General features: G+C 66.4%; 97 protein-coding genes, 1 tRNA gene and 1 riboswitch (1 of these 99 running past the window's edge). Of the genes, 47 read left to right on the forward strand and 51 right to left on the reverse strand.

What is annotated here, in order from left to right:
- From ACSFA7_RS30345 to ACSFA7_RS30365, 5 genes are all read right to left on the reverse strand, one after another.
- On the reverse strand, positions 1–5,046 hold a 5,046-nt coding region (locus tag ACSFA7_RS30345; RefSeq protein WP_435502780.1), incomplete at its 3' end, for an amino acid adenylation domain-containing protein.
- A 99-nt stretch (positions 5,047–5,145) separates the two neighbouring features.
- Positions 5,146–9,441 (reverse strand): MupA/Atu3671 family FMN-dependent luciferase-like monooxygenase, encoded by a 4,296-nt coding sequence (locus tag ACSFA7_RS30350; RefSeq protein ID WP_435502781.1) that lies wholly within the window; start codon positions 9,439–9,441, stop codon positions 5,146–5,148.
- 137 nt (positions 9,442–9,578) lie between these two features.
- Positions 9,579–9,794 carry an MbtH family protein gene (locus ACSFA7_RS30355; RefSeq protein ID WP_435502782.1) on the reverse strand — a complete coding sequence of 72 codons (216 nt, stop codon included), beginning with the start codon at positions 9,792–9,794 and terminating at the stop codon, positions 9,579–9,581.
- 260 nt (positions 9,795–10,054) lie between these two features.
- Entirely contained in the window at positions 10,055–10,825 is a 771-nt protein-coding gene (locus ACSFA7_RS30360; protein ID WP_435502783.1) for an SDR family oxidoreductase, read from the reverse strand.
- 59 nt (positions 10,826–10,884) lie between these two features.
- Complete coding sequence (locus ACSFA7_RS30365) at positions 10,885–12,711, reverse strand: ABCB family ABC transporter ATP-binding protein/permease (RefSeq protein WP_435502784.1); 1,827 nt, start codon at positions 12,709–12,711, stop codon at positions 10,885–10,887.
- Between the two features lie 269 nt (positions 12,712–12,980).
- Between ACSFA7_RS30365 and panD the strand changes: the two genes are divergently transcribed.
- From panD to ACSFA7_RS30380, 3 genes are all read left to right on the forward strand, one after another.
- On the forward strand, positions 12,981–13,382 hold the full coding sequence (gene panD / locus ACSFA7_RS30370; protein WP_435502785.1) for an aspartate 1-decarboxylase: 402 nt from the start codon (positions 12,981–12,983) through the stop codon (positions 13,380–13,382).
- 142 nt (positions 13,383–13,524) lie between these two features.
- Positions 13,525–16,053 carry a penicillin acylase family protein gene (locus ACSFA7_RS30375; RefSeq protein ID WP_435502786.1) on the forward strand — a complete coding sequence of 843 codons (2,529 nt, stop codon included), beginning with the start codon at positions 13,525–13,527 and terminating at the stop codon, positions 16,051–16,053.
- A 5-nt stretch (positions 16,054–16,058) separates the two neighbouring features.
- A complete protein-coding gene (locus tag ACSFA7_RS30380; RefSeq protein WP_435502787.1) occupies positions 16,059–16,778 on the forward strand; it encodes an O-methyltransferase in 720 nt (239 codons plus the stop codon).
- Positions 16,779–16,797: 19 nt separating this feature from the next.
- Here the strand turns inward: ACSFA7_RS30380 and ACSFA7_RS30385 are convergent, their stop codons facing one another.
- Positions 16,798–19,407: an FtsX-like permease family protein gene (locus ACSFA7_RS30385; protein ID WP_435502788.1), complete on the reverse strand. Its 2,610-nt coding sequence runs from the start codon at positions 19,405–19,407 to the stop codon at positions 16,798–16,800.
- An 85-nt stretch (positions 19,408–19,492) separates the two neighbouring features.
- On the opposite strand from ACSFA7_RS30385, the gene ACSFA7_RS30390 reads away from it, so the two are divergent.
- Positions 19,493–20,968, forward strand: coding sequence for a serine hydrolase domain-containing protein (locus tag ACSFA7_RS30390; RefSeq protein WP_435502789.1), 1,476 nt, complete (start codon positions 19,493–19,495; stop codon positions 20,966–20,968).
- Positions 20,969–20,987: 19 nt separating this feature from the next.
- Here ACSFA7_RS30390 and ACSFA7_RS30395 read toward each other — a convergent pair whose 3' ends face one another.
- The 4 genes from ACSFA7_RS30395 to ACSFA7_RS30410 form a co-directional block, all read right to left on the reverse strand.
- Positions 20,988–22,220 carry an RNA polymerase sigma factor gene (locus ACSFA7_RS30395; protein ID WP_435502790.1) on the reverse strand — a complete coding sequence of 411 codons (1,233 nt, stop codon included), beginning with the start codon at positions 22,218–22,220 and terminating at the stop codon, positions 20,988–20,990.
- Positions 22,221–22,482: 262 nt separating this feature from the next.
- On the reverse strand, positions 22,483–23,844 hold the full coding sequence (locus ACSFA7_RS30400; RefSeq protein ID WP_435502791.1) for an NAD(P)H-dependent oxidoreductase: 1,362 nt from the start codon (positions 23,842–23,844) through the stop codon (positions 22,483–22,485).
- Positions 23,845–23,848: 4 nt separating this feature from the next.
- Entirely contained in the window at positions 23,849–24,724 is an 876-nt protein-coding gene (locus tag ACSFA7_RS30405; protein ID WP_435502792.1) for a phytanoyl-CoA dioxygenase family protein, read from the reverse strand.
- Entirely contained in the window at positions 24,721–25,425 is a 705-nt protein-coding gene (locus ACSFA7_RS30410; protein WP_435502793.1) for a GntR family transcriptional regulator, read from the reverse strand. Before ACSFA7_RS30410 ends, ACSFA7_RS30405 begins: the two co-directional genes overlap by 4 nt.
- Positions 25,426–25,539: 114 nt before the next feature.
- On the opposite strand from ACSFA7_RS30410, the gene ACSFA7_RS30415 reads away from it, so the two are divergent.
- Entirely contained in the window at positions 25,540–26,496 is a 957-nt protein-coding gene (locus tag ACSFA7_RS30415) for a threo-3-hydroxy-L-aspartate ammonia-lyase (RefSeq protein ID WP_435502794.1), read from the forward strand.
- Positions 26,497–26,502: 6 nt separating this feature from the next.
- Here the strand turns inward: ACSFA7_RS30415 and ACSFA7_RS30420 are convergent, their stop codons facing one another.
- The 3 genes from ACSFA7_RS30420 to ACSFA7_RS30430 form a co-directional block, all read right to left on the reverse strand.
- Positions 26,503–27,156: an ABC transporter ATP-binding protein gene (locus tag ACSFA7_RS30420; protein WP_435502795.1), complete on the reverse strand. Its 654-nt coding sequence runs from the start codon at positions 27,154–27,156 to the stop codon at positions 26,503–26,505.
- Positions 27,153–28,178 (reverse strand): tRNA (adenosine(37)-N6)-dimethylallyltransferase MiaA, encoded by a 1,026-nt coding sequence (gene miaA, locus ACSFA7_RS30425; protein WP_435502796.1) that lies wholly within the window; start codon positions 28,176–28,178, stop codon positions 27,153–27,155. The genes ACSFA7_RS30420 and miaA overlap by 4 nt, the downstream gene beginning before the upstream one ends.
- Positions 28,179–28,242: 64 nt before the next feature.
- The gene (locus tag ACSFA7_RS30430; RefSeq protein ID WP_435502797.1) at positions 28,243–29,166 is read right to left on the reverse strand and encodes an AraC family transcriptional regulator; all 924 of its coding nucleotides are present in this window, start codon (positions 29,164–29,166) and stop codon (positions 28,243–28,245) included.
- A 228-nt stretch (positions 29,167–29,394) separates the two neighbouring features.
- Here ACSFA7_RS30430 and ACSFA7_RS30435 point away from each other — a divergent pair, with 228 nt between their 5' ends.
- From ACSFA7_RS30435 to ACSFA7_RS30445, 3 genes are read left to right on the forward strand one after another with little or no spacing between them, the layout of a single operon-like run.
- Positions 29,395–29,736, forward strand: a complete 342-nt coding sequence (locus ACSFA7_RS30435; protein ID WP_435502798.1) for a c-type cytochrome — start codon at positions 29,395–29,397, stop codon at positions 29,734–29,736.
- 40 nt (positions 29,737–29,776) lie between these two features.
- Entirely contained in the window at positions 29,777–30,250 is a 474-nt protein-coding gene (locus tag ACSFA7_RS30440) for a (2Fe-2S)-binding protein (RefSeq protein ID WP_435502799.1), read from the forward strand.
- A gap of 12 nt (positions 30,251–30,262) precedes the next feature.
- Entirely contained in the window at positions 30,263–32,518 is a 2,256-nt protein-coding gene (locus tag ACSFA7_RS30445; protein WP_435502800.1) for a xanthine dehydrogenase family protein molybdopterin-binding subunit, read from the forward strand.
- Between the two features lie 69 nt (positions 32,519–32,587).
- On the opposite strand, the gene ACSFA7_RS30450 is transcribed toward ACSFA7_RS30445, so the two are convergent.
- Both ACSFA7_RS30450 and ACSFA7_RS30455 read right to left on the reverse strand, forming a co-directional pair.
- Positions 32,588–33,565 (reverse strand): alpha/beta hydrolase, encoded by a 978-nt coding sequence (locus ACSFA7_RS30450; protein ID WP_435502801.1) that lies wholly within the window; start codon positions 33,563–33,565, stop codon positions 32,588–32,590.
- Between the two features lie 221 nt (positions 33,566–33,786).
- Positions 33,787–34,611, reverse strand: coding sequence for a helix-turn-helix transcriptional regulator (locus tag ACSFA7_RS30455; protein ID WP_435502802.1), 825 nt, complete (start codon positions 34,609–34,611; stop codon positions 33,787–33,789).
- Between the two features lie 212 nt (positions 34,612–34,823).
- Between ACSFA7_RS30455 and ACSFA7_RS30460 the strand changes: the two genes are divergently transcribed.
- Entirely contained in the window at positions 34,824–36,302 is a 1,479-nt protein-coding gene (locus ACSFA7_RS30460; RefSeq protein WP_435502803.1) for an MFS transporter, read from the forward strand.
- A gap of 57 nt (positions 36,303–36,359) precedes the next feature.
- On the opposite strand, the gene mutL is transcribed toward ACSFA7_RS30460, so the two are convergent.
- Complete coding sequence (gene mutL, locus ACSFA7_RS30465) at positions 36,360–38,267, reverse strand: DNA mismatch repair endonuclease MutL (protein WP_435502804.1); 1,908 nt, start codon at positions 38,265–38,267, stop codon at positions 36,360–36,362.
- 235 nt (positions 38,268–38,502) lie between these two features.
- On the opposite strand from mutL, the gene ACSFA7_RS30470 reads away from it, so the two are divergent.
- Genes ACSFA7_RS30470 through ACSFA7_RS30480 form a run of 3 tightly spaced genes read left to right on the forward strand, consistent with a single transcriptional unit; the run spans position 38,503 to position 42,578 of the window.
- Positions 38,503–40,293 carry an IlvD/Edd family dehydratase gene (locus ACSFA7_RS30470; RefSeq protein WP_435502805.1) on the forward strand — a complete coding sequence of 597 codons (1,791 nt, stop codon included), beginning with the start codon at positions 38,503–38,505 and terminating at the stop codon, positions 40,291–40,293.
- A 52-nt stretch (positions 40,294–40,345) separates the two neighbouring features.
- Positions 40,346–41,167 carry a fumarylacetoacetate hydrolase family protein gene (locus ACSFA7_RS30475; RefSeq protein ID WP_435502806.1) on the forward strand — a complete coding sequence of 274 codons (822 nt, stop codon included), beginning with the start codon at positions 40,346–40,348 and terminating at the stop codon, positions 41,165–41,167.
- 49 nt (positions 41,168–41,216) lie between these two features.
- Positions 41,217–42,578 (forward strand): MFS transporter, encoded by a 1,362-nt coding sequence (locus ACSFA7_RS30480; protein WP_435502807.1) that lies wholly within the window; start codon positions 41,217–41,219, stop codon positions 42,576–42,578.
- A gap of 12 nt (positions 42,579–42,590) precedes the next feature.
- Here ACSFA7_RS30480 and ACSFA7_RS30485 read toward each other — a convergent pair whose 3' ends face one another.
- Together ACSFA7_RS30485 and ACSFA7_RS30490 are read right to left on the reverse strand one after the other, a co-directional pair.
- Positions 42,591–43,529, reverse strand: coding sequence for a LysR family transcriptional regulator (locus ACSFA7_RS30485; protein ID WP_435502808.1), 939 nt, complete (start codon positions 43,527–43,529; stop codon positions 42,591–42,593).
- Complete coding sequence (locus tag ACSFA7_RS30490; RefSeq protein WP_435502809.1) at positions 43,526–44,050, reverse strand: GNAT family N-acetyltransferase; 525 nt, start codon at positions 44,048–44,050, stop codon at positions 43,526–43,528. Before ACSFA7_RS30490 ends, ACSFA7_RS30485 begins: the two co-directional genes overlap by 4 nt.
- Before the next feature lie 49 nt (positions 44,051–44,099).
- On the opposite strand from ACSFA7_RS30490, the gene ACSFA7_RS30495 reads away from it, so the two are divergent.
- Complete coding sequence (locus ACSFA7_RS30495; RefSeq protein ID WP_435502810.1) at positions 44,100–44,756, forward strand: DedA family protein; 657 nt, start codon at positions 44,100–44,102, stop codon at positions 44,754–44,756.
- Positions 44,757–44,833: 77 nt separating this feature from the next.
- Here the strand turns inward: ACSFA7_RS30495 and ACSFA7_RS30500 are convergent, their stop codons facing one another.
- From ACSFA7_RS30500 to tsaE, 3 genes are all read right to left on the reverse strand, one after another.
- Positions 44,834–45,121 (reverse strand): glycine zipper domain-containing protein, encoded by a 288-nt coding sequence (locus ACSFA7_RS30500; protein ID WP_435502811.1) that lies wholly within the window; start codon positions 45,119–45,121, stop codon positions 44,834–44,836.
- Positions 45,122–45,273: 152 nt separating this feature from the next.
- Positions 45,274–46,776, reverse strand: coding sequence for an N-acetylmuramoyl-L-alanine amidase (locus tag ACSFA7_RS30505; protein WP_435502812.1), 1,503 nt, complete (start codon positions 46,774–46,776; stop codon positions 45,274–45,276).
- Positions 46,773–47,288, reverse strand: coding sequence for a tRNA (adenosine(37)-N6)-threonylcarbamoyltransferase complex ATPase subunit type 1 TsaE (tsaE, locus tag ACSFA7_RS30510; RefSeq protein WP_435502813.1), 516 nt, complete (start codon positions 47,286–47,288; stop codon positions 46,773–46,775). Before tsaE ends, ACSFA7_RS30505 begins: the two co-directional genes overlap by 4 nt.
- Between tsaE and queG the strand changes: the two genes are divergently transcribed.
- Positions 47,274–48,356, forward strand: coding sequence for a tRNA epoxyqueuosine(34) reductase QueG (gene queG / locus ACSFA7_RS30515; RefSeq protein ID WP_435502814.1), 1,083 nt, complete (start codon positions 47,274–47,276; stop codon positions 48,354–48,356). The two genes, tsaE and queG, sit on opposite strands and share 15 nt — an antisense overlap.
- Here the strand turns inward: queG and arsC are convergent.
- The 14 genes from arsC to ACSFA7_RS30585 form a co-directional block, all read right to left on the reverse strand.
- The gene (gene arsC, locus ACSFA7_RS30520) at positions 48,353–48,733 is read right to left on the reverse strand and encodes an arsenate reductase (glutaredoxin) (RefSeq protein ID WP_435502815.1); all 381 of its coding nucleotides are present in this window, start codon (positions 48,731–48,733) and stop codon (positions 48,353–48,355) included. The two genes, queG and arsC, sit on opposite strands and share 4 nt — an antisense overlap.
- A gap of 26 nt (positions 48,734–48,759) precedes the next feature.
- Positions 48,760–49,443 carry a glutathione S-transferase family protein gene (locus tag ACSFA7_RS30525; protein ID WP_435502816.1) on the reverse strand — a complete coding sequence of 228 codons (684 nt, stop codon included), beginning with the start codon at positions 49,441–49,443 and terminating at the stop codon, positions 48,760–48,762.
- A 32-nt stretch (positions 49,444–49,475) separates the two neighbouring features.
- Positions 49,476–49,988: a 6,7-dimethyl-8-ribityllumazine synthase gene (locus ACSFA7_RS30530; RefSeq protein WP_176656500.1), complete on the reverse strand. Its 513-nt coding sequence runs from the start codon at positions 49,986–49,988 to the stop codon at positions 49,476–49,478.
- Positions 49,989–50,088: 100 nt separating this feature from the next.
- Positions 50,089–50,252, reverse strand: a riboswitch (FMN riboswitch).
- Between the two features lie 99 nt (positions 50,253–50,351).
- Complete coding sequence (locus ACSFA7_RS30535) at positions 50,352–52,538, reverse strand: TonB-dependent siderophore receptor (protein WP_435502817.1); 2,187 nt, start codon at positions 52,536–52,538, stop codon at positions 50,352–50,354.
- Positions 52,539–52,850: 312 nt separating this feature from the next.
- Entirely contained in the window at positions 52,851–53,942 is a 1,092-nt protein-coding gene (locus tag ACSFA7_RS30540) for a DNA glycosylase AlkZ-like family protein (RefSeq protein ID WP_435502818.1), read from the reverse strand.
- Between the two features lie 48 nt (positions 53,943–53,990).
- On the reverse strand, positions 53,991–54,869 hold the full coding sequence (locus ACSFA7_RS30545) for a sugar phosphate isomerase/epimerase family protein (RefSeq protein ID WP_435502819.1): 879 nt from the start codon (positions 54,867–54,869) through the stop codon (positions 53,991–53,993).
- An 8-nt stretch (positions 54,870–54,877) separates the two neighbouring features.
- Entirely contained in the window at positions 54,878–56,065 is a 1,188-nt protein-coding gene (locus ACSFA7_RS30550; protein WP_435502820.1) for a dihydrodipicolinate synthase family protein, read from the reverse strand.
- Positions 56,066–56,078: 13 nt separating this feature from the next.
- Positions 56,079–57,242 (reverse strand): Gfo/Idh/MocA family protein, encoded by a 1,164-nt coding sequence (locus ACSFA7_RS30555; RefSeq protein WP_206174280.1) that lies wholly within the window; start codon positions 57,240–57,242, stop codon positions 56,079–56,081.
- A gap of 31 nt (positions 57,243–57,273) precedes the next feature.
- A complete protein-coding gene (locus ACSFA7_RS30560; protein ID WP_435502821.1) occupies positions 57,274–58,704 on the reverse strand; it encodes an enolase C-terminal domain-like protein in 1,431 nt (476 codons plus the stop codon).
- A 9-nt stretch (positions 58,705–58,713) separates the two neighbouring features.
- Entirely contained in the window at positions 58,714–59,493 is a 780-nt protein-coding gene (locus ACSFA7_RS30565) for an ABC transporter ATP-binding protein (protein ID WP_435502822.1), read from the reverse strand.
- A gap of 43 nt (positions 59,494–59,536) precedes the next feature.
- Positions 59,537–60,547 carry an ABC transporter substrate-binding protein gene (locus ACSFA7_RS30570; RefSeq protein WP_435502823.1) on the reverse strand — a complete coding sequence of 337 codons (1,011 nt, stop codon included), beginning with the start codon at positions 60,545–60,547 and terminating at the stop codon, positions 59,537–59,539.
- Positions 60,548–60,596: 49 nt separating this feature from the next.
- Positions 60,597–61,370, reverse strand: a complete 774-nt coding sequence (locus ACSFA7_RS30575) for an ABC transporter permease (protein WP_435502824.1) — start codon at positions 61,368–61,370, stop codon at positions 60,597–60,599.
- A gap of 29 nt (positions 61,371–61,399) precedes the next feature.
- Entirely contained in the window at positions 61,400–62,383 is a 984-nt protein-coding gene (locus ACSFA7_RS30580) for a tripartite tricarboxylate transporter substrate binding protein (RefSeq protein ID WP_435502825.1), read from the reverse strand.
- 288 nt (positions 62,384–62,671) lie between these two features.
- Entirely contained in the window at positions 62,672–63,328 is a 657-nt protein-coding gene (locus ACSFA7_RS30585) for a TetR/AcrR family transcriptional regulator (RefSeq protein ID WP_435502826.1), read from the reverse strand.
- Between the two features lie 93 nt (positions 63,329–63,421).
- Between ACSFA7_RS30585 and ACSFA7_RS30590 the strand changes: the two genes are divergently transcribed.
- A complete protein-coding gene (locus ACSFA7_RS30590; protein WP_435502827.1) occupies positions 63,422–65,143 on the forward strand; it encodes a thiamine pyrophosphate-binding protein in 1,722 nt (573 codons plus the stop codon).
- Here the strand turns inward: ACSFA7_RS30590 and ACSFA7_RS30595 are convergent.
- Positions 65,112–65,402 (reverse strand): hypothetical protein, encoded by a 291-nt coding sequence (locus tag ACSFA7_RS30595; RefSeq protein ID WP_435502828.1) that lies wholly within the window; start codon positions 65,400–65,402, stop codon positions 65,112–65,114. The two genes, ACSFA7_RS30590 and ACSFA7_RS30595, sit on opposite strands and share 32 nt — an antisense overlap.
- Positions 65,403–65,505: 103 nt before the next feature.
- Between ACSFA7_RS30595 and ACSFA7_RS30600 the strand changes: the two genes are divergently transcribed.
- Positions 65,506–66,285: an AraC family transcriptional regulator gene (locus ACSFA7_RS30600; protein WP_435502829.1), complete on the forward strand. Its 780-nt coding sequence runs from the start codon at positions 65,506–65,508 to the stop codon at positions 66,283–66,285.
- Between the two features lie 39 nt (positions 66,286–66,324).
- Here ACSFA7_RS30600 and ACSFA7_RS30605 read toward each other — a convergent pair whose 3' ends face one another.
- Entirely contained in the window at positions 66,325–66,768 is a 444-nt protein-coding gene (locus ACSFA7_RS30605) for an SWIB/MDM2 domain-containing protein (protein WP_042582079.1), read from the reverse strand.
- Between the two features lie 155 nt (positions 66,769–66,923).
- The gene (locus ACSFA7_RS30610) at positions 66,924–67,847 is read right to left on the reverse strand and encodes a DMT family transporter (RefSeq protein ID WP_435502830.1); all 924 of its coding nucleotides are present in this window, start codon (positions 67,845–67,847) and stop codon (positions 66,924–66,926) included.
- Between the two features lie 39 nt (positions 67,848–67,886).
- On the opposite strand from ACSFA7_RS30610, the gene ACSFA7_RS30615 reads away from it, so the two are divergent.
- From ACSFA7_RS30615 to ACSFA7_RS30665, 11 genes are all read left to right on the forward strand, one after another.
- On the forward strand, positions 67,887–68,300 hold the full coding sequence (locus ACSFA7_RS30615) for a gamma-glutamylcyclotransferase family protein (protein WP_435502952.1): 414 nt from the start codon (positions 67,887–67,889) through the stop codon (positions 68,298–68,300).
- Positions 68,301–68,506: 206 nt separating this feature from the next.
- Positions 68,507–69,826, forward strand: a complete 1,320-nt coding sequence (gene aceA, locus ACSFA7_RS30620) for an isocitrate lyase (protein WP_435502831.1) — start codon at positions 68,507–68,509, stop codon at positions 69,824–69,826.
- 334 nt (positions 69,827–70,160) lie between these two features.
- A complete protein-coding gene (gene thrS, locus ACSFA7_RS30625; protein WP_435502832.1) occupies positions 70,161–72,068 on the forward strand; it encodes a threonine--tRNA ligase in 1,908 nt (635 codons plus the stop codon).
- Positions 72,069–72,169: 101 nt separating this feature from the next.
- The gene (gene infC, locus ACSFA7_RS30630; RefSeq protein ID WP_080898454.1) at positions 72,170–72,793 is read left to right on the forward strand and encodes a translation initiation factor IF-3; all 624 of its coding nucleotides are present in this window, start codon (positions 72,170–72,172) and stop codon (positions 72,791–72,793) included.
- A 154-nt stretch (positions 72,794–72,947) separates the two neighbouring features.
- Positions 72,948–73,151 (forward strand): 50S ribosomal protein L35, encoded by a 204-nt coding sequence (gene rpmI / locus ACSFA7_RS30635; RefSeq protein ID WP_007832497.1) that lies wholly within the window; start codon positions 72,948–72,950, stop codon positions 73,149–73,151.
- A gap of 24 nt (positions 73,152–73,175) precedes the next feature.
- Positions 73,176–73,535 (forward strand): 50S ribosomal protein L20, encoded by a 360-nt coding sequence (gene rplT / locus ACSFA7_RS30640; RefSeq protein WP_007832499.1) that lies wholly within the window; start codon positions 73,176–73,178, stop codon positions 73,533–73,535.
- Between the two features lie 113 nt (positions 73,536–73,648).
- The gene (gene pheS, locus ACSFA7_RS30645) at positions 73,649–74,725 is read left to right on the forward strand and encodes a phenylalanine--tRNA ligase subunit alpha (protein WP_435502833.1); all 1,077 of its coding nucleotides are present in this window, start codon (positions 73,649–73,651) and stop codon (positions 74,723–74,725) included.
- Between the two features lie 38 nt (positions 74,726–74,763).
- Entirely contained in the window at positions 74,764–77,205 is a 2,442-nt protein-coding gene (gene pheT, locus ACSFA7_RS30650) for a phenylalanine--tRNA ligase subunit beta (protein WP_435502834.1), read from the forward strand.
- Positions 77,206–77,207: 2 nt separating this feature from the next.
- The gene (locus tag ACSFA7_RS30655) at positions 77,208–77,579 is read left to right on the forward strand and encodes an integration host factor subunit alpha (protein ID WP_198784729.1); all 372 of its coding nucleotides are present in this window, start codon (positions 77,208–77,210) and stop codon (positions 77,577–77,579) included.
- 73 nt (positions 77,580–77,652) lie between these two features.
- Positions 77,653–78,111, forward strand: coding sequence for a MerR family transcriptional regulator (locus tag ACSFA7_RS30660; protein WP_206179605.1), 459 nt, complete (start codon positions 77,653–77,655; stop codon positions 78,109–78,111).
- A gap of 26 nt (positions 78,112–78,137) precedes the next feature.
- A tRNA-Pro gene (locus tag ACSFA7_RS30665) sits at positions 78,138–78,214 on the forward strand.
- A 96-nt stretch (positions 78,215–78,310) separates the two neighbouring features.
- On the opposite strand, the gene ACSFA7_RS30670 is transcribed toward ACSFA7_RS30665, so the two are convergent.
- Both ACSFA7_RS30670 and ACSFA7_RS30675 read right to left on the reverse strand, forming a co-directional pair.
- The gene (locus ACSFA7_RS30670) at positions 78,311–78,769 is read right to left on the reverse strand and encodes a tyrosine-type recombinase/integrase (RefSeq protein ID WP_435502835.1); all 459 of its coding nucleotides are present in this window, start codon (positions 78,767–78,769) and stop codon (positions 78,311–78,313) included.
- The gene (locus ACSFA7_RS30675) at positions 78,766–78,927 is read right to left on the reverse strand and encodes a hypothetical protein (RefSeq protein WP_435502836.1); all 162 of its coding nucleotides are present in this window, start codon (positions 78,925–78,927) and stop codon (positions 78,766–78,768) included. The genes ACSFA7_RS30670 and ACSFA7_RS30675 overlap by 4 nt, the downstream gene beginning before the upstream one ends.
- Before the next feature lie 404 nt (positions 78,928–79,331).
- On the opposite strand from ACSFA7_RS30675, the gene ACSFA7_RS30680 reads away from it, so the two are divergent.
- The gene (locus ACSFA7_RS30680) at positions 79,332–80,108 is read left to right on the forward strand and encodes a hypothetical protein (protein WP_435502837.1); all 777 of its coding nucleotides are present in this window, start codon (positions 79,332–79,334) and stop codon (positions 80,106–80,108) included.
- A gap of 44 nt (positions 80,109–80,152) precedes the next feature.
- Here the strand turns inward: ACSFA7_RS30680 and ACSFA7_RS30685 are convergent, their stop codons facing one another.
- The gene (locus ACSFA7_RS30685; RefSeq protein ID WP_435502838.1) at positions 80,153–80,437 is read right to left on the reverse strand and encodes a hypothetical protein; all 285 of its coding nucleotides are present in this window, start codon (positions 80,435–80,437) and stop codon (positions 80,153–80,155) included.
- A gap of 163 nt (positions 80,438–80,600) precedes the next feature.
- On the opposite strand from ACSFA7_RS30685, the gene ACSFA7_RS30690 reads away from it, so the two are divergent.
- Both ACSFA7_RS30690 and ACSFA7_RS30695 read left to right on the forward strand, forming a co-directional pair.
- Positions 80,601–80,966, forward strand: a complete 366-nt coding sequence (locus tag ACSFA7_RS30690) for a response regulator (protein ID WP_435502953.1) — start codon at positions 80,601–80,603, stop codon at positions 80,964–80,966.
- 128 nt (positions 80,967–81,094) lie between these two features.
- Positions 81,095–81,514, forward strand: a complete 420-nt coding sequence (locus tag ACSFA7_RS30695) for a hypothetical protein (protein WP_435502839.1) — start codon at positions 81,095–81,097, stop codon at positions 81,512–81,514.
- Positions 81,515–81,810: 296 nt separating this feature from the next.
- Here ACSFA7_RS30695 and ACSFA7_RS30700 read toward each other — a convergent pair whose 3' ends face one another.
- From ACSFA7_RS30700 to ACSFA7_RS30730, 7 genes are all read right to left on the reverse strand, one after another.
- Positions 81,811–81,996 carry a hypothetical protein gene (locus tag ACSFA7_RS30700; protein ID WP_435502840.1) on the reverse strand — a complete coding sequence of 62 codons (186 nt, stop codon included), beginning with the start codon at positions 81,994–81,996 and terminating at the stop codon, positions 81,811–81,813.
- Positions 81,997–82,698: 702 nt separating this feature from the next.
- Positions 82,699–83,085 (reverse strand): DUF4150 domain-containing protein, encoded by a 387-nt coding sequence (locus tag ACSFA7_RS30705; protein ID WP_435502841.1) that lies wholly within the window; start codon positions 83,083–83,085, stop codon positions 82,699–82,701.
- Between the two features lie 21 nt (positions 83,086–83,106).
- On the reverse strand, positions 83,107–83,820 hold the full coding sequence (locus ACSFA7_RS30710) for a DUF3540 domain-containing protein (RefSeq protein WP_435502842.1): 714 nt from the start codon (positions 83,818–83,820) through the stop codon (positions 83,107–83,109).
- Positions 83,817–84,878: a pentapeptide repeat-containing protein gene (locus ACSFA7_RS30715; protein ID WP_435502843.1), complete on the reverse strand. Its 1,062-nt coding sequence runs from the start codon at positions 84,876–84,878 to the stop codon at positions 83,817–83,819. Before ACSFA7_RS30715 ends, ACSFA7_RS30710 begins: the two co-directional genes overlap by 4 nt.
- 65 nt (positions 84,879–84,943) lie before the next feature.
- Complete coding sequence (locus ACSFA7_RS30720) at positions 84,944–87,601, reverse strand: DUF2169 family type VI secretion system accessory protein (RefSeq protein ID WP_435502844.1); 2,658 nt, start codon at positions 87,599–87,601, stop codon at positions 84,944–84,946.
- Between the two features lie 6 nt (positions 87,602–87,607).
- Positions 87,608–88,051 (reverse strand): hypothetical protein, encoded by a 444-nt coding sequence (locus tag ACSFA7_RS30725; protein ID WP_435502845.1) that lies wholly within the window; start codon positions 88,049–88,051, stop codon positions 87,608–87,610.
- A gap of 8 nt (positions 88,052–88,059) precedes the next feature.
- Entirely contained in the window at positions 88,060–90,402 is a 2,343-nt protein-coding gene (locus ACSFA7_RS30730; RefSeq protein ID WP_435502846.1) for a type VI secretion system Vgr family protein, read from the reverse strand.
- Between the two features lie 339 nt (positions 90,403–90,741).
- On the opposite strand from ACSFA7_RS30730, the gene tssA reads away from it, so the two are divergent.
- From tssA to ACSFA7_RS30805, 15 genes are all read left to right on the forward strand, one after another.
- On the forward strand, positions 90,742–91,836 hold the full coding sequence (gene tssA, locus ACSFA7_RS30735) for a type VI secretion system protein TssA (protein ID WP_435502847.1): 1,095 nt from the start codon (positions 90,742–90,744) through the stop codon (positions 91,834–91,836).
- Positions 91,837–91,924: 88 nt separating this feature from the next.
- Entirely contained in the window at positions 91,925–92,497 is a 573-nt protein-coding gene (gene tssB / locus ACSFA7_RS30740; protein ID WP_435502848.1) for a type VI secretion system contractile sheath small subunit, read from the forward strand.
- A 32-nt stretch (positions 92,498–92,529) separates the two neighbouring features.
- Positions 92,530–94,038 (forward strand): type VI secretion system contractile sheath large subunit, encoded by a 1,509-nt coding sequence (tssC, locus tag ACSFA7_RS30745; RefSeq protein ID WP_435502849.1) that lies wholly within the window; start codon positions 92,530–92,532, stop codon positions 94,036–94,038.
- 45 nt (positions 94,039–94,083) lie between these two features.
- On the forward strand, positions 94,084–94,566 hold the full coding sequence (locus ACSFA7_RS30750; protein ID WP_280810829.1) for an Hcp family type VI secretion system effector: 483 nt from the start codon (positions 94,084–94,086) through the stop codon (positions 94,564–94,566).
- A 169-nt stretch (positions 94,567–94,735) separates the two neighbouring features.
- Positions 94,736–95,599 carry a type VI secretion system accessory protein TagJ gene (locus ACSFA7_RS30755; protein ID WP_435502850.1) on the forward strand — a complete coding sequence of 288 codons (864 nt, stop codon included), beginning with the start codon at positions 94,736–94,738 and terminating at the stop codon, positions 95,597–95,599.
- A 5-nt stretch (positions 95,600–95,604) separates the two neighbouring features.
- Positions 95,605–96,156, forward strand: coding sequence for a type VI secretion system baseplate subunit TssE (gene tssE, locus ACSFA7_RS30760; protein ID WP_435502954.1), 552 nt, complete (start codon positions 95,605–95,607; stop codon positions 96,154–96,156).
- The gene (tssF, locus tag ACSFA7_RS30765) at positions 96,156–98,027 is read left to right on the forward strand and encodes a type VI secretion system baseplate subunit TssF (protein WP_435502851.1); all 1,872 of its coding nucleotides are present in this window, start codon (positions 96,156–96,158) and stop codon (positions 98,025–98,027) included. The genes tssE and tssF overlap by 1 nt, the downstream gene beginning before the upstream one ends.
- A complete protein-coding gene (gene tssG / locus ACSFA7_RS30770; protein WP_435502852.1) occupies positions 98,024–99,220 on the forward strand; it encodes a type VI secretion system baseplate subunit TssG in 1,197 nt (398 codons plus the stop codon). The genes tssF and tssG overlap by 4 nt, the downstream gene beginning before the upstream one ends.
- On the forward strand, positions 99,217–101,979 hold the full coding sequence (tssH, locus tag ACSFA7_RS30775) for a type VI secretion system ATPase TssH (RefSeq protein ID WP_435502853.1): 2,763 nt from the start codon (positions 99,217–99,219) through the stop codon (positions 101,977–101,979). The genes tssG and tssH overlap by 4 nt, the downstream gene beginning before the upstream one ends.
- Before the next feature lie 24 nt (positions 101,980–102,003).
- On the forward strand, positions 102,004–104,397 hold the full coding sequence (locus tag ACSFA7_RS30780; protein ID WP_435502854.1) for a type VI secretion system Vgr family protein: 2,394 nt from the start codon (positions 102,004–102,006) through the stop codon (positions 104,395–104,397).
- Positions 104,397–104,864, forward strand: a complete 468-nt coding sequence (locus tag ACSFA7_RS30785; protein WP_435502855.1) for a hypothetical protein — start codon at positions 104,397–104,399, stop codon at positions 104,862–104,864. The genes ACSFA7_RS30780 and ACSFA7_RS30785 overlap by 1 nt, the downstream gene beginning before the upstream one ends.
- Entirely contained in the window at positions 104,861–107,413 is a 2,553-nt protein-coding gene (locus tag ACSFA7_RS30790) for a DUF2169 family type VI secretion system accessory protein (protein ID WP_435502856.1), read from the forward strand. The genes ACSFA7_RS30785 and ACSFA7_RS30790 overlap by 4 nt, the downstream gene beginning before the upstream one ends.
- Positions 107,410–108,459, forward strand: coding sequence for a pentapeptide repeat-containing protein (locus ACSFA7_RS30795; protein WP_435502857.1), 1,050 nt, complete (start codon positions 107,410–107,412; stop codon positions 108,457–108,459). Before ACSFA7_RS30790 ends, ACSFA7_RS30795 begins: the two co-directional genes overlap by 4 nt.
- 61 nt (positions 108,460–108,520) lie before the next feature.
- Entirely contained in the window at positions 108,521–109,183 is a 663-nt protein-coding gene (locus tag ACSFA7_RS30800; RefSeq protein WP_435502858.1) for a DUF3540 domain-containing protein, read from the forward strand.
- 37 nt (positions 109,184–109,220) lie between these two features.
- Positions 109,221–109,604, forward strand: coding sequence for a DUF4150 domain-containing protein (locus ACSFA7_RS30805; RefSeq protein ID WP_435502859.1), 384 nt, complete (start codon positions 109,221–109,223; stop codon positions 109,602–109,604).
- A gap of 21 nt (positions 109,605–109,625) precedes the next feature.
- Here the strand turns inward: ACSFA7_RS30805 and ACSFA7_RS30810 are convergent, their stop codons facing one another.
- From ACSFA7_RS30810 to ACSFA7_RS30820, 3 genes are read right to left on the reverse strand one after another with little or no spacing between them, the layout of a single operon-like run.
- The gene (locus ACSFA7_RS30810) at positions 109,626–110,435 is read right to left on the reverse strand and encodes a PP2C family protein-serine/threonine phosphatase (protein ID WP_435502860.1); all 810 of its coding nucleotides are present in this window, start codon (positions 110,433–110,435) and stop codon (positions 109,626–109,628) included.
- Positions 110,428–112,410, reverse strand: a complete 1,983-nt coding sequence (gene tagH, locus ACSFA7_RS30815) for a type VI secretion system-associated FHA domain protein TagH (RefSeq protein WP_435502861.1) — start codon at positions 112,408–112,410, stop codon at positions 110,428–110,430. Before tagH ends, ACSFA7_RS30810 begins: the two co-directional genes overlap by 8 nt.
- A gap of 48 nt (positions 112,411–112,458) precedes the next feature.
- Positions 112,459–112,770, reverse strand: coding sequence for a TssQ family T6SS-associated lipoprotein (locus ACSFA7_RS30820; protein ID WP_435502862.1), 312 nt, complete (start codon positions 112,768–112,770; stop codon positions 112,459–112,461).
- A 232-nt stretch (positions 112,771–113,002) separates the two neighbouring features.
- Here ACSFA7_RS30820 and tssJ point away from each other — a divergent pair, with 232 nt between their 5' ends.
- Both tssJ and tssK read left to right on the forward strand, forming a co-directional pair.
- Entirely contained in the window at positions 113,003–113,521 is a 519-nt protein-coding gene (gene tssJ / locus ACSFA7_RS30825; RefSeq protein WP_435502863.1) for a type VI secretion system lipoprotein TssJ, read from the forward strand.
- Between the two features lie 244 nt (positions 113,522–113,765).
- Positions 113,766–114,569 carry the 5' portion of a type VI secretion system baseplate subunit TssK gene (tssK, locus tag ACSFA7_RS30830; RefSeq protein WP_435502955.1) on the forward strand. Its footprint extends 492 nt past the window's final position, so 804 of the gene's 1,296 nt are visible here — the first part of the coding sequence; the start codon lies at positions 113,766–113,768; the stop codon falls past the right edge of the window.

A 114,569-nucleotide genomic window follows, 5' to 3' on the forward strand; every position in this document is an offset into this window, starting at 1 on the left:
GGCGGGGTTGAGCGAGGTGATTAGTTGCGATGGATTGGTGCTTGAGCGCGCCGCAATCGCAGCCTCGGTGCGTGGGTCATCGAGCAGCAGCACGGGCGTTCCCTGCGGCAGCAACTGCATCGTGGCGGTGTCGCTGATCACGCAGACCGGTGATGCGTCCTGAAGCATGAAGGCCAGGCGGTCCTTGGGGTAGTCCACATCCAGGGGCACGTAGGCAGCGCCGGCCTTGAGGATGGCCCGCAGGCTGACAACGAGTTCGAGCGAGCGCGGCAGGGCGAGGGCAACGAAGCTCTCGGGCCCTACGCCCTGCGCGATCAGGTGATGGGCCAACTGGTTGGCGCGCGCGTTGAGCTCGCCGTAGGTCAGAGAGGCATCCTCGAAGACCAGGGCGGTGGCATCGGGCGTGCGTGCGGCTTGCTGCTCGAACAGTGCAGGCAGGGTCGATTCGGGCACGGGATGCGTGGTGTCGTTCCATCCGAGAAGGATCTGCTGGCGCTCCTCGGGCTGCAGGATCTGGATGCTTCCGATCGGTACCGAAGGATTGGCCGCAACCACCGTCAGCACACGCCGCAGCCGCGCCACGATCACCTCGACCGTCGCCCGATCGAACAGGTCGGTCGCGAACTCCAGCCGCCCGGTCATGCCCTGCGGCGAGCCGTCCTTGCCGCGCTGCTCCCACAGCTCGAACGACAGGTCGAACTTCGCGGTGGTCAGCCCGACAGGCTGGGCGCTGCTTTCCAGCCCGGGCAATGCAAAGCTCGCACGCGTCTGGTTCTGCAGCACCAGCGCCACCTGGAACAGAGGATGCCGTGCCATCGAGCGCGCGGGGTTGAGCACTTCCACCAGCCGCTCGAAAGGCAGTTCCTGGTGTGCATAAGCCGCCAGGTTGGTCTCGCGAACACGGGCCAGCAGTTCCTGGAAGCCAGGGTTGCCCGAAGTGTCGGTGCGCAGCACCAGTGTGTTGACGAAGAAGCCCACGAGATCGTCGAGCGCCTCGTCGGTGCGCCCTGCGATCGGGCTGCCCAATGCGATGTCGGTGCCCGCACCCATGCGGGTCAAGAGGGTGGCAAGCGCCGCCTGCAGCACCATGAAGAGGCTGGCCTGGCCTTCGCGCGCCAGCGCCAGCAGGCCGCGGTGCAGGTCTGCATCGAGTTCGAACCCGAGCCGCTCGCCGTGGTGACTCGACACCGCAGGGCGCGGCCGGTCGGTGGGCAGCACCAGTTGTTCGGGCAGGCCGGCCAGCGCGTGCCGCCAGTGGTCCAGTTGCGTGGCGATGACGCTATCGGCATCCTGCTCGCTGCCGAGCCACTGGTGCTGCCAGAGCGTGTAGTCGGCGTATTGCACAGGCAGCGGCGCCCAGGCCGGCGGCTTGCCCTCGCTGCGCGCGGTGTAGGCCTGCGACAGGTCGCGCGCCAGCGGTGCGAGCGACCAGCCATCGCTGGCGATGTGGTGGCACATCAGCATCAGCACATGCGCATCCGCGCCGGCATCCTGCGGCCCCTCGTCCAGATGGAACAGCCAGGCGCGGAACGGAATCTCGCTCTCGATCGCGAAGCAATGGGAGCCTGCCTCGGCGAGCTGCTGCGCAAGCGTGGCTTCCGTGGCCGTCTTCACCTGCAGGACGGGATGTGCCTCCTCGGCAGGCAGTACGCACTGCCAGGGCGTGGCCTCGTCCCGGCCCGCGAAGACGGTGCGCAGGCTCTCGTGCCGCACGACCAGGTCGTGCATGGCCAGCGCCAGCGCCGCATCGTCGATGTGGCCTTCCAGGCGGAAAGCCAGCACCACGTTGTAGGTGGGCGTGGGCCCGTCGATCTGGTGCAGCAGCCAAAGCCGCCGCTGGGAGAGCGAGAGCGGCACGCGTGCGGGTCTTTCCATCGGCCGCAGCACCGTGCGCGCTGTTCCCGCACCGGCAAGCTGATGGGTCAACTGTGCGACCGTGGGCGCTTCGAACATCGCGCGTATCGCAAGCTCCACGCCCAGCGCCGAGCGGATGCGGCTCACCAGCTTGGTGGCCAGCAGCGAATGACCGCCGAGGTCGAAGAAGTTGTCGTCGATGCCCACCTGCGCAAGGCCGAGGATCTCGGCGAAGAGCGTCACCAGGATTTCTTCCTGCGGCGTGCGCGGCGCGCGGATGCTGTGCGGCGTGAAGTCCGGCGCGGGCAGGGCCTTGCGGTCGAGCTTGCCGTTGGGATTGAGCGGCAGTGCCTCGAGCACGACGATAGCCGCGGGCACCATGTAGTCGGGCAGTTGCAACGCCAGCGTGCGGCGCAGCGCCTGCGCATCCAGCGGCTGGGCATCTTGCGCGACCACATAGCCCACGAGCTGCTTCTGTCCGGGCCTGTCCTCGCGCGCGACGACGGCGGCCTTGGCGACGCCGGGCAGCCGGGTGAGCGCGGCCTCGACCTCTCCGGGTTCGATGCGAAAGCCGCGGATCTTCACCTGCTGGTCGGCGCGTCCGAGGAAGTCGAGCACGCCATCGGGCCGCCAGCGTGCGATGTCGCCGGGCCGGTACATGCGGCTGCCCGGTGCGCCGTAGGGGTTGGCCACGAAGCGCTCCGCGCTCAAGTGGGGGCGCCGCAGGTACCCGTACGACAGGCCCGCGCCCGCGATGTACAGCTCGCCCGCCACACCCACGGGCACCGGCTGAAGCAGCGCGTCCAGCACGTACACCTGGGTGTTCCAGATCGGTCGGCCGATCGGCACGTCGTCCTTGCCGGCCGGTGCGAACAGGCTGTCGCCGGTGGCTTCGGAGAAGCCGTAGAAGTTCAGCAGCCGCGATTGCGGCAGTACCTCGGCGAAGCGGGTGGCCAGCTCGTTGGTCAGCGCCTCTCCGCTGACGATCCACAGGCGGCAGCCGCCCAGCCGCGAGGCGTCGTACTGCTCCAGCAGGTTCGACAGCAAGCTGGGCACCAACGTGATGCGGTCGATGCGGTGGTGCTCGATCAGGTCGACCAGGTCATCGGGCGTCTTCACGGCCTGCGGGCCGGCCATGACCAGCGGCGCGCCGAACAGCAGGGGCCCGAGCATCTCGGTGCTGCCGTCGAAGAAAGCGATCGAGCTCTTGGCGATGGATGACTTGTCCGGCGTGTAGGGATGGGTCTCGTGGATCCAGCACAGGCGGTTGATCACGCCCGAATGCGGGCCCGTCACGCCCTTGGGGCGGCCGGTGGAGCCCGAGGTGTAGATGACGTAGGCGGCATGGGCGGGTGCCAGAGGCCGCACGCGGTCGTCGTCGGTGGGGTTGGTGTCGGGGGCGGCAGCCAATGCGGCGGCGAGCGCGGGGTCGTCCAGCAGGAGTGCGGGCGTGCCCTGCGGTAGCTCGGCGGCGGTCACCGTGTCGCTGAGCATGCACAGCGCGGCCGCGTCTTCCAGCATGAAAGCCAGGCGCTCGGCGGGGTAGGAAACGTCGAGCGGCACATAGGCCGCACCGGTCTTCAGGATCGCCAGCAGGCCGCACACCATCTCGATGGACCGGGGCAGGGCCAGCGCGACGAAATGGCCGGGCCCCGCGCCTCGCGCGATGAGGTGGTGTGCGAGCCGGTTGGTGCGCGCGTTGAGTTCGCGATAGCTCAGCTTCGTGCGCTCGAAGACCAGCGCGGTCGCATCCGGCGTGCGCGCCACCTGTTGCTCGAAGAACGCGGGCAGTGTGGTTGCGGGCACGGCACGCGCGGTGTCGTTCCAGCCGTGCAGCAGCCGTGTGCGCTCGTCGGGATGCAGGATGTCGATGCCGCCGATGGGCCGCGAGGGATCGGCTGCGATCGCCGCGAGCACGCGCTGCAGCCGCGCCGCGAACTGCTCGACCGTCGAGCGTTCGAAGAGGTCCGTTGAAAAGCCCACGCGGCCCGCGATGCCGTCTGCAGCGTTGTCCTTGTCGCGCAGTTCACGCAACTCGAACGAGAGGTCGTACGCGCCGGCAATCGATTCCATCGACTGCGAGCCGAGCGTGGCGAGCCCTGGCAATGCGAAGGTCGCGCGGGTGTTGTTCTGCAGGATCAGCGAGACCTGGAACAGCGGATGCCGTGCCATCGAGCGCGCGGGGTTGAGCACCTCCACCAGCCGTTCGAAGGGCAGGTCCTGGTGCGCATAGGCACCCAGGTTGGCGGTGCGCACGCGCGCGAGCAGTTCGCGGAAGTCCGGATTCCCCGACGTGTCGGTACGCAGCACCAGCGTGTTGAGGAAGAAGCCCACGAGGTCGTCCAGCGCCTCGTCGGTGCGCCCGGCGATCGGGCTGCCCAGCGCAATGTCGGTGCCCGCGCCCAGGCGGGTGAACAGCGTGGCGAGTGCAGCCTGCAGCACCATGAAGAGGCTGGCCTGTCCCTCGCGCGCCAACGCCCGCAGCCGCCGATGCAGATCGGCATCGAGCCGAAAGGGCACCGTGTCGCTGGCGTGCGAAGACCCCGCGGGGCGCGGCTTGTCGGTGGGCAGATCCAGCTGTTCGGGCAGGCCGGCGAGCGTCTGCTGCCAGTAGCGCAATTGCGTGGCGATCAGACTCTCGGGGTCGGCCTCGCTGCCCAGCAGTTCGTGCTGCCAGACGGTGTAGTCGGCGTACTGCACCGGCAATGCATCCCACGCGGGCGGCTTGCCCTCGCAGCGCGCGGCATAGGCCTGCGAGAGGTCGCGTGCCATCGGCGCCCAGGACCAGCCGTCGCAGGCGATGTGATGGCACAGCAGCAGCAACAGGTGCTGCCCGTTCTCCAGGTGGTACAGCCATGCGCGGAACGGGATCTCGCTGTCCAGCCTGAAGCTGTAGGCCGCGGCTTGATCGATGCGTTGCGCGAGCGTGGCCTCGGTGGCCTCTTCCACCTGCAGCACGGGTCGGGCCGTCTCAGGCGCCAGCACGCGCTGCTCGGGTGCCTGCGCCGCGTCCGAGAACACGGTGCGCAGGCTTTCATGCCGCTCGACCAGGTCGGCGAGCGCCGCCGCAAGCGCCGCGTCGTCCATGCGCCCTTCGAAGCGCACCGCCGTCGGCACGTTGTAGGTGGGCGTGGGGCCGTCGATCTGGTAGAGGAACCACAGCCGCCGTTGCGCAAAGGACAGGGGAGTCATGAAGGGGTCCGGACTGGAGGAGGGGTCTTCAGCGGACGGCCGGTGCACCCGCGCCGAAGGCGGGCGAGCACTGCGATCCGCTCGAAAAAGAGGTCGCCGTCAGTTGCTGTTGTCGTACTGCACGGAGGGCCGCGGCAGCTGGTTGCTCTGCCGGATGGGGCGCAGCGCGGTGCGGGCCTTGGGCGCGGTCGCGAGCTTCTCCGCCAGCCGGGCCACGCTCGAGGCCTCGAACAGCGTATGGATGCCGATCTCCACACCCATCGAGGTGCGGATGCGGTTGATCAGCCGCGTCGCCAGCAGCGAGTGGCCGCCCAGGTCGAAGAAACTCTCGTCCACGCCGACCTGCGGCAGTCCGAGGATCTCTGCGAAGAGCTGCGCCAGCGCCTCCTCCTGCGGGGTGCCCGCCGCGCGTTTGGCTTGCGGCGCGAACTGCGGCGCAGGCAGGGACTTGCGGTCCAGCTTGCCGTTCGGCGTGAGCGGCAGCGCATCGAGCCATACGTAGTGCGCGGGCACCATGTGGTCGGGCAGCGAAGCGGCGAGCTGGGCCTGCATCTGCGCCGCGTCGGGTGCCGGGCCCATGCGCGACTTCTTCATGACCGTGGCGAGGTGTTCCAGGTTGTCGAGCACCTGGTCCGCGGCAACGCCGAAGTCGAGCAGGCAGGCGAACTCGTCCACGCCCACCTGCTCCAGCTTGCGCACCAGCGCCAGGCAGGTGTCGGGCCCGCCGATCAGCGACGAGGTGCCGAAGTAGCGGCGGACGGCGGCCACGATCAACTGCTCGGCATCGACCTCGCCGATCGCCTTGTTGGCGATGTCGCCGGCGAGCTCCTGCGAGACGCTCTTGCGCAACTCGGTGTGCGAGCGGAAATACTGGACCATCGGCTCGTGTGCGAGCTGGCGCGCCGTCTCGTCGTCGGGGCCAACGAAGGTGTGCAGCATCAGCGTCACCTTGCGCGTGGCGGGGTCGAAGCCGTTGGCGCGCAACGCCTCGCGGTAGATGCGGATGTTCTCGGTGAGCTCGGGCACCGTGAGGCTCAGCAGCGCGGTCAGCACGTTCGCGCCCATGCGGCCTGCGGCCTCGAAGGTGGCGGGGCTGCGCGTCGCGGTGATCCACACCGGCAACTCGGGCTGGATGGGCCTGGGCTGAAGGCGCACCTGCGTTTCGTGCCCCGCGCCGTTGCGCGCGGCCATCGTGCCGCCGCGCCAGAGTTCGCGCACCTGCTGTACGCCGTCGAGCATGACCTGGAAGCGGTTGGCGTAGTTGTCGGGCGCGAAGACGAAGTCTTCCGGCACCCAGCCCGATGCGAAGGCAAGGCCCACGCGGCCGCGCGACAGGTGGTCGACCACCGACCACTCCTCGGCCACGCGCAGGGGGTGATGCAGTGGCAGCACCACGCTGCCCGCGCGCAGCTGGATGCGCTCGGTCACCATGGCCAGCGCCGCGCTCAACACCGAGGGGTTGGGGAAAGCCGCAGCCACCTTGGTGAAGTGCCGCTCGGGCGTCCACACCGCCGAGAAGCCGTTGCGGTCGGCGAACTTCGCGCCCTCGACGTACAGCCGGTAGAGCTCGCCGTCGGGGTCCTGGTTGGCATCGGCGAAATAGAAGAGGCCGAACTCCGGCGAGCGTGCCCGTGCGGGCATTGCGGCCGTGTCGGGCACGAGGTAGGCGACCAGGCGCTTGCCGCCCGCGGCATCGTCGCGCGCGATCACCGCGGCCTGCTTCACCAGCGGGTGCTTCACCAGCTCGGCCTCGATCTCGCCAGGCTCGATGCGAAAGCCGCGCAGCTTGAGCTGGTGGTCGGCGCGGCCGAGGTAGTCGAGCACACCCTCGCGGTCGAGCCGCCAACGCGCCAGGTCGCCGGTGCGGTACATCCGCTCTCCGGGCGCGCCGAACGGGTTGGCGACGAAGCGCTCCGCACTCAGGCCCGGGCGCTTGAGGTAACCACGCGCGAGCCCGGCGCCTGCGACATACAGCTCGCCCGGCACGCCGACCGGCACCGGGTGTAGCAGCGCGTCGAGCACATAGACCTGGACGCCCGACAGCGGCGAGCCGATCGGCACGCTGGGCATGCCGGTGTCGCCGGTTTCCTCGTCGACCCAGCCCGCGGCGTCCCAGAACTCCGAGGTGCCATAGAGATTGACCAGCAGCGCATGCGGCATGGCCTTTCTGAAGCGGCCGGCCAATTCCGGCGTCAATGCCTCGCCGCCGCACGACCAATAGGTCAATTCCGGAAGACGCTGCGCCAGACCGCGCTCATCGTCGAGCATGGCCTGCAATAGCGAGGGTACGAGTACTATTCTCGTAACTCGCTCGGCAGCTAGTAGATTTACCAGTCCGTCGACATCCTTGGCAATATCCGGTGGCACCACCACGATGCGATAGCCACCAAATAGAGGGGTAAAGACCTCCCAGGCGAAATCGATGAAATTGGGCGTGGTCCTTTGGGCGTAAACCGTTTGGCTGCCTGCCTCTCGCACATCCCATTGCAAACGATTCAAAAGCGCCTTGCAGGTGCCGGTCACGCCTTTGGGTTTTCCGGTGGAGCCGGAGGTATAAAGAATATAGGCAGGATGGAGTGATTTGAGCGGCTGCGTGCGGTCCGAATTCGTGGGGTTGGTGACTGGCAATGCAGAAATTGAATTCCCTAGTGAAAGGTCGTCGAGCTGCAATACTGGAAACTCGATTTCCTTGAACTTGGCGATTGCAATGGAATTTGAAATGATGCATTGCGGACGTGCATCTTCCAGCATGTATTTGAGTCGATCCTGCGGATATTCGATATCGAGCGGAAGGTAAGCGGCGCCGGACTTGATAATTGCCAATAAACTGACAATCAATTGCGGCGAACGGGGCAAAGCCAATGCCACGATGCTTTCAGGCCCGATTCCAAGGGAAATCAGGTGATGTGCGAGTTGGTTCGATTGCCGGTTGAGCTCTTCATGGCTGAAGCTGGTGCCCTGGAAAGAAATGGCGACCGCTTCGGGCGTTCTGGCTACCTGCCGCTCGAACAATTCAGGCAGTGTGACATCGAATTCGAGTGCCTTTTTGCCATTCCAATCCAGCAGGACTTTGCGGCGCTCCATTGCATCCAGCATGTCGATATGGCCGAGTGCATCCGAAGGATTTTTTGCAATGGCTTCGATGAAATTCAGCAGCCGGTTCTGGTGTTTCTCCAGATCGCCTTCGGAATAGGCGTTCGGATTGGCTGTGCAATAAATGTCGATGCTGCTGTCCTGATCCACGAAGAACGAGAACGAAATATCCGAAGCGGAGCGCGCCGACGTGTTGTACGCCTTCGAGGGAAACCCGTCGAATTCGAGGCCCTGCTTGAAAGGCATCACGTTGATGACCGGGCCGAAATCGCTGCCGTAGCCACGGATCTTTTTCGCATCCAGGTAAAGACGCGATGCCGGATAGCGCTGGTGCGGGAGGATATGCCTGATTTCCTTGTCCACGGCCCGCACGATGTCCTGCATCGTCATTTCGGGCGATATCGACAAATGCATCGGCAGCGTGTTGGACATCATGCAGGGAATGGACCCTGTGTCCGGTGTGCGCCCCGACACGGGCAGTGCGATCGAAAGCTCGCGCACGCCCGTCGAGCGGAACAGGTACGACGCCACGGTGGCGATCAGCGCGCGGGTCATCGAAGTCCCGGCCGTGCGCGCCAGTTCCGAAAGCGCCGTGACCGAGGCGCTGTCGATGCGGCAGGTGCGCCGCACCGGCAACCTCGAGAAATTGCGATTGCTGCCACCAAATCGCGCCGGTTCGGGCAATTTCGCCAGGTAGCCTCGCCAGAACTCCCGGTCGGATTCGAAAGAGCACGATGAGAGATATTCCGCCTCGGCATCCAGGAGGCGACTCACCGGAACGAACCATGGCTTGGAGAGTTCGCGGCCTTCGCGCAATTCCGTATAGAGCTCCGCAACCCTGCGCGCGATCAGCGAATAACCGAAGCCGTCGACAACGATATGGTGATAAAGGTGATGCCAAGCAAAACGGTCTGCACCCAATTTGAAAAGGCAGAAGGAGAAAAGCCCGACGTCGGTGGGCAGTCGCGGCTGCTCCATCCTGCGGGAAATGGCGGCGAGCATGGCGCTGCGCGGGTCCGCATCATTGCTCAGGTCGAGAAATTCGATGGAATTGGTAGGTGATCCGCGATCGAAGGTTTGGCGTGGTGTCGTTTCGCCATCGAAGAATCGTGCGCTGAGAATTTCGCTTTCAAGGGCGACCAATTTCAGGCATTTCAGAAATAGCTCCGGTTCGATGAGGCCTGAGATTTCAATGAACTCGCCGACGTTATGGGACGGCTCGCTCGAATAAAACTGTCGCTCGAACCAAATGCCGAGCTGCGCAAAAGTCAGAGGCCAGTCATCGGTGCGGGGCGAGAGCATGTCGTCGAATCCTGTGGGTAATGGGGAATGGAAGGCCAGCGGGCATTGCATCGCGACTGGAGATCAACTCCAGGCGTGCCGTCCGTATTCTTCTATGTGACCTGCCTCCCGGCTCCGCGGGAGTCAATCCGGGATTGCTATTTGGCGTTGTCCATTGCCTTAGCCAGGCTGCGAGGACGCATGTCGGTCCAATTCGCCTCGATGAATTCCAGGCATGCGGACTTCGTCGCAGGACCGTGAATGCTTTTCCATCCTGCAGGAATTTCGATCAATTCCGGCCAGAGCGAGTGCTGGTTTTCGTCATTGATCAATACGCGGTACGAAGCGTCGCTGTTTTCAAACGGATTTGTCATGATTTTCTGGATCGAGAACTGCCAAACGTTGTAGGAGACCCGCTAAAACGTCTCCTGAAGGAAACGTTTTTACTGAGTTGGGTAACATTCAAACACGGTTTCAGTCATTCACACAATGCGAACCTATGTTGTATTTCCCGCGATCCAGAGGCACCAATGCGGTGCGAGGCGAGACTTTTTATTTAGCTTTCTAAGATTAATTACTTTTGTTTTCATTTGCGAGCCATTACTCGAATGGCTCGCACCAAGGCACGAGGCACTCAGCGCGCGTGCGTTGCGCCGCCGTCCACGATCAGCGTGGAACCGACCACGTAGTCGCCAGCGCGCGATGCGAGGTACACGGCGGCACCGGCGATGTCTTCGGGGCTGCCGATGCGGCCCAGCGGGATGTAGGCCGCGAGCTCCTCGGCGTGGTCGCGGGCGGTCTTGTTCAGGTCGGTGGCAAAGGCCCCCGGTGCGATCGCGCTCACGACGATGCGCTCGGGCGCAAGGCGCAGCGCCATCATCCGCGTGAGCTGGATCAGGCCGGCTTTGCTGGCGGCATACGAATAGATCTCGCGTGGGCTGACCGAGATGCCGTCCACCGATGCGATGTGGATGACCTTGGCCAGGTGATGGGCGGTGGCCTTGCGCAGCAAGGGCGTCATGAGCTGGGTCAGGAAGAACGGCGTCTTGACGTTCAGGTCCATCACCTTGTCCCAACCGCTCTCGGGAAACTCGTCGTAAGGCGCACCCCAGGCGGCTCCGGCGTTGTTCACGAGGATGTCGAGCGAGCCTTCGTGTCGGGCGTACGTGTCGGCCAGTGCCTGGGCGCCCTCGACCGTCGATACGTCGGCGGGCAGCGAGAAGCACGGGCCCTGTTCCGAAAGCTCCTTGGCCGCTTGGTCGCAAGCCTCGGCGCCGCGCGCCGAGATGTAGACCCGCGCGCCTTGGATCAGGTAGGCCTCGGCGATCATCCGGCCGATGCCGCGCGAGCCGCCGGTGACGAGCGCGGTGCGGCCCTTGAGGGAGAACAGGTTGGCGAGGTCCATCGAAGTCTTTCTTGCTGAAGGTTGGAGGGGAAGGGCGTCAGCGTCGTCGCGGGCTTTCGCTATGCATCGGCATCGATCTTCTGGTGCGCCCACATCCGCGCATAGCGGCCCTGCTTTGCGAGCAGCTCGGCATGCGTGCCGCGCTCGACGAGCACGCCGGCCTCCAGCACCAGGATCTCGTGCGCGTCGACCACCGTCGACAGGCGGTGCGCGATCATCAGCGTGGTCTTGCCCTGCGCCGCACTGCGCAGTTCCGACTGGATGGCGCGCTCGTTGGCCGAGTCGAGCGCGGAGGTGGCCTCGTCGAAGATCAGGATGGGCGGGTCCTTGAGCAGCGTGCGCGCGATGGCTACGCGCTGCTTCTCGCCGCCCGAGAGCTTGAGGCCACGCTCGCCCACGGTCGTCTCGTAGCCCTTGGGCGTGGCCGAGATGAAGTCGTGGATGCGCGCGGCCCGTGCGGCGCCTTCCACTTCCTCGCGGCTCGCGCCGGGGCGGCCGTACGCGATGTTGTATTCGACCGTATCGTTGAAGAGCACCGTGTCCTGCGGCACGATGCCGATTGCGCGGCGCACACTCGATTGGGTGACTTCCCGGATGTCTTCGCCACCGATGGTGATGCGGCCATGCTGCACGTCGTAGAAGCGATAGAGCAGCCGCGCCAGCGTAGACTTGCCCGAGCCCGACGGGCCGACCACCGCAACGGTCTTGCCTGCGGGAATCTCGAAGCTCAAGTGCTGGAGGATCGGCCGCGCGGCTTCGTAGGCGAAGCTCACGTCCTCGAAGCGGATGGTGGAATCGGTGCCGGCCAGGGGCTGCGCGGTGGGCGCATCCCGCACCTCGTGTTCCTTCTCGAGCAGCAGGAACATCTTGTCCAGGTCGATCAGGCTCTGCTTCATCTCGCGGTAGACGATGCCCAGCGCGTTCAGCGGAATGAAGAGCTGGATCATGAAGGCGTTGACCATCACCAGCTCGCCCAGCGTCATGCTGCCCTCGATCACGCCCGCGGTGGCATGCCACAGCATCAGCATGAGGCTCGTGGTGATCACGATCTGCTGGCCGAAGGTCAAGAGGCTCAGCGTGCGCCGGGTACGCAGGGCGGCCTTGCGGAAGTTGTCCAGGCTCGCGTCGTAGCGTCTGGCCTCGAACTCCTCGTTGTTGAAGTACTTGACCGTTTCGTAGTTCAAGAGGGAATCGACCGCACGGGTCTGCGCGATGGCGCCGAGCTCGTTCATCGCCTTGCGGTGCTCGATGCGCCACTCGGTCATGGCCACGGTGAAGCCGATGTAGAACACCAGCGCGACCACGGTGACCCAGATGAAGAAGGTGCCGAACTTCGTGCCGAGGATGGCGAGCACGAGCGCGAGTTCCACCAGCGTCGGCAGGATGTTGTAGAGCAGCATCGAGATCAGCGCCTGCACGCTGCGCGTGCCGCGGTCGATGTCGCGTGTCATGCCGCCGGTCTGGCGGTCTAGGTGAAAACGAAGACTCAGTGAATGCAGGTGGCTGAATACCTCCAGCGAAATCCGTCGCGTCGAGCCTTCGGCGGCCGGTGCGAAGACGAGTTCGCGCAGCTCGGTGAACAGCACCGTCGACAGGCGCAGCAGCCCGTAGGCGAGCAGCAGTGCCATCGGCACGATGAAAAGCGCCTGCGCCATGCCGGGCCTGGGCGTGACCGCGTCGATCAGTTCCTTGAGCAGAATCGGCACGCCGACGCTCGCGAGCTTGGCGGCCAGCACGAGCACGAGCGAGGCGATCACGCGCCACTTGTAGTGCCAAAAATAGGGGAGAAGCCGGCGGATGGTGGCCCAGGCGGAACGCTCGTCCTGGAGGGCCGGCTGTGTGCGCGCAACGGGAGGGAGGGATATCGATTCTTCGTTGCTGCTCATGAAGGCGGCCGGGCAATGGTGTCTTTCGATTGTGCCCACGTCGCAGGCTTTCGCGTCAATTCATGAAGGTCGGCGCACGCGGGCCCTGGTAGTTTTGCCTGGGCACGTGGCTCTCGCGTAGTAGGAAGTTTTCATCGATGCGCGAAGCACCTGGAGGACGATTGCCAGCGTCTGCAACGGCCCCTAGACTCGCGCCGCTGTCCGGGACCCGCGGTCTCCGGCCCGCAGCACAGGCCCGAAAAATCCCTTCAACCGGAACCATCACCATCATGTTTCGCACGCTACTCAAGTCCAAGATCCATCGCGCCACCGTGACCGATTGCGAGCTTCACTACGAAGGCTCCTGTGCGATCGACCAGAACCTGCTGGACGCCGCGAACCTTGCCGAGAACGAGCAGGTCCACATCTGGAACGTCACCAACGGCGAGCGCTTCGTGACCTATGCGATCCGCGGCGAGCGGGGCAGCGGCATCATCTCCGTCAACGGCTCCGCGGCGCGTCGTGCCGCCGTTGGCGACCTGCTCATCATCGCGGCGTTCGGCCTCGTGCCGGAAGAGCAGGTGAAGGGCTATCTGCCGAAGCTCGTGTTCGTGGACGGCGCCAACGTCATCAAGGAAGAGCGCGCGCACATTCCGGTGCAGGCCGCGTCCACCGAGCCCGCGCTGGCCTAGTTCCGGAGGAAGACGAAGCCGCATGGTGCGAGCAGTTGCACCTGCGGTCTTGCGCGTCTGCGAGTCATGTCTCGTAACCCGATCCCGCGCGGAAATCGGGATACTGTGCCCTGCCATTCCAACAAGGCAGGAGACGAGATCCATGAAAAGAACGAGCCATCGGCTTTCCCTTTGCGCCGTGTCGCTTGCGGTCCTTGCACTCGCAGGCTGTGCGTCCACCTCACCGGGTTCTCCGGGCGGCGACACGCCCACGCGCCCCTCCTCATCCTTCGCCGTCCCCGGCCTCGAGAAGCCCGCCGAGGTGCTGGTCGACCGCTGGGGCGTGCCGCACCTGTACGCCGGCACGCTCTACGACGCCTTCGTGGCGCAGGGCTTCATCGCCGCGCGCGACCGGCTCTGGCAGATGGACCTGTGGCGCAAGCGCGGCCTCGGCGAAATGGCCAAGGACTTCGGCCCCGCCTGGGTCGAGAGCGACCGCGCCGCGCGCGCCGTGCTCTACCGTGGCGACATGTACCGCGAGTGGCTCGCCTACGGCTCCGATGCGAAGCGCGTGGCCGAGGCTTTCACCGCCGGCGTCAATGCCTACGTCGCGCAGGTGCGCGCGCAGCCCGCGCTGCTGCCGACCGAGTTCGCATTGCTGGGCTATCAACCGGCGACGTGGTCGCCCGAGGACGTGGTGCGCATCCGGCACCACGGGCTCACGCTCAATTTCACCTCCGAGGTCGATCGCGCACGTGCCTTCTGCGCCGGCGGCCCCGGCATCAAGGCCGACTGGCTGCGCCGCGAGCTCGATCCGCCGGTCACGCCCAAGGTGCCTGTGGGCTTCGATCCCTGCACCATCCCCGCGGCGGAGCTGCGCGCGGCCTACCTGCGGGCGACCGATTCGCCGCGTTTCACCAAGGAGAACACGCGAGTCGGTCTGAACACGGGCGCGGCCGCCGCGCCGGTGGCGCTGTTGCCCGGCAGCGCCGAATCCATCGCTGCAAAGGCCGAGCAGGACGAGGCACAGCAGCAGGCCCTGCAAGGCGACCCCACGGGCGCCTACGGCAGCAACAACTGGGTCATCTCGCCGAAGCTCACCTCCACGGGCCGGCCCATCCTGGCCAACGATCCGCACCGCTCGCACGGCGCGCCGAGCCTGCGCTACATGACGCACCTGAGCGCACCCGGCATGGATGCCATCGGCGCGGGCGAGCCCTTCCTGCCGGGCCTGTCGATCGGCCACAACGGCACCATCGCCTTTGGCCTCACGCGCTTCTACATGGACCAGGAAGACCTGTACGTGTACCAGCTCAACCCCAGGAACCCCAACGAGTACCGCTACCAGGGCCGCTGGGAGCCGATGACCCGCGTGACCGAACGCATCGCGGTGCGCGGTGAGAGCGCGCCGCGCGAGGTGGTCAACACCTTCACGCGCCATGGCCCGGTGCTGCTTTCCGAGCCCGGCAAGCGCCGCGCGTACGCATTGCGTGCCGCCTGGCTGGAGCCCGGCATGGCGCCGTACTTCGGTTCGATGGACTACATGCGCGCGCGCAACTGGGACCAGTTCCGCGCCGCGATGAACCGCTGGGGCGCGCCGGGCGAGAACCAGGTGTATGCCGACAGCAGCGGCAACGTCGGCTGGATTCCGGGCGGGCTCACGCCGATCCGGCCCAACTGGGACGGCCTCATGCCCGTGCCCGGTGACGGCCGCTACGAATGGTCGGGCTTTCGCAACGGCGACGAACTGCCTTCGGAGTTCAACCCCGCGCGCGGCTATGTGGTGACCGCGAACGAGAACAACATTCCGCCCGATCATCCGGCCGCGAAGAAGGGCGTCGGCTACGAATGGAGCGATGCGGCCCGCGCGCGGCGGTTGAAAGAGCTGTTCGCAGCGAAGGTGGCGGCGGGTTCGCGCTTCACCATCGAGGACTCCGAGCGCATGCAGAACGACATCGTCGCGACGCCCGCGCAGCGGCTCCTGAAGCTGCTGGCGGGCCTGCGCAGCGACGACGCGCAGACGGCAACCGGCCTGCGCCTGCTGCAAGGCTGGGACGGCACGATGGACCGCAACAGCGCCGCGGCCGCCCTCTACGAGGTGTGGAGCAGCAAGCCGCTGCGGGCGGCGGTGCTCAAGGCCGGCGCGGGCGATGTGGGCGCGCCGCTGGCGGCACCCGGCGACAACACCCGCATGGTGCTGCTGCTCGAGAACCCGTTCGGCTGGATCACCGACGCGCAGCGCGATGCACTGTTGCTGCAGACCCTGCCCCCCGCGATGCAGGAGCTCACCGCCAAGCTCGGCCCCGACATGACAGCCTGGAAGTGGGGCACGCTGCACCGCGCGGAATTCCGGCACCCGCTCGCCGGCGTGGTCGATGCCGCCACGCGCAAGAAGCTCGACGTGGGCGACTGGCCGATGTCCGGCTCCAGCTTCACGCCGATGGCGGCAACCTACCGGGCCAGCGACTACAAGCTGACCTCGGGCGCATCGTTCCGCATGGTGCTCGACGTGGGCAACTGGGACGCCTCGCGCGTGATCAACACACCGGGCCAATCGGGCAATCCCGACAGCCCGAACTACCGCGACCTCGCGCCGCTGTGGCTCGAAGGCAAGTACGTGCCGCTGGTCTACAGCCGCGGGGCGGTCGAAAAGGAGACGGTCGAGCGGATCCAGCTGACGCCCGCAAAATAGGCGCCATGACCGTCGACGAACTCAACCGGAAATTTGCCGAATTCCCCGCGCGCCACAAGGAGGTCTCGATCATCGCGAGCATGGATGACGAGCCCGCCCGGCCCAGCCGGCGCCTGATGGACATCGCCCTCAAGGCGTGCTCGGAGGCGATGGACGTGGCATTGCCCATCTACGAAGGCCGCGCGTCGAAGGAGCCGCACTGGTTCGACACCTGGCCCGGCGAGCACTACCGGCTGCTGGCCGCGCTGGTGCGAACGCTGAACCCGAAGACGGTGATCGAGATCGGCACCTTCACCGGCATGGGCACGCTGGCGCTTGCGCAGGACCTGCAGCCTTCGGGCACCCTGACCACCTTCGACCTGCTGGCATGGGACAGCTTCCCCGACACCTGGCTCGCGGCTTCCGACTTCGAAGGAGGCCGCGTGCGGCAGGTGCTGCACGACATCTCCACGCCGGGCGGCATCGAGCCGCATCGCGCGCTGTTCGAGTCGGCCGACCTGATCTTTGTCGATGGGCCCAAGGACGGGCGTACCGAAGCGGACATCCTCGTCAACCTGGCCACGTTGAACCTGTCGCGCGATGCGGTGATCGTGTTCGACGACATTCGCGTCGTGAACATGATCGATATCTGGCGTTGCATCGCGCAGCCCAAGATGGACCTGACCTCCTTCGGCCACTGGAGCGGCACTGGGCTGATCGACTGGAACGGAACGTCCAATCTCTGAACGTTGATGGAAGAGGGCGCTACCAGTCCTCTTTCACCGCCAGCACCACATCCTTGCCCGCAGCGGCTCGCCCCGCCAGCCACGCGGTGACGGTGCCGGCCACGACCACCGCGCCGCACAGGGCAATCAACCGCGCCCACGGCACCAGCAAGTCCATCGTCCAGTGAAAGCTCTGCGGGTTCACCACCTTCACGAGCACCACCGACACGGCCAGCCCGAGCACCAGCCCGGCCACCGCGCCGATGGCCGTCCACGCCGCACCTTCGCCCGCCACCACCGCCAGCACCTGCCGCCGTGTGAACCCCAGGTGCGCGAGCAGCCCGAATTCCTTGCGCCGCGCGAGCACCTGCGCACTGAAGCTCGCGGCAATGCCGAACAGGCCGATGGCGATGGCCACGGCCTGCAGCCAGTAGGTTACCGCGAAGCTGCGGTCGAAGATGCGCAGCGACGTCGCGCGGATTTGCCCGACCGAGGCGATCTCGACCGAGTCGGGCGACCCGTCTGCCTGGCGTGCCGCGAGCGCGCGCACGGCGGCCTGCACGGCGCCATCGGATGCGCCCGGCGCGAGCCACAGCGAGATGTCGCTCACGTCGTGCTGGCCGGTGATCTGCACGTAGTCGCGCGCATCCATCGTGATCGCGCCGAACTGCCGCGCGTAGTCGCGCCATACTCCGGCCACGAAATAGGTGTGCGCGACTTTGGTCGGGAGCGCGGTGGCCGACAGCGCGGCGGCCAGCGGTGCGAAGGCCGTGCCCGGCTTCGCGCCGTAGAGCTCCACCATCGGCTCGCTCACGTAGATGCCGATCTGCCCCGGAGGCACGGGCAATGCCGATCCCACCAGCGGCAGCGATTGCGACGCGCTGCCTTCCAGGCTGCGCGCGATCAGCGTCACGGCCGGCTGCGAAGCATCGAGCTGCAATGACTGCGTGCGCAGCGTGCCCGTGCGCGCCACGCCGGGCAGTTGCGCCAGCGCCTGCACGAAGGCGGGCGGGAAGGTTGCCGTGTCGGTGCTGCTCGTGCCACCGCTGTTGCCGCCACGGCCGCCTGAGGTGGCGCGCACGTACAGGTCGGCCGGCAGCACCACGTCGAGCCAGTGCGTCACCGAATCGCGAAAGCTCGCGACCATCACCGTGAGCGCCACGGCCAGGCTCAGGCTCGCGACCACGCCGCTCACCGCCACGGCCGCCGTGCCGCGCATGCGGCGTGCGCGCTCGATGGCCAGCATCGGCAGCACGAGCTGCGCGAACACCGGCGCGATGCGGTCGTACAGCAGCGCGATCAGCCAGGGCAGGGCGGTGATGCCGCCCACCAGCAGGCACGCCACCGAGAGGTACGCCGCCACCGGAATCCCGCCGATGGCCGGAATGTTCGCCAGCGCCGCGCTGAGCGCAATCAGCCCGAGCGCGAGCCAGTGGCTGCGGCTCTGCGTGGGCGCGGCGCCCAGGCCCTTGAGCGTCTGGGCTTCCGGCAGCGCCTGCGCAGCGCGCGCGGGCCACCAGCCGCCCACCAGTGCGGCCGCCACGCCGAGTCCGCCATACAGCAGCGCCGCGCCGCCGCTCCAGTGCAGCTTGGGCGCGACGCCTTCGAAATAGCCGCCACCCAGGTCGCCGCCCAGCACCCGCAGCGCGAAGGCCGCGAGCGCGGTGCCGAGCGCAAGGCCGGCGGCGCTGCCGATCACGCCCAGCACCAGCGATTCGGCCAGCACCAGCCGCAGCCGTTCGCGCGGCGTGAGGCCGAGCACGCCGAGCAGCGCGAACTGCTGCGCGCGCTTGGCCACGCTCAACGCCAGCACCGAGAACACCAGGAACGCCCCCGTGAACAGCGCCACCAGCGCCAGCACCGTGAGGTTGACGCGGTAGGCGCGCGAGAGATTGCTCACGCGCTCGGCCGCATCGCCGGGTTCCGCGAACTGCACGCCCGCGGGCCAGCCGGGGGACTTCTGCAGCGCATCGATGAAGGCCGCGCGGTCGGTGCCGGGAGCGAGCCGCAGGTCGATGCGGCTGAGGCGGCCGACCTGGTCGAACAGATCTTGCGCGGCCGCGATGTCCATCACCGCGAGCGCCGTGCCGCTGGCGGCGACGTGGCCTGCCACGTCGAGTCGATGCCAAGCGGCGCCGCTGCGCAGCTGCACCGTCTCGGTGGCGTCGCCGCTGGCTTGCGCCGGCAGGCTCAACACGCTGCGAGCCGCGGCATTGAGGAACACATGGCCCGGCGCGAAGAGCGCGAAGCGGTCCGCACCCGCTGCGGGCTGTGGCATCAGCGCGGGCGCGATGGTGGGGAGCACCAGCGCATCGACGCCGATCACGCGCATCGGCACCTGCCGTTCGCCGCTGGCCAGCGCCAGGCCCTGGGATTCGAGCACCGGGCTCGCGAGTGTCACCTGTGGATGGCGGGCCAGCTGTGCGAATACGGCCTCGTCGAAGCCGCCCTGCACGGCGCGCACTTCGAGGTCGGGCTGGCCGTTGACCGAGCGCACCGCGCTGGAAAACTCGTCGAGCGCCGAGGCGTTGATGAGCTGCACCGAAAACGCGAGCGCCACGCCCAGCATCACGGCCAGCACGGCCGCCGCGTTGCGCCAGGGGTGGTGGCGCAGTTCCTGCCAGGAGAAGGTGGTGAGCAATGCACGCATGCGCCGATTGTGGCCTTGGGCGCGTGTTACATCCGCATGGCACGATGGCACCTCCTTCGATGACGATGCCCCGAGGAATTCGACGATGCGGCTCCTGCCCCCAGCCTTGTCCACAGACATGTTCCCGGTGATGCGCCGCCGCTGGTTTGCGGCCTGGCTTCTTGCCCCGCTGCTGGCCGGCAGCGCGGCCGCGCAGCTCCAGCCGCCGCAGCCGCCACAGCAGTTGCCGCCGCCGCTGTCCTTGGCGAGCGACCCAGCCGTGCTGGCCAAGGCCGCGCTCGGTGCCGAGCGCGGAACGCTCGTCATCGGCCTGTTGCGCAACGGCAAGGCCTCGTACGGCGCGGCCTACAACCCCGAGCCGCTCTCGCCCCCGCGCCCCGTCGAGCCCAACAGCGCCGAGCAGCCGATGTTCGAGATCGGCTCGGTCACCAAGGTCTTCACCGGCCTCCTGCTGGCGCAGGCGGTGGAGCGCGGCGACCTCAAGCTCGACGACACCGTGGGCAAGGTGCTCGCGGGCAAAGTTCAGGGCGTGCCGCCGGCGGCGGCCGCGGTGACGCTGAAGCAGCTCGTCACGCACACGGGCTGCATGCCCGTGATGGCCGATGGCGTGACGGGCGGCGCGCCGCTGGCCGAGCAGCTGCGCACCTTCGACAAACCGATGTTCTGGGCCTCGCTCTCGCGCATCAAGCTCACCGCGCTGGCGGCGCCTTGCGAAGCCGCGTACAGCAACTTCGGCATGGCGCTGCTCGGGCAACTGCTGGCCGAGCGCTACAACACCTCATGGGGCGAGCTGGTGCGCGCGCGCATCACCGAGCCGCTGGGCATGAACGACACCGTGATTCCCCTCGGCGACAAGGCCTCGCGCATGGCCCCAGCCTTCGCCGGCGACCGCCGACAGCCGCTGCTGGACATGATCGCCTACGCGCCGGCCAGTGCGCTGCGCTCCACGGCCGCCGACATGATGACCTTCAGCCGCGCGGTCCTCGCCGGCGCGAGCGGCCCGCTGGGCCCGGCCGCCGCGCGCATGCTCACGCCGCTGGCGCGCTACGACGGCGCCGAGATCGGCTACGCGGTGATGGTGCGCGGCCCCGAGGGTGGGCGCCGCACCTATTACCACGCGGGCCTCACCGAGGGCTATCGCACCTTGTGGCTTCTTGCGCCCGACACCGGCGAGGCGCTGATCGTGCTCAGCAGCAATGCGCGCGCGCCGCTGCAGCCGGTGATGCTGGCGATCGGCAAGAACCGCTACCCGGTGTCGACGACGGAAGTGCCGGTCGATCCGAAGCGGCTGGAGGACTACAAGGGCGAGTACCGCATCAGCAAGACCAAAGGCCTGGGCTTCACGGTGCGCAACGGGCGCCTGCTGGTACGCGAGACGGGGCGCGGCTACAACGCGCTCACGCCGACGGGCACCGACCGCTTCTCGGTGGCCACCATCGGTGCGCAGATCGTGTTTCAGCGGGGCGCTGGCAATGCGGTGGTGGGGGTGACGCTGGCGCAGGGGGGCAGCCAGCTCGAAGGGCGGCGGGTGGGCGAGGCTGCCGCCGTGCCGCAGGAATAAGAGACAAGAGACGCGTCGCTCAAAGCCGCTGCGACATCCCGTCGAGATACGCCCGCACCGCCGCATTCGCACTCAGCCCGATCGCTCGGTCGTAGGCCTGCCGCGCCGCCGCACGCGCACCGCCCGCCGCCAGCAGGTGCGCGCGCGCCGCCCAGAACGGCTGGTAGCTCGCCACCTCGTCCGACGGAATGGCCTCCAGCGCCCGCAACCCGATCTCGGGCCCGCGCGCATTCGCAAGCGCACAGGCACGGCTCACCTGCGCGCCGATGCTGGGCCGCAGGGCCAGCAGGCCCTCGTACAGCGACACCAGCACCTCGGGCGCCACCGGCGCGCCCACGCGGCGTTCGCAATGGGCCGATTGGATGGCCGCCTCCAGTTGGTACGCGCCGAGGGACTTCATCTCCGAGGCGAGCCGCAAGCACCGCTCGGCCTCCGCGAGCAGGTCGGGGTCCCAGCGCAAGGTGTCCTGCCGGTCGAGCGGCACGTAGGCGCCGGTCTCGCTGCGCCGGGCCGCGGCGCGGCTCTCGCAGAAAAGCATCAGCGCGAGCAGGCCCAGCGGCTCGGGTTCGTTCGGCATCAGGCGGCAGAGGATGCGGCCGAGGTCGATAGCTTCGGATGTGAGGCCGCGCGGCAGCGCATCGGCGCCGTCGACGTCGTCCCAGCCGGTGCCGTAGGCGGCGTAGATGCCGTCGAGCACGTCCTGCAGCCGCTGCGGCAGGTCGCGCGCCTCCGGATATTCGAAGGGAATGCCCGCCGCGCGGATGCGCGCCTTGGCCCGCACCAGCCGCTGGCCGAGCGTGGAGGCCGCGGTGAGAAAGGCGCCGGCCATGCGCGCCGCGTCCAGGCCGAGCACGGTCTGCAGCATCAGCGGCGCGCGGGCCGCCGCGTCGATGGCCGGGTGCGCGCAGACGAAGAGCAGGCGCAGCCGCTCGTCGGGCACGGCGGTGCCTTCGGCGCTGGCTTCGTCCATCTCGCCGGCCAGCAGCAGCAGGGTCTGGGTGGCCTGGTCCTGCACGCGGGTGTGGCGCCAGGCGTCCAGCTTGCGGTGCCGCGCCACGCTCAGGAGCCACGCATCGGGTTGCACCGGAATGCCGTCGGCCGGCCAGCGTTCGAGCGCGCGCGCGAAGGCGTCGGCGAGCGCGTCTTCGGAGGCGGCGATGTCGTGCGTGCGCGCCGACAGGATCGCCAGCAGCCGGCCGTACGACTCGCGCGCCGCCTTTTCGGCGGCCTGATGAGCCGCCGGGTCGTTCACGGGGATGTCGCCGCTGTGGCTTTGAAGTCCGGCCGCGCGTCCTCGCGCTGTTCGAATTCGGCCGCGGGCTGATAGAACATCAACATGTACTGCATGGTGTCTCTCCGTGAAGGAAAAGCTTGCTGAGCAAGATCGCTCACCACAATGACGGCCCGCAGCCGGTCATTTCGACACGGAAGGTCCGTGTCGTGCAGATTATTTTTTACGCGAAATTCGTTTGGCGCAACGGTTGCGCTACCTACTCCTTTCGGCTGGTACCGCTTTAGGCTGCCTTCGTTTGGACGGCCGCAGAGAACATGCTTTCCATCTCGCTGCGCAGCTTGTAGGCAGCGGTCGAAGTGTCGATCGCCACGTCGGCCCAACTGAGGCTCTGGCCCTTCTTCACGGGGCGCACGAGCTTCACGTTGTGCGCCAGCCCGAGCGGCAGGCCGCCCAGGCGCAGCGAGCGCTCGGCCGGCAGCAGCTTGCCCCACACGGTGTAGCCGCCTTCGCCATCGAGCATTTCGCCCGCCGCGAGATCGCGCTTGGCGGTGGCGACCACGTCGGCGTTCCAGCAGGTGGCGACGCCGGTCGCTTCGCCGCGCAGCGCCACGCTCGCGACCGACATGCCGACTTCCAGGCCGATGAGGTGCCAGCGCTTGTAGAGCGTGAAGTAGCGACCGCTCGGGTCGGTGTGGGCGTTGTATTCCTCGAAGCAGTTCTTGATGTAGTCGGTCTCGGCCTCGACGGTGACCCACACGCCCATGCGGATGTCGTAGGGAATCTTTCTGCCATCGGCTTCAAGCGAGGAGATCACCTCGACCATGCCTTTGCGCTCCAGCACGCCGCCTTCGCTCTTGGGGCGGGTGACGAAGGGAATGTCTTCCACGCTCGCGGGCGGGTAGAGGAGGCCATCCGACGGCACGGTCAGCCCGGTGGCGTTGGCCACCGCCGAGCTTTCTATCGACGGCTTGGAGCCGTCGAGAAAGCTGTTGAACATCTTCGGATTGAGCCCGCCGCGCAGCGCCTGCTCGGGCGTGAGGCCGTAGTTGCCCCATACGGTCTCGGGCGTCGATTCGGTGAAGTGCGGCAGCCACTTGTGGCCGCGCCCGGCCGCGACCACGGGGAAGCCGCAGGTGCGCGCCCAATCCACCAGATCGCAGATGAGCGCCGGCTGGTCGCCGAAGGCCAGCGAATAGATCACGCCGGCTTGCTGCGCCTTGTGCGCGAGCAGCGGGCCGCAGAAGGCGTCGGCCTCGACCGTCACGTTGACCACGTGCTTGCCGTGCGCGAAGGCGTCGAGGCAGTGATCGACGGCGGCGACCGGGTGCCCGGTGCACTCGACCACGATGTCGATGGAGGGCTCGCGCGTCACCGCCTGCCAGTCGTCGGTGATCCAGGTGGCGCCGGTCTTCAATGCCTCCTGCACCGAGCTTGCGGCGGTGCGCTCGGGCTTCCAGCCGACGCGCCCGAGGTTGACGCGCGCCGCATCGGGCGAGAGGTCGGCAATCGCCACCAGTTGCACGCCGGGCGTGCGCGGGATCTGCGCGAGGTACATCGAGCCGAACTTGCCGGCGCCGATGAGGCCGATGCGGATGGGGCGGCCTTCGGCGGCGCGCTGCTGCAGGCGGGTGTAGAGGCTCATGGGGTCAGGCCTCCGCGGTGTCCAGCACGTCGAGCGAGGTCTTCAGCGCGCTCTCGGGCAGGCCGTGCTTCCACGGTACGTCGACGGGGTAGGACTTGAGCAGGCAGTCGTCGGGCAGCATCTCGATGGGTGTGAAGTCGCGGTGCGCGATGTACTCGGGCCGCTTGTGGCGGCGGATGTGGTTGCTGACGGCGCACAGGCTCAGGTACACCGCCACGCGGTTGAAGGGCGAGAGGTTGCTGCCCGAGGCATGCACGAGGCAGCTGTGGAACAGGATCATCGAACCGGCCGGGCCCTTGGGCGAGACGATGCCGCCATCCTTGCCGCCGGCGCGGTCCACGAGCTGTGCGATGAGGTCGTTGTCCACGGTCCAGAGCGGATAGCTGGTAGTGGTGAGGTCGTGCTTGGCATCGACCACGCCCTTGCGGTGGCTGCCCGGAATGAACATCAGCGGGCCGTTGTGCTCGTTCACCTCGTCCAGAAAAATCGCGACGTTCATTGCGCGCTCGGTGGGCATCAGGTCGTCGTTGAGCCAGGTGCCGTAGTCCTGGTGCCATTGCCACACCTGGCCTTCGAAGGCCATCTTTCCGTTGATCTTGAACTGGTGCATGTAGACCTCTTCCTCGAAGAGGTCCATCACCGGGCCGACCATGCGCGGATGTCGCGCGAGCCGGGCGAAGGGCTCGCTGATCAGGTGCGCGGCGAAGTTCGTGCGCACGGCGTCGGAGCCTTTCTCGCGCACATTGAAGGCCTCGCGCTTGCTGTAGAGGTCGGGCACCGCATCGGTCAGCGTCTTCGTCTCTTCGGGCGAGAAATGGCCGGGGAAGAACAGGTAGCCGTCGCGCTCGAACTGCGCGCGTTGCTCGGGGGTCAACTTCATGCCTTGTCTCCTTTGTGGGTGGGGGTGTCGGGTGCGTTGCGGGCCTGCTGCTCGGTCAGGCGCCGGGCCAGTGCCTCGCTGGCCTGCGCGACGTGTTCTTCACTCAGGCGCGCGGCGCGGTCTGCATTGCCTGCGGCAATGGCGTCGGCGATGGCTTCGTGCTCGTCCCACAGCGATTCGCGCTGGGGCTCGGCCTGCAGCACCGCGCCCATCGCGCGGCGCAGGTGCCGCCAGTGCGGGTCGGCGCTCTGGCCGATCAGCGGGTTGCCCGAGGCGTCGTAGATCGCGCGGTGAAAGGCCACGTCGGCATCGATCATGGCTTCGACATTGCGCCCGCGCGCGGCGCGCCGGCCGCGCTCCATGAGCTTGGGGTCGATGCGAAAACGCTTCTGCGCCGCAAGCCGCGCAGCCAGCACGTCGAGCACGCCGCGCACCTGGTAGATCTGGCGCATGCCCTCCGCATCGAGCGGCGCCACCAGCACGCCGCGGCCGGGCGCGTCGTGCACGAAGCCGTCTTTCTTCAGGAGGCGCAGCGCCTGCAGTACCGGCTGGCGCGACACCGACAGGCGCTGTGCGATGTCTTCCTGCGTGATGCGCTCGCCCGGCGCGAGCGAGCCGCTGCTGATGGCGCCGAGCAGGGCGCGGTAGACCTGGTCCACGAGGTCGGGGGCAACTTCTATGCTGACGAGCTGGGCGGGCATGGGCGGCTTTCTTTGAACTCTGTATACAGAGTACGAAAATCCGGGTCGCCGCGTATCCCGGGTTTTTACCGACGAGGGCTGCAAAAAAACGTAAGCCTTCGCTAAGCTCGACCCATGCAACTCCCTACCTACGACGACGTCACTGCCGCGGCCGCGCGGCTCGAAGGCCATGCCCATCGCACGCCGGTGCTGCAATCGACCACCGCCAATGAGCGCTGGGGCGCGCAGTTCTTCTTCAAGTGCGAGAACTTCCAGCGCATGGGCGCATTCAAGTTCCGCGGCGCGTTCAACGCACTCTCCAGATTCGATGCGGCGCAGCGCAAGGGCGGCGTCATCGCTTTCTCGTCGGGCAACCATGCACAGGCCATCGCGCTGTCGGCGCGGCTCCTGTCGATGCCGGCCGTGATCGTTATGCCCAAGGACGCGCCGGCCGCCAAGGTTGCGGCCACGCAGGGCTACGGCGCCGAAGTGGTGATGTACGACCGCTTCACCGAAGACCGCGAGGCGCTCACGAAGCGGCTCGCGCAGGAGCGCGGCATGACGATGATTCCGCCGTACGACCATCCCGATGTGCTCTCGGGCCAGGGCACGGCGGTGAAGGAACTCATCGAGGAGACAGGTCCGCTCGACCACCTGTTCGTGTGCCTGGGCGGCGGCGGGCTGCTGTCGGGCTCGGCGCTGTCGGCGCGGGCGCTGTCGCCCGATTGCAAGGTCTACGGCGTGGAGCCCGAGGCGGGCAATGACGGGCAACAGTCGTTCCGCACGGGGAAGATCGTGCACATCGAAACGCCCAAGACCATCGCCGATGGCGCGCAGACGCAGCATCTGGGCGAGTACACGTTCGGGATCATCCGGCGCGACGTGGACGACATCTTCACCGTGACCGACGACCAGCTCGTCGAGGCGATGCGCTTCTTCGCCGAGCGCATGAAGATGGTGGTGGAGCCGACGGGGTGCCTCGCCTTCGCGGGCGCCATTGCGGCGGGCAAGGCGATCGCCGGTCAGCGCGTGGGCATCGTGATCAGCGGCGGCAACGTCGACCTGTCGCGCTACGCGGCGCTGCTCGCGTAAGTTGCCTCAGGCGCGGATGCCTGCTGCCGTCAGGTGCAGCAGGCGGTCCGCACGGGCGGCTGCGCTTTCGGAGTGCGTCACCAGCACCAGCGAGGCGCCGTGCTCGCGCGTCTGGCCGATCAGGAGTTCCATCACCTTCGCCGCAGTCGTCGGGTCGAGATTGCCCGTGGGCTCGTCGGCGAGCAGCAGCGCGGGCCGATGGACCAGCGCGCGGGCGATCGCCACACGCTGCAGCTGGCCGCCCGAGAGCGTCTGCGGCAGCCGCGCGCCCATGCCGGGCAGCCCGACCGCATCGAGCATGTGCGCGACGCGGCCATCGTCTTTTTTCTTCTCGCCCAGCAGCATCAGCGGCAGGGACACGTTCTGCGCCACATCGAGATGCGGCAGCACATGGAAGGCCTGGAACACGAAGCCGACGTGCTTGCGCCGCCAGAGCGCGCAGGCTTCGCCGTCGAGCGCGCCGATGTCGGTGCCGTCGTGCGTCACCGTGCCCTGGTCCCAGCTGTCCAGGCCGGCCATGCAGTTGAGCAGCGTCGACTTGCCCACGCCCGATTCGCCCACGATGGCGACGAACTCGCCGGGCTGGACTTCCAGCGTCACGTTCTCGAAGACCGGCGCTTCGCCGTAGTGCTTGCCGAGGTTGGAAATACGGAGCGTCATCCGGGTCGGGTGGTCTTTGAAATCAGTTGAACGGCGGTTTGCACCGCGTCGGGCGCGTCGCAGGCGATCACGGTGCGCTGCGGCATGCTGCGCAGCCAGGTGATCTGCCGCTTGGCGAGTTGGCGCGTGGCGGCGATGCCGCGATCGCGCAGATCATCCATGGCCCTGGCATCGGGTGCCGACGTGCCGCAGGCATCGAGCATTTCCCACGCCTGCCGGTAGCCGACGCAGCGCATCGAAGGCAGGGCGGTCGAGAGATCGCCGCGCGCGCGCAGCGCCTTCACTTCATCGAGAAAGCCCGCGGCGAGCATCGCGTCGAAACGGTCGGCGATGCGTGCATGGAGCCACGCGCGCTCGGTGGGTTCGAGCGAGAAGAGCACGCCGCCGTCCACAGCCTTGGCGGTCTTGTTGTCGCTCGCATGAAAGCTCGACAGCGGCTGGCCGCTGCTTTCCCACACTTCGAGCGCGCGCTGGATGCGCTGGCTGTCTTGCGGCGCGAGGCGCGTGGCCGTCACGGGGTCGACTTCGGCGAGCCGCGCATGCATCGCGGGCCAGCCCAACTCGGCGGCTTGCGCATCGATGCGTGCGCGCACCGCGGCATCGGCTGCAGGCATCGCGTCGATGCCGTCGAACAGCGCCTTGAAATACAGCATCGTGCCGCCCACCAGCAGCGGCAGCGCGCCGCGCGCGCGGATCTCGTCGATCAGCCGCGTCGCATCGGCCACGAAGGCGGCGGCGCTGTAGCTCTCGCGCGCGTCAAGGATGTCGATCAGATGATGGGGAACGGCCGCTTGTTCGGCCGCGGTGGGCTTGGCCGTGCCGATGTCCATGCCGCGATAGACGAGCGCGGAATCGACCGAGACGATTTCCACCGGCTGCAGCCGCGCAAGCGCCAATGCGGCAGCTGTCTTGCCCGAGGCGGTGGGACCGGCGAGCGCCACGTAGCGCGGCGGACCGGAGGACGCAGCGGCGGCCGTTGCCGGGGGAGCGGCCTCGGCGGCCGGTGCGGAACTGGGAAACATGGTGCGCCGAGGGTAGCAAATGGCGCGTGCCGGTCGGCGCAGGGGCGCGGATGGCCCCGGCAGCTCAGGTCGTTTCGCGCATCCGCCGGATATCGCGCAGCGGCGGCGCGCCGAAGAGGCGCGCGTACTCGCGGCTGAACTGCGAGGCGCTCTCGTAGCCCACCCGCACGCCCGCGGTGCCGGCGTCGATGCCCTGGTTCAGCATCAGCTGCCGCGCTTCCTGCAGGCGCAATTGCTTCAGGTACTGCATCGGGCTCATGCCCGCCACGGCGCGAAAGTGCTGTCGGAAGGTCGAGGGGCTCATGTGCACGGAGGCGGCCAGGTCGTCCGCGAGCACAGGCTGCGTGAAATTCATCTCGAGCCAGGCCATGCTCTGCACCACCTGCTGGCTCGGCGAGCCGACCGCCACGAGGCGCTGCAGTTGCGGGCCATGGCGCCCGGCGAGCAGCCGCACCAGGATCTCCTGCTGCAGCAGCGGCGCGAGCTGCGGGAGCAGCCGGGGCTCGTGGAGCAGTTCGATGAGCCGCGTCACCGCGCTCAGCAGCGTCGCATCGAGATCGCCGAGCGACATGGCGCGGTAGCTGAAGTCCTTGCCCGGCTGGGGCAGAGCCATCTCGGCCGCCGCCTGCACGATGGCGCGCGGATCGAGCCGGAGCATGAGGCCCATGAAGGGCTGCGCGGTGCTCGCGTGGGTGATGTGCGTCACGACCGGAAGATCGGCCGTCGTCAGCAGCGATTGGCCCGCCGAATAGTCGAACACCTCCTCGCCGAGCGCCACCCGCTTCTGCCCGCTCACGGTGATGCCGACACCGAAGCCGTAGAGGCAATGCATCGGATCGGTCGTGGCGCTGCGGCGGTGCAGCGAGAGTTCGGGAATGGCGGTGAGGTGGTCGCCGTCGCTCTGTGCAATGCGCTCGACGGCCCGTGCCAGGTCGTTCAGGACGCTCGATCCTTCCTGCTTCGCCGGATGTACCGCTTCCGCTTTCATCTGAATCCTTTTGAATGACGTCAACGAAAAAAGTCTAGCTGGCGCCTTTCGGTCGCCATGCGTTTCCGGCGCAGTTTCGTTGTTTCAGGCAAGAACACGCGCGGATTGGGCAAACGGCCGGAGGGTCTTCACCCGACACTGGCCCGCGATGGGCGGGCCTGCGTGCGGTGTCATGCGCCGAGGGCCATCCGTCGATTCAGACAACTCCCTTTTTTCCACGATCCCACGATGAAAACAGAAAAGACCGCCTCCATCACCGCGTCCCTCGCGATGGTCCTGGGCCTTGGCGCAGGCGCCATCTGGCCGCAGCACGCCGCCGCGAGCCTGGCGCTCGCGCAGAAGTATTCGTGCGTCGCTTGCCACCAGCCCGCCACCAAGGTGGTGGGTCCGTCGTGGAAAGACATCGGCGCGAAGTACGGCGAGGGCAAGGGCACGGCCGCGCAACTGGCCGCAAGCATCAAGGCCGGCAGTTCGGGCAAGTGGGGCGCGATGCCGATGCCCCCGCAGGCCCAGGTCCCTGATGCGGACCTGCAGGCGCTCGCGCAATGGCTGCTCGACGGCGCCAAGTGAACCAGATCATTTCAACAACCCACCCACGGAGAAAAAGAACATGAGCACGCTCCACGTCAATGGCCGCGAACATGCGGTCGATGCCGACCCCGGCACCCCCATCCTCTGGGCCCTGCGCGACACGCTGGGCATGACCGGCACCAAGTTCGGCTGCGGCGCCGCGCTGTGCGGCGCCTGCACCGTGCACATGGACGGCCAGGCGATCCGTTCGTGCATCACGCCCATCTCCGCCGCAGAAGGCAAGAAGATCACCACCATCGAAGCCGCCACCGATGGCAGCGACCCCGTCGGTGCATCCGTGCACGCCGCGTGGGTCAAGCACGACGTGGCGCAGTGCGGCTACTGCCAGAGCGGCCAGATCATGAGCGCAACGGCATTCCTCAAGTCGCTGCCCAAGGGCAAGCAGCCCAGCGTGGACGAGATCGATTCGGCCATGGCCGGCAACATCTGCCGATGTGGCACCTATGTGCGCATTCGCGCCGCCGTGGCCGATGCGGCCCGCAACCTCGCCTAAGGAGCCGCCACCATGTTGCCCAACATCAACTACGACGAATTGCCGCGCGCGCTGCAGCGCCTGATGGCCCAGCCCCCGACCGATGGGGCCGACGAGGCGGCCACGCTGCCGCGACGCAGCTTCCTGAAGATGGCCGGCGCCGGCGGCCTCGTGCTCGGCGCCTTTCCTCATCTGGCCATGGCGCAGGCCGACGGCGCCAAGCCGGCAGCCGGTGGCCTCAAGCCGACGCAGCAACCTTCGGCCTTCGTGCAGATCGCGCCCAACGGCGAAGTCATGGTGACCATCAACCGCCTCGAGTTCGGCCAGGGCGTGCAGACCGGCCTGCCGATGATCCTCGCCGAGGAGCTGGACGCCGACTGGTCCCTGGTGCGCAGCCGCAGCGGCACCAACGATGCCGCGTACGCCGATCCGCTCTTCGGCATCCACCTGACCGGTGGCTCGAACACGATCAAGAACAGCTTCACGCAGTACCGCGAACTGGGCGCGCGCGCCCGGGCCATGCTGATGTCGGCCGCGGCGGCGCGCTGGAAGGTCGACGTCGCCACGCTGCGCACGCAGGCCGGTACGGTGATCGGTCCGGGCGGCCGCAAGCTGGGTTACGGCGAGTTGGCCGAAGCGGCCATGGCCCTGCCGGTGCCCGAGAAGGTCGTGCTGAAGGACCCGAAGGACTTCCGCATCATCGGTCGCGCGACCACGCGCCTCGATGCGCGCGCCAAGAGCAGCGGGAAGCAGGATTTCGGCATCGATGTGAAGCAACCCGGCCAGTTGACGGCGGTGGTCGCGCACCCACCGGTGTTCGGCGCTCGCCTGTCCTCGGTGGACGACAGCGCCGCGCGCGCCGTCAAGGGCGTGAAGGCCGTGGTGCGCATCCCGCTGGACCGAGGCGCCGAAGGCGTGGCGGTGGTGGCCGACGGCTATTGGCCGGCCAAGCTGGGCCGCGACGCGCTGAAGCTGCAATGGAACACGGCCGCGGTGGAGAAGGTGGATAGCGACAAGCAGCTGGTCCAGTACCGAGAGCTGGCCGGCCGCCCCGGCAACCGCAAGTTCGACGCCGACATGGCGCCGCTGGCCAATGCGCCGCGCAAGCTCGAGGCCGAGTTCGTGTTTCCGTACCTGGCGCATGCGCCGATGGAGCCGATGAACTGCACGGTGAAGCTGTCGGACGGCCGCGCCGAGCTGTGGATCGGCACCCAGTCCGTCGACTCCGACGGGCAGGCTGCGGCGCGCACGCTGAAGCTCGATCCCGCTCAGGTGAAGGTGAACGTGCAGATGGCGGGCGGCGGCTTCGGCCGGCGCTTCGCACCCAGCAGCGACTTCGTGGTCGAGGCCTGCGAGATCGCCAAGGCCACGCGCGCCGCCGGCCTCGACGCACCCGTGCGCCTGCTGTGGAGCCGCGAGGACGACATGAAGGGCGGCTACTACCGCCCGATGCACCTGCACCGCGCAAGCATCGGCTTCGACGAGCGCGGCAAGATCCTCGCGTGGGACCACGTCATCGTGGGCCAGTCCATCACCGCGGGCACGGTGTTCGCCGGCATGATGGTGAAGGACGGCATCGACGCCACGGCGGTGGAGGGCATGCGCGACCCGTACCCGGTGCCGATGCGCCTGACAGTGCACCACCCGCAGGTCAATGTGCCGGTGCTGTGGTGGCGCAGCGTGGGCTCGACCCACACCGCCTTCGTGATGGAGACGCTGATCGACGAGATCGCCCGCAGCACGAAGCAGGACCCGGTCGCCTATCGCATGCAGCTCTTCGGCGACAAGCACCCGCGCCATCGCGCCGCGCTGCAGCTGGCCGTGGACAAGAGCGGCTACGGCAAGAAGAAGCTGGCGGACGGCCGTGCCTGGGGCGTGGCGGTGCACGAGTCCTTCGAATCGGTGGTGGCCTATGTGGTGGAAGCCTCGGTCAAGGACGGCCAGCCGGTGCTGCACCGCGTGACCAGCGGCGTGCACTGCAACCTGGTCGTCAACCCGCGCAGCGTGGAAGCGCAGGTGCAGGGCGCGGCGGTGATGGGGCTGTCGACCTGTCTTTCCGGCAGTGCGATCACGCTGAAGGACGGTGTCGTGCAGCAGGGCAACTTCGGCGACTTCACCGTGGCCCGCATCACGCAGGTGCCGGAGTTCGACATCCATATCGTGCCCAGCGCCGATGCGCCCAAGGGGATGGGGGAGCCGGGGTTGCCGCCGCTGGCACCCGCGTTCGCCAATGCCATTGCGCAGTTGACGGGCAAGCCTTTGCGGCAATTGCCTTTCAATCTGGCTTGAGGTCGAGGCCGCTCGCCGAACGGTGGTGAAGGTCCGTGCCCTCGGGCACGGACCGGTCGAACCTGAAACCTAGATCGCCGCGGGTACGCTGCTCGCGCGCGCCTCGCCGCGCACGTCCTGCGGCGCCATCGCGGGCGGCAGCGGCAGGGCAAGCGCGGGCGGCGACAGCTTGGGCTGGTTGCGCGCCACCATGTTGTCGGGCTTCATGCGGAACAGTTGCGTCAGCGCCGCGCGGTACTGCGCCTCGCCGACCGAATTGGTGTTGTGGTGCGAGCCGCCTTCCACCAGAACGAACTGCTTGGGCACGGTGGCCGCGTCATAGAGCTTGCGCCCCAGCGTCGGGTTGATCAGGCTGTCGGCCGTGCCATGCACCACCAGCAGCGGCGCGCCGATGTCCTTGACGGTGTTGATGGCCTCGAAGCGCTGCGTGATGAAGGGGCCCAGCGGCAGCCAGCCCCACTTGAAGCTGCTGACCACGTCGGCGATGGAGCTGAAGGTGCTCTCCACGATGGTGCCGCTCTCGTCGTTCACATGCGCCGCCAGGTCGATGCCGATGGCGCCGCCCAGCGAGTGGCCGAAGATATAGCGATGCTGCCTGGGGTGGCGCGCGGCCAGCCAGGTCCAGGCGGCGCGGGCGTCTTCGCGGGCCGATTCTTCCGAGGGCAGGCCCTTGGAGCTCTTGCCGAAGCCGCGGTAGTCGATGGCCAGCACCGAGAAGCCCAGCTCATGCATGCGTTGGATGCGCGGTGCCGAGCCGGCCACGTTGTAACGCGCGCCGTGCAGGTACAGCAGCACGGGGGTTTCAGTGGTTTCGGGGGCGCCGCCCAGCCACAGGCCATGCAGGCGCGCGGGTTCGCCGGTGATGGAGGACTGGAAATCGATCCAGACGTCCTCCATGCCCTGGGTCATGGTGGCGGTGTTGCCCCAGCTGCGGTCGCTGGGTTGAAAGATCCATTCGCGCTGTTGTTCGTCGAACGTGGAGCAACCGGCAGCGAGCAGGGCGCAAAGCGAGAGGACAGACGCGAGGAGGGTCCAGCGTTTCATCATGGGGTTGAGGGACAGTGAAGTCGGCCGAAAGTTCATGCGCTTGCTTTCTGAAACGCATCGGCATCGCGTGTCAGCCTCCCCCTGTGCGGCGCTCATCGGCGCTTTGCACGAGACCATGCAACGTGCGTGCCCGCTCGGTGGATGACCCCTCGGAATCCTCGAAAACCCTCAAAAAGGCGCTGGCGGGGCCTGTCTGCCCCTGTCCGCCCTGCGATATTCAGTCAGCCGGCGGCAACCGGTTCCGCGAAGTAAACCACCATGCGGAGGTGCCGGTGCTGATCCACCACCAGCGTCTCGTGGCGGAAATCCAGCCGCCCCCGCCCGCACCCGGGCCCGGTTTCAGCCGCGAGCACGGACCCGACGCCGCGCCGGGCTTCCGCGCTGTCCCGGGTCTCCCACCAGCGCCGAAAGTCGGCGGACAGGCCCTTCAGGTCCGCGACGAGGCCCAGCATGGGCGGATCGTCCGGCGCTACGGCGAAGTCGTAGCGAAACTGCGCCAGCAGCCGGGGTGCATCCTCATGCCAGGCGGGCAGGCGCCGTCGCAGTTCGGGGTCGGCAAACACCATCCTCAGGATGTTGCGCAGCTCCCGTTCCCGGGCGCCGAAGCCGAAGAGCGCATCGGCGGCCGCGTTCCAGGCCACGACGTCCCAGCGCAGGTTGCACACGTAGGCGGGCCGGCTCGGCAGGTCGTCCATCAACTGCTGCACGAGCGGCGTGACCGATACCCATTGGTGCGCTTCCGGTGGTGGCGGCCGTTTGTGGGCCAGAAGAAACAGATGGCTGCAGTCGGCATCGTCCAGCTGGAGGGCGTGCGCCACGCCCAGCAGGAATTTCTCCGACACCTGGATGTCCCGCCCCTGCTCGAACCAGGTGTACCAGGTGAGCCCCACGCCGGCCATTGCTGCGACTTCTTCCCTGCGCAGGCCCGGCGTCCGGCGGCGCCCGCGAGACGGCAGGCCGACATCGGCGGGCGTCAGCATCGTGCGGCGCCGGGTCAGGAACTCCGACAGGTCGTTCTTGGTGCGCTCCAGGCTTCTCTCGATCAAGGCTGTTGTCTCTAGTAATGGGATAAACACTTAAATTGTAATTGGATGATGTTGTCCTGAAGATGGGGTTTCCGCAACCACCCGAGCGAAGCCGGAGGCCACTTTTGACATCACTTTGCGATTCATCTTCCATCTCTGAAAGACGCCAGGCGCGCAGCAGCCATCGGGCGGCCGACCCACGCGCAAGCGCCCGCGAGTGGACCGGCCTGGCCTTGCTGGCGCTACCGACCATCCTGCTCGGGCTCGACCTGACACTGCTGCATCTGGCCTTGCCCGCGCTGGCGATGGACCTGCGCCCGACGAGTGCCGAGGCGCTCTGGATCGTCGATGCCTACGGTTTCATGATTGCCGGCTTTCTCGTCACGATGGGAACGCTGGGGGACCGCATCGGCCGGCGCAGGCTGCTCATGTTCGGCGCCGCTGCTTTCGGGGTGGCGTCGGTGATGGCGGCCTGTTCGGGCAGTGCTTCCCAGCTGATTGCCGCACGTGCCGTGCTGGGCGTGGCGGGCGCGACGCTGATGCCCTCGACCCTGGCGCTGATCAGCAACATGTTTCTCCATCCTCATCAGCGCGCGCTGGCCATCGGGGTGTGGGCGACCATGTTTGCGCTGGGCATGGCGGCCGGGCCCGTGGTGGGCGGCGTCCTGCTGGCGCATCACGGCTGGGGCGCGGCGTTTCTCGTTGCGCTGCCGGTCGTCGGGCTCCTGCTGGTGGCCGCGCCGTTCCTGCTGCCGGAGTACCGCGCGCCGCAACAGGGCCGGCTGGACCTGCCGAGCGTCGCGCTGTCGCTGCTGGCCTTGCTGCCGATCGTCTACGGCGTCAAGCAGGTCGCCAAGGACGGCATCGGGGCTGGCGCAGCGCTCGCTGTCGCGGGCGGGGTTGTCTTCATGCTGCTGTTCGTTCGGCGACAACGCCGGTTGAGCAACCCGCTGATCGACCTTGGCCTGTTCTCCCACCGGGCATTCAGCGTGGCGCTGGTGGTGCTTTTGGTGGGCCTGGTCGGCGTCGGCGGAACGATGCTGCTGGTGACCCAGTACCTGCAACTGGTGGCCGGGTTGTCGCCGCTGGAGGCTGGGCTGTGGATGGGGCCGCCGGCGCTCGCCATGCTCGCGGCCGGCATCACGGCGCCGCTGCTTGCGAGGCGAATCCGGCCGGGTTATGTGATGGCGGGCGCGCTGGGGTTGTCGGCCGTGGGCTATCTGATGCTGTCCGGGCTCGGCCAGCCGCACGGACACGAACATGGCATTGCCCTGGCGACCGCATCGTTCTCGCTGGTGTACCTTGGCCTGGGCACCATCGCCGCGCTGGGAACGGACCTGGTGGTAGGCGCCGCTCCTGCCGAGAAGGCGGGATCGGCCTCGGCCCTGTCCGAAACGGTGCAGGAGCTCGGACTGGCCGTGGGCATCGCCACGCTGGGCAGCCTGACGACCGCCGTCTATCGCACCCGGATGGCCGATGCGGCCGGTTTTCCGGGAGCCCCGGACATTCAACGCGCGGTATCGGACAGCTTGGCCGGCGCCCGTTCGGTCTCGCCGGACCTGCCCGCCGGCATGCTGGAGCAGGCGCAGGCCGCCTTCATGGCGGGGCTCCACGTGGCCGCGGCCACGAGCGCCGTCGGCATTGCGATCCTGGCTGTATCGGCCGCGGTCATGCTGCGGCACATCGGTGTGGCCCGCGAGGCGAAATCCTGACGGCGGATATTCGTACGGAAGAAGCCTGGGCGAATCCGCCCCGGAAGCGGTCGGTGCCTATCGGCCGCGCATGAACAGCGTGTCGAGCTCGCGAATCGACAGCTGTCGCCAGGTCGGCCGGCCGTGGTTGCACTGGTCCGAACGCTCGGTGGCTTCCATCTGGCGCAGCAGTGCGTTCATCTCGTCGATGGTGAGCTTGCGGTTGGCCCGCACCGCGCCGTGGCAGGCCATGGTGGACAGCAGTTCGTTCTGGGCGCGCTGCACGACGGTGCTGGCGTCGTGCTGACCCAGTTCGGCCAGCACGCTGCGCGCCAGTTCGACCGGGTCGCCGTCGGCCAGCGTGCCGGGCACGGCGCGCACCGCGAGCGTGCGTGCCGAGAAAGCGGTGATTTCCAGTCCCAGCGTGGGCAGCACCTCGGCGCAGGCCTCGGCCGTGGCCACTTCCTGCGGCGTGGCCGCGAAGGTGGCCGGAATCAGCAGCGGCTGGCTGGTGATCGCGGCGCCGTCCAGCTGCGTCTTGAGCCGCTCGTAGACGATGCGCTCGTGGGCCGCATGCATGTCGACCACCACCAGGCCCTGGGTGTTCTCGGCCAGGATGTAGATGCCCTGCAACTGGGCCAACGCGCGGCCGAGGGGCCAGGCTTCTTCGTTGGTGGCGGCGGAGGAGGAAGCGGGATCTTCTTCGGGGCTCGGAGGCAATCCCACCGGTGCCCGGAACGTCATCGGCGCCGCGCCCGTCAGGGGCCAGTGCGAGGACGTGGCATCGGGTGCGTGCCCGAGTTCGTCGGTGCGGCGCGGCCACATGGCCTCGAAATCGCCGGCACCGCGCTCCCGCGCCACGAAATTCATGGCCGGCTGCGACCAGCTCGCGCTCTCGGGCAGCTTGGTCTCCTTGAAAAAGGGCTCTGGCGGACCGGAAGGCGCGACCGCATCCCCAGCGCGCGGCGCGGCCAGCGCGTCCTCGATGGCGTGGCGCACCGCCTGGTGCACCTCGCGGCCGTCGCGAAAACGCACCTCGATCTTGGTCGGGTGCACGTTCACGTCGACGCGCGACGGATCGATCTCCAGGTACAGCGCATAGATCGGCTGGCGCTGGCCGTGCAGCACGTCTTCATAGGCGCTGCGCACCGCGTGCGAGAGCACCTTGTCGCGCACGAAGCGGCCGTTGACGTAGAAGAACTGCTGGTCGCCGCGCGAGCGCGCCGCATCCGGAATGCCGGCCCGGCCGACCACGCGCACCACGCCGCCCACATGCTCCACGGCCACGCTCTTGGCCACGAAGTCGTCGCTGAGTGCATCGGCCAGCCGCTGCTCGCGCGCGTCGGCGGCGCGCCATTGCTCGACCAGCTTGCCGTCGTGCCACACAGAGAAGCCGACCTCGGGCCGCGCCAGCGCATGGCGGCGCACGGCCTCGATGCAGTGGGCCAGCTCGGTGGCGTCGGTTTTCAGGAACTTGCGGCGCGCTGGGGTCGCGAAGAAGAGTTCGCGCACTTCGACCGTGGTGCCGACCGAGCGCGCCACCGGGCGCAGTTCGCCGGTGCGCCCGTCGAGCGCGAAGGCGCTGTCGGCGCCGGTGAAGCGCGAGAGGATGCTGAGCTCGGCAATCGCATTGATCGCCGCGAGCGCCTCGCCGCGAAAGCCCATGGTGCCGACCGTCTCGAGGTCGTCCAGGCTCGCGATCTTGCTGGTGGCATGGCGGCGCAGGGCCACGGTGAGTTCTTCGCGCGGAATGCCCAGGCCGTCGTCTTCGACCGAGATCAACCGCACGCCGCCCGAGGCAAGCCGTACTGTGATATGGCTCGCGCCCGCATCGAGCGCGTTGTCGAGCAGTTCGCGCACCACCGAGGCCGGCCGCTCGACCACTTCGCCGGCGGCGATCTGGCTGATCAGCTCATCGGGGAGCTCGCGGATCGGGCGGCGGGGGGAGGGGGGAATGGAGGAGGGTAGTGCGCTCACCGGAAACATTCTAAAAGCGGGCCCAAAACCCGGTCTTGCATGGGTCGCCGGTGTGCCGGTGTATTTGGCGCGCTTATACAGCCCCTCAACCGATCTCATTGGCGCCCGCGAAGGCCTTTGCCTAAGCTTGCGCCCGCACCACAAGAACGCACCGGAGACACCCGAACGAATCGCGATGGCGAAGCCATCTCGCGAGGGGCCGTCTCGCGCGCTCTTTCCGCTCACCCCACTGAACAGAGACGCCATGACAACAACCCGCCCCCTCCGCTCCGCCGCGTGGTTCAACAACCCCGAGCACAGCGAACTCTCGGTCCTGCACCTGGCCTGGTACCTGAACTACGGCCTTACGCGCGAAGAACTGCAGTCCGGCAAGCCCATCATCGGCATCGCGCAGAGCGGCTCCGACCTCACGCCGTGCAACCGCCACCACCGCGAGCTGGCGCAGCGCGTGCGCGACGGCATCCGCGAGATGGGCGGCATCGCGATGGAGTTCCCGATGCATCCGATCCAGGAGAACGGCCGCCGCCCCACCGCCGCGCTGGACCGCAACCTCGCGTACCTGGGACTGGTGGAAATCCTCACGGGCTATCCGATCGACGGCGTTGTGCTCACCACCGGCTGCGACAAGACCACGCCCGCCGCGCTCATGGCCGCGGCCACCGCCAACATCCCCGCGATCATCCTGTCGGGCGGGCCGATGCTCAACGGCTGGCACGACGGGCAGCGCACGGGCACCGGCACCACGCTGTTCAAGGCGCGCGAGCTGTTCGCCAAGGGCAGCATCGACTTTCCCGGCTACATCGACCTGGTCGCCTCCACGGTGCCGTCTGCCGGCCATTGCAACGTGATGGGCACGGCCTCCACGATGAATGCGCTGGCCGAGGCCCTGGGCATGAGCCTGCCCGGCTGCGCCGCGATTCCGGCGCCTTATCGCGAGCGCGGACAGATGGCCTACGAGACGGGGCGCCGCATCGTCGAGATGGTGCGCGAGGACCTGAAGCCCTCGGACATCCTCACGCGCTCGGCCTTCGAGAACGCGATCGTCGTCAACTCGGCCATCGGCGGCTCGACCAATGCGCCGATCCACCTGGTCGCCGTGGCCAAGCACGCGGGCGTCGATCTGACCGTGCAGGACTGGGAGACCGTCGGGCTCGAGGTGCCGCTCATCCTGGACATGCAACCCGCCGGCAAATACCTGGGCGAAGAGTTCTACCGCGCGGGCGGCGTGCCCGCCGTGGTCGCGGAACTGCATCGCCACGGCCTCATCCGCGAGGACGCGCTCACCGTCAATGGCAAGACCCTGGCCGTCAACTGCGCCGATGCGCCGGTGAAGGATGCCGACGTGATCCGCTCCTTCGGCAATGCGCTGAAGGAGAACGCCGGTTTCCTCGTCATGTCGGGCAACCTGTTCGACAGCGCGATCATGAAGACCAGCGTGATCTCCGACGAGTTCAGGGCGCGCTACCTCAGCACGCCGGGCGATACCGATGCCTTCGTCGGGCGCGCCATCGTGTTCGACGGGCCGGAAGATTTCGAGCGCCGCATCGAAGACCCGACGCTAGACATCGACGCGCGCTGCATCCTGTTCATGCGCGGCGTCGGGCCTATCGGGCATCCGGGCTCGTCGGAGGTGGTCAATATGCGCGCGCCTGCGCACCTGCTCAAGAGCGGCGTGTCGGCGCTGCCGTGCATCGGCGACGGGCGGCAGTCGGGCACCTCGGGGTCGCCCTCGATCCTGAACGCCTCGCCCGAGGCGGCTGCGGGCGCAGGCCTTGCGCTGTTGCAGACCGGCGATGAGGTGCGGGTCGATCTCAAGCACCGCACCGTGAACATGCTCGTGAGCGACGAGGTGCTGCAGGCGCGTGCGCGTGCACTCGAAGCAAGCGGCGGCTACCCGATCCCCGAGAGCCAGACGCCCTGGCAGGAGATCCAGCGCGCCATGGTGGACACGCTCTCGGAAGGGATGGTGCTCAAGCCCGCCACCAAGTACCAGCGCGTCGCGCAGACCGCGGGCATACCGCGCCGCAACCACTGACGCACTCACCGGCACAAGCAAGCCAGATTTTTTCAACTATCGGAGTCGAGTAATGAAGTGGATGACTGTTCGAACGCAGGACGGCCTGCGCGTGGGCTATGTGAAGGAGGGCGCGTGGCAACCGGTCGATGCGCCGAACCTGCAGGCCATCGTGGAGGGCGCGGCCTGGCGCGATGACGGCGCGGCCGTACCGCTCGCAAGCGTGGAGCCCTTGGCCCCGCTCGTTCCGCGCAACATCGTCTGCGTGGGCGCGAACTACCGCGACCACTGCATCGAGACGGGCCTCGCCATTCCCGAGAAGCCGGTCATCTTCGCCAAGTTCGGCAACACGCTGGCCGCGCACGGTGACTCGATCACCTGGCCCGAGGGCTTCACCGAGAAGGTCGACTGGGAGGCCGAGCTCGGCGTGGTCATCGGCCGCCGCGCGCGCGGCGTGCGCGAAGCCGATGCGCTCTCGCACGTGTTCGGCTATGTCGCGGCCAACGACGTGAGCGCGCGCGACGTGCAATTGGGCGAGGCGCAGTGGGTGCGCGGCAAGTCGCTCGACGGCTTCTGCCCGCTGGCGCCCACCTTGGTCACGCGCGACGAGATCGCCGACGTGCAGTCGCTCGGCATCTACTGCCGCGTCAATGGTGAGGCGGTGCAGTCGTCGAACACGCGCGAGATGATTTTCTCGGTCGCCTACCTCATCGCCTACCTCTCGCGCGCGATGACGCTGGAGCCCGGCGACCTGATCCTCACCGGCACGCCCGCGGGCGTCGGCCTCGGGCTCAAGCCGCCGCGCTTCCTCAAGCGCGGCGACGTGATGACGGTGGAGATCGACGGCCTGGGCGCGGTCACGAACCCCGTTCATGGCGCCGTCGCCCGCGGCTGACGGCCCGGCGCATCCGCACAGACACAACAACCATCCGGAGACAACAACAATGACAACAAGCCCCTACAGCGACCTGGTGAGCGGCGCGATCCGCAAGGCGCGCTGGCGTCTTCTTCCGATGCTGATCGTCATGTACATCATGTCGATCCTGGACCGGGTCAACGTCGGCTTCGCCAAGAGCGCGCTGCAGATCGACACCGGCATCAGCGACAGCGCCTTCGCGCTGGGCGCGGGCATCTTCTTCGTGAGCTACGCGATCTTCGAGGTGCCGAGCAACGTGATCCTCTCGCGCGTCGGCCCGCGCATCTGGCTGTGCCGGATCATGGTGACCTGGGGGCTCGTGGCGTCGGCCATGATGTTTGCCACCAGCGAGATGTCGTTCTATGTGCTGCGCTTCTTGCTGGGCATTGCGGAGGCCGGCTTCTATCCGGGCGTGCTGCTCACGCTGACCTACTGGTTCCCCGCGAAGGTGCGGGCGCAGGCCAACGGCATCCTCCTGTTCGGCTTTGCGGGCGCGCTGGTCATCGGCGGGCCGATTTCGGGTGCGCTGCTCGACATGCACGGCATCGGCGGCCTGAAGGGGTGGGAATGGATGTTCCTGATCGAGGGTGCGATGGCGGTGGTGGTGGGCATCGTCGCGTTCTTCGTGATCGTCGACCGGCCGCATGCCGCCCCGTGGCTCACGCGGCCCCAGCAGGACGCGCTGCAGGCGGTGCTCGACCAGGAGGCGGCCGAGAAATCGGTCGACAGCCCGCACACGGTGATGCAGACGCTGCGCAACCCGAAGGTGATGTTCTTCGCGGTGAACTTCTTCATCGTGCAGATCGCCGCCTACGGCCTGATCTTCTACTTGCCGAGCCAGGTGGCGCAGATCCTGGGCCAGAAGATCGGGCTCATGGTGGGCTTCGTCACCAGCATTCCGTGGGTGCTGGCGCTGTTCGTCGTGTACTTCGTCACGCGCTGGTCGGACCGCCACCATGACCGGCGGCGCATCACCGTGGCCACGCTGTACACGATCTTCGGTGTGTGCGTGTGCCTGTCGGCGCACGGCTCGCCGATCTTCGCGATCGCGGTGCTGTCGATCGGCGCATCGACCTACCTCTCGGGCACGCCGATCTTCTATGCCTTCCTGTCGGAGCGGCTCTCGGGGCTGGGCATTGCCACGGGCATCGCGCTGGTGAACTCCATCGGCAACCTCGGCGGCTTCGTCGCCCCGAGCTTGAGGACCTATGTGGAGCAGCACCACGGCGGCTCGGCGGCCGGGCTGTACGCGCTGGGAAGCGCGGCACTGCTCGCAGCGCTGATGCTGGCCTGCATGCCCAAGGGCTGGCGCAAGGTCGCGGCCGCGCCGGTGCGCGGTGCGGCGCGGCCGGATGCGGCGCTCAAGACGATGGCGCCGCGCCGGACCTGAAGCTGGTGCGGCTCAGAGCGCGCGCCGCCATGCGCGCGACAGGGCCTGCCAGGCGCAGGCCACCTCCGGCCGCTTGAGCGATCCGGCCAGGCAGACGAAGCGCAGGTCGCAGTCGATGCTCACCCGGTCGGCGATCACCAGCCCGTCGCGCTGGCTGGCGCGCAATGCCACGGCGTCGCGCGCCAGCGAAATGCCCACGCCCGCACGCACCAGCGCGAGCATCGAGGTTTCCTGGTCGGCCTGTGCCGCCTTCTTCAGCACCAGCTTGTGCGCCTGCAGCACGGGCGCCAGCAGCCGCGAATGCGAGGAGGTGGCAGGCGCGAGCACCCACGGCAAACACGCCAGGTCCAGCCATTCGCGCCCCAGCACCTGCGGCGCCCAACCGCTCGGGCCGATCACCTGGTAGGCGAAGCGGGTCAGCACCTCCGAATGGAACGTCTTGCCGTCGCTGCGCCGCGCGGCCGAGTTGGCCTGCGGCAGGTCGCTGGCATCGGGGTCGCCCAGGTAGAAGCCGATGTCCAGCTCTTTGCTGAGGAGCCTGGCCAGCACTTCGCCGCTGGTGCCGTGGTGCAGCTCGGTCTCCAGTTCGGGCGCGAGCGTGACCAGCTCTTTCAGGAGCGGGCTGAGCCGCGTGAACTCCGGATCGAGGATGGTGCCGATGCGCAGCGATCCGCGCACGCCGCCTTTGAGCCGGTCCGCGGCCACCGCGAAATCGTTCAGGCCTTCGAGTGCATGCTCTGCGTGGTTCAGCAGCGCCGCGCCGTCGCGCGTCAGCAGCAGGCCCGTGGGCGTGCGCTGGAACAGCTCCAGCTCGACCAGCGCGCCGAGCTCCTTCAACTGCAGGCTTACCGCCGGCTGCGTGAGGAAGAGGCGCTGCGCGCCGCGCGACACCGAGCCCTCGCGGGCGACGGCCACGAAGGCCTGCAGGAGCCGCGGATCGATCTTCTTCATGCCGCGCCTGTGGCCACGGTATCCACGGAATTTTGCAACTGCTTGTACATGACGAAGGCATCCACGAAGCCGTGCTGCGGATGCCGGAAGGCGCCGGGCAGCGTGCCGACGATGGCGAAGCCCATCCGCTGCCAGAGCTGCACCGCGCGCTTGTTGGTGGACACGACGAAGTTGAACTGCATCGCCAGAAAGCCCATGCGCAGGGCCTGCTGCTGCGAGTGTTCGCACAGCGCCGACGCCACGCCCAGGCCGCGCGCCGCCTCGGATACCACGTAGCCGCAGTTGCTCACATGCGCGCCCTGTCCGGGCTGGTTGGGCTTGATGACGTAGGTGCTGAGCACTGCGCCTTGCTCGTCGCACGCAATGAAGGTGGCGGTGGGAACTTTCGTCCACGAATGACGTGCTTCGTCTTCGGTCACGTCGGTGGCGAAGGTGTAGGTGTCGCCGCGGCGGAACGTCGGTTCGAGCACGGCCCAGATGGCCGGCCAGTCCGCATCGAGGGCTTCGCGTATGTGAATCATGGGGGAATTCGAAAAGGGCACAGAACGCCAACAAGGATAATCCGCGGCCATGGAAATCATCAGCTTTCTCGTCGACTTCATCCTTCACGTCGACAAACACCTCGAAGCCTTCGTCATTGCCTACGGGCCCTGGGTTTATGCGCTGCTCTTCCTGATCGTCTTCGTGGAGACCGGCGCGGTGGTGATGCCGTTCCTGCCGGGCGATTCGCTGCTCTTCATCGTCGGCGCGCTGTGCGGCGCGGGGCTCATGAACTTTCCGCTGGCCTGCGGCATCCTGATCGCCGCGGCCATCCTCGGAGACCAGACCAATTATTCGATCGGCCGCTACTTCGGGCCGAAGGTCTTCCAGTGGGAGAACTCGCGCTTTTTCAACCGCAAGGCCTTCGACCAGGCCCACGGTTTCTACGAGCGCTATGGCGGCATCACCATCATCCTTGCGCGCTTCATGCCTTTCATTCGCACCTTCGCGCCGTTCGTTGCGGGCGTGGCGGAAATGAGCCGCGCGAAGTTCACCATGTACAACGTGGTGGGCGCGCTGATCTGGGTGCTGGGCATCGCGACGGCCGGCTACTTCTTCGGCAACCTGCCGTTCGTGAAGCAGCATCTGGACAAGATCATCTGGGCGCTGATCTTCGTGCCGGGGCTGTTGGCGATCTTCGGTGCTTGGCGCGCCTCCAAGGCTGAAAAGGCGCGGGCCGCTGCATAGGCCTGAGGCGTTTCAGCGGACAGAAAAAAGCGCGCCGAGGCGCGCTTTTTTTCATTCAGCCAACCGCTGGAGCCCGCTCAATAGCGCGGACCGTTGCTCGGGTAGTAGTTGCTGCCCTGCGGATAGCGCTGCTGGTTGTAGTAGTTGCGCTCGTCGGCATTGCGGCCGACCTGGTTACCGATGAGGCCACCGATGGCCGCACCGCCCACCGTGCTGGCCGTGTTGCCGCCGATGGCATTGCCCACCAGCGCACCGCCGACTGCACCGACGCCAGTACCGAGGTTCTGGTTGGGGCCGCTTGCGCAGCCCGCAATCGCCATGACCGACGTGGCTGCAAATGCAGCGATCCAGAGACGTGTCTTCATGATGTGCCCTTTCGAGGAGTGATGGTTCATCATCATCAACAGGGCCGTTCGTCATGTGTAGGAGCCTGCCGCGCCTGCCTGTGCGGTGTGATGGGCCGCCCGGCGTGGGACAGAAGGGCGTGCTTTAGCTTTACAAAACGCCGCGTGCGCGATCAGAGTTGCCGGCTGCGCGCCAACGGCGGGTTCTGCGCGAAATAGCGCTGGATGCCGCGCATGAGCGCATCGGCCAGGCTCTCCTGGTAATCGACGCGGCGCAGGTTGGCTTCTTCCTCGGGGTTGCTGATGAAGGCCGTTTCCACCAGCACGCTCGGGATGTCCGGCGCCTTCAGCACCGCGAAGCCGGCCTGCTCGACCTGGCCCTTGTGCAGTCGCGCACCGATGCCCTTGATCTCGCCGAGCATCGCGCCGCCGAGCTTCAGGCTGTCGTTGATCTGCGCGGTCGTGCTCATGTCGAGCAGCGCGCGCTGCACCTGCGCCTCGTGGTTGCCGACGTTGACGCCACCGACCTTGTCGGCGTCGTTCTCCTTGTTGGCCAGCCAGCGCGCCGCGCTGCTCGATGCGCCGCTCTGGCTCAGCGCGAACACGCTGGCGCCGCGCGCGGCGGGCGTGGTGAATGCATCGGCATGAATGCTCACGAACAGGTCGGCCTGCACGCGCCGCGCCTTCTGCACGCGCACGCCCAGCGGCACGAAGAAGTCGGCGTCGCGCGTGAGAAAGGCGCGCATCGGGTTGCCGTTGACGCTGCCCGCATTGATGCGGTCGCGCAGACGGAACGCGACCTGCAGCACGATGTCTTTCTCGCGCGTGCCACTCGGGCCGGTGGCCCCCGGATCCTCGCCGCCGTGGCCGGGGTCGAGTGCCACGATGATGATGCGGTCGGTGCGGCTCGCCGTGGCGCCGCCGCGTGCAGCTGCGACGGGCGGCGACACGGGCTTCACCGGCGCGGTGCCCACCACGGGCGGCAGCGGCGCCGGCGCCACGAGCACGGGCGGTGCGGAAGGCCGGTCGGCGCCCGCTACGACAGGCGGCGCGGGCGCTGCGGGACCGGGCCGCATCGACTGCTGCGCCATGAGCTCGCCCAGCGGATCGCCCGCGGGCATCGCAGGGCGCACCGGCGCTGCAGGTGCGGAAGGCGCAATGCCCGCCACCGCCGGGGCGCTCGTGCCGCTGCCCGGCTTGGGTGCATCGCGCAGCCGCTCGGCGATCAGCGCTTCCATCGGGTCGATGGCTTGTTCGGGATACAGGTCGAGCACCAGCCGGTGCTTGTAGGCGGCCACGGGCGCGAGGGAGAACACCTGCGGGCGCACCGTCTGCTTCAGGTCGAACACGATGCGCACAACGGTCGGTGCGTTCTGCCCGACGCGAAGGCCATTGATGTACGGATCGCCCGGCTTGATCTTGCCGACCAGTTCGCGCAGTTCGCTGTTGAGCTCGATGCCTTCGATGTCCACGGCCAGCCGCGGCGGGCTGCCCACCACGAGTTGCTGCGAGCTGAGCCGCGCATCGGACTCGATGGTCACGCGGGTGTAGTCGGCTGCGGGCCAGACGCGCACCGCGAGGATGGTGGCGCCGCGTGCGATCTGGTGCACGCCGAGCATCAGCGCGATGCTGCCGCCCTGCAGCAGCACGCGCCGTTTCAGTCCACCCGCCTTCATGCGGCGATGCGCGCCAGCAGATCGCTGCCGCGAGGGGTGTTCGCCAGGAGGGTCACGCTGCGTGTGTCGTCTGTCATTGCTTCTATTTTAATAGCGAGGTCGGCAACCGGTGTGCGGCCCGCGGCGTTTTCCGGCCATTCGGCCAGCTTGAGGCCCGGCCCCGCGAAGATGTCGCGGAAGCCGGCGTCGTCCCATTCGCGCGGGTCGGCGAAGCGGTAGAAGTCGAAATGGAAGATCTGCAGTCCGTCGGGCGCCTCATGGGGCTCGACCACTGCATAGGTGGGGCTCTTGATGCGGCCTGCGATGCCGAGCGCGCGCAGCAGGTGGCGAACGAAGGTGGTCTTGCCGGCGCCGAGGTCCCCTTCGAGGGCGATGAAGGCATCGCGCAAGGCGGGCGCGGCGGCGAGCGATTGCGCGAAGGTGTCGGTGTCGGCTTCGCTGCCCCAGCGCAGGACGCGGGTGCGGGGGATGCCCTTGGGCGTTTCTACAATCGGCAAGTGATCGTCAGCCATCCACTCGTTGTTCGTATTCAGGCTTTGGCCCGGGAACTCGGATTCTCCCAAATCGGAATCGCGGGCGTCGATTTATCGAGCGCCGAGGACGGTCTGATGCAATGGCTGGCCCATGGGTTCCATGGCGAGATGCAATACATGGAAACGCACGGCACGCGCCGCGCGCGTCCCGCAGAGCTGGTGCCGGGCACCGTGAGCGTGATCACCGCGCGCATGGACTACCTGCCGCGCGACACCTCGCCCGAGTGGCAGGTGGTCGAGTTCGACCGTCTCACGCGGCCCGGCGAGGCCATCGTGTCGGTCTATGCGCGGGGCCGGGACTATCACAAGGTCCTGCGCAACCGGCTGGCAAAGCTGGCCGAGAAGATCGCCGAAGAGGTCGGCCCCTTCGGCCACCGCGCGTTCACTGATTCGGCACCGGTGCTCGAAGCCGAGCTGGCTTCGCGCAGCGGCCAGGGCTGGCGCGGCAAGCACACGCTGGTGCTGGACCGCGATGCGGGCTCGATGTTCTTCCTCGGCGAGATCTATGTGGATATGGCGTTGCCAGAGAGCGAGGCGGTCACCGCGCATTGCGGCAGCTGCAGTGCCTGCATCGGCGTGTGCCCGACGCAGGCGATCGTCGCGCCGCGGAGGCTCGACGCGCGGCGCTGCATCTCCTACCTCACCATCGAGCACAGCGGGCCGATCCCGGAGGAACTGCGGCCCTTGATCGCCAACCGAATCTACGGCTGCGACGACTGCCAATTGATCTGCCCCTGGAACAAGTTCGCCAAGAAGAGCGCGCTGCCTGATTTCGACGCACGCGAAGGCCTCACGGGGCGCACGCTGGCCGAGCTCTTCGCGTGGACCGAGGACGATTTCCTGCGTCGCACCGAGGGCAGTCCGATACGGCGCATCGGGCACGAGCGGTGGCTGCGCAACATCGCGGTGGCGTTGGGCAATGCGGTGCGATCAGGCGAGGGCGGCGCAAAGGACGCGTTGGCCACGCGCGCCGAGCATCCGAGCGAACTGGTGCGCGAGCACGTCGCATGGGGCCTGGCGCAGCAGGCCGAGGCCCCACGACTCTAAGCGGGCAGTATTTCCCGCACGCGTTCCCATGGCCGGCACATCAACGTGCCGCGCGGCGAGACGACGATGGGGCGCTGCAAGAGAATCGGGTTTTCCACGATCGCATCGAACAGCTGGTCGTCGGTCCACTTCGGATTGGCCAGCTTCAGTTCTTCGTACGGCGCCTCCTTCGTGCGCAGCAGGTCGCGCGCCGTCGTTCCCATGGCTTTCGTCAACTCGCGCAGCTTCTTTTTCGAAGGCGGTGTTTCCAGGTACAGCACGATCGTCGGCTCCACGCCGCTCTCGCGGATCAAGCCCAGCACGTTGCGCGACGTGCTGCAGTTGGGCTTGTGATAGATCGTCATCGGGTAATCGGTGGTGGGGGTGCGTGCGGTCATGGTGTCGATTATCGGAAGAGCGGGCGTCAGTCCTTCTTGGCTTCCTCGTCCATCGAGAACGGAAAGCGCGCGGCCCAGAACTCGGCCAGCCGCGGATCGGCATCCACGCGCCGCACCACGCGGGCCATGCGCGGCGCCACGCGGTAGAAGCGCCGGCGCTGCGGCGTCCAGCGCGACAGCACCGTCACGTACAGGTCGAGCATGCTGATCTTCTCGCCGAGCAAGTAGGGCGCGGGCTCGTCGATCTGCGTGTCCATCAAGTGCCAGCAGTGCGCGATGCGCTCGGCGGTGCGTTCGAGCATCGCGGGCTGCGCCGCAGGGTCGGGTGTGAGGCGCGTGGGATCGTCGCGCACCCAGAAGAGCGAGTAGATGGCCGCTGGCAGATAGACCATCCAGCGCAGGTAGCGCGCGCGCAACGGGTCGTCGGGCGTGGGGCAGAGCCCGGCTTCGGGATAGCGATCGCCGAGCCAGATCAGGATGGCCGCGCTCTCGGTCATGAGCTCGCCCGAGGGAAGCACGAGCGCGGGCACCTGGCGCATCGGATTGACATCCGCCACGCGCTCGCGTTCGGACTCGCCCTCCCAAGGGGACATATCGACGGTGTCGACCTGCGCGCCGATCAGCGTCAGCGCCGCATGGACCGGCGTGGCGCCCGAGCCGGGCGCGCCGTAGAGGATGTAGCGGTCTTCGGAAGCAGGTGAAGAAGCCATCCGCACAGGTTACTGCGGACGGCCCCCCGTTGTCACGCAGCCAGTGCCGCGTCCACCTTCTTCAGTGCCTCGAGCGTCTTGAAGCAGGCTTCGGCCACTTCGGTGCCCTTGATCGCGAAATGGCGATGGAAGTACTTGCGGTGCTCCACATGCTCGTGGAAGTGGTGCGGCGTGAGCACGGCCGAGAAGATCGGTACGTCGGTCTCCAGCTGAAGCGACATCAGCGTGCTGACCACCGTGTTCGCAACGAACTCGTGGCGATAGATGCCGCCGTCGACCACCAGCGCGCAGCCGATGATGGCCGCGTACTTGCCCGAGTTGGCCAGGCGCTTGGCGTGCAGCGGAATCTCGAAGGCGCCGGGCACATCGAAGATGTCGATGAGCTCGCGCGCCACGCCCAGGCGTGCCATTTCTTCGAGAAACGCGTCGCGTGCTTGGTGGACGATGTCGGAATGCCACTGCGCCTCGACGAAAGCGATGCGCTCGCCGCGCGACGAATTCGACGCGGTGATGGCGGAGAGGGGAAGGTCGTTGATCTGACTCATGGTGTGCCTCTGAAAAGCAGGTTTCCTGAATCAGGGCGCACGAAACCGCAAAGCCCGCCGCGCGCTCGTGCATGGCAGAGCGCGCGGGCATGCCCGCATTTCGCGCTCTCTTTCATCCGGACTGTGACCGTCGGCTTCGGAATCGCACCGAAATCTGCTGACCCCTCGGCCTGCTTGCACAGGCCTTGGGCGCTCGCGGGCTTGTGCAGCTTTTCAGCCGCCATCACCGCCGGTGGGGAATTGCACCCCGCCCTGAGAACGCTTGCCGCCCGGCGAACCGGGCGACGGCCGCGATTCTAGAAGCCCCCTGCGGCAGAGGGTTGTCGCCCGCGCGCCAGACCTTCCGGCGCGCGGGGATTTTCTTCAGAAGCGATACGAGGCGGTCGCAGTCAAGGTACGGCGCTGGCCATAGAAGCAGTCGCCGCGTGCGATGCAGGTGGTGATCTGCACCTTGTCCGTCAGGTTCGAGGCATTGAGCGCGACGCGCCACGGGCCACCGTCCCAGGCCAGCATGGCATCGACCAGCGTGACCGAGGGCACGCGGTTGTTGTCCGTGCCGTCGTACGACGGGCCGAGGTAGCGCAGGCCGCCGCCCACCGAGAAGCCCGAGACGCCGCCGATGGAAAAGCGATGCGTCACCCACGCCGATGCCGTGTGCTTGGGCACGCCCGAGATGCGCTTGCCCAGGTCCGAGCCGTTGCTGCGCGAGACGCGCGCGTCGGTGTAGGCGTAGGCGGCGATCCAGTCCCAGTCGCGCGCGATGCTGCCCTTGTATTCGAGCTCCAGCCCCTTCACGTGCACTTCGCCGAGCTGCACGCTGTTGAGCGGATTGGCCGGGTCGGTGGTCTTGCGGTTGGTGTCGCGCAGGTCATACACCGCCGCCATGAACGAGGTGCGCTGGCCCACAGGTTCCCACCTCACGCCCGCTTCCCATTGCTTGCCGCGCTGCGGCTTGAAGGGTGTGTTGTTCAGGTCGACGCCGCCCAGCGGCAGGAACGATTCGGCATAGCTCAGGTACGGCGCCCATCCGCCGTCGGCCAGGTAGACCAGGCCCGCGCGCTTGGTGTTCGCCTTGTCGTCGGCGGCCGCGGCAGGGCGGCCCTCGGTGTCGGTGGTCGCCTTGTCGTGGCGCAGGCCCAGCAGGCCGACCCAGCGGCCGTACTTGACCTGGTCCTGCACGTAGATGCCGGCCTGCTTTTGCAGCACGCCCGGCTGGCGCGCGATGAAGGTGGGCGGCGTGTAGTTGCCATAGACCGGTGCGTAGACATCCAGCGCGCCTGCGGTGCCGTTGCCCCTGGCCTGGGTCGTTTCGTTGCGCTGGAAGTCGGCGCCGATCAGCACGGTGTGTTCGAACTCGCCGGTCTTGAACTTCGCCTCGGCCTGGTTGTCGAGCAGCAGCATCTGGGCGGTGTTGATCGTGGCGCTGAGGTCGCGTTCGATGGTGCGCGCATCCGCGTTGAACACCGGGCGCGCGGGCCGGCCGGTGCGGCGGTTCGCGGCGAAGCTGGTGTACGAGGTGTTGTAGAAAACCTTGCTCTCGGTCGAGCGCAGGTTCTGCCGCACCGTCCAGGTGTCATTGAAGCGGTGGCTGAACAGGTAGCCCAGCGAGGTCTGCTGCGTGTCGAAGCGGTCGAAGCCGGGTTCGCCCGTGAAAGTCGAGGTCGGGATGCGGCCGTAGCGCGAGGGGTATAGCGTGCCCTGCCAAGGGAAAAAGCCGATCAGCGAACCGCTCTTGTCCTTTTGCGACAGCAGTTGCAGCGTGAGCGAGGTGTCCGCACTCGGGCGCCAGGTCAACGAGGGAGCGATCAGTTGCCGGTCGTCGCGCACATGGTCGACCTGCGTGTCGCTGTCGCGGTTGACGGTCACGAGGCGGTACATCCACTTGCTCTCGGGGTCGAGCGAGCCGGTGAAGTCGGCCGCGATCTGCTTTCGGTTGAAGCTGCCGTACTGCAGTTGCACCTCGCGTTGCGTCTCGGCCTGCGGCCGCTTCGACACGAGGTTGAGCACGCCGCCGACACCTCCCTGGCCGTACAGCATCGACGACGGGCCGCGCAGCAGTTCGACGCGCTCGAGCGTGTAGGGGTCGGGCTTCGTGGTGTTGTAGAAGCCGTAGCTGCGCTGCAGGCCGTCCAGGTACTGGACCGCATCGCCGCCGCGCACCTTGAACGTGTCGCCGCGGCTGTCGAAGTAGCTCGACACCACGCCGGCCGTGTAGTTGGTGACCTCGCGCAGCGTGAGTGCGCCCTGGGCCTCGATCTGGTCGCGCGTGATGACCGAGATGGCCTGCGGCGTCTCGATCAGCGGCGTGTCGGTCTTGGTGGCGGTGGCGCCGCGCTTGGCGACGAAGCCGGTCACCGGGCCGGTCGCGCTTTCCTCGGCGTCGCTCGTGACGGTCACGGTGGGCAAGGCCTTGCCGCGCTCCGCGACTTCGTCCCTTTCCTCTGCATAGCCGGGGGCTGTCGCACCCAATGCGACGGCAGCAGCGGCGATGGCGATGCGGCGGCGGTGGTGCGCGCGGCGCGGTTTCGGGCGGTTCTTCGAATGGGTCATGTGCAGCTTCTCCGGTGTCCTGCTGTCAAGCGATAGGGAGTGGCTGCGGCACGCGGCGGGGCGTGCCATGGCTTCTCGGGTCAGTGTGTGGAAATACGAGCGCAGCCGGCCGCGCGCCCATGGCAGGCGACCGGCTGGTGTTGTCTGTGTGTTCTGGCGTCGCAGGGGTGGCAACCGGCGGTTTCGACGGCGTGGCGTCGGTCCGGGGCGGTTGCCGTCTCCGTTCCTTCGGAGACAGCTGGCAGGCCCTTGTCGGGCGGCTGGCTGAGGAGCGAAATTATAGAAGCGGCTTTTTGGGGAAGCCGAAGCGGATCATCGGCCCGAGAGGAAGAGCGTCATGCGCTGCAGCTCTTCGTCGAGCGCCGCGCGAAACGCCGCATCGCGCGGCTTCCTGTCGACGTAGCCGAAGGCCGGCTGCAGCCGGCCCCCGGGCGCGGTCACGTTGGCCCAGCCGATCACGCGGTCGTGCCACAGCAGCGGTAGCGCGTAGTAGCCGAATTGGCGTTTGGGCGCGGGCGTGTAGGCCTCGAACTTGTACGTCCAGCCCCACAGCAACTCGAAGCGGCGGCGGTCCCACACGACCGGATCGAAGGGCGCGAGCAGGCGCACCGCATCGTCGGGCGCATGGCGCCTGGAGGCCGGGTTCTCGTCCGCGGGCCAGTACCAGGTGGTCCCGTCGATGCGGCAGCTCGCGAGCTCTTCGCGTGCGAGGCGCAGCGCCGCCTGCGTCTGCGCCGCGAGATGCGGCGCGCCGTAGCCGAGCAGGCGCACGAGGTAGGTGAGGCTCGCGGCGGGCAGCGGCGCGTACTTGCGCACGATCAGTTCGATGAGCGCGGCGGCGCGTTGCGCGCGGCCCGCGGGGCTGTCGTCGGCGGGAATGTGCGTCACCGCTTCATAGACCCGCGTGCCGCTGTCGCGCCGCACCACGCGCAGCAGGCCGCGGTAGTGCATGCCGTCGAGCAGGTGCGTGGTCGCATTGCTCGAGCCGCCCCAGTAGTTCTTGATGCGGCCATGCGCGAAGTGCTGTTCGACCTGGCGCGGATGCACCGGGCCATGCTCGCGCACATAGGCCAGCACGTCGGCCGCCTTGCGTCGGGTGTCGGCGTTCCAGGCTTGCTTGGCTTCGCGCGGGTGCATCAATGCCAGATGCTCGCGCGGCAGGAACCCGTAGTTGACGAGGCAGTCTTCCTCGATGGTCAGGCGGGTGTAGCGGCTTTCGAGATCGCCTGCGCGGTAGTCCTTCACGCGGTGGCGCAAGGTCAGGTCTTGCGCACGCGCAGGGGCCCGGATCGGATCGGCCTGCACGAAACCGAGCTGGCGGATCGCACCGGGCAACGTGGTCGGCTTGAAGAGGGTGCGCGCCACCGCGTAGCGGCGCAGGTCGTCGAGGGTCGGGTCAGCCATGGGGTGAATTGCAGCACAAGCGGCTGCAATTCGCTTCGGTGCAGTTCGTCAGACCGCGCTGCGGTGTCGCTCGATGCAAACGTCGAGCGTCTCGGCCCCGGGCCGCTGCCACCAGTCGAGGTTCGAAAAGATCTCGACCTCGCTGAACCCCGCGAAGCCCGCATCCTCGACCCAGCCTCGGATCTTCTTCAGTTCGACGACCCCGTCGCCCATCATCCCGCGGTCGCTCAGCAGGTCGCGCGTGGGCGTGAGCCAGTCGCAGACGTGGTACGCCAGCAGGCGCTCGCGGCCGGTGCGGGCGATCTGCTGCTGCAGCTTCGGGTCCCACCAGACGTGATAGATGTCGAGCGCCACGCCGAGCATGCCGCTCTTGCCTGCGTCGAGTTCGTCGCAGAGGTCGAGCGCGTGTTCGAGCGTGTTGATGCACGCGCGGTCGGCCGCCTGCATCGGGTGCAGCGGTTCGATGGCGAGCGGCATGCCGACTTCGCGGGCGTACTCAAGTGATGCGGCGATGCCGTCGCGCACCTCTCCACGTGCACGGGCGATGTCCTTGTACGCAGGCTTGCTTTCGAGCGCGCCGGGCAGCGCGCCGACGACCAGCACGAGGCAAGGTGCATCGAGCGTCTTCGCCTCGTCGATGGCACGGCGGTTGTCGTCGAGCGCGGCCTTCAGGCCAGCCGCATCGGGCGCGGGGAAGAAGCCGCCGCGGCAGTAGCCCGAGAGGCCGATGTCGTGCGCCTTCAATTGCTTCGCTACCTTGTCGAGACCGATCGCGGCCACCTGGTCGCGCCACGGGCTGATCGCGTGGATGCCGCGCTCGGCGCACTGGTCGATGATGCGGTCCAGCGGCACCTCGGCACCCAGTTGCTTGCGCACCGTGGCGGTGTTGATCGACAGCCAGTCGTGGTTCTGCGAGAAATCGCGCATGGGCTCGTTCAACCTTCCACGCCGTGCAGGGCCAGCAGCGTCTTCATGCGCCGAACCGCCAACTCCGGTTGCTCCAGCAGGTTCGCCGCATCCGCAAGGCGGAACAGTTCGGCGAAGTGCTGCAATGAGCGCGTGCTTTGCTGGCCGCCCACCATCGTGAAGTGCTTCTGGTGGCCGTTGAGCCAGGCCATGAACACCACGCCGGTCTTGTAGAAGCGCGTGGGCGCCGCAAAGATGTGGCGCGACAGCGGCACCGTGGGGCCGAGGATGGCGTGGAACTTCTCGGTGTTGCCTTGCGCCAGTGCGCCCAGTGCGGCGCTGGCCGCGGGCGCGATGGCGTCGAAGATGCCGAGCAGCGCATCGCTCTTGCCATGCGTGGGCTCGTCGCCGAAGCCGTCGCCTGCGATCAGCTCGGCGTAGTTGAAGTCGTCGCCGGTGTACATGCGCACGCCCTTGGGCAGGCGCCGGCGCATCGCGATTTCCTTGTCCTTGTCGAGCAGGGAGATCTTGATGCCGTCGACTTTGTCCGGGTGCGCCGCAATGATGCCCACGGCGGTGTCCATCGCCGCATCGACGTCCTTCGTGCCCCAGTAGCCCGCGAGTGCCGGGTCGAACATGTCGCCCAGCCAGTGCAGCACCACGGGCTGCTTCGCCTGGCTCAGGATGCGGTCGTACACGCGCTCGTAGTCGGCGGGGCTCTTCGCCACGCGGGCGAGTGCGCGGCTCGCCATCACGATCAGCTTGCCGCCGAGCGCCTCGATGGCGGCCATCTGCTCCTCGTAGCCGCGGATCACGTCGTCGACGCTCGTCACGTCGTCGATGTTCAGGTGATCGGTGCCGCAGCCCGAGGCGACCAGCGCGCCCGGCACGTCTTTCGCGGCATCGAGCGAGCGGCGGATCAGTTCGAGCGACGTGGGCCAGTCCAGGCCCATGCCGCGCTGCGCGGTGTCCATCGCCTCGGCCACGCCCAGGCCCAGCGAGAACAGGTGGCGGCGGTAGGCGATGGTGGTGTCCCAGTCGACCGCCGCTTGCAGCCACGGGTCGACGGCCGCAAGCGGGTCGGCGACGACGTGCGCGGCCGAGTAGGCGATGCGGTTGAACTTCACGCCCGCATCGGGCTTGACGGGCGCGGTACCGCGCAGGGCGTAGGGCGCGAGCGCGCCGCTCGCGGTGGGGAGGGTCAGCGACAGTGCCATGGCAGCTTCTTCCTCAGACCTTCAGCGCCGGCACATCGACCCAGCGGCGGTCCTTCCACGATTCGAGCGCGGCCTCAACCAGCTGCACGCCCTTGGCGCCTTCGGGCAGCGTCCACTTGTAGGGTTCGTTCTCCACCACGTGGCGGATGAAGTGCTCCCACTGGATCTTGAAGCCGTTGTCGTAGACCTGCGAATCCGGAATCTCCTGCCACTGGTCGAAGAAATTCATCATCTGCTTTTCGTCGGGGTTCCACACCGGGCGCGGCGTGGCGACGCGCGACTGGGCGCGGCAGCTCGAAAGACCGGCCACGGCCGAGCCGTCGGTGCCATCGACATGGAAGGTCACGAGGTCATCGCGGCGCACGCGCGTGACCCAGCTCATGTTGATCTGCGCGATCACCGGCTCGCCGTTGTGGCCGGTGAGTTCGCAGGTGGCGTAGGCCGCGTCGTCGGCGGTGGCTTCGTACGGCTTGCCGGCTTCGTCCCAGCGCTTGGGGATGTGCGTGGCGCCGATGCACGAGACCGACTTCACTTCGCCGAACAGGTTGTCCAGCACGTAGCGCCAGTGGCACATCATGTCCAGGATCATCCCGCCGCCGTCTTCCTTGCGGTAGTTCCAGCTCGGGCGCTGGATGGGCTGCAAGTCGCCCTCGAACACCCAGTAGCCGAACTCCAGGCGCACGCTGAGCATGCGACCGAAGAAGCCGGCGCGGCGCAGCATGTCGAGCTTGCGCAGGCCGGGGAGGAAGAGCTTGTCTTGCACCGCACCGTGCTTCAGGCCCGAGCCTTCGGCCAGGCGCGCGATCTCCACGGCTTCGTTCAGGTTGGTCGCGATCGGTTTCTCGCAGTACACATGCTTGCCGGCGCGGATGGCCTTGGCCAGCAGCGTGGGGCGCATCTGCGTGGTGCCGGCGTCGAAGAAGATGGTGTCGTCCTTGTTCTCCAGCGCCTTGTCGAGGTCGGTGCCCCAGCGCGCGATGTTGTGGGCCTTGGCGAGCGCTTCCATCTTCTCGGCGTTGCGGCCGATGAGGATCGGGTCTGGCATGACCTTGTCGCCGTTCGACAGCGTGACGCCGCCTTGCGCGCGGATCGCGCAGATCGAGCGGATCAGATGCTGGTTCATGCCCATGCGGCCGGTGACGCCGTGCATGATGATTCCGAGACGTTGAGTGGCCATCGTTTTCTTCCTTGGGATGCGAGAGGGGGCTTCAGTAGACGGAACGCATGGCGTCCCACGAGATGCCGGCGCCGGGAATGCCGGTGGCAAAGCCAGGCGCGGTGGCAAGCGACGACAGGGGGAGCTGTCCGCCGCGGATGGCGAGGCGCACGGCGCCGTCGCTGGGTTCGTAAAGGCCGGGGTGCAGCTTCAGCAGCGCTTGCTGCTCGGCCTCGGGCACGGCCGCGAGGCCATTGACGTAATGGTGTCCGTTGCGCTCGACGTGCGAGAGGCCGAGCCAGCCGACGAGCGCGAGGTCCTGCTGCACGCCGATGCCGGCCTGCATGGTGAGGTCTTCGCCGGAGAGGAAATGGCGCGAGTTGTTCTCGGCCGCGTTCCAATGTGCGCAGCGTGCCGCGTTGACGACCGACTTGTAGAAGCCTTTGCAGCTCTTGCTCGAGACGCCGGTGTAGCCGAGCGCGCGGGCCTGCACGAAGGCGTCGAGCGTGGCGTCGGATTCGTCGATCAGCAGCGGAATGCGCTTGCCCAGCGCCGACACGCTGCGCTCCAGCGCGGCATCGCGGCGGATCGGCTGTTCGACGAAGACGGTCTTCTGCGCGAGCTTCCACAGCACGGGCGTGGAGAGCATGCGGTCGAGGAAGACGGCGAAGTCGTCGGCGTCGGCGTATTGCTCGTTGCCGTCGAGCGTCACGAGCTGCGCATGGCCGTCGATCACGCGGGCGATGCGCTGGAGCCGGTCGATGTCATGCGCGGTGTTGCCGCAGAGCTTGAGCTTGAAGTGGGTGAGGCCGTAGCGTTTCACCGCCGCGGCGAGCGTGGTGGGCAGGCCGTCGGCGGGCGCATCGGGGAGGGCGTCGCTGTCGTCGATGGCATCGGCCAGGCCGACGGTGTGGCGTGCCGCGATGCTCGCGCGCGGCGACTGGCTGGCCAGGAATGCGGGCATGTCGAAGCCCGAGAGGTCGTCGGCAAGTCCGCTGCCCGCAATGTCGATGCCGCAGAGGTTGGCGCTCATGGCGGTTGCGAAGCTCGTGCCGGTGTGCAGGCACAACGCGTCCATCACCGCACGGTCGATCAGCGCGGGGCCGTAGCTGGCCACCAGCGCCTGCAGGCCCTTGGCCTTCGCGCGGGCCTGCAGCGCGGCGTAGTTCGAGGCGAAGTGCGTCCACGCACTCTGCGCATCGTCTTCAGCGACGTAGGCATCGCGCGCATCGCGCAGTGCAAAGCGCAGCTGCTCGAAGTTCTGCTCGTTGTTGAGGGCCGGGTTCTTGTCGAACCACTTGGGCACCATCATCTCGGCCGCGCAGCCCTCGGCCGTGCCTCCGTTATCGAAGCGGATGCGGGCACGCACGTACACCTGCGGGCAGGCGGTGACGGTGGCGGCGCCGAAGCGGAACGGCAACCGCAGCGCCACGTCGCGCTCGGAAAAGCGGATTTCTTCGATGTGAAAGCGGGGCGCGTCCATGGCTGGCGTTCAGTGGTCCAGGATGCCCTGCGAGAAGAAATGCGCACGCACCAGCTTCGTGTACGCGCCGAACTCGGGCGAGGCCATCATGTCGAGCGTGCGCGGGCGCGGCAGGTCGATGTCGTACACGGCGGCGATCGAGCCGGGCCGTTCGCTCATCACGATCACGCGGTCCGAGAGAAAGATCGCCTCGGGGATGCTGTGGGTGATCAGCATCACGGTCTTCTTCGAGGCCATCCAGATGCGCTGCAACTCCAGATTCATCTTCTCGCGCGTCATGGCGTCGAGCGCGCCGAAGGGCTCGTCCATCAGCAGCACCGACGGGTCGTGTAGCAGCGCGCGGCAGATCGAGGCGCGTTGCTGCATGCCGCCCGAGAGCTGCCAGGGGTACTTGCGCTCGAAGCCCTTGAGGCCGGCCATCTCCATGAGCTCGCGCGCCCGGGCCTGCGAGGCGGCCTTGGGCAGGTGGCGCATCTCGGCCTGCAGCAGGATGTTGTCTTCGACGCTGCGCCAGGGCAGCAGCACGGCGCTCTGGAACACGATGCCCACGTCCTTCTGCGGTCCCTTGATCGGCTTGCCGGCCAGCGTGAGCTCGCCGCCGCTGATGGGCAGCAGGCCGGCGACCATCTTCAGCAGCGTGCTCTTGCCGCAGCCCGACGGGCCGACGACGGAGACGAACTCGCCTTCCTGGATGGCGAAGTCCAGCGGCTTGAGCGATTCGACCGGGCCGTCCTTGCTTTGGTACGTTTTCGAGACGCCGCGCGCTTCGATCAGGTTGACTTGGGACATGGAATGCGTGAGAGGTGGCAACAGCGAGCGCGCGGACGAAAGATCAGTTCGGCAGGAAGTCGAGGGTCACGTAGTCCTCGGGCTTGCCGCGCGTGGAGGCATCCATGCCGCCGTACTGCACCAGCAGGTCGAGCGAGTCGTTCACGTTCTTCATCGCCACACGGAACGGCCGTTGGTTCGCCGTTTCCTTCGTGTGATAGAGCGCAACGCTCTGCTTCATGCCGACGATCAGCGTGTCGCGCACGCCGGCCTTCGGGTTGGCCTTGAGCATCGCGTCCACCGCGGCCTCCGGGCTCTTCTCGGCGGCCTCGGCGGCCTTGGTGGAGGCGCGCATGAAGCGCTTCACCAGGTCGGGGTTCTCGGTCAGCAGGTTCTTGTTGGTGATGATCCCGGAGCTGATCTGGTTCACGCCCGAGTCGGCAAAGCGGATCGGTGTCACGGGCTTGCCGGTGGCATCCTGCAGCTTGATGGCCTGGTCCATCACGTAGCCGAGCAAGAGGTCGGCCTGGCCGTTGGTCACCGCATTGAGCTTGGTCTGGCCGTCACCCGAGACGATCTTCACCTGGTCGGGCTTGATGTCGTTCACCTTGAGGAACAGCGGCCACATCTGCGACATCGAATCGCCGGGCGTGACAGCCACGGTCTTGCCGATGATGTCCTTGGGCGTCTTGATGTTCTTCTCGCTGAAGCCCATGACCGACATCGGGCTCACCTGGAACAGCACGCCGGTCGACTTGAGCGGCGCGCCCTTGGCGGCCGCCTTGATCATGGTGGTGACGTCGATGTACCCGAATGTCGCCGACTTGGCGGCCACCGCCTGTGCGGTGACGGCGGAGCCGCGGCCTTCCTGGATGTCCAGGTCGATGCCCTCTTCGGCGTAGAAGCCCTTTTCCTTGCCGAGGAAGAAGGTCGCATGCTCGCTGTAGAGGTACCAGTTGAGCATCAGCGTGACCTTGTCCTTGGGCTTGTCGGCCTGGGCATGGGCGGGCGCGATGGCAAAGGTCGCAAGGGCCGTGACGGCAACGGCGAGCATCGAGGGAAGCAGTTTCTTCATGGCGGTTGTCTCCGGGAGTTTTCTGGTTTTCTGGGTATGACGAAGGAACTCATTGCACGTGGCGCTGGGAGGCGTGCCACGGAATCATCAGACGCTCGACCAGGTCGACCGCGACGAAGAGGATCACGCCGATGCTCGACAGCACGACGAGCGCAGCGAACATCAACGGCAGGTCGAAGTTGCCGTTGGCCACCTGCAGCACATAGCCGATGCCCGAGTTGGAGCCGACGAATTCGCCGACCACCGCGCCGACGACGGCCAGCGTGACCGAGACCTTCAGGCCGCTGAAGATCGCGGGCAGGGCCTGCGGCAGGCTGATCTTGAAGAAGGTCTGCAGGCGGCTCGCGCCCATCGATCGGGCCAGGTCGAGCATGTCGGGCTCCACCGACTTGAAGCCCATCACCGTGGACACCACCACCGGGAAGAAGCCCAGCAGGAAGGCGCTGATCACCTTGGGCAGGATGCCGAAGCCGAACCACACAACGAAGAGCGGCGCGATCGCCACCTTCGGGATGCTCTGCGAGAACACCAAGAGCGGGTACACGTATGACTCGACCAGCCGCGAGTAGGCGATGACCATCGCGATCGGAATGCCGATGAGGATCGTGAGGCCAAACCCACCCAGCGTGGCGAGCGTGGTCTTCCAGGCTTCGCTCAAAAGGCGCGGCCATTCGGCGACGAGTTGCTTGACCACTTCCCACGGCGGCGGGATCAGGTAGGCCGGGATCTTGAAGAGCCGGATCGTCAGGTCCCACAGCACCAGCAGCAACAGGATCAGCAGGAACGGGCGCAGGGCCGGGGTGAGCAGGAGCTTGCGGAGCATGACGAGGACGAGTGTCTTGTGGAGATGGCCTATTGCTGAACCTGCAAGCCCGCAGCCTTCACGAGCTGGGCGTTGCTCGCGATTTCTTCCTTGATGTAGGCGTCGAATTGCTCGGGCTTGAGCGTCCAGGCGTCGGCGCCGAGCTTGAGGAAGCGCTCCTTCACCTCTGGAGTGGCCAGCGCCTTGGCCACCTCGTCGTGCAGGCGGTTGACGATGTCGCGCGGCGTCTTGGCGGGCGCCATCATCCCGATCCAGAAGTTGAATTCGGAGCCAGGCACGCCGGCCTCGGTGGTGGTGGGAACGTCGGGCAGGGCGGCCGCGCGCTTGGGCGAGCCGACGGCGAGCGCGAGCAGCTGGCCCTCCTTGATCTGGCCGATCACCGGGGCGATGGGCGAGAAGTAGTAGTCGACGCGGCCCGAGAGCACTTCGGTCACCGCTTCGCCCGATCCCTTGAAGGGGATGTTGGTCGCGTCGATCTTCGCGGCCATCTTGAACTTCTCGGCGTTCAGGTGCGTGGCGCTGCCCTGACCGGCCGAGGCGAAGTTCATGCTGCCGGGCTTGGCGCGTGCGGCGGCCAGGAGCTGCGGCAGTGTCTTGATGTTCTTCGAGGGCGAGATGACCAGCGCGTTGGGCAGGGACGAGATCGGCGTGACGCCCGCGAAATCGCTCACCGTGTCGAACGGCAGCTTGGCGAACGTGGAGGGGCTCACCGTGTGCGAGGACGAATGGATCATGACCGTGTAGCCGTCCGATGCGGCCGTGGCCACCGCCTGCTGGCCGATGGTGCCGCTCGCGCCGCCGCGGTTGTCGATCACCAGTGTCTGGCCCATGCTCTGGCTCATCTTGTCGGCGATGGCGCGGGCAATGATGTCGGTGGTGCTGCCGGCCGCAAAGGGAACGATCACGCGGATCGGCTTGGTGGGGTAGCCGTTCTGCGCGGACGCCAGGCCCGGCATCAACGCGGCCAGGGTGGTGAGGGCAGCGAATGCGGTGGTGCGTGCAAGGTGCTTCATGGTTGTCTGTCTCCGCGCGGTCGGGCCGCTGTCTTGAATCGATCAATTCACCAATAAGTGAATTAACGATTTTAGGAATGGCTGCGCCGCAGCGTCAACCGACGCCGCCTAGTGGATACCCGAAGGAGGCTCAGTGGTTGGTCGAAGGGATTTGCGCCGCGCGCGACGCGTGAAGCTGGCGCAGCCAAGGCCAGTAACACCGCGGAACCGGCTTTGCCGGGCCGCAGGTGTTGCCCCCGGAAGGGGGTTGGCGTAGCGACACGAAGTGCGCGAAGCCTGGGGGTGAGCCTATTTCAGGACGTAGCCCAGGACCAGATCGGTCATGTGCGAGAGGCGTTGCGCCATCGCCTTGGGCGCACGCAGGTCACGGCCGAAGATGGCCGAGAGCGTGTGGTTGTTCGAGAGGTAGAAGTAGCAGAGCGACGCGATCGAGATGTAGAGCTGCACCGGGTCCACACCCGCATGGAAGAGGTTCTCGCGGCGGCCGCGCTCGAGCACGGTGTCGAGCAGCTGCACCAGCGGAGAATTCATTTCCTGGATGCGCTCGGAACGCTTCAGGTGCGCGGCGCGGTGTAGGTTTTCGCTGTTGAGCAGCGTGATGAACTCGGGGTGTTCGAGGTAGTAGTGCCAGGTGAACGACACGAGTTGGCGGATCGCCTCGACCGGTTCGATCTCGTCCAGGTGCAGCCGCTGCTCGGCTTCGCGGATGTCGGCGTAGGTGCGTTCGAGCACTGCGAGGAACAGGTCGTCCTTGCTGCCGAAGTAGTAGTAGATGAGGCGCTTGTTCAGGCCCGCGCGCGTGGCGATGCTGTCCATGCGCGCGCCGGCCAGCCCCAGTTGCGAGAACTCCTCGCGCGCCGCGGCGAGGATGGCGAGCTGCGAGCGGTCGGCATCGCGCGAGCGCGGTTCGAGCGTCTCGGTCGGGGAATCCTTCGGTGCCTTCATGGCGCGAATTTAACCATTTGGGGAATTAACGCAAGGCGTGAGGAGCAGACGCACATAATTGCCGGAGACATTGCAGCTGAGGTTCGACTTCTCATGAGTACATCACAACCCGCAGGCCACTTGATCGTCGAGTGCCTGGTCGCGCAAGGCATGGAGATCGCATTCGGCGTGCCCGGGGAAAGCTTCCTCGCGGTGCTTGACGGCTTTCATGCATACGGCGACCGCGCGCGCTTCATCGTGAACCGCCAGGAGGGTGGCGCGGCCTTCATGGCCGAGGCGCACGGCAAGCTGACCGGCCGGCCGGGCGTGTGCTTCGTCACCCGTGGGCCGGGCGCGACCAACGCTTCGATCGGCGTGCACAACGCGTTCCAGGACTCCACGCCAATGGTGCTGTTCGTGGGCGACGTCGGCAGCGACTTCCGCGATCGCGAGGCCTTCCAGGAGGTGGACTACGGCAGCTTCTTCGGGCCGAGCACGAAGGGATTCGCCAAGCGCGTGGAGCGCATCGACGACGCGGACCGCATTCCCGAATACGTGGCGCGTGCCTTTGCCACGGCGATGAACGGGCGGCCGGGGCCGGTGGTGCTGGTGCTGCCCGAGGACATGCTGCGTTCGGAAACGTCAGCGCGGCCGTTGCCGCGTGTGGAGGCGGTGCAGCCGTGGAGCGATCCGGGCGCGCTGCGCACCTTGCGCGAGTTGCTGTTGAAGTCGCGGCAGCCGCTGGTGATTGCCGGCGGTGGTGGCTGGACGACGCAGGCCGCGCAGGCGCTGCAGCGCTTCGCCGAGAACTGGCGCCTGCCGGTGACCAACGCGTTCCGCTATCAGGACACCTTCGACAACCACCATCCGCTGTATGCGGGCGATGTCGGCATCGCGATCAATCCGAAGCTCGCGCAGCGCGTGAAGGATGCAGACCTGATCCTCGCCATCGGCCCACGCCTGGGCGAGATGACGACGGGCGGCTACACGCTGCTCGAAGCGCCAAAGGCGAAGCAGGTGCTGGTGCACATCCACGCGAGCGCCGAGGAACTCAACCGCGTCTACCAGGCCGACCTGGCGATCAATGCCGGCATGAGCGCCGCGGCGCGCAGCCTGGAGGTGCTGAGCGCACCGCCCGCGCTGCCGTGGGAGGAATGGACCGCGCAAGCGCATGCGGACTACGAAGCCAACCTCGTGCCGCAGGCGCTGGCCGGCATGCCGGCCGAAACGCCGCGCGGCCCGGTCGACATGGCGGAAGTCGTCGCGCTGCTGCAGAAACACCTGCCGCCGGATGCGGCCATCACCAACGGCGCTGGCAACTTCGCGAGCTGGGTGCATCGCTACTTCCGCTATCACGGGCTCGCCAAGGGACACAAGACGCAGCTGGCGCCGACCAGCGGTGCGATGGGCTATGGCGTGCCGGCCGGCATCGCGGCGAACCTGGCGACGGGGCGCGTGGCCTTCACCATCGCGGGCGACGGCGATTTCCTGATGACGGGGCAGGAGTTGGCGACGGCCGCGCAGCACGGCGGCAAGAGCATCGTCGTGCTGCTCAACAACGGCATGTTCGGCACGATCCGCATGCACCAGGAGCGCGAGTACCCGGAGCGCACCAGCGGCACTGCGCTGCGCAACCCGGACTTCTGCGGTCTCGCCCGCGCTTACGGCTATGCGGCCGAGCGCGTGACGGAGACGGGGCAGTTCGAAGCCGCACTGCTGCGCGCGCTGGCAGCCGAGACCGGCACGCTGATCGAGATCCCGCTGGACCCCGAGGTGATCACCACGCGCGGGACGCTGGCGTCGATCAGGCGCTCGGCGAAGCAGGCGCGGAATTGAGCGCCGCGCGATGACGGGCCACCTCGTCGCGCAATGTGGGCGAGCGCAACTCGAACACGTCGAACAGGCCGAGCGCTTCGAGGGCGGGCAGCAGTTCGATCAGGTCGCGCTCGGCGGCCTGCTTGGCATCTGCGCTGGCGTTCGGGTCCTGCAGCAACTGCGCGTTGGCGAGGAAGGCGGCGACCGAGCCCTTCCGCAACTGGAGTCCGTTCCTGACGACGAAATCCTGTCCGTCGGGCAATACGTCCTGGGCTTGCATGTGTGTTCCTTTGAAGGCGTTGTGAAGATGGACTCGATGCTAGGCAGCAGGGCGCTTCGCGGCTTGCGGCGCGGGGCCAATCGATACCTCCGGCGGGCCAGGCATGGCAGCTGACGCACCGGTCAGGCTCTGGATCAACGCCTACGAGGCGCCGCGCGTCACGGGCTATCACGCGCACGAGACAGGGCAGTTGTTCGCCTTGCGCGAGGGACTGCAGGTCATTGAGACGCCATCGGGACGCTGGGTGCAGCCGCCGGGATGGATCGGCTGGATCGCGCCGCGCTGTGCGCATGCGGCGCAGAGTTTTGGCGCCACGGCGGGTTGGAGCCTGCACATCGACCCGGCGATGGCAGTCGGTCTGCCCGACGGACCGCATGTGTTTGCGACGACGCCGTTGATGCAGGCGGTGGTCGACCGGCTGACATCGCTTGAAGCGCCGTCGATTGACTTCGAGGCACGTCGCGCGCGGCTTGTCGGTGTGCTGCTCGACGAGCTCGCTGCGAGCGCCAGGCCATCGCTCCATCTGCCGATGCCGCAGGACAAGCGCCTTGCGGCGATGGCCGCTGCGTTGGCGAACGATCCCGCGATGCCCGACACCATCGACCAGTGGGCCGATCGCATTGGCATGGCGCGCAGGACGCTCACGCGCCGCTTCACTGCCGAGACGGGGCTGAGCTTCGCGCAATGGCGGCAGCAATCGCGCTTGCTGAAGGCCGTCGAATTGTTGAGCCTCGGCGAGGCCGTGACGACCGTGGCCCTGACGGTCGGCTACAACTCGGTGAGCGCGTTCATCGAAACCTTCCGCAAGAACTTCGGCTGCACGCCGGCGCGATTCTTCGAGGAGGGAGTGGCCTTGCCGCAGGCGAAAAAAAAGCCGGCGTGAGCCGGCTTTTTGATTCAGGAGCGCGAGGCCCCTGGGCGCTTACTTGACGTGCTTGCCAATCAGCGCGGCCAGTTCGAACATCGACACTTGGGCCTTGCCGAAGATTTCCTTCAGCTTGGCGTCGGCGTTGATGTTGCGCTTGTTGGCCTTGTCTTGAAGATTGTTCTTCTTGATGTAGTCCCACAGCTTGCTCACGACAGCGGTGCGCGGCAAAGGCGTCGAACCGACCACAGCGGCGAGTGCCGGGCTGGGGGTCAGGGCCTTCATGAACGCAGCGTTGGGGGTGCGCTTCTTGGCGGGAGCTGCCTTCTTTGCAGGAGCAGCCTTCTTCGCCGGTGCGGCCTTCTTTGCAGGAGCAGCCTTCTTTGCGGGAGCGGCCTTCTTCGCCGGTGCAGCCTTCTTTGCAGGAGCCGCAGCCTTCTTTGCGGGAGCGGCCTTCTTTGCCGGAGCTTTCTTGGCCGGAGCCTTCTTTGCAGTTGCCATGGTTGATTTCCTTTTTTGGTTGAACATTCACCAATGAAAAACTTGCGTCTCCAGTGGCAATGCGGATGCTAAAGGAGAAAAAACGCGTTTCCAAGGGAAAAAGCGGTTTTTTCATTGGGAGTTGTTGTTTTTTCAGAGGGGAGAAGCCTTGTTTTTCACGTTCGGCGCGCAGGCCAGGTCGCAAGCACCACGCCTGCGAGCGCAAGCGCGAATGCAATCAGCTGCGGCGACGAGAGGTTTTCACCGAGCACGAACACGCCCACGAGGGCGGCGCTGACGGGCAGCAGCACGGCGAAAACGCCGGCCTGCGCAGCGGGAACATGGCGCAGTCCGGTCATCCAGAGCCACACCGTCCAGATGCTCGCAGCAAGTGCGTAGGCCACCAGCAGCGCCCAGATGCCGCCATGCACCGCAGCGAAGTCGAACGACAGCGCGAACCAGATGCCAAAGGGCGTCGAGAGCACGAAGCCCCAGAGGTTGATGAGCGACGCGATGCGCTTGGGGCCCAGGCGTCCCGTGAGCGACTTGCCGATCACCGCATAAGCGGTCTCGCAGAGCACCGCACAGAACACCAGCAGGTTGCCAAGCCACGGCATCGACGACTTCGCCGCATCGGGCGACGCCGGTGCATGCGCGGGGCTGAGGGCGAGCAGTCCGATGCCGAGCGCGGCGCATGCGATGGCCAAGCCGATGCGCACCGTGATGCGTTCGCGCAGGAACAGCCAGCTCGCCACCGCGACCACCGCGGGGATCGACGCCATGATCACGCCCGCAGACACCGCACTCGTCATGCTCACGCCGTACAGCATGCAGATCGAGAACAGGAAGTTGCCGAGGAACGATTCGAGGAAGACGAGCCAGCGTGTGCGCGCCGTCATCGGCGGTTCGTCCGCGCCGCGCTTGAGCCAGTGTGGCATGGCCAGTGCAGCGATGCCGAAGCGCAGCCATGCGAGCAGCAGCACCGGAAACGCAGCGACAAGGGGCTTGGAGAGGGCGACGTAGGCGCCGACGAGCGACATGCTCAGGGCCAGGCAGCCATAGGCCACGAGGCGGCCGGAAGCGGGGGCAGCGGAGTTCAATAGACTGAAGTTTTGTTGTTGTGGAAGAAAGCGGATTCGATGATGCCCCACGTTTTTGTCTACGGCACGCTGCGTCGTCACGGGCGCAACGACATCGCGCGCTACCGGCCAGCGCCTGTCTTTGTCGGAGAGGCAAGCATTGCCGGGACGCTGTACGACCTCGGTGCCTATCCAGGCATCGTGCTGGGTGGGGCGGGGCGCGTGAAGGGCGAGATCTATCGCGTCGAGCCCGCGGTCGAGGCGGCGCTCGATCTGCTGGAAGAAGTGGCCGAGGACGATTCGGGCGAGTACATCAAGCGCGGGGTTCGCGTGGCGATCGGTGCGCAGTGGCTCGATTGCCTGGTCTACGAGATTCATCTTTCGCGGATTGCGAGTCGTCCGGTGATCGACGGCGGCGACTGGATCGCGCATGCCGCGGAGAAATCGCCGACGTTTTCACCACCGAAAGATTGATTGCGCATCGTGGAATGCATCGCTGTTGCGGCGCAATATTTTTTCTCAATATGGGAAAAATAGTTTTGCATTGAGAAATATCTCTGTAAGTCATTGATTTTGTTGAGTGAAAAATATGTCTTCTATAAGACATAAGAGTCTGCGATCCGATTACAGTTGATCCCAAGGCCGCAGCGCCTAACCTCAATCAACCTCACGGAGTGACCATGCCCCAGACCCTCACCGAACAACTGAGCCGCGAACAACAGATTGCCGCCCTCGAAAAAGACTGGGCCACCAATCCGCGCTGGAAGGGCATCAAGCGCGGCTACAGCGCCGCCGACGTCGTGCGCCTTCGCGGCTCCTTCCCCATCGAGCACACGCTGGCCCGCCGCGGCGCCGAGAAGCTCTGGGACCTGGTGAATAACGAGCCTTACGTCAACTGCCTCGGCGCGCTCACCGGCGGCCAGGCGATGCAGCAGGTCAAGGCTGGCGTGAAGGCCATCTACCTGTCGGGCTGGCAAGTCGCCGCCGACAACAACAGCTACGCCTCGATGTACCCCGACCAGTCGCTGTACCCGGTGGACTCGGTGCCGACCGTGGTCGAGCGGATCAACAACACCTTCCGCCGTGCCGACGAAATTCAGTGGTCCAAGAACGTGAATCCCGGCGACAAGGGCTATACCGACTACTTCGCGCCCATCGTGGCTGACGCCGAAGCCGGTTTCGGCGGCGTGCTGAACGGTTTCGAACTGATGAAGGCCATGATCAAGGCCGGCGCCGGCGGCGTGCACTTCGAAGACCAGCTCGCCTCGGTCAAGAAGTGCGGCCACATGGGCGGCAAGGTGCTCGTGCCCACGACCGAAGCGGTGCAGAAGCTCATCGCGGCCCGCATGGCGGCCGACGTTTGCGGCACCCCGACGCTCGTGATTGCCCGCACCGATGCGGAAGCGGCCGACCTCATCACCAGCGACTACGACGAGAACGACAAGCCCTTCCTGACCGGCGAGCGCACCGCCGAAGGCTTCTACAAGACCAAGAAGGGCATGGACCAAGCCATCAGCCGCGCTGTGGCCTACGCCTACTACGCCGACCTGGTGTGGTGCGAAACCGGCACGCCCGACCTCGAGTTCGCCCGCAAGTTCGCCGAAGCCGTGCACAAGGTGCATCCGGGCAAGATGCTGGCCTACAACTGCTCGCCGTCGTTCAACTGGAAGAAGAACCTCGACGACGCGACCATTGCCAAGTTCCAGAAGGAACTGGGCGCCATGGGTTACAAGTACCAGTTCATCACGCTGGCCGGCATCCACTCGATGTGGTTCAACATGTTCGACCTGGCGCAAGACTATGTGGCGCGCGGCATGTCGGCCTATGTCGAGAAGGTGCAGGAGCCTGAATTCGCAGCGCGCGACCGTGGCTACACCTTCGTGTCGCACCAGCAGGAAGTGGGCACGGGTTACTTCGACGAAGTGACCACCGTGATCCAGGGCGGCAAGTCCAGCGTCACCGCGCTGACCGGCTCGACCGAGGAAGAACAGTTCCACTGATCTGCCGGCACCGATATTTCGCTGTCACTTTCAAGCCCGGCCATGCGCCGGGCTTTTTTGCGGCGGCCCGGCGAGGCGCAGGGGCTCGAGAACGCAGGCGCCCACAGCACTGGCGGGCAGAAGTTAGAATTGCCGTCTCTGCACTCAACAAGAGCGAGAAAGGCATCTTGGTTATGACACCGCGAACTACTCCGCAAGGATTCAGCGGCTTTTTCTTCTTCGAGGCGATCGAAGGAAAGAGCCGGTAGCCCGCGCTCGCTGGTTTTTCTCCAGCTCCAAACCAAGCAAAGCGCGGCATCCACCGCGCTTTTTTGTTTTTCTCCCGAGGTTTCACATGATCCAGATCACGCTCCCCGACAACTCGCGCCGCGAGTTCCCAGGCCCGGTTTCGGTGGCCGAAGTGGCCCAGTCCATCGGCCCAGGCCTCGCCAAGATGACGGTGGCCGGCAAGGTCGACGGCCGTCTGGTCGATGCCAGCGACGTCATTGACCACGACGCCAAGCTCCAGATCATCACGCCCAAGGACGACGAGGGCCTCGAGATCATTCGTCACTCGACGGCCCACTTGGTCGGGCATGCGGTGAAGCAGCTTTACCCGACGGCCAAGATGGTGATCGGTCCAGTGATCGACGAAGGTTTTTACTACGACATCTCCTACGAGCGCCCCTTTACGCCCGAGGACATGGCGGCGATCGAAGCGCGCATGCGCGAGCTGATCGCGCAGGACTACGACGTCGTCAAGAAGATGACGCCGCGCGCCGAGGTGATCGAGATCTTCAAGTCGCGCGGCGAAGACTACAAGCTCCGCCTGGTCGAAGACATGCCCGACGAGCAGGCGATGGGCCTGTACTACCACCAGGAATACGTCGACATGTGCCGCGGCCCGCACGTGCCGAACACGCGCTTCCTCAAGGTTTTCAAGCTCACGAAGCTGGCCGGCGCCTACTGGCGCGGCGACGCGAAGAACGAGCAACTGCAGCGCATCTACGGCACGGCCTGGGCCGACAAGAAGCAACTCGACCAGTACATCCAGCGCATCGAGGAAGCCGAGAAGCGCGACCATCGCAAGCTGGGCAAGGAGCTCGACCTGTTCCACATCGACGAAGTGGCGCCGGGCGTGGTGTTCTGGCACCCCAAGGGCTGGGCGGTGTGGCAGGCGGTGGAGCAGTACATGCGCGGCATCTACCGCGACACGGGCTATTGGGAAGTGAAGGGCCCGCAGATCCTCGACAAGAGCCTGTGGGAGAAAACGGGCCATTGGCAGAACTATCGCGACAACATGTTCACGACGGAATCGGAAAAGCGCGAATACGCGTTGAAGCCGATGAACTGCCCGGGCCACGTGCTGATCTTCAAGAGCGATCTGCGCAGCTACCGTGACCTGCCGTTGCGCTACGGCGAGTTCGGACAGTGCCACCGCAACGAACCCAGCGGTGCGCTGCACGGGATCATGCGCGTGCGCGGTTTTACGCAGGACGACGGTCACATCTTCTGCACGGAAGACCAGATCCTCGACGAATGCATCGCCTACACGGAGCAGCTGCAGAAGGTCTATGCCGATTTCGGCTTCACGGACATCCTCTACAAGGTCGCCACGCGGCCCGAGAACCGCGTCGGCTCCGACGAGCTGTGGGACAAGGCCGAGCACGCGGTGATGGAGTCGCTGCGCCGCTCGGGTGTCGATTTCATCATCTCGCCGGGCGATGGCGCCTTCTACGGTCCGAAGATCGAATACACGCTGCGCGACGCCATCGGCCGCCAGTGGCAGTGCGGCACGATGCAGGTCGACTTCAACACGGCCGAGCGCTTGGGCGGCGAATACGTGACGGAATCGAGCGGCCGCGCGCACCCCGTGATGCTGCATCGCGCCATTGTGGGCAGCCTCGAGCGCTTCATCGGCATGCTGATCGAACACCACTCCGGCGCACTGCCTGCATGGCTCGCTCCGGTGCAGGTGGCGGTGCTCAATATCAGCGAAGGGCAGGCCGATTACGCTGCGCAAGTTGCGAAAACGCTGCAAAATCAAGGGCTTAGGGTTCAGCTGGATCTGCACAACGAGAAGATTACGTATAAAATACGGAAGCATTCGTTGCAAAAGCTCCCTTACATCCTCGTCGTGGGCGACAAGGAAAAGGAAGCAGGTGCCGTCGCAGTGCGCGCCCGGGGTAATCAAGACCTCGGAGCAATGTCCCTCGAATCGTTCGTGCAACGGCTCGTCCAGGATGTTGCCGACAAGCGTTGATTTGTCTCTGAAACACCCCATATGTTTCCCAGCCAAATCGTGCCGCTTGTCCGCGAGGACTGACCGGCGTTCGCTACAGATTTTGTAGCAAATTTTGAAGGATTCTGACCATCGCTACTGCATTTCGCGACCGCCGCCACCGCGAGGAACGCCAACACCGCCTGAACCGGGAAATCATGGCCCCGGAAGTCCGCCTTGTAGGCCCGGAAAACGAGCCATTGGGTGTTATGAGTCTCTCGGAGGCCCTGCGCCTCGCTGGCGAGGCTGATGTGGATCTGGTGGAGGTCGTCGCGGCGGCCAATCCGCCGGTATGTCGCCTGATCGAGTACGGCAAGTTCAAGTACCACGAGCAGAAAAAAGCGGCCGAGGCGAAGTCGAAGCAGAAGGTCATCGAGGTCAAGGAAATCAAGTTCCGACCCGGTACCGACGACGGCGACTACAACATCAAGATGCGCAACATCAAGCGCTTTCTTGAAGAGGGCGACAAATGCAAGATCACGCTGCGCTTCCGTGGCCGCGAGATCACGCACCAGGAGCTCGGCTTGGCACTCTTGCAGCGCATTCGCGACGAACTGGGTGACCTGATCATGGTCGAGCAGTTCCCGAAGCTGGAAGGCCGGCAGATGATCATGATGATCGCGCCGGGCCGAAAGAAGGCCGGTGGCGGTGCTCCCAAGCCGGCAGCAGACGCTGCACCGGCAACGGCGCCCGCGGCAACCGCCTGAGGCGTTTGCAGCAGACGAGGTTTTGAAGGGATTTCGCCGTTGCCGGCGCTTTGAAAGAAGCGCAGGCAGGGGCGAGATAAAGAAGTGTCTCGGGGCCAACAAGTCCGTGGAGTATCCGCGGCGCCTCACGAGCACAAACTAAAGGAGCATTCACATGCCCAAAATGAAGACCAAGAGCAGCGCGAAAAAACGTTTCCGCGTTCGTCCCGGTGGCACCGTCAAGCGCGGTCAAGCCTTCAAGCGTCACATCTTGACGAAGAAGACCACCAAGAACAAGCGTCACCTCCGTGGTGCAGTCGCAGTGCATGAGACCAACATGGTTTCTGTCGCCGCCATGCTGCCCGGCCGTGGCATTTAACTCAGACGAACAAGGAGTACACACATGCCTCGCGTCAAACGTGGTGTAACGGCTCGCGCCCGCCACAAGAAAGTTCTCGCACTCGCCAAGGGTTTCCGCGGTCGCCGCGGCAATGTCTTCCGCGTCGCCAAACAGGCGGTGATGAAGGCAGGCCAATACGCCTACCGTGACCGCCGTACCAAGAAGCGCGTGTTCCGTCAGCTGTGGATCGCGCGTATCAACGCCGCCTCGCGTGAACTGGGCCTGACCTACAGCCAGTTCGCCAACGGCATCCGCAAGGCCGGTATCGAGATCGACCGCAAGATGCTTGCGGACATCGCCGTGCACGACAAGGCCGCTTTTGCCGGCATCGTGGAGCAGGTCAAGGCCAAGCTGGCTGCTTGATTCTGCACAGCAGGGGTGCTGCCTCCGGGCAGCTTCCTGCGCCCACGGCTCAAGGGCTGGCGCTTGAAAAGGCTCCAGCTCTTTTTTATTTCCCCTCGAAGATTTTTGTTGCCATGAACGAGTTGGACTCCCTTGCAGCCACCGCACGCGCCGCCTTCGCCGAAGCGAAAACGCCCGCCGAGCTCGAAAACGCCAAGGCCCAGTTCCTCGGCAAATCGGGCCGCATCACCGAGTTGATGAAGGGCATGGCCGCGCTGAGTGTCGAGGAGAAGAAGTCCCGTGGCGCTGCGATCAACGTGGCCAAGCAGGCCATCGAGTCCGCGCTGACCGATCGCCGCCAGCAACTGGCCGACGAAGAACTCTCCCAGCAACTGCGTGCCGAAGCGCTCGACGTGAGCTTGCCCGGCCGCCGCCGCATTCCCGGTGGATTGCACCCCGTGAGCCGCACGCTGGAACGCATCGAGGAGATCTTCTCGAGCATGGGCTTCGACGTGGCCGACGGCCCCGAGATCGAGAGCGACTGGCACAGCTTCACATCGCTCAACAACCCGCCGAACCATCCTGCGCGCTCGATGCAGGACACCTTCTACGTCGACCTGAACGGCGACGACGGCATCCCTTACAACCTGCGTCCGCACACCAGCCCGATGCAGGTGCGCTATGCGCATCAGCACATTAAGAAGTACGCGGCCGAGTTCGCCGCGGCTGCCGCCGACACCACCGGTACCGTCAAGGCACCCGAAATTCGCGTGATCGCGCCGGGCCGCACCTACCGCGTCGACAGCGACGCCACCCACTCGCCCATGTTCCACCAGTGCGAAGGCCTGTGGCTCGGGGAGAACGTGAGCTTCAAGGACCTGAAGGTCGTCTTCACCGACTTCTGTCGCACCTTCTTCGAGCGCGACGACCTCGTGCTGCGTTTCCGCCCGAGCTTCTTCCCGTTCACCGAGCCGAGCGCCGAGATCGACATCCAGTTCGCGAGCGGCCCGCTGGCCGGCCGCTGGCTCGAGGTGTCGGGTTCGGGCCAAGTGCATCCGAACGTCGTGCGCAACATGGGGCTTGACCCCGAGCGCTACATCGGCTTCGCCTTCGGCATGGGCCCCGACCGGCTCACGATGCTGCGCTACGGCGTGAACGACCTGCGCCTCTTCTTCGACGGCGACCTGCGTTTTCTCTCGCAGTTCCAGTAAGCACCCATCCATAGAAAAACCAGATCGAGATCGAAGAGATGCAATTCCCGGAATCCTGGCTGCGCGAGTTCTGCAACCCGCCCCTCGACAGCGCCACGCTGGCCGAAACGCTCACCATGGGCGGCTTCGAGGTTGAAGAGCGCCGACCGGTGGCGCCGCCGTTTACGCGCATCGTGGTCGGCGAAATCAAGGAAGCGGTGCAACACCCGAATGCTGATCGCCTGCGCGTGTGCCAGGTCGATGCGGGGCAGGGTGCCTTGCTCAACATCGTGTGCGGCGCGCCCAATGCGCGCGTCGGCATCAAGGTGCCTTGCGCGCTCGTCGGCGCCGAACTGCCGCCTGGTGAAGACGGCAAGCCCTTCCTCATCAAGCTCGGCAAGCTGCGCGGCGTCGAGAGCCAGGGCATGCTGTGCTCGGCGCGCGAGCTGAAGCTGAGCGAAGACCACGGCGGTCTGCTCGAGCTCGATGCCGATGCGCCCATCGGTGCCGACGTGCGCGATGTGCTCAAGCTCGACGACGCGCTGCTGACCCTCAAGCTCACGCCGAACCTCGCGCATGGCCTGAGCGTCTACGGTGTCGCACGCGAACTCGCGGCGCTCACCGGAGCGCCGCTCAAGACACCGGCGATCGCGCCCGTGGCCCCTTCGTTCACCGACGTGCTGCCGGTCAAGGTCGAGGCCCCCGAACTCTGCGGCCGCTTCTCCGGCCGCATCGTGCGCGGTGTGAACACCACCGTCGCCACGCCCGCCTGGATGGTCGAGCGCCTTGCGCGCTGCGGCCAGCGCAGCGTGACGCCGCTGGTCGACATCTCGAACTACGTGATGTTCGAGTATGGCCAGCCCAGCCACATCTTCGACCTCGACAAGATTCACGGTGGCCTCACGGTGCGCTGGGGCAAGGCGGGCGAACAGCTCAAGCTGCTGAACGGCACCACGATCACCGTCGACGACAAGGTCGGCGTGATCGCCGACGACCGCGAAGTCGAATCGCTGGCCGGCATCATGGGCGGCGATGCGACCTCGGTGTCCGACGACACCCGCAACATCTACGTCGAGGCCGCGTTCTGGTGGCCGGAAGCCGTGCAGGGCCGTTCGCGCCGTTTCAACTTCTCGACCGATGCGGGTCACCGCTACGAGCGCGGTGTGGATCCGAGCCGCAGTGTCGAGATCATCGAGCGCATCACGCAGCTGATCCTCGAAATCTGCGGCGGCGAAGCCGGCAAGATGGACGACCAGACGCTGCATGTGCCCGCAGCTGTGCCCGTCACGCTGCGCGTGGCGCGTGCCGCGCGTGTGATCGGCATGCCGCTGACGCAGGCGCAATGCGCCGATGCGCTCAACCGCCTCGGCGTTGCAATCACCGAAGGCGAAGGCACGCTGACCGTGTCCCCGCCGCCGCACCGCTTCGACCTGCTGATCGAAGAAGACCTGATCGAAGAAGTCGCGCGCCTGATCGGCTTCAACAACCTGCCGACCACCGCGCCGCTCGCGCCCATCACCGCCCGCGTGCGCCCCGAAGCGCAGCGCAGCCGCTTCGCCGTGCGCCGCAGCATCGCGGCACTCGGTTACCAGGAAACCATCAACTTCAGCTTTGTCGAAGCGCACTGGGAGCAGGACCTTGCCGGCAATGCCAACCCCATCAAGCTGCTGAACCCCATCGCGAGCCAGATGAGCGTGATGCGCTCGTCGCTGCTCGGCTCGTTGCTGCAGGTGCTCAAGTTCAATCTCGACCGCAAGGCGCCGCGCGTGCGCGTGTTCGAGCTGGGCCGCGTGTTCATGCGTGATGACAGCGTCGTCACCACCGACAGCACCGTGCGTGGTGTGAACCAGCCGATGCGCGTGGCAGGTCTCGCCTGGGGCGACGCCGATGAGGCGCGCTGGGACGGCAAGCCGCAGCGCATCGACTTCTACGACGTCAAGGGCGACGTCGAAGCGCTGCTCGCACCGCTGGTGCCGAGCTTCGAGCCAGCCGAGCATCCCGCATTGCACCCCGGCCGTTCGGCCCGCATCTCGGTCGACGGCAAGGCCATCGGCTTCGTCGGCGAACTGCATCCGCGCTGGCGTCAGAAGTGGGACTTCGCGCAGGCACCCGTGCTGTTCGAGCTCGACCTCGATGCGATCACTGCGCGTCCTGTGCCCGTGGCGCAGCCGGTGCCCAAGCACCAGGCCGTCGAACGCGATATCGCGGTCGTGGTCACCGAAGCCGTCACGCACGACGCGCTGATGCAGGCGATCCGCACCACCGCAGCCGCACAGGGCCTGCTGCGCGATGCGACGCTGTTCGATATCTACCGCCCGCAGCCACTGCGCGATGGAGCGATCGCGGCACCTGGCGCGCTGGCGCAGGGCGAGAAGAGCATGGCGGTGCGCCTGAGTTTCCAGAGCGACAGCGCCACCCTGACGGACGAGCAGGTCGAGCCCGCAGTCCGTGCAATCGTCGAACAACTGGGCGCCAAGGTCGGCGGCCGCTTGAGAGGATGAAGATGAACGCTGCCGAATTCACGCTCGAGGCCCTCGAAACGCCGGCGCTCACCAAGGCGCACCTGGCCGACCTGCTGTTCGAGCAGATCGGGCTGAACAAGCGCGAGTCCAAGGACATGGTCGAGGCGTTCTTCGAGCTCGTGGCCAACAGCCTGATCGAAGGCACGGACGTGAAGATCTCGGGCTTCGGCAACTTCCAGATTCGCGTGAAGGCGCCGCGGCCCGGCCGCAATCCGCGCACCGGCGAAGCCATTCCGATCGGCGAACGTCGCGTTGCCACGTTCCATGCGAGCGCCAAGCTCAAGGAACAGATTCACGGAAGCATCGAGCAGAGCGGCTCATCCGAAGTCGAGTGGAGCCTGGGCACCGAATAGTGCTTGGCGCTCGGCGGTTGCGTAGAGTAATCTCTCAGGTTTCCCGCGCACCGTCTTGATTTCAATGGAAATAATGGAGAAAGCGCTCCCGCCGATTCCTGTCAAACGCTACTTCACCATCGGTGAGGTCGGCGAACTCTGCGGCGTCAAGCCGCACGTGCTGCGTTACTGGGAACAAGAGTTCACGCAGTTGCGGCCCATGAAGCGCCGCGGCAATCGTCGCTACTACCAGCACCACGAAGTGCTCATGATCCGCCGCATTCGCGACCTGCTCTACGATCAGGGCTTCACGATCAGCGGTGCGCGCAACAAGCTGCAAGAGCTCGTGCAGGGCGAACGCGACCGCCGCAAGGCCGGCGAAGTGCCGCTCGAAGGCATGGAGGCGATCGAGATCGACCAGGAAGAATTCGATGCCGCCGTGGTGCAGGACAGCCCCGACCAGACCGCACCGCGCACGGTCGATCTGTCGCAGTTGTTGCACCTTCGCCGCGAGCTTTTTGAAATTCGTGAGCTCCTGACCGTCGGACGCTGATTTCAGCCGGCTATAATCACAGGCTTCGGTGTGTGGCGCAGCCTGGTAGCGCACTTGCATGGGGTGCAAGGGGTCGAAGGTTCGAATCCTTTCACACCGACCAAAATGTTAGTTAGATCAACGGGTTAGAGCCACAAGCTCTGACCCGTTTTTCTTTGGTTTTGACAAACCCGTCGATTCCTGACAAACCCAGCCGATTTCAGCTGTTTCCACGTCCCCCGATTGCCGATGGCAAGGGGGTGCCGGTTGGGATCTTGCGGCGGTACACGCGCTTCGTCACCTTCACGTCCTCGTGGTGCAGCAACTCCTGCGCAGACACGTCCGAGTCGGAATCCGACGCAGCCTTTGCGCGCATGTCGTGGAAGGTGATCTCCCGCGGTTTGAGGCCCAACTTCTTCCGCACTGCACCCCAAAGCGTCTTGAACGCCTCTTTGCCGTATGGCTTGCCTTGCTTCGTGATGAACAGGTAATCGCTGGGCAGACTGGCCGCACCGCCTCGGTTTTTCTTGCGGAGCTCGAGCGCATGAACGAGTGCCGCCCGCAGGTCCGGCGTCATGCTGTACGCCTTGGTGATGTAGCCCTTGTCGTTGCGCTTCTTCGTCACGCGCAACTCGATCTGGGCTTCATTGAAATCGCCGATCCGGATGTCGAAGATCATTCCTCACGCGCGCCGGTCTGGGTGCTGATCTCCAGCATGCACTGCAGCACTGGGCTGGCCGCGTTGTAGATCTCAGCGTATCGCTCATCGCTCACGTACTGATCGCGCGGCGACTCAGGCAGCCGAATCACCTTGGAGTCGGTGTGCCGTGTCGTCATGACCCGGACCTCTTCGCTCGTGCATGCGGCGCACTTCATGGCCGTGCCTGCCGAAGAACGAAAAGGGCGCCAAGGGAGCAAGGTTCGTGCTGTCCACCTCCATGGGGGGTGAGAGAAGCACTGTGTTCGTGCGAGATGAAACTCAACAGACTGTCTTCCACCATAGCATTGTGGAATTGCCTTCAAATGGAACGGGTGAGGAGTTATTGGCGTTCCTCAATCGCGAAGGAGCTTTAGGTGCGAGGCCCTTCCAGTCGTTCTCCGAAGGCAATCGAACGTACATCATTTTCATGACTGGATATGGCTGCAAAGGGTTGCTGTGCTGAGTGGGTGAGCGCATCAGCGTCGATCACGACCGAAAAGCCCGTGTTCAAGCTTTCTGGGGATCCGCGCTAGAAAAGCGCATGCCTCAACCCCGCGGCCGCCGCCATCCCCTGTTTCTCCGGCTCACCAAGCCGATTGAGCCGATCTACCCCAAAGCCGTGACGCCTGTCGCTTGGGACGACGATGAGCCGCTGGATGAGGTGGAGGGCGTGGTCTACATCGTTACCCGGCAGTGCGCGCGAATGCGAACCTGGGCGCGACAACTGCGCAAGCTCCACGAGGCCGATGAGACCTACAAGACGGAGGAGGGCATCAGCCCGCTCAGCGCGACGCCGTTGAGGGAGGCGAATCTTCGCGAGCTCGGGACCAGCATCGACCTCTATTCAGAGCACGGCGGCGAAGTCCTGACTGCGAGATCCGCGGTGCGCGCATACGTGACCACCGATCTGTTGGCGGTCGTGACGGAGCGAGCCGATGGCGATGCCGTGGGCTTCATCTCGTTCAGGCTGAAGTGGATCGTGGATGCCTTCGCCGGCCGGAGGAATGAGGCGGAGCTCGAGGTGGAACTTGATCAGGCTTGGATAGCACCGGCTTTCCGAAAGAGACGCTGGGGTGAGATGGCGGCGATCGCGATTGCCTTCGCGACTGAGCGCCACGTCAAGCACATCAGGGCGACGACACGGTGGCCACGAGAGTTCTACGCGAAGCTGCAGCTCACCGTCGGCGCAGACCTCTACAGCCACAGTGGCGAAGCGCTGCTCGCGAAGTGCGCAGAGTACGTGTCGTTCCAGTTCAGTTTCGAGCCCGAGTCACAGCGACTGAGCGTGCCTCAGATCATCCTGGATGGCCGGTGGTAGGCCGCGGAGGGAAGGTAGCGGGATGAAGAGGGGGGGCGCCGTGTCTAGGGCTTGCCCTTGGCCAACTCTCGTTCCAGTGACTCGTTCACCTTCTTTAGCTTCTCGCTCGATGCACTGAGTTGCTTTTCGAGTTGACTCGTTCGCTCTACCGCTTGATCAGCGTCGGACGAGATGACCTCCTTGGGTAGCTCGCTTTCTAGAACGGCGTGTACGACCGCGAGCTCGTCAGCAGCCTTCTCGACTGCTCGCGTCGCTTCCTTGTTTTCCTTCAGCGCCTTGACCAAGCCAGTTGCATTTTTGGGGGGCGAAGGTCGCGCCTGCTTGGGCATGGGTTTCCTTGAATCGAGCAATGTGCCTGATGCTAGTCAAAATCCGATGGGCTGCAAACAAGTGGAGCTTTCGGCCTACATGTGTGGCGTGACTTGTCCGTATAACCAGTGAAAGGTCGGTCTGCAATTCAACACAATAAATATCGTGCCCGATGCAACCGCTATGCCGCTCGCAACCATCTTGATCGAAGACAGTAAGACCATCAGGGACAACTTGATTCCCGCGTTGGCTGAACTCGCCGACGTGGATGTTGTGGCTATCGCGGAAACGGCGAGCGAGGCTGTCTCCGTCCTCGAGAGTTTCGGGGATGGGTGGCACCTCGCTGTGGTGGATCTCTTCCTTCGCGAAGGAACCGGTCTGACAGTCCTGCGCGCTTGCCAAGGGCGCATGGCGCATCAGCGGGTGGTGGTGTTGACGAACTATCCCACGGAGGAAATGCGACGCCGGGCCTTGGAACTGGGTGCTGATGCGATCTTTGACAAGTCGAGGGAGCTCGACATGTTCTTCGAATGGTGCCGAGTTCCCTGAATTACCTTGGAATGCAGGTGCAGCCATCCTTGACCGTTGAATGCTGAGATCGGCGTTGGTAGGCGCGCTGCACGCCTGGCCGAGGGTGCGTCGATATAGTGGCGTCGAAACAGCTCTCAGACGTCATCATGGATCTCTCCGTTCCTACCCTTGTCATCAGCACAATCCTCGCCGCTGTCGGAATATCAATCTCGATCGCTGCGCTGGACGAAGGGAAGCGTGCTTGGCTGTTCGGATTCTGGAAGCGTTGGACGGGTAGAGCGTTCATCGCTTTGATGATCCTGAATTCTGCCGGCGGAATTCTCCAGTTCTGGTGGCTCGATGCGGCTCCGAGGCGAAGCGAAATTCTCATGCTGGGAGTGCATGCACTCAATCTTTCCACCGCCGTCTTCATCATCTTCATGTCGGAACTGGAGAAGGCTCTTGAAGTTCGCAACGCCAAACGAGCTGCGCTCGAAGAGACGATCAAAAAACTGGAGCAGAAGATCGAAGCCCTGACTTCGTTTAAGGCGATGCCAGCGACCGTCGACACTAGCAAGCGGCTATAGGATGAGGTGCTAACCCTGGAAGGCACGGACGCCGGCAGGCAAGACATCCTCGTCGCCTCGTTTCGTGCGGCGGTTCTGCTTGCGGCGAAAGGCACGCTCTTCAAGCTTCATCTGGACTTGGGTGTCTGGAGCGCCACGAAGCATCCGACAGACTTTGCAGGAGCAAGACTTCGGGGTTCGCTTCGACGACATGGTGGCGATTATCGTGATGATCACAGCCATGAAAAAGCCGCCTCTAGGGCGGCTTGGTCGTGGCGTAGCGGTGCCGGCTGGCCGCCCCGCCAGAGGTCTGTGGCTTACGGCGTTGGGCCGCCGAAGTCCAAGTCTTTCGTGTCGCCGAATTTTGGGTGGACCATGTTGACGTTCGCCTTGAATGTTTCTGGCGTGTGCGACAGCTTCAAAATCGTGACGATCGAACTGAGATGTTCGCGCAGCTTCGGGTGGCCGCTGCGCATCGCTGCCAGCCAGCCGTCGGACCACAACACCTCCGTCAGCAGCGACTCCGACAGGTCGACGACCGGCAGGATCAGGGCCAGGTCGAGTTCCCGTCGCTGCAGCGCCGCGACCAGCGTGGAAGACGAGTCTTCAAACCGGCGATGCGGTTCTGATGACGCTGGAGGAGTTCGAAACCGAGTCCCGTCTCCAGGGCCTAGAGTTGTTCAAGGCCATGCTTCAGTCCAACTTACTTGGTAGCGTCGACCTTCTCACCAACAAAGAATTTTCCCTTGAACCAGTCCTGCCTGGGAAGTGCGGAAAGCTCGACGAGATCGTGAAAGTGACCTGCCATTTCGCACCCGCAGTCAATGCACCTCCAAATCTTCATTCCCTTGGGCTCGGTCGGCCCCTCAAGATGACTGCCATCACATTGTGTGCATTTCATGATTAGTCTCTTGTGCTGCTGACGGCGTAGTCAACCGGTCGATACAAGATTCGGCTGAACATCCCAGTCGGCGTCTGGAAGCCGAGGGGCTCTTGGCCTTTCGCTCAAGCGGCTGGGCTGACGCCCTCGTAATTGAACCGGAAGGAGATCTCGGATCTCGACAAATGAGGAGCAAACGACCCAGCCCGCGCCGGTGTGCCACCGCCGGCGAGAGCGCCTTTAACAATATTACTGCGAGCCCGGTCCTGAGCGCTTGGAAGTGCGTCGTGACCTTTTGATTCAGATCTGGGCCGCGGCCGGTGTCTCAGGGTGCCAACACCAGCACCTTGAACTGACTCGGCACGATCCGCATACCGACGATGTTGCAGCGGTTTTGCACAGCAAGGCTGGTCACGCGTGTGCAGGGCGTGCCCTTCAATAGCACGGTGAACGCGCCGGTGATATGACGCGAGGGGCCCATCACCGTCTGCGACACCACGCCCATCAGCACGCCCGCGTTGTCGCCGTTGGTGATCGGCGTGGTGGTCGCCATGTTGTGGACGGGCGTGCCGCCATAGAGGATGTTCCAGGCGTTGGGAATCGCGGTCGGCCCGAGCGCGAAGTTGGGGTAGGGAATGGGAAGTGCGGGCGGCGTCTTGCAGACATCGGGAAAGGCGAGGTCCACGCCCATCATCTGTGCATTGGCAAACATGGCAAAGGCTCCTTTTCTCGATCAACCCATGTGAATCTGTTCGGCGTCCACTTTCACCAGCGCCTTGCTGGTGACGAAGGTGTTCTTCGCGTGCAGGCGCATGCTCTCGGAGGCCTGCATGTCGATCTGGCCCGCCCGCACTTGCTCGACCTCCTCGGTGAGGCGAAAGCTCGAGCGCGTGAGCACGCTCAGGCGATCGAGCACAGTCTCCAGCGTCCGGCCCACGAAGCGCGCGACCAGCGTGGTCACGCGCACTTCGGCGCCCCGATAGTCCATCTGTGCGATGTCGACTTGTGCCTTTGCGGCCTGGAGCGCCAAAGCGGGTGCTTCCAGCGCGAGGGTGCCGCGTCGCGAGCGGATCGTGAGGTCACCGTCGGTCACGATCTCGGCGCGGCTCGGGTCCGCCTGCGTGACGACGGCGATCAGATAGAGCTTGTCGTGGTGGGGTCCGGCCACGAGCACCGTGTCGCCTGCGGTCGGCTGTAGCAGGCAGCTTGCGGCCCGCTGGCAGCGCCAGGATGCGGTGCCGTCCTGGGGAGCGACGAGAAAGCCGCCTTCCGCGAGCTGTTGCCGGACCGTGCCGAGTGCGCTGCCGGTCCATGCGGGCGTGACCGGGGCGGCAGATGGCATCGGCCTGCGCATCAGCGCGCGCATCTCGGCGTCGGATGCGTCGTGGTCGATGGCGGCATCGTTGCGCAGTGGCAAGGGCTGATTGCGATTGGCGCGGTGGTTCATGGGGATGAGATGTCGTGTGTATCGGGCGGCGGCAGCGGCCGTCCGAAGGTGTCGCGGCCAGCGCGCTGCGGGCGGCTCGCGCGCGCGGCCGAGAAACGTTCGGCCTCGAAGAGCGCCGGGTCGCTGTCGAGCACGCCGATGCGGTCGTTCCAGCGGGTCCCGGCCTGTATGGCGCGGTGTGTCTGGGTCCGATGGAAGGTGGCGCCGCGCAGGTCGGCGTCGCCGAGGTCGGCATAGGAAAAATCCGCATACACGAGGTGGCTGTGCGCGAACGAGGTGCGCCGGCAACTGGCGCGATGGAACACGCATTGCTCAAGCCGCGACCTCGAGAAGTCGGCATCGTCGAGCCGGGCGTCGATCCACAGGCTCTGGTCGAAATGTCCGCCACTGGCGTTGGCGCCGCGCAGGTCGGCTTCCGGAAAAAGACATTGCGGCGCGTGCACATTCGCAAGCACCGCCTGGGCAAGCTTCGCCCCCTTGAAGTTGCACTGGCTCAGCCGCGCGCCGGAGAAGTTGCAGCCGGCCAGGTCGGCATCGACGAACTGGCACAGGTGAAAAGACTGTGCCGAGAAGTCCTGCCCCGCGAGCGAGGCTTCGCTGAAGATGACGTTGTGGAAGCTCGCCCCCCTGAAGCTCGCGCCGCGCAGCCCGGCGCGGTAGTAGACCGTGGTGTTCAGCGCCACATCGTCGAAACGCGTGCCGTCGAGCCTGCTTTCGCCGAACACCGATTTCGTGAGGTCCGCGCGCTCGAAGCTTGCGCCGTCGAGCGTGCTCCGGTGGAAGGTGGCTTGGCCGAGCCGGGCGTCGGTCAGGTCGGCGCCGTGCAGTTCGGTCTCGGTGAAAACCGCGTGCATCAGCGTGGCCGAGCGCAGGCTCGCGCGGGGGAGGGCGCATCGGGTGAAGGCGCAGTGGTGAAGGTCGGCGGTATCGAGCGTTGCCTCGTCGAAGCGGCAGGCCTCGAACACCGACTCGGCCAGCAGCGCGCCGCGCAGGCTCGCGCGGGTGAAGTCGCAGGCGCCGAAGGTGCCGCCTCGCAGGTCGAGTCCGTCGAAGTCCATGCCCCGGAAATCCTGGCCCTGGATGTGTTCGCCTCCGCGGGTCTTTGCTGCCAGTTCGTCCCGCGTCATCGCACGGGGTCCGCGGCGCGGCGTGGGAGGGTCTTGGCCTGCTCGAGGTACGCGCCACGTGTCTCGGTGACGTGGTCGATCAGGGCCTGCGACACATCGGCGCGAAACAGGTTGGCCTCGCGCAGGTCGGTGCCGATCAGGCGGGCCTTCTGGAGGCTGGCATGCATGAGGTTGGCGCCGCGCAGCGCGGCGTGTGTGAAGTCGCAGCGGATGAACAGGCTTTCAGGTGCGTCGGCTGCGCTCAGGTCGGCGCCGGTGAAGCTGCAGGCAGAGAAGTCGCAGGTATCGAGCGTGGCGCGCACGAAGCGGGTGCCGTCGAGCGCCATCTCGCGCAGGCCGCATTGCACCAGCGTCGCGCCTTCGAAGTCCGCGTTGCGCAAGCTGCTGGTGCCGACGAAGCAGGTGGTGCGCAGCGTCGCTTCGCGGAACACGATGCCGTCGTCGCCCGGCGTATGGGCCCAGGCGCAGGCTTCGAGCTGCGCCCGTGTGAAGTCCAGCCGCGCGGCGACGCACGAGATCAACCCGACCTTGTGCAGGACCGCGCCGCGGAAGCTGCAGTCCCGCAGGTTGCTCTGTTCGATGAAGGTCACATAGGCGAAACGGGCCTCGTCGAAACTGCAGCGCTCGACGTGTATGCCCAGGAACGTGAGGTGCTCGAGCTCGGCGCCCCCGAAATCGCAGGCCTCGAAGCGAGCCTTCTCGACCGCGGTTTCATGCAGATGCGCTCCGGCGAACACCGTGTGCAGGCACTGCGCCAGGCTCAGGTTGGCGCGGTGCAGCACACAGCCGGCCAGCGACGCGCGCGACAGGTGCGCGCGCACCAGCACGGCCTCGGTGGCGTCGGCTCCGTCGAGCCGGGCATCCTCGAGGTTCGCGTTCTCGAACAGCGTCCGGTGCAGGCGCGCGCCGCGCAGGTCCATGCCCGAGAGGTCGGCGCCCGTGAGGTCCATCTCCGAAAGATCGCGCGTGGTGGCCATGACCTCCTGGACACGCCGGCGCGCCTCGGCGGCGCGTTCGGCGGACATGGCGTCGGCCGCGGACTGGTGCTGCGCGCCCACGCGGTACATGTCGAGCAGCCCGCGCTGGCCCTTTTCCACCACCTGCGCAAACTCCCGCTGTTGCGCCGGCGGAAGGGGCGCAGTGCCCGTGGACTGTGCAATGCCGAACATGCCCCTGAGCGCGCCCTGTGCGTCGATGGAGGGCGGCCCCTTGGTCGTTGCCCGATCGATGCTTTCCACCAGGTCGCCGGTGTCGAAGCCGACCTTGCGCGATTCCACCGCGTTGCGCCGGCCCAGCCGCTGGAGCTCCTGGCGGCCTTCTTCGAGCTTGCGCCGCTGGTCCTGCGCGAAGATCCGCGTGCGTTCGATGAAGGCGGGCAGTTCGGCGAGCGTCGGGGCCTTGCGGAAGGGCTCGGGCAGCGGCCGTTCGCGCAGCAGGCGTGGATCGTGGCCGGCTTCGCGGGCCTTATGCATCATGTCTTCGCGCAGGCGATCGCCGCGTTCGCGCATGTTGCGCACGAGCGCGGATTCTTCGGCGTCGTCCAGCGTGTCGAGCCAGGGGCCGATGGCTTCGAGGGGCAGCAGTTCATCGTCGCACGCCGCGTACAGCGCGCCAGTCTCGGGATGGCAACGGCGCTGCAGGATCTCGAAGTAGTGCGCAATCGGGCGTTGCGGTTCGCCGGCGCGCTCGATGGCCGGCATCACGTGAGTGACGTCGTCGGCATCGTCCTCGGCGATGTCGATCTCGCCGTGATAGATCAGCGCCACCTGCGCGTGGTGAGGAAAGAACCATGCCGTGGTGTGGCGCATGGGCACTTCGTCGAAGTGCTCCGGGTCCCGGCCGGTACCCGTCTTGCGGGCGATGAAGGCGCGCGCCCGCCAGTCCGGAAGCCGGCCGCTCTGCAGGGGCTGGGTGGGGTGCATGTTCCAGATTTCGTAGGGAGTGCCGCTCGGGATGCTGTCGCGCCCGGTCCAGCGTTGCTCGGGCGGTGCGGCATTGAAGAAGTGCCAGTCCATGTCCTCGGAGAAACCGGGGAACAGGTTGTCGCGCCAGTGGGCGTCGTAGTGCCGTCCGATCAGGCGCATGCGGCTCGGGCGCGCCAGGTGGATGGCGTCGAAGCAGGCCGGCTCCACCTCGCGGTCCGGGCGGTCCAGGCGCCGATGCGGGTTCTCGATGTTGGGCACGCGCTGCACGGTGAGGCCGTTGACGGTCTCGTGAGCGTGGCCGATGCCGGCCGGGTTCTCCACAAAGCTCGGTCCACCGTAGGCGCGCGTCCAGTCCAGGCGCATCGATTCGAAGGGCTGCGGTGCGGTGGCCTGGCCGTCGAGCCAGAAGCGGTCGCCGAACACCAGCAGTTGTCGCGTGAGCTCGCCGACCCGCAGCGCGACGGCGCAGGCGGTCTTTTCCTTCTGGTGGTGGGTGTAGGCATGGCCGGTCGCGAGGAACTCGGCACAGACCTTGGGCATGCCCAGGTCGATGGCACCCGTGGGACCGAGCTCCTCGGCGGCGACCTTCCAGAACTCAGGTTCGGGCAGGAGCACCGGCGCTTCGCCCATCGACACCATGCCCATCAGGGTCACGCCCAGCCGCTGGCGGCCGTCGCGGAGGAAGGGGCGGGTGATGAGGCTCAGCCGGAGGGGTTTGACGGTCTTCACAGGTCGCTAGCCCCGCGCAGGCGGCACTTCCAGCGGCGTGCGTTGCCTGTCCACCGACACCACCGACGGATGGTCGGGGTCCTGCATGAGATGGATGGTCGCGCCGGGCACCGCGAGGCGCGGCAACAGCAGCTCGTCGATCAGCGTCCTGAGCACCACGGTCGGCACCTGGGAGGGAGGGCGCATCTGCAGCGTCAGCTCGAGCGCCACCATGCGTTGGCCGTGGCTGCCCGGGCTGGTGAGCTGGTGTTCGGAGCGCCGCACCTGTGTCACGGTGCCCTGGGCAGCCACGCCGGCGCTGCCGAGGCTTTTGCCGATGCGCCGCTCCCGGCTGTACTTGCGCTGCTCGCTCGTGGCGGCCACCACTACCGCGACGCCGGACAGCAACGCCCCGCCCATCATCACGGCGAAGACACCCCAGAGAATCTGCTCCCAGATGGCCATTGGCAATGGGCGGCTCAGACCTTGATGGTCATGGCCTTGGCGAAGAAGGCCAGGCCGCCACTGGCGATCTTCATCCCGATGTTGGCGACCTTGAGCGCCGTGCCCTTGATCTCGGTCGCCTCGTTCTGCGCCCGGAACACCGCCACGTCCAGACGCACTGCGGAGAACTGCGAATTGAGAATGTAGTTCTGCTGGCGCAGTCCCCAGAGGTCCAGCGCCACCCCGACCGCGGAGAACCGGAATCCCACGCCGCCCGCGCGGCGCAGGCGCCAGTCGCTGCTCTGCGCGTAGTTGTTGACGTAGGTCTTCGAATTGTTCGTGTAGTCGTTGGTGAGGTTGTTGTACGTGTTCGACGTCGTGTTGTAGACGTTGGTATTGATGACGTGCTGCGTCGTGTTGTGGATGTGGTTCGTCGTGTTGAAGGTCACGTCCGGCGAGGTGTGCACCGTCGGACCGGTCACCGTGGTGGTCGAGGGGCCGTTGACCAGCACCGTGTTCGAGGTGTTGATCGTGTCGTTGCGGCCCGCGCTCACGAAACGGATTTCCTGCCCGTCGATGGTGCCGTTGAAGCCGCCGGTGATGGCGAGCTTGACGCCGCCGGTGATGGTGTCGTTCAGGCCGCCGCTGAGCATGCGCGTCTTGCCGCCGGAGATCGTCTGGTTCACGCCGCCGCTGATGGTTTCGCCGAAACCGCCTGTCACATCGCGCGTGTCGCCACCGGTGATGGTTTCCTTCGCACCCGCTGTGATGTCGCGCGTCTCGCCGCTCTGGTAGGTGGCCGACTCATGACCCTTGATCAGGGTGGTGCGGGTGCCGCCGGTGGTATGGGTCTCGTCGGCCTCGACCTCCACGTCGAGGTTGCGCTCTGCGTGCAGCAGGATCTGTTCGGCGCCCGTGCGGTCTTCGAAGCGCAGCATGTTGGCCTGGTTGGCAGCACCGCCGGTGCTCGAACGTGTGAGGATGCCGCTGGCCGTGGCGTTGGCGGGCAGCTCCCAGGGCGGCATCTGGTCGCTGTTGTAGACGCGGCCGGTGATGATGGGTCGGTCGGGCTCGCCGCCGATGAAATCGACGATCACTTCCTGGCCCACGCGCGGCATGTGCATCGTGCCGTAGTTGGCGCCGGCCCAGTTGCTCGACACACGCACCCAGCAGGAGCTGTTCTCGTCGGACTGGCCGTAGCGGTCCCAGCGGAACTGCAGCTTCACGCGGCCGAAGCGGTCGGTCCAGATCTCCTCGGGGCCGACGACGGTGGCGGTCTGCGGGCCGTTGGTGCGCGGCTTGGGCGTCCTGCGCGTGGGGCGGTAGGCGACGGTGGAGGGCAGCACGGTGAAGTCGAACTCGCACACCGATTCGGCGCTGCCGCCGCTCGAATACTCGGGCTCCTGCAGGTCGTAGCGGGTCTCGGTGACGAGGTACTCGCGGTTGTCGGCTTCGCGCGGGCAGTGCGTCATCTCGAACAGGTAGCCCGGTGCCATGCCCAGGACATTGGTGTGTCCCGAAGCCAGTTCGTGCGCGCACTGCAGCTCCTGCAGGCGGACCTTGGCGTAGGCATCGCCTTGCCCGTGCTCGCTGTAGCCGCCGAGCCATTCGTAGACTTCGTAGGTCGAATGCTCGTGGCCCTTCGGGTCCTGCTGCACGCTTTGCAGCGAGGCGCGCGACTTCCTGAAGTCGAAGTCATCCAGCATCACGCGGCCCGAGGTGATCTGCTCGGCGATGCGCCACCGGTCGATGCACGGCTCCATCGCGTTGACCACGCGGTCGCGCGGACGGTAGGGAATGGTCGCGTGGCCCGGCAGCCTGGCGTAGCCGCCTGTGTCGTCGGCCAGCACCAGCAGGTGCGCGCCGTTGCTGTGCTCGAAGTGATAGGCGATGCCTTCGTGCTCCATGAGGCGGCTCACGAAGGCGAAGTCGCTCTCCTGATACTGCACGCAGTATTCCCACGGGCGGTAGCTGCCGGCCAGGCGCTTCTCGAACTGGAAGCCGTACTTGCCCAACACATCGTCGAGCACCTCGGGCACGCTCTTGTTCTGGAAGATGCGGCAGTCGGTGGTGCGCGTGAGGTACCAGAGCCAGGGCTGCACCAGTGCACGGTAGATGTAGTGGCGGCCGGTTTCGTTGGCGCGGCCGACGAGTTCGAAGCGCACCACGGTGCCGTTGAGAAAACGCGGTGCGCCGCCATCCCGCAGTTCGATCGTGAGCGATGTGCCCAGCAGCGTCTTCAGGTCGAGGCTGAAGCTCGTGCTGACCATGTCCACCTCGAACTCGAACAGTTGCGAGAGGCCTTCATGCCCACGCATGGCGCGGAACTTGAGTTGCTCTGCACTGAGTGCGGTGTGAACCTGGACGGTGCGCGTCATTCGGAATTTCCCTGACCCTTGGAGCTTTTTGCGGTTGCAAGCCTTCGGGGCAGTCTAGAAATTCGTTATGTCATATGCATGACGTGGGCCTGCTGTGGCCTCTGTAAACCCAGCGCGCGAACACCTTGCGGCGCGCCTGCATCGAGGTCTCGCGCATGACCCTGTCATCGGCCGCGCGCGTTCGCGTGTGCTTGGTTGTAGGCCTTCTGTGTAATGTTCAAAGGAGGTTGTACTTCTTTGGATTTCATTGCCGCGCGTTGCATTCGGTTGCGGTTGACCATGCTTCTCGTTCCCCTCAAGATAACAAGTGTTGACGATGGTTAATACAAGGGGGACCGGTTGTTGCCGAGTGAGATCGATTTGTTGCAGTCGCCTGTCCAAGGCCCGCTTCCGTGTGGCGAAGATCTGGAGTACGACCCCGATTTCATGGCGTTGCAACAGGCGACGACGGGCAAGCGAGAGCAACAGTTCGGCGCAACGATCATTCCCGCAGAGCCTCCCGACTGGGCCCGCGTGGAACGCATTGCCAGGCAGCTGTGCGAACGCACGCGCGACCTGCGGGTGCTGGTTCCGCTGACTCTGGCATGGACCGAGACGCGCGGCCTGTCCGGCTATGTCGACGGCCTTCGGCTGGTCGATGTGGTGCTGCAGAAATTCTGGAACGACGTGTACCCGCGCGTCGTTGCCGATGGCTTCGAAGACCCGCTGCCGCGCATGAACGCGCTGGCTGCGCTGGCTGAAACCGAAGGGCTCGGGCGCAGCGTGCGCGACGCGCGCCTTCTCGACGATGGGGGTTCGTCGGTGAGCCTGCGGCAGGTCGAGGCCCTGCTCGATTCGAGCAAGGCCGATCAGATCGACTACCCGGGGGGTATCGGCCGGTTGCGTGAAGCGGCACGCCGCGCGCACGAGAAGGCAACGCCCGCGGTGGTGGCCTTGCGCGCCGCGCTGGAACTGTTGCAGCGCATTCGCGAGACCTCCGAGCGCGCACTGGGACAGAGTTGGGCGCCGGATTTCTCCCGGCTCGAACGCTCGCTTCGCACCGTGATGCAGTTGCTGCCCGAGCAGGCGCAGCCCGATCCGGTGCCAAGCCCTCCGGGGGAGAGCGACGTGAATCCACAAGGTACTGCGCAGTCTTCTTCGAGCGCGCAGGCCACGGCCACTGGTGCTGCAAGTGGCGGCGCAGGCCTACGCGCACCCGGTATTAAAGAGATTGAAATATCGAGCCGCGATGATGTGCAGGTGCTGTTGGAGAAGGCTTGCCAGTACCTGGAGCGCACGGAGCCCAGTCATCCGGCGCCCATGCTGATACGGCGAGCGCAAAGACTCATGGACCTCAATTTCTTCCAGATCATCGAAGAGCTTGTGCCCGAGGGATTGCAAAAGATAGAGAGCCTGGCCGGACGGCCATTGAACGGCGGGCCCAACCCGGAATAGGCGGCCGTTGCCGCAGATGCCGGAGGCGCGAAGCCGGCAGGACAGACAGTCAGGTCCGACCCACGCATTCAGTTTCAAGAGGAAGCTTATGGCAGACAACCGTGTCAGAAACAGTGGTCAGAAGTTCATCGCGCGGAACCGGGCGCCGCGCGTGCAGATCGAGTACGACGTCGAGATCTACGGCAGCGAACGCAAGATCCAGCTGCCCTTCGTGATGGGCGTGATCGCCGACCTCGCGGGCAAGCAGATGGACCCGATGCCCGATCTGGCCGAGCGCGATTTCATGGAAGTCGACATCGACAACTTCGACGACCGCATGAAGTCGATCAAGCCGCGCGTGGCGTTCCAGGTGCCCAACACGCTCACGGGCGAAGGCCAGATGAATGTCGACATCACCTTCGACACCATGGACGACTTTTCGCCCGCGCGCATTGCGGGCCAGGTGGGGGCGTTGCAGCAACTGCTGGCGGCACGCACCGAACTGTCGAACCTGCTCTCGTACATGGACGGCAAGAATGGCGCAGAGCAACTGATCGCGCAGGCGTTGCAGAACCCCGAACTCCTCAAGTCGCTGGCATCGGCGCCCAACCCGGCGGTGGCGAAGGCGGTCGATGCTGCGAACGAGAAGGCTGGCCATGCGCCCAGCGGTTCTTCCGAGTAAACGCACAGCAAGCCGACGACAGGATCTCCACCATGAGCACCGCACCCAAACAGACAGCACGCGCACAGACCATCTCGGTCGATGCGCTTGAGCCGAACGAGTTCTCCGACCTCCTGCAGCGCGAGTTCAAACCCAAGACCGAGCAGGCGCGCGAGGCGGTGCAGAACGCCGTCAAGACGCTCGCCGTGCAGGCGCTGGAGAGCACGGTCACCATCTCCAACGATGCCTATCGCACTGTTCAGGGCATCATCACCGAGATCGACCGCAAGCTTTCCGAGCAGATCAACCAGATCCTGCACCACGAGGACTTCCAGCAGCTCGAGGGCGCATGGCGCGGCCTGCATTACCTGGTGAACAACACCGAGACCGACGAGCAACTCAAGATCCGCGTGATGTGCGCCTCCAAGCGCGAAGTGGCGCGTTCGCTCAAGCGCCACAAGGGCATCGGCTGGGACCAGAGCCCGCTGTTCAAGAAGGTCTACGAGGCCGAATACGGCCAGTTCGGCGGCGAGCCCTTCGGCGCGCTGATCGGCGACTTCCACTTCGACCACAGCCCGCCCGATGTCGAGATGCTCGGCGAGATGGCCAAGATCGCCGCGGCCGCGCACTGCCCCTTCATCGCCGGCGCATCCCCCACCGTGATGCAGATGGACTCGTGGCAAGAACTGTCGAACCCGCGCGACCTCACCAAGATCTTCCAGAACACCGAGCACACCGCATGGCGCTCGCTACGCGAATCGGAAGATGCGCGCTACATCGGCCTGGCCATGCCGCGCTTCCTGGCGCGCCTGCCGTATGGCGCGCGCACCAACCCGGTCGATGAATTCGAATTCGAGGAAGAAACCGATTCGGCTGCGCACACCCGCTACACCTGGGCCAACTCGGCCTATGCGATGGGCGTGAACATCAACCGCTCGTTCAAGCAGTATGGTTGGTGCACGTCGATCCGCGGCGTGGAGTCGGGCGGCGCGGTGGAGAACCTGCCCACCCACACCTTCCCCACCGACGACGGCGGCGTGGACATGAAGTGCCCCACCGAGATCGCCATCAGCGACCGGCGCGAGGCCGAACTCGCCAAGAACGGCTTCATGCCGCTGGTGCACCGCAAGAACTCCGACTTCGCGGCCTTCATCGGCGCGCAGTCGCTGCAGCAGCCGGCCGAGTACTACGACGCCGACGCCACCGCCAACGCGAACCTCGCGGCGCGCCTGCCGTACCTGTTCGCGTGCTGCCGCTTCGCGCACTACCTCAAGTGCATCGTGCGGGACAAGATCGGTTCGTTCCGCGAGCGCGAGGACATGGAGCGCTGGCTCAACGACTGGATCATGAACTACGTGGACGGCAGCCCCGGCACGTCGTCGCAGGACACGAAGGCAATGAAGCCGCTGGCGGCGGCGGAGGTCCAGGTGGAAGCCATCGAGGACAACCCCGGCTACTACGCCGCCAAGTTTTTTCTCCGGCCGCACTATCAGCTCGAAGGGCTGACGGTTTCCTTGCGGCTGGTTTCGAAGCTGCCGTCCAACAAGAAGGACAGCAGCTAAATCAACGGTGCTCCACGAGGGCGCAAATAACTTTGGGGGTTAATCATGGCAGTAGACATGTTCATGCGCGTCGAGGGCGCGAACGGCGAATCCAAGGACTCGAACCACAAGGATTGGAGCGATATCAAGTCGTTCGCGTGGGGTGCAACGCAGCCTGGCAACATGGTCAGCGGCGGTGGCGGCGGTGTGGGCAAGGCCAGCTTCAACGACCTGCAGGTGCTCGCGCGCATCGACAAGGCGGCGCCTTCCATCTTGAAGAACTGCGCAAGCGGCAAGCACCTGAGCAAGGTCGAGGTGTCGCTGTGCAAGGCCGGCGGCACGCAGATCGAATACACGCGCGTCACGCTCGAGGAAGTGCTGGTCACCTCGGTGCAGTACACGGCAGAGCAGGGCGGCGATGCGGTGCTGGTGCAGTTCGCGTTCCAGGCCGCCAAGGTCAAGCAGCAGTACTGGGAACAGACCGACAAGGGCGGCAAGGGCGCCGAGACGGTGCTGGCCTGGAACCTCAAGGAAAACAAGGAGGGCTGAGCCTTCGAGGAAAACAAGGAACGCTGAGCCTTCCTGTTGCCGTCATGCCGGGGGCGGGCCGCGCGAGCAACTCGCGCGCCGATGCAAAGAAGGCCCGCCTTCCAGCCAAGGATCGATCACCACCGCACGGCGCACGCGCCGTGCGCGAGTCAGTCAATGAGGAAGCTTCATGGGAGATGGGTTTGCAGTCCTGGGCGAGCGCTCCGTGGCCGAGCACACCGAATGGGTGCAGCGGCAGATCCGCGCCAGCCCCCAGAACGCCAGCCTGCGCCTTGCCCTGTGCCACTTTCTCGCGCTGCGTGGCGAGTGGCAGCGGGCTGAAGACCAACTCAAGCTCGCGGCGAAGATCGATCCCTCTTTCGCACCGGTGAGTGCCACCTGCGCGATGGCGCTGGCGGCCGAGCGCCACCGCACCGAATTCTGGAATGGCGGCCGCGCGCCGGCTGTCGTTGCCGGCCAGGCCGCCTGGGTCGACGGGCTCATTGCCGCTGCGGTGCTGCCACCCGAACAGGCCGATGAAGCGGCTGCATTGCGCGAAGCGGCGCGGCAGGACGCGCCCGCATCGCAAGGCACGCTGAGCGTCGTCGACCGGTCCGATTCGCGTGCCGTGCAGGCCATCGACGGCGAGCCGGTCGAGACCGCCGAATTCGCCTGGCTCTGCGATGGCGACGTGCGCATCGGTGCCGTGCTGGAACTCCTCACGCCTTCGGGCTATGCGTGGCTGCCGCTGCATGCGGTGCGCCGCCTCAAGTTCAAGCGTCCGCAGCACCTGGTCGACCTGCTGTGGGCGCCGGCCGAGATCGTGCTGCACGACGGCCGTGGGCTCAACGGCCTGGTGCCGATGCGCTATCCGGGCAAGCTCGATGCGCTCGGCGACGAAACCACGCTGGGCCGCCGCACCGACTGGCTGCCGCTGGCCGGCGAAGAGCAGTACGCGGGCGTCGGCCAGCGCACGCTGATCAGCGAAGCCGGCGACCACTCGCTGCTCGATGTGCGGCTCGTCGAATTCGACCTGGAAGGGGCCGCACCGTGAGCACCATGCTGCCCGCCAGCCGCGCAGCCCTGGAGGCCGACGGCGATCCGCAGGAAAGCGTCGCACGCGATCGCCTGCAGCCCGTGCTGCTCGACCGCCTGACCGACAAGCAGCCGCAAAGCCGCCAGGAGCGCGCGGGCAGCTTTCTCATGAGCGGCAAGCTCCTGCGCGACTCGGTGCTGCGCGACCTGCAGTGGCTGCTCAACACCACCAACTTTGGCGCCGAGCACGGCATCAACGCCATGCCGCGCGCGCGGCGCTCGGTCGTCAACTACGGCGTGCGCGGTTGGGCCGGCGGGCGCATGTCGGAGGTCGACTTCGCGGATGTCGAGGCCGCCATCCGCGCCTCGATCATCGACTTCGAGCCGCGCATCATGAAGGACAGCATCGACGTGCGCTGCGTGACCGATGCGACCGACCTCGAGCACCACAATCTGCTCGCGCTGGAGATCCGCGGCACGCTGTGGTCGGTGCCTTACCCCATCGAATTCATCCTGCGATCGGAACTCGACCTCGAAAGCGGCCACATGATCCTGCGGCCGACGGGAGGGCTCTGATGGACGCGCGGCTGCTCGACTACTACAACCGCGAGCTCACCTACATGCACGAGCTCGGGGCCGAGTTCGCGCAGCGTTATCCGAAGATCGCGGGTCGCCTGGGCATGCGCGGGATCGAGGTCAGCGACCCGTATGTCGAACGCCTGCTCGAAGGCTTCAGCTTTCTCACCGCGCGCATCCAGCTCAAGATGGACGCGGAGTTCCCGCGCTTCTCGCAGCGCCTGCTGGAGGTGGTGTACCCCAACTTCCTCGCACCGCTGCCCGCGATGGCGGTGGTGCAGATCGACGGCAACCTCAACGAAGGCTCGCTGAAGGCGGGCTACGAATTGCCGCGGCACACCATCCTGCGCGGCCGCATGATCAAGGGCGAGCAGACGGCCTGCGAGTTCCGCACCGGCCACGCCGTCACGCTGTGGCCCATCAGGATCGCCGAGGCCAGCATCGGCCCGGTGCCGGCGGAGATCGGGCATGCGATGCCGATGGTGGCGCGCCAGGCCAAGAGCGCGATCACCATCAAGCTCGAAGCGGTGGGCGGCGCCCGGTTCTCCGAGATGCCGCTCGACCGGCTCGAGTTCTTTCTCTCCGGCGCCGAGCTGCATGCGCTGCGCGTGCTCGAGCTCGTGGCGCACCACAGCGTGGGCACCGTGTGCCGCAGCGGACCGGGCGCCACGGCGCGCATCGTGCCGCTGGGCGACGAGGCCATCCGGCACGAAGGGTTCGATCCCGACCAAGCCCTGCTGCCCTACGACGCGCGCTCGTTCCAGGGCTATCGGCTGTTGCACGAGTACTTCGCGTTTCCTGATCGCTACCTGTTCTTCAGTGTGAAGAACCTGCGCGCGGCCGTCTCGGCCATCGGCGGCAGCACGATGGAGATCGTGATCCTCCTGGACCGCGCCGACGGCGACCTGGAGCGGCTGGTGGACGCCAAGCACTTCTCGCTTTTCTGTACGCCCATCATCAACCTCGTGCCGCGCCGCAGCGACCGCATTCCGGTCGGCCCCGGCCAGCACGAGCACCATGCGGTGATCGACCGCACGCGGCCGCGCGACTTCGAGATTTTCACCGTCGAGCGCGTCACCGGCCACATGGCCAACGGCTCGGAGGAGCGCGAGTTCCGCCCCTTCCTCGGCTCGTTCGCGACCGACGACGGCGACTTCGGCGCCTACTTCTCGCTGCGCCGCGAACCGCGCCTGGTGTCCGACCGCGCACGCGCGCAGGGCACGCGCACCAGCTACACCGGCAGCGAGGTCTACGTGTCGCTGGTGGACCAGCACGACGCGCCGTTTCCGCACAGCCTGAGGCACATCACGCTCGATGCGCTGTGCACCAACCGCGACCTGCCATTGCTGCTGCCGACGGGGCTCGAATCGGACTTCACGCTGCGCATCTCGGCGCCCGTGCGCTCGATCCGCATCCTGCGCGGCCCGTCGCGACCCTATCCGGCGCTCGCGGAAGGCGCGCTCACTTGGCGGCTCATCAGCCACCTGGGTCTCAACTACCTGAGCCTGACCGACGTCGATGCCACGCAGGGCGCCGCGGCGCTGCGCGAGATGCTCGATCTCTACGGCAACCTTGCCGACCCTGCAGTACGCCGCCAGATCCAGGGCGTGCGCTCGATGGCGCTGGCGCCGGTGTTCCGCCGCCTGCCCGAGCCGGGGCCGATCGTCTTCGGGCGCGGCGTGGAGGTGGCGCTCAAGATCGACGAGGTCGCGTTCTCCGGCGCGAGCCCTTATCTTTTCGGCGCGGTGCTGGAGCAGTTCTTCAGCCGCCACGTGTCGCTCAACGCCTTCACCGAGTTCGCGCTCTCCAGCCTGCAGCGCGGCGAAATCGCGCGCTGGACCCCACGGGTCGGACGCCGCCCCGCCGTATGAGTGCAGCCGGCTTCTCCGACGACATGCAACAGGCCGCGCAGGCGGTGGGCGAGGAGGTGTTCGAGGCGCATTCGTTCGACGAACCCGCCGGCCACGAGACGCCGGAGATCGCGACGACGGGCCGCCGCGATGCGCTGCTGGCCGACCCCGCGCTGTGGGCTGGCCTGGTCGATCAACCCTTCGAGCACGACCTGTTCATGCTGCTGCGCCGCCTCGACGCGCACGGCGACCATCCGCTGCTGGGCCGTGCGCCACGCCCCTCGGACGAGCCGCTGCGCCTCGGGCAGGAGCCCTCGATGGCCTTCGCGCCGTCGAACGTGTCGGGCGTCGATATCGATGGCGACGGGCCGCCGCGCATCTCGATCTACGGCTTCGGCTTGTTCGGCCCCAACGGCCCGCTGCCGCTGCACCTGACCGAGTACGCGCGCGAACGCAAGCGCCACCACAACGACCACACGCTCAGCGCATTCGCCGACCTGTTCCACCACCGGCTCATCCTGCTGTTCTACCGGGCCTGGGCCGATGCGCAGTCGGTCAACAGCCTGGACCGCCCCGACGGCCACCGCTTCGTCGACTACGTGGCGAGCCTCATGAACATGGGGCAGCCGGGCCTGAAGGAACGCGACCGCATTGCCGACCATGCGCGCACCTTCATGGCGGGCCACCTCGTGCGCCAAACGCGCAACCCCGAGGGGCTGATCCAGATCCTGCGCCTGTACTTCGACGTGCCCGTGCGCGTCGAGGAATTCGTGAGCGACTGGGTGATGATCGACGAGCGCCAGGTGAGCCGGCTCGGCCTCTTCGGACGCAACCACCAGCTGGGCGGCGGCGCCACCATCGGCCTGGCTGTGCGCGATGCGCAGAGCAAATTTCGCCTCGAACTTGGCCCGCTCTCGCAGCAGCAGTTCCGCGAATTCCTGCCGGGCAGCCGCCGGTTTCAGCAGGTGGTCGACTGGGTGCGGCAGTACGTCGGCATCGAGTTTGCCTGGGAGCTGCGCCTCGTCCTGAAAAAGCAGGAGGCGCGCGGCATGCAACTGGGCGGCGACCAGCGCCTCGGCTGGGGCACCTGGGTCGGCACGCGCCTGTCGGACACCGACGCCGGCGACATGCTGTTCGAGCCCGAGGCACTGTATCCCCGCAACGCATCGGCGGCCGGAGCGCCTGCCGAGTCCGCATCTTCCATGGCCTTATGACCGACATCCGCCGCGTCTCTCTCTTCTCCAAGCTGAACCCGATGCTCTACAAGGCATTGGAGACCGCCACCGCCTTCGCCAAGCTGCGCGGCAATGCCTACGTCGAGCTCGTGCACTGGCTGCACCAGATCCTGCAGCTGCAGGACAGCGACATGCTGCGCATCGTCAAGCGCGCGGGGCTCAACCTCGATGCGGTGGAACAAGACCTCGTGCGCGCGCTCGACCGCCTGCCGCATGGCGCGACATCGATCAGCGACATCTCCGAGCACGTGGACAACGCCGTCGAGCGTGCGTGGGTGTATGCGAGCCTGCGCTTCGAGGCCACGTCGATCCGCGGCGCATATTTGCTGGCCGGCATCATCAAGACACCGGGGCTGCGCCAGGTGCTCTCGGGCATCTCGCGCGAGTTCGACAAGATCGTGCCCGACGTGTTGGTCGCCCAGCTCGCCGCATGGACCGAAGGCTCGCCGGAAGACGAGTACGACGTCGCACCGAGCGTGGGCTCGGGTGGCGGCGCCCCCGCCGTGCAGCACCAGGGCGACGGCGCGCCGGCTGGTGGCTCGGCGCTCGCCAAGTACGCGAGCGATCTCACGGCCAAGGCGCGTGCGGGCGAGCTCGATCCGGTCTACGGCCGCGACGACGAGATCCGCCAGATCATCGACATCCTCATGCGCCGCCGGCAGAACAACCCGCTGCTCACCGGCGAGGCCGGCGTGGGGAAGACGGCGGTGGTTGAAGGCCTGGCCTCGCGCCTCGCCGCAGGCGATGTGCCGCCCTCGCTCAAGGACGTATCGCTGTGGGTGCTCGACCCCACGCTGCTGCAGGCCGGCGCGGGCGTGAAGGGCGAGTTCGAGCAGCGGCTGCGCCAGGTGATCGACGAGGTCGAGAAAAGCCCCAAGCCCATCGTGCTGTTTGTCGACGAAGTGCACACCTTGGTGGGCGCGGGCGGCACGGCCGGCACCGGCGATGCGGCCAACCTGCTCAAGCCCGCGCTCGCGCGCGGCCGGCTGCGCACCATCGGCGCGACCACCTGGTCGGAGTACAAGAAGTACATCGAGAAAGACCCGGCGCTCACGCGGCGCTTCCAGACCATCCAGGTGCACGAGCCCACCGAGCCCAAGGCGGTGATCATGCTGCGCGGCATTTCGGCAGAGCTGGAGAAGCACCACGGCGTGCTGATCCTCGATGCCGCGCTTGAAGCGGCTGTGAGCCTGTCGCACCGCTACATTCCCGCGCGGCAACTGCCGGACAAGGCCGTGAGCCTGCTCGACACAGCATGCGCGCGCGTGGCGCTGAGCCAGCATGCACTGCCGGCTGCGCTCGAAGACCTGCAGCGGCGCATCGAGGTGCTGGGCATCGAGTCGGGCATCGCGGGGCGCGAGGCGGCCATCGGCGTGGGCGAGCATCAGCGCGTCGAAGACATCGCGGCCCAAGTGGCCGCCGCGCAGGCCGAACTCGATCTGCTGGAGCAGCGGCGGCTGGAAGAGAGCGCGCTGGTCGAGCGCATCGTGGCGCTGCGCAAGCTGCTGTCGCCCGCGGCGGTGCCGGTGCAGGCAGAAGCCGAAGCTGAGTCCGAAGTTGAAACCGAAGAGGACGCCGACCCAGTCGGTGAAGCACCGCAAGCCGCTACCGAAACTGCAGAACCCGCCGAACTCGCACGCACCCCCGAAGAAATTCGCGCCGAACTCAACGCGGCGCAAGACAAGCTGGTGCAGTTGCAGGGCGAATCGCCGCTCATCCTCGCCGCCGTCGATGCGCAGGCCATTGCCACCGTCGTGGCCGACTGGACCGGCATTCCCATCGGCCGCATGGTGCGCGACGATGCGCAGTCGGTGCTGCGCCTGGGCGAGATCCTGTCGGCCCGCGTGGTGGCCCAGCCCGATGCGCTGGAGACGATTTCGCGGCGCATCCGTACCGCGCGCGCGCGGCTGGACAACCCCAACAAGCCGGTCGGCGTATTCCTGCTGTGCGGCCCCTCGGGCGTCGGCAAGACGGAGACCGCGCTCGCGCTTTCAGAAGCGCTGTACGGCGGCGAGCAGAACCTCGTGACCATCAACATGAGCGAGTTCCAGGAGTCGCACACCGTCTCCACCTTGAAGGGGGCGCCTCCGGGCTACGTGGGCTATGGCGAAGGTGGCGTGCTCACCGAAGCCGTGCGCCGCAGGCCCTACAGCGTGGTGCTGCTCGACGAGATCGAGAAGGCGCACACCGACGTGCACGAGATCTTCTTCCAGGTGTTCGACAAGGGCTGGATGGAAGACGGAGAAGGCCGCCACATCGACTTTCGCAACACCGTGATCATCATGACCTCCAACGTCGGCACCGACCTGGTCATGCAGCTGTGCGAAGACCCGACGCTTTGCCCCGACCCCGAGCCGCTCGCGGCCGCGCTGCGCGAACCGCTGCTCAAGGTGTTTGCACCCGCGCTGCTCGGGCGGCTGGTTGTAGTGCCTTATTACCCGTTGCAGGCCGATGCGTTGCATCGCATCATCCGTCTTCAACTCGACCGCATCGCCGCGCGGCTCGTGGCGAACCACGGGATTACTTTGGATTACAACGACAGCGCCGTGGAGCTTGTGGCGCGCCGCTGTACCGCCATAGAGTCGGGTGGCCGGATGATCGATGCGATCCTCACGCACACCATCCTGCCCCGATTGAGCGAGGAAGTCATCGGCGCCACCGTCAGTGCGCGCAAGCTCGCCGCCGTGCAACTGAGCGCGGCGGGCGATGACTTTCGCTACGAATTTTCTGAACGCTAGTCGAAGAGAGAAAGGGAGCGCGCCATGGACAGAGTCGTCAAAGCCCACACACCGCTTGGAGAGGACCAGCTGCTGTTCCGCTCGATGCATGGCAACGAAGGGCTCTCGCAGCTGTTCGAGTTCGAGGTCGACCTGCTCAGCCCGAACACCTCGGTCGACATGAAGGCCGTGCTCGGCAAACCGCTCACGCTGGAGATCGTCACCATCAACGGCGCGCCGCGCTACCTCAACGGCCAGATCACACGCTTCACCATGATCGGCCGCGAGGAGAGTTCGTCGCGCTACGTGGTGTACCGTGCGCTCGTGCAGCCATGGCTCTGGTATCTCACGCGCACCAGCGACTGCAAGATCTTCCAGAACAAATCGGTCGTCGACATCCTGGACGAGGTCTTGGGCGAGTACGGATTCGCCTTCGAGAAGAAGCTCAGCGCCACTTACCGGCAGCGCGACTACTCCGTGCAATACCAGGAGACGGACTTCGCATTCGTGAGCCGGCTCATGGAGCACGAAGGCATCTACTACTACTTCAAGCACGAGAAGAACCAGCACGTCCTGGTGCTCGCCGACGACATGGGCGCGCACGAGACGCTGCCGGGTTATCCGCGCATCGGCTACCTTGCCACCGACCGGGGGGGGGAGCAGGGCCGTGAAGTGATCGACCAGTGGGAGGTGACGGAAGAGATTCGCCCGGGCACCTTCGTGGTCGACGACTTCGACTTCAAGAAGCCCAAGGCCGACCTGCTCAACACCCGCAGCCAGCCACGGGGCAACGACCACGGCCAGTACGAGATGTACGAGTGGCTCGGCGGCTACAGCGATGCCGGTCAGGGCGAGCATTACGCGCGCATCCGCCTGGAGGAGGCGCAGGCGCAGGCTGAAGTCGACACGGGCCACTGCAATGTGCGCGGCATGGCCCCCGGCTACTGCTTCAGGATGCAGAACGCGCCGCGCGACGAGGACAACAAGGAATACCTGATCGTCTCGGTCACCTACAACCTGCGCGAAGGCGGCTACGCGACCGGTGCGGCGCAAGGCCTGTACAGCTTCAATTTCGGGGTGCAGCCCACGTCGTTTCCATTCCGTGCACCGCGCATCACACGGATGCCGACCACGCACGGGCCGCAGACCGCCACGGTCGTCGGACCCCCTGGCGAAGACATCTGGATCGACAAGTACGGACGCGTGAAAGTGCAGTTCCGATGGGACCGCTACGGGCAGCGCAACGAAGACAGCTCGTGCTGGGTGCGCGTGTCGAGCGCGTGGGCGGGCTCCAACTTCGGCGCCGTGAACCATCCGCGCGTGGGGCAGGAAGTCATCGTCGATTTCATCGCTGGTTGCCCCGACCGGCCCATCATCATCGGCCGCGTCTACAACGCCGACCAGATGCCGCCGCTCGAGCTGCCGGCCAAGGCGACGGTCAGCGGCTTCATCAGCCGCACCATCAAGGGCGACGGCGAGCTGGCCAACCACTTCGTCATCGACGACGACCCGGGGTGCGAGTCGATCAAGATCCATGCGCAGAAGGATCTGACGGTCGAGGTGGAGAACAATGAGCTGCATACGGTGGACGGCGAACGCACCACTTTCATCAAAGGCGCGGACACCTACACCGGAGACACCTCACTGGACGAGACCATCAACGGGCCGCACACGCTGACGGTCAACGAGGGCGGTCCGCAGAAGATCACCGTCAACGGGGGCGACCAGTTCATCAAGGTGGATGGCGGCAACCAGCAGGTGGATGTCATCGGCAACCAGACCATCCATGTGACGGGCAAGCGGCATGACACGGTGGACACGGGCGAAGACCGGTTCATCAAACCCCATCTGAACGAAACGGTTACCGGGACGAAGGACCTCACGGTCACCGAAACGCACACCGAGACCGTGGGTCGCCAGATTCTCAAGACCACCAAAGGCCGGTGGGAGGTGGACGTCGCCATGTTCGCGACCCTGAAGACGGGCGGTTTCTACAAGGCAAACATCAAGGGCAACTACACCGTGGAGACCGAAGGCGGCGACATCACCTTCAGGGCGCCGGGGAAGAACTGGCTGGTCGAGGCCGACAAGATCACCCACAGCTCCAATCAGAACGAAGTCAGGTACAAGAAGGGCGTGAACACGGAGGCTGGCGAATACGTCACGACCCACGCCAAGGACCTGATCAAGTCGTCGTCCGACACCAAGGTGCATTCGAAGGCGCCGGAGATCCGGACGGAGGCGACGACCGTGCTGGACATCACCGCGCCTTTCAACATCTCGTCGACCTATGTCCTCGCCTTCAACTACGCCACGGCGCTGGTGGACATCAAGGGCGCCAAGCTCAACATGTCCGGCATCAACATCGGGCTCGACATCCTCGCCTTCGGCGGGGCCGTCTGGCGCAACAAGACCGCCCAACTCCACACGTACTGGTGATGTCGACCCGCCGGATCACAGGGCTGGTGTGCATCGCGTCCCTCGCGGTGCTGCTGCTGGTCGGGCTGATCTTTCCACGCATCGCCGGGACGTCCACGGCGGCCAGCCTCACGCTCGGGACCGTGGTCGGCGGCGGGATCGTGCTGACCGCGCTGCTGTGCCTGGGGGTGCATTCGTGGGTGTCCCGCAAGCCCGCACCCCATGACACGCGGCCGGCGCGCATCGTCGAAGCCAGCTCGGACAACACGATGGTGCTGAACCAGTACGTCATCCGGCTGGTGGTCGAGTTCGACGGACCGGGCGGCGAGCGGCGTCGTACACAGGTCGAGCAGGCCGTCGACATGATCGACATGGCGGGCTATGCGCGTGGCCGCGAGGTGCTGCTGCACCGCGGCAGCCGTGGTGGCAAGGAAGTCGCCTGGGTGAGCCAGCCCGATCCGCTGGCCGACGAAGGAGCCGTCTCTTGAGGACCGTAAAGCCGATCCACCTGAGCATGCTCACGCACCCGTACCGCTGGCAGCGGCGCGACCACCTCGGGGTCGCGGTGATGGCCATGAGCACCCTGGGTGACAACCCGCACCTGGTGCTGGAGCAGGAGCTGTGGAAAAGCACGGCCGAACTCATCGGCCCCGGCGCGGTGCTCGACCTCGGTGTGCCGAAGCTGGTGCCCGAGGTGCTGGTCAGCGGCTACGCGTACACGAGCCACCAGCAGGACAAGACCAGCTGCGCGGTGAAGCTGCAGATCGCCGGGCTGCAGAAAACCCTCACGGTCCACGGCGACCGCTACTGGCTGAACCGCCGGGCCACGCCGCCGCAGCCCTTCGAGAAGATGCCGCTCGATTGGCAGCACGCCTACGGCGGCCCCGGCGTGCCGGAAAACCCCCTGGGCATGGGCACGGTCGAGGAACTGGTCAACGGCGTGCGCGCCACGCGGCTCGCGCACATCGAAACGCCGGGCCGGCAACCCACGTCGCCGAGGCAGGCCGTGCCGCCCGCGAGCTTCGGCGCGATCCCGCCCGACTGGCCACAGCGCGCGTCGCTGATGGGCACGCAGTACGGCCAGGCGTGGCTCGAGAACGACTACCCGGGGCTCGCCAAGGACGCCGACTGGCGCCACTTCAATGCGGCGTCCGCCGATCAGCGCTGGGAAGGGCTGCAGGAAGTGCCGACCGGCGCGGCCTACGAACTCTGGAACATGCATCCGGACATTCCGGTGCTGCGCGGGCAGCTGCCGCGCTGGCAGGCCCGCTGCTTCGTGCAGCACACGCCCAGCGGCCCCGAACTGCGCGAGGTGCCGCTGCGCCTGAGCACGGTCTGGTTCTTTCCGCATCTCGAACGCATGGTGCTGATCTGGCACGGCGTGTTCCCGGTCATGCAGGACGACGCGGCCGACGTGCCGTTGGGCATGGCGGCGCTGGAGCGCATGGACGACACGCCGCGCACCCTGGCGCACTACGAGTCGGTGCTCAAGCTGCGCTCGGAGCCCGAACGCGGCGGTCTGCACGCGATGCGCGACAAAGACCTGGCGCCCCAGGAGGTGCTGAGCGACTGGGCCGATACCTTCCCAGCATCGGTCAACGAACCGCTCGTGCGCAACCTGCGTGCGGGGCAGCAGCGCGACCACGAGCGGCGGCGCGAGGAACTGCGCGCACGCGGCCTGGACCCGGAGGTGCACCTGCCCGCGCTGGCACCGCCGGAAGCGCCACCGCACATCGATGACCTGGTCGGCCACCTGGAGCGGATGGAGGCACAGGGCAGCGACGCCAAGGCGCGGATGGAGGCCTTCGCCAAGCAGGCAGGTGCCTCCGGGGTGTTCGCGCTCGATGCGCTGGGCGACGAGCCGTCCCGGGCAGAGGAAGAAGACGGCGAAGGCGAGGGGAAGGATGATGCGCTGGTGCTGCCCGTACCGCCGCTCGCCGACACCGCGTCGGCGTTGAGGCGGCAGGCCGCCCTGCATTCGGCCCACCTGTCGAGTCCCCGGCCACCGGCGCCTTCGTTCCGCTCCGCCAAGTGGCGCCGGCGGCTCGAAGCCGTCGACCCGTCGCAGCGCGACTTCTCGCGGCTCAACCTCACCGGCGTCGATCTGTCGGGCATGGACCTGCGGGGTGCACGCTTCGTGGAGGCTGTGCTGCAAGACACGAACCTGCGTGGCGCGCAACTCGACGACTGCGATTTCTCGCAAGCCGTGCTCGTGCGGGCGGACTTGAGCCAGGCCTCGATGGTGCGGGCGAAGCTCGTCAAGACCAACCTGGGCAGCGCGCGCTGCGAGCAGACCGTCTTCGACGAGGCCGAACTGCGCGAAGCCAGCTGCACCCAGACGCGTTTCGACGGTTGCCGCATGGTGGGCACGCGCTTCGAGCTGACGCAGCTCGGCGAGGCGACGCTGCGGCGCTGCGACCTTAGTCGCTCGCACTGGCAGCAGATGGTCGTGCTGCGCCTGAAGCTGGAAGACCTGCGCTTCGACGACGCGACCTTCGACCAGGTGACCTGGGTCGAATGCGGGCTGCAGAACGTGTCTTTCGTGGGCGCGCGCCTGGAGCGCTGCGGCTTCGTCACCGCCGATTGTTCGAGCGGCGTCGATTTCACGAATGCGCACCTCGAAGGCAGCGGCTTCGCACACGGCTGCACGCTCGTGCAGGCCTGCTTCAAGTCGGCTTTGCTCAAGGAGTGCGGCCTGCGGACCACGCCGATGAGACAGGCCGACCTGAGCGATGCGCGCATCGACAACAGCGACCTGTCCGAATGCGACCTGAGCCATGCGCGGCTGGACCGCATGGTGGGCGGCGACAGCCTGTTCATCCGCACCAATTTTTCGGGGGCGTCGTTGCGCGAGGCCAACCTGATCGACGCGAACCTCGCCAAGGCCGACCTGCGTGGTGCCGACCTGACGCGCGCCAACCTGTTCCGCGCCGACGTGTCCCAGGTGCTGTTCGACCCCGCCACGCGCATGGACGGCACCTACACCAAGCATGCCAAGGTATGGCCGGCGCGTCGACCCGAGGCGCCGACCGCATGACCCGCGATGAACTGCTCGACCACATCCGCCATGGCATTCAGGTCCGCACTGCCGACTGCCGGGGGTGGGACATGAGCGGGCTGGACCTGTCCGGCGCGATGCTCGACCACGTCGACTTCAGCGGTGCCCGTTTCACCGGCGCCAACCTGGAAGGCAGCGTGCTGACGCGCTGCCGCCTGGACGGCTGCGACCTCTCGCGCAGCACGCTCGACAACGTGCAGTTCTTCAGTTGCCGGCTAACGCAGGCGACGCTGGACGGTGCGCGGTGCGAAGGCACCAATTTCTCGGAATCGGCGTTGCCGCAGACGAGTTTCCTGGAGGTCCATGTCGATCGCGCGCTGTTCTTTCGCTGCGAGCTGACGCAAAGCCGCCTGCGGTCGGACCACTTCAAGCAGATCTCGTTCACGGAATGCCGTCTGGAGGGGATCGATTTCTCGGGCTCCGCGCTGCACTCGGTCACCTTCCATCGGCAGGACCTGACCACGGCGGTGTTCGCGGGTGCGAGCTTCGAGACCACGCTGTTCATCGAGTGCGACCTGACGAACCAGCGCTTCCCCGCGCAACGATTCTTGCGCTGCGTGTTCACCGACAGCCGGATGGACCACGTCGATTTCGGCAACGCCAGCCTCGTGCAGTGCATCTTCAAGGGCGCCTCGCTGCGCCAGGCCAACTTCGCGCAGGCGGATGCGCCCAATGCGCTGTTTCCGGCGGCCGACCTGCGCGGCGCCAACCTGCAGCGCGGACGCTTCGATCGCGCCATCTGGGTGGAAGCCCGGCTCGAAGGCGCGGATCTCAGCGAGGCTCATATCCACGAGAGCGTGTTCCATCGGGCGCGCTGCAAGGGCGCCAGCTTCCGGGGGGCCAGCCTGCACGATGCCGACTTTTCCTACGCCGAGCTCGTCGATGCCGACCTGCGCGACGCGCAGTTCCTGCGCACGCGTGTGCATCGCACGGTGGAGGACGGTGCGAAGTTTTCGAGGCGCAAGGGCCTCATCGAGAGCGACCCCGAGCTGCACAAGGCGCAGACGTGGTCCAAGGTTCAGTGACTGCGAATGCGGCAGCCTGCCGCATCGCAGGTCTTCCGCAGATCAGACAAGGAGATTCACCATGACAGTCGTTCCACTACGCATACCGGTCGAAGCATCGGGGCCGGTCCAGCACCTGGGCCAGCTGGTGTCCGTCGATGCCGACGGGCTGTTCGAGGTGCACACCGAAGACGGCGCCACCTGGCACTGCCGCCGCGCCGCCAGCTGCCTGCTGCAGCCGCAGCCGGGCGACACCGTGCTGCTGTCGGGGCCGGACCCCCGGCGGGTGTACCTCCTTGCGGTGATCGAACAGGCCGACGCGTCGGTGAGCCGCATCGAGGCGCCCGGCGATCTGCGACTGTCGGCGCCCGCAGGCGCCATCTCGATCGAGAGCGCCGCGGACCTGCGCCTTCACAGCGAGGCGAAGCTGGCGATGCAGGGCGCGCAATGGGCGCTCGACGCGCAACAGGCGCAGTGCGACGTGCGCGAGATGCGCTACACCGGGCAGGCGCTCGATGCCACGGTCGGCCGGCTGCGCCTCGTCGGCCAGGTGTTCGAGTCGGTGGCCGAGCGCGTGATGCAGATCGCGCGCAACGCACTGCGCTTTGTCGACGGCGTCGACCAGGTGCGCGTCGGCCACCTCGACCTGCGCGCGCAGGAGACGGCCATCGTCCACGGCAAGCACGTGGTGATCACCGGCAAGGAGCTGATGAAGGTCGACGCCGGGCAGATTCACATGGGCTGAAGCAGACGCATCCTCACAACCCCAAGGAGAAAACACAATGTTGGCGACACACCAATGGATGGGCGGCGCACTGGCGTTTCCGGACGTCTGCAAGATGCCGTTCCCGTTCCCGTTCTTCAACCTCGGCCTGCGGCCCATGACTATCCCGGCGTGCTGGCACATCCTGCTGCTCGGTGGACCGATGCACAACCTCTTTGCCAAGACGCCCATCACGCTGCTCGACCAGCCCGGGGTTCTTGGCGGCGTCATCTCGCAAGTGTTCATGCAGATGCAACGGCACATCACGGGGTCCTTCACTCTGCTGTTGCGGGGCGGTCCGGCCACGCGATTGACCAGCCTCGCGATTCAGAACCGCATGAACATCGTCGGGTTCGAGTGCATACCCGGCATTCACTTCAAGTTTTTCAACTTCAAGTTCTGAAGTGCGACGCGGGCGGCGGCGTCACGACGCCGATCGGACCGCCCCCGCCAGCGTCACCTGCTGCGGAAACCCCACCCACACCGCCAGCGCCGAGTAGTTGTCGCGCGACTTGTCGGCCTTCGCTTCGGCCGCGCGCCGCAGCAGTGCGAGCCATTCCTCGGCGCTGTCGGCCAGCTGCAGCGAACGCTCCATCACCTGCTGCGAGATCAATTGCCAGAGCCCGTCGGTGCACAGCAGGAATGCATCGCCATCGGCCAGCTGCTGCGATGTCGACACCGTGGTCTCGGCCGTTGCGCGCGCACCGAGCGCGCGGTACAGCAGGTTGGTCTTGACCAGGCGCTCGCCGCCGTTGGTGCCGCTGCCGATCGCGGCTTCGCCCGAGCGCTCCGACAGGCTGTGGTCTTCGGTGCGCTGCATCAGCGCGCCGCGGCGGAACCAGTAGAGGCGGCTGTCGCCCACGTGGGCCCAGCAGGCCTGGCCGCTTGCGCGGTTCACGAACAGCGAAACGATGGTCGCGCTCATGCGGCTTTGGTCGGCGAGTTCGCGCTGCTTCGCGAGGATGGCGTCGTTGGCCGCCTTCACCGCTTGGCGGATGTCGTCCGCCGCGACAGAAGGATGGCCGACGAAAGTATTGAGCGCGGTGTCCACCGCGATGCGCGCGGCCATCTCGCCGCCCGCGTTGCCGCCGACACCGTCGCTCACGACGAAGCACGCGTTGTGCTCATCGAGGTGGTAACCGATGGCGTCCTGGTTGCCGGAGCGCTCGCCCACGCAGGAGAACTGCGAGGTAGAGATGGGAACCGCGAAAGCGGCGCGGGTGGCGTCAAGCACGGCGCGCTTCCTTCAGGCGTTCCATCTCCCTGTCGTAGGCTTGCTGGAAAGCGCGGCCGAAGACGGCCTGGAAATCGTCTTCGACGGCGGCGGTCGTTTCCGCGTGCAGCTGCCGCAGCTGGCGCCACAGGCGCGCCTCGCGCCCGCCGGGCAACATCTTTTCGCTCAGGCTGCCGTCATGCGGCGTGGTGCGGTTCAGCGTCGCGGGGTCGAAGCGCTGCAGCACGGTGAGCAGCGCCGCCCGCATTCCGGCCACCATGCCCAGCTGGTGCGATTGCAGGTCGCCGAGCGCATCGTGCACGGCGGCCTCGGGCGTGAGAAATCCGGGCATGCGCGCGCCGAACATCTGCATCAGCACGGCACGGCCGTTGGGAAGAATCTTGAAGGGGTTGTTCTCTTCGTCCACGATCATCGTGATCTCGGCGCGTACCTCGCGCTTGAGCATCGCGCGCGACGACAAGAGCTCGATGGTGCCGTCGGTGAACGCGCGCATCAGCCGGCCGAGGTGGCGCATGGCTTCCGCATCGAGCGGCTGCTGGCCGGCGACGTCGGGCACGCCGGCGCCTTCGAGAAAGGCCTTGAAGAGTTCGTCGGAGGAGGCGGGCGATGACGACGCTGGTGTGGGCGAGAGCGCCGCAGCCACCGCGGAAGGCGAAGGCGCAATGGGTGTCGGGGCCTGTTCGGGTTCGACGGGTTCCGGTGATGCGGTTTCGGCTGACGGAACGACCTCTGCGGCCGGGACCGGGAGTGCAGCGGCGGGAGCTTCCGGTTCGACGACAGGCGCGGGTGCCGCTGCTGCTTGAGGAGGAGGCGGTGGAGCAACTGGTGGAGGTTCAGGCGGCGGACTCGTCTCCGCCTTCACCGGCTTCACCTCGGGCGCATCGAATGCCACCGGGCTCGGCGGCCTGAATTGCGCCCCCACTTCGCGCGCATGGTTCGAGTGGTTGAACCCTTGCACAGCAGGCGGCTTGCCCAGCAGGTCGAGGGCCGGGTGCCTGTCGCTGAGCGGGTCTTCATGGGTGAGCGCAGTGGGGCGCGGATCGGCGAGCGGCGAGGGCGCGTTGCTGTCGGCTGCGAAGAACGAGAGCGGGTCCATGCCGCGCTTGAGCGCGATGTCGGACATGTCGTTCGCTGCACCCGGGTTCAGTTCAGCGAGCGGATCGACGGGGTTTCTTCGCGCCTGCGATGGCAGCTCGAACGGCTCGTGCACCAAGGGATCGGGCATCGGCGCCGGCGCACTGTCGACGCGGCGAGGCGCGTTCGCGAGGATGGCGTCCCAATCGGCGGCGGAAGGAATCTGCGATGTGGTGGGCGCAACCGTCTTCGTGAAGAGCGGTGGCGGTGGTGCAACCGTGACCACAGGCGCGGCGAACTGTTCCTGGGGCGGTGGTGAAAAGGCCGGCGCAGGCGTGGGCAGGGGCATCGATGCAGGGACGGAAGCAGGTGCCGGCGCAGGCATCGCCACGGTCGTCGGCGGCGCGTCGCCGATGGGCAGCGCGCCCGCGCTGAACAGGTCCGAGAACACATCGGAGACCGGTGCTTCCTGCGGCAGCGCATCCAGCGAGCTCGCCGGCACTGCCTGCACCGCAGGAGGGGGCAGCGTTGCCGGCACATCGATCGGCGGTGTCGAAGGCGGCTTTGCGGGAATGCTCGCCACGCGCTGCGCACTCGCAGCCTCCAGCACATAGCTCCCGATGGTCACGCGGTCCCCGTCCGCAACGCGCGACTCTTCCTCATGCTGCAGCGTGCGCCCGTTCACGCTGATGGGCAGCACCGCGCTCATGTTGCGCAGCACCACAGCGCCCTCTTCGTCGAAGCGCACGGTGGCCTGCAGGCGCGAGATCTGCCGCTGCTCGTCGGGCAGCACGAGGTGGTTGTCGGGGCTGCGTCCGATGGTGCCTCCGGGCGCTGCAAGCAGCGCCGAGGCGCCTGTTGCAACCGGCCTGCCGGCATGTTCGATCACGGTCCAGCGCATGGCGTCTTCCTGTTGATGTCGAGCGTCGGTCGGTGGTGACCGCGATGGTCAGCGCTTCATTCGCCGGGCGGCCTCGAAGGCGGGGCCCCACACCGGGTGCTTGCGCTCCGCGACGGTCAGTTCGAAGCTCGGGAATGCATCGAGGATCCTTCGGAATTGCGCGCGGCATTCGGGGATCTGGTTGCTCACGCAATAGCTGAAGGCCTCCAGCTTCATCGCGCTCTGGCGCGTGGCGGGCTCGGCGCCGTCGAACACCGACACGCCGCCGCTCTTGAGCGCGGAGATGGCCTTGGCGTAGTCGCCTTCGTCATAGGCCTGCTGCGCACGTTCCAGCGTGTCGCGTGCCACCTTCTGGCTCAAGCGTTCAGGTTGCGGTGGGGGCTCGGGCGGGGTCTGACAACCGGATACCAGAAAAAGCGTGAACGCCAGAGCAGGCAGACATGACTTCAATCTTTTCTCCTACCTCGCGAAAGGCAATGAATGGCAATGCTCGAGACAGTATGCCGACAGGTTGCGACACAAGCACACGATGCGTCGTCGTCTGTGTACACGACTTCGATACTATAGGCCGCGAACCTCTGAGGGAGATCTCATGCAGCGACGAACCTTGCTTCAAGGCGCACTTGCAACCACACCGTTGTTTGCAGGCTTCATCAGTGGATGCGCATCGACCGCCAAGTCGTTGCCCACGCCCTATGCGGTCACCATCCGCATCGACGACGGCGTGAACCCCGACGGGCGCGGTCAGGCAGCGCCGATTCTCGTGAAGGTCTTCGAACTGAAATCTTCCGGTAACTTCGAGACCGCAGACTACTTTGCGCTCCAGGATCGCGACCGCGAGACGCTCTCGACCGAACTCGTCAATGCGGACCAGGCCATCATGCGAAGCGGTGAAGAGCGTGTCTTCAAGCGAGAAGCAGGACTCGATTCGCGCTCCATCGGCATCATCGCGGGCTACCGCAAGCTCGAAACTGCGCGCTGGCGCATCGTATTGCCGCTCAAGGAGCCGAAGCAAACCAATCTTTACAAGGTGTGGCAGTTCTCGCCAAGCGAACAAGCCGTGCGCATTGCCATCCGCAAGACTGGCATCGAGTTACTACCAAGTCGTTAATTGCGCTTGAAAGGTAGTGCGAAAGTGCGAAAAACCAGTGCGCAAAATCCGGTGCAAAACGCAACAAGCGGCGTGTAGCATCAAGCGCAGAACGATCGATCGGGAGGCCGTTCATCAGAGCGCATCTCCCGCTTCCGTGTGAGCACTCCCAGGAGGTTCTTTGGTGACAGTTCGCAACTCGGGCTCCGCAAGATCGGGCGCCTATCCGCAGGCATTGGCGAACCGCGTGGTGTGGTCCGAAGGCATGTACCTGCGGCCCCAGCATTTCCAGCAACTGGAGCGCTACGTCGAGCAGTACGTCACGCGCCGCACCGCGGGCCTGCAGGGCGCGTACTGGGGTTGGCTGCATCTGGACATCGATCGCGACGCCTATGCGCTCGGGCGTGTGTCGCTGCTCGGTGGCGCTGGCGTGCTGCCCGATGGCACGCCGTTCTCCTTCGGGATCGAAGATGCGCCGCCCCCCTACGAGGTGCCCAACGATTTGACCGATGAACTCATCGTGCTCGCGCTGCCGTTGCGCAGGCCGGGCAGCGAAGAGGTCATCTTTGCCGAGGACGAGGGCTCTGCCGCGCGCTTCGGCGTGATCGAGCGCGAGGTGTCCGACGGCAACGCCGTGGCCCTCGGCCCCGCGGTGCTGCAGCTCGCGGCGCCGCGCCTGCGCCTTGCGCGCGCTTCGTCGCTCACCGCAGAGTGGCAGGCCATCGGCGCGGTGCGCGTGATCGAGCGGCGCACCGACCACAAGCTGGTGGTCGATGCCAACTACATCCCGCCGGTGCTCGATGCATCGGCCCACTCAATGCTGCGCAGCATGATCGCGGAGCTGCATGGCCTGCTCACGCAACGCTCCGAGGCGTTGGCCTCGCGGCTCTCGCAGCCGGGACGCGGCGGCGTGAGCGAGGTCTCCGACTTCCTCCTGCTCGAGCTGGTCAACCGCTACCTCGCGACCACTTGGCACGCGCAGCAGGCGGTGCAGGTGCACCCCGAGCAGCTGTTCATCGACTGGCTCAAGCTGGCCTGCCACCTTGCCACGCACACCTCGCCCACGCGC

It is taken from the genome of Variovorax trehalosi (genome assembly GCF_051216415.1).
Classification (GTDB): domain Bacteria; phylum Pseudomonadota; class Gammaproteobacteria; order Burkholderiales; family Burkholderiaceae_C; genus Variovorax.

Bases quoted from the DNA above. Each gene is read 5' to 3' on its own strand.
- ACSFA7_RS30350 (WP_435502781.1), bottom strand. From the start codon at position 9,441: ATGCTCTCGCCCCGCACCGATGACTGGCCTCTGACTTTTGCGCAGCTC.
- ACSFA7_RS30355 (WP_435502782.1), bottom strand. From the start codon at position 9,794: ATGACAAATCCGTTTGAAAACAGCGACGCTTCGTACCGCGTATTGATC.
- ACSFA7_RS30360 (WP_435502783.1), bottom strand. From the start codon at position 10,825: ATGGACCTCGCCAACCTGTTCTCCCTCAAGGGCCGCACCGCGCTCGTC.
- ACSFA7_RS30365 (WP_435502784.1), bottom strand. From the start codon at position 12,711: ATGAGCAGCAACGAAGAATCGATATCCCTCCCTCCCGTTGCGCGCACA.
- panD (WP_435502785.1), top strand. From the start codon at position 12,981: ATGTTTCGCACGCTACTCAAGTCCAAGATCCATCGCGCCACCGTGACC.
- ACSFA7_RS30375 (WP_435502786.1), top strand. From the start codon at position 13,525: ATGAAAAGAACGAGCCATCGGCTTTCCCTTTGCGCCGTGTCGCTTGCG.
- ACSFA7_RS30380 (WP_435502787.1), top strand. From the start codon at position 16,059: ATGACCGTCGACGAACTCAACCGGAAATTTGCCGAATTCCCCGCGCGC.
- ACSFA7_RS30385 (WP_435502788.1), bottom strand. From the start codon at position 19,407: ATGCGTGCATTGCTCACCACCTTCTCCTGGCAGGAACTGCGCCACCAC.
- ACSFA7_RS30390 (WP_435502789.1), top strand. From the start codon at position 19,493: ATGCGGCTCCTGCCCCCAGCCTTGTCCACAGACATGTTCCCGGTGATG.
- ACSFA7_RS30400 (WP_435502791.1), bottom strand. From the start codon at position 23,844: ATGAGCCTCTACACCCGCCTGCAGCAGCGCGCCGCCGAAGGCCGCCCC.
- ACSFA7_RS30405 (WP_435502792.1), bottom strand. From the start codon at position 24,724: ATGAAGTTGACCCCCGAGCAACGCGCGCAGTTCGAGCGCGACGGCTAC.
- ACSFA7_RS30410 (WP_435502793.1), bottom strand. From the start codon at position 25,425: ATGCCCGCCCAGCTCGTCAGCATAGAAGTTGCCCCCGACCTCGTGGAC.
- ACSFA7_RS30415 (WP_435502794.1), top strand. From the start codon at position 25,540: ATGCAACTCCCTACCTACGACGACGTCACTGCCGCGGCCGCGCGGCTC.
- ACSFA7_RS30420 (WP_435502795.1), bottom strand. From the start codon at position 27,156: ATGACGCTCCGTATTTCCAACCTCGGCAAGCACTACGGCGAAGCGCCG.
- miaA (WP_435502796.1), bottom strand. From the start codon at position 28,178: ATGTTTCCCAGTTCCGCACCGGCCGCCGAGGCCGCTCCCCCGGCAACG.
- ACSFA7_RS30430 (WP_435502797.1), bottom strand. From the start codon at position 29,166: ATGAAAGCGGAAGCGGTACATCCGGCGAAGCAGGAAGGATCGAGCGTC.
- ACSFA7_RS30435 (WP_435502798.1), top strand. From the start codon at position 29,395: ATGAAAACAGAAAAGACCGCCTCCATCACCGCGTCCCTCGCGATGGTC.
- ACSFA7_RS30440 (WP_435502799.1), top strand. From the start codon at position 29,777: ATGAGCACGCTCCACGTCAATGGCCGCGAACATGCGGTCGATGCCGAC.
- ACSFA7_RS30445 (WP_435502800.1), top strand. From the start codon at position 30,263: ATGTTGCCCAACATCAACTACGACGAATTGCCGCGCGCGCTGCAGCGC.
- ACSFA7_RS30450 (WP_435502801.1), bottom strand. From the start codon at position 33,565: ATGATGAAACGCTGGACCCTCCTCGCGTCTGTCCTCTCGCTTTGCGCC.
- mutL (WP_435502804.1), bottom strand. From the start codon at position 38,267: ATGTTTCCGGTGAGCGCACTACCCTCCTCCATTCCCCCCTCCCCCCGC.
- ACSFA7_RS30470 (WP_435502805.1), top strand. From the start codon at position 38,503: ATGACAACAACCCGCCCCCTCCGCTCCGCCGCGTGGTTCAACAACCCC.
- ACSFA7_RS30475 (WP_435502806.1), top strand. From the start codon at position 40,346: ATGAAGTGGATGACTGTTCGAACGCAGGACGGCCTGCGCGTGGGCTAT.
- ACSFA7_RS30480 (WP_435502807.1), top strand. From the start codon at position 41,217: ATGACAACAAGCCCCTACAGCGACCTGGTGAGCGGCGCGATCCGCAAG.
- ACSFA7_RS30485 (WP_435502808.1), bottom strand. From the start codon at position 43,529: ATGAAGAAGATCGATCCGCGGCTCCTGCAGGCCTTCGTGGCCGTCGCC.
- ACSFA7_RS30490 (WP_435502809.1), bottom strand. From the start codon at position 44,050: ATGATTCACATACGCGAAGCCCTCGATGCGGACTGGCCGGCCATCTGG.
- ACSFA7_RS30495 (WP_435502810.1), top strand. From the start codon at position 44,100: ATGGAAATCATCAGCTTTCTCGTCGACTTCATCCTTCACGTCGACAAA.
- ACSFA7_RS30500 (WP_435502811.1), bottom strand. From the start codon at position 45,121: ATGAAGACACGTCTCTGGATCGCTGCATTTGCAGCCACGTCGGTCATG.
- ACSFA7_RS30505 (WP_435502812.1), bottom strand. From the start codon at position 46,776: ATGAAGGCGGGTGGACTGAAACGGCGCGTGCTGCTGCAGGGCGGCAGC.
- tsaE (WP_435502813.1), bottom strand. From the start codon at position 47,288: ATGGCTGACGATCACTTGCCGATTGTAGAAACGCCCAAGGGCATCCCC.
- arsC (WP_435502815.1), bottom strand. From the start codon at position 48,733: ATGACCGCACGCACCCCCACCACCGATTACCCGATGACGATCTATCAC.
- ACSFA7_RS30525 (WP_435502816.1), bottom strand. From the start codon at position 49,443: ATGGCTTCTTCACCTGCTTCCGAAGACCGCTACATCCTCTACGGCGCG.
- ACSFA7_RS30530 (WP_176656500.1), bottom strand. From the start codon at position 49,988: ATGAGTCAGATCAACGACCTTCCCCTCTCCGCCATCACCGCGTCGAAT.
- ACSFA7_RS30535 (WP_435502817.1), bottom strand. From the start codon at position 52,538: ATGACCCATTCGAAGAACCGCCCGAAACCGCGCCGCGCGCACCACCGC.
- ACSFA7_RS30540 (WP_435502818.1), bottom strand. From the start codon at position 53,942: ATGGCTGACCCGACCCTCGACGACCTGCGCCGCTACGCGGTGGCGCGC.
- ACSFA7_RS30545 (WP_435502819.1), bottom strand. From the start codon at position 54,869: ATGCGCGATTTCTCGCAGAACCACGACTGGCTGTCGATCAACACCGCC.
- ACSFA7_RS30550 (WP_435502820.1), bottom strand. From the start codon at position 56,065: ATGGCACTGTCGCTGACCCTCCCCACCGCGAGCGGCGCGCTCGCGCCC.
- ACSFA7_RS30555 (WP_206174280.1), bottom strand. From the start codon at position 57,242: ATGGCCACTCAACGTCTCGGAATCATCATGCACGGCGTCACCGGCCGC.
- ACSFA7_RS30560 (WP_435502821.1), bottom strand. From the start codon at position 58,704: ATGGACGCGCCCCGCTTTCACATCGAAGAAATCCGCTTTTCCGAGCGC.
- ACSFA7_RS30565 (WP_435502822.1), bottom strand. From the start codon at position 59,493: ATGTCCCAAGTCAACCTGATCGAAGCGCGCGGCGTCTCGAAAACGTAC.
- ACSFA7_RS30570 (WP_435502823.1), bottom strand. From the start codon at position 60,547: ATGAAGAAACTGCTTCCCTCGATGCTCGCCGTTGCCGTCACGGCCCTT.
- ACSFA7_RS30575 (WP_435502824.1), bottom strand. From the start codon at position 61,370: ATGCTCCGCAAGCTCCTGCTCACCCCGGCCCTGCGCCCGTTCCTGCTG.
- ACSFA7_RS30580 (WP_435502825.1), bottom strand. From the start codon at position 62,383: ATGAAGCACCTTGCACGCACCACCGCATTCGCTGCCCTCACCACCCTG.
- ACSFA7_RS30585 (WP_435502826.1), bottom strand. From the start codon at position 63,328: ATGAAGGCACCGAAGGATTCCCCGACCGAGACGCTCGAACCGCGCTCG.
- ACSFA7_RS30590 (WP_435502827.1), top strand. From the start codon at position 63,422: ATGAGTACATCACAACCCGCAGGCCACTTGATCGTCGAGTGCCTGGTC.
- ACSFA7_RS30595 (WP_435502828.1), bottom strand. From the start codon at position 65,402: ATGCAAGCCCAGGACGTATTGCCCGACGGACAGGATTTCGTCGTCAGG.
- ACSFA7_RS30600 (WP_435502829.1), top strand. From the start codon at position 65,506: ATGGCAGCTGACGCACCGGTCAGGCTCTGGATCAACGCCTACGAGGCG.
- ACSFA7_RS30605 (WP_042582079.1), bottom strand. From the start codon at position 66,768: ATGGCAACTGCAAAGAAGGCTCCGGCCAAGAAAGCTCCGGCAAAGAAG.
- ACSFA7_RS30615 (WP_435502952.1), top strand. From the start codon at position 67,887: ATGATGCCCCACGTTTTTGTCTACGGCACGCTGCGTCGTCACGGGCGC.
- aceA (WP_435502831.1), top strand. From the start codon at position 68,507: ATGCCCCAGACCCTCACCGAACAACTGAGCCGCGAACAACAGATTGCC.
- thrS (WP_435502832.1), top strand. From the start codon at position 70,161: ATGATCCAGATCACGCTCCCCGACAACTCGCGCCGCGAGTTCCCAGGC.
- rpmI (WP_007832497.1), top strand. From the start codon at position 72,948: ATGCCCAAAATGAAGACCAAGAGCAGCGCGAAAAAACGTTTCCGCGTT.
- rplT (WP_007832499.1), top strand. From the start codon at position 73,176: ATGCCTCGCGTCAAACGTGGTGTAACGGCTCGCGCCCGCCACAAGAAA.
- pheS (WP_435502833.1), top strand. From the start codon at position 73,649: ATGAACGAGTTGGACTCCCTTGCAGCCACCGCACGCGCCGCCTTCGCC.
- pheT (WP_435502834.1), top strand. From the start codon at position 74,764: ATGCAATTCCCGGAATCCTGGCTGCGCGAGTTCTGCAACCCGCCCCTC.
- ACSFA7_RS30655 (WP_198784729.1), top strand. From the start codon at position 77,208: ATGAACGCTGCCGAATTCACGCTCGAGGCCCTCGAAACGCCGGCGCTC.
- ACSFA7_RS30660 (WP_206179605.1), top strand. From the start codon at position 77,653: ATGGAGAAAGCGCTCCCGCCGATTCCTGTCAAACGCTACTTCACCATC.
- ACSFA7_RS30670 (WP_435502835.1), bottom strand. From the start codon at position 78,769: ATGATCTTCGACATCCGGATCGGCGATTTCAATGAAGCCCAGATCGAG.
- ACSFA7_RS30675 (WP_435502836.1), bottom strand. From the start codon at position 78,927: ATGACGACACGGCACACCGACTCCAAGGTGATTCGGCTGCCTGAGTCG.
- ACSFA7_RS30680 (WP_435502837.1), top strand. From the start codon at position 79,332: ATGCCTCAACCCCGCGGCCGCCGCCATCCCCTGTTTCTCCGGCTCACC.
- ACSFA7_RS30685 (WP_435502838.1), bottom strand. From the start codon at position 80,437: ATGCCCAAGCAGGCGCGACCTTCGCCCCCCAAAAATGCAACTGGCTTG.
- ACSFA7_RS30690 (WP_435502953.1), top strand. From the start codon at position 80,601: ATGCCGCTCGCAACCATCTTGATCGAAGACAGTAAGACCATCAGGGAC.
- ACSFA7_RS30695 (WP_435502839.1), top strand. From the start codon at position 81,095: ATGGATCTCTCCGTTCCTACCCTTGTCATCAGCACAATCCTCGCCGCT.
- ACSFA7_RS30705 (WP_435502841.1), bottom strand. From the start codon at position 83,085: ATGTTTGCCAATGCACAGATGATGGGCGTGGACCTCGCCTTTCCCGAT.
- ACSFA7_RS30710 (WP_435502842.1), bottom strand. From the start codon at position 83,820: ATGAACCACCGCGCCAATCGCAATCAGCCCTTGCCACTGCGCAACGAT.
- ACSFA7_RS30715 (WP_435502843.1), bottom strand. From the start codon at position 84,878: ATGGACTTCGACGGACTCGACCTGCGAGGCGGCACCTTCGGCGCCTGC.
- ACSFA7_RS30730 (WP_435502846.1), bottom strand. From the start codon at position 90,402: ATGACGCGCACCGTCCAGGTTCACACCGCACTCAGTGCAGAGCAACTC.
- tssB (WP_435502848.1), top strand. From the start codon at position 91,925: ATGGCAGACAACCGTGTCAGAAACAGTGGTCAGAAGTTCATCGCGCGG.
- tssC (WP_435502849.1), top strand. From the start codon at position 92,530: ATGAGCACCGCACCCAAACAGACAGCACGCGCACAGACCATCTCGGTC.
- ACSFA7_RS30750 (WP_280810829.1), top strand. From the start codon at position 94,084: ATGGCAGTAGACATGTTCATGCGCGTCGAGGGCGCGAACGGCGAATCC.
- ACSFA7_RS30755 (WP_435502850.1), top strand. From the start codon at position 94,736: ATGGGAGATGGGTTTGCAGTCCTGGGCGAGCGCTCCGTGGCCGAGCAC.
- tssE (WP_435502954.1), top strand. From the start codon at position 95,605: ATGCTGCCCGCCAGCCGCGCAGCCCTGGAGGCCGACGGCGATCCGCAG.
- tssF (WP_435502851.1), top strand. From the start codon at position 96,156: ATGGACGCGCGGCTGCTCGACTACTACAACCGCGAGCTCACCTACATG.
- tssG (WP_435502852.1), top strand. From the start codon at position 98,024: ATGAGTGCAGCCGGCTTCTCCGACGACATGCAACAGGCCGCGCAGGCG.
- tssH (WP_435502853.1), top strand. From the start codon at position 99,217: ATGACCGACATCCGCCGCGTCTCTCTCTTCTCCAAGCTGAACCCGATG.
- ACSFA7_RS30780 (WP_435502854.1), top strand. From the start codon at position 102,004: ATGGACAGAGTCGTCAAAGCCCACACACCGCTTGGAGAGGACCAGCTG.
- ACSFA7_RS30785 (WP_435502855.1), top strand. From the start codon at position 104,397: ATGTCGACCCGCCGGATCACAGGGCTGGTGTGCATCGCGTCCCTCGCG.
- ACSFA7_RS30795 (WP_435502857.1), top strand. From the start codon at position 107,410: ATGACCCGCGATGAACTGCTCGACCACATCCGCCATGGCATTCAGGTC.
- ACSFA7_RS30800 (WP_435502858.1), top strand. From the start codon at position 108,521: ATGACAGTCGTTCCACTACGCATACCGGTCGAAGCATCGGGGCCGGTC.
- ACSFA7_RS30805 (WP_435502859.1), top strand. From the start codon at position 109,221: ATGTTGGCGACACACCAATGGATGGGCGGCGCACTGGCGTTTCCGGAC.
- tagH (WP_435502861.1), bottom strand. From the start codon at position 112,410: ATGCGCTGGACCGTGATCGAACATGCCGGCAGGCCGGTTGCAACAGGC.
- tssJ (WP_435502863.1), top strand. From the start codon at position 113,003: ATGCAGCGACGAACCTTGCTTCAAGGCGCACTTGCAACCACACCGTTG.